The organism is Treponema ruminis, from assembly GCF_014201975.1.
GTDB lineage: Bacteria > Spirochaetota > Spirochaetia > Treponematales > Treponemataceae > Treponema_D > Treponema_D ruminis.
Genome location: NZ_JACHFQ010000003.1, coordinates 57,672 through 173,014, shown reverse-complemented (window position 1 = coordinate 173,014; position 115,343 = coordinate 57,672). Strand labels below are relative to the sequence as shown.

Here is a 115,343-nt window from a genome sequence, read left to right as displayed (position 1 = left end):
GATTCTTGAGGGTTACGGCCTGTTTTTCGGCCTCGTTTGAGCCAATCAGAATTCCCCATTTGATTTTTTTTGCGTCTGTGACAGCATACTGCGCTTTCATCGACTTGGCTTCCGGGAAGACTTCGACTTTTACGCCTTTTTCACGCAGCTGGGCTGCAACTTTCTGGTAGTAGACGACAAGATTTTTGTCCATGCAGAAAATTTCAGCGTCGAGGTAGCTGCCCCTGCTTTCGAGCTTGCCGAGCTGCTCAAGACCTGCGATAAGACGGTCAAGGCCGATTGAAGCTCCAACGCCAGGCAGTTTTGTCTTTGTGTAAAGGCCTGCAAGGTTGTCGTAGCGGCCGCCAGAGCAGACAGAACCGATTGACGGAAGCTCGTTGAGGAAAGTTTCGTAAACGACTCCTGTGTAATAGTCGAGGCCACGCGTAATGCTTGGATCGAGAACGTAAGTTGCCTGAATTCCGGCTGCCTTCATCATTTCGTAGATTTCTGCCATGCGGTCTGAATCTTCGTTTGCACCGCCGCTCATTTCTGTAATCATTTTGAGTGTAGATTCAAAGTCACCGGCGCCAGCGATATATTTGAGAATCTCAGAGGCTTTTTCTTCGCTGCCAGTGTATTCAACCAGCTCTTTTTTGACTTCTTCCTGACCGACTTTTGCAAGTTTGTCTACTGAGCGCAGAATATCCTCGCTCTTTTCGGCGATTCCGAGTTTTGCAAGGAAACGGTTGAAAATACCGCGGTGGTTTACATGAATGGTGACGTCTTTGACTCCGATTTCTGCCAGAGCAGTGCGCATGATGTTGAGGATCTCAAAATCGCTTGCAGCTGAGTCTGAGCCTACTGTGTCGATGTCGCACTGAACGAATTCACGGTAGCGGCCTGCCTGTGGCTTTTCTCCGCGCCATACTTTTGCAATGTGGTATCGCTTGAAAGGGAAGTAAAGCTCTGATTCGTGCTCGGCTGTAAAGCGGGCGAAAGGAACTGTGAGGTCGAAGCGGAGGGCTACGTCGCGCTTGCCGTTATCCAAAAAGCGGAAAACCTGTTTTTCTGTTTCGCCGTTTGATTTTCGAAGCAAAATCTCTGAATATTCGAGTACCGGCGTATCAATCGGAACGAAGCCGAAAGAACGGTAAACGCCAGTGATTTTTTCCATTAAATTTGTGCGGACAATTTCTGCCTGCGGTAAAATGTCTCTAAATCCTTTGAGGACTCTTGGTTGAATAAGTTCTGCCATAATGAGGATATTATATATTAAAGTGAGTTCTTCAACAATCTCTCAAAATCTTCTGCGCACATTGGCTTGGCATAGAAAAATCCCTGGGCAATGTCACAGCCCATTTCACGAAGCTGCTTGGCCTGGCTTTCTTCTTCTACACCTTCGGCAACAGTGGTCATGTCGAGTTTTTTTGCCATGTCGATTACGGAATTTACGATGATATTGTCTTTGTGAACGTCCCTGTCGTCGTTGCTGCCGTTGTGAGTGGTATTTGCAAAAAATTCCTTGTCCAGCTTGATGACGTTTGCCGGAATGTCCTTGAGAAGGGCAAGTGAAGAGAATCCTGAACCAAAGTCGTCAACAGAAATGTCGAATCCGGCCTTTTTGATTTCGTTCATGGCCTTAAGGAGCCGTTTTTTGTTGTCCATCATGAGGCTTTCTGTAAGCTCAAGCTCAATTTTTGAAGGCTCAATCTGGTATTTTGAGGCGATTTGTGAATACTGCTTTGCGAATTCAGGATTGTAAAGCTGGTAGCGCGAAAGGTTGCAGGAAATTGTGAGAGGCTTGGGGCATTTGCCGTCCTTGCCAGACTTGTTCCATTTGTCGAGGAACTGACATACCTGCTCGAAAATCTTGATGTCAACTTTTGAAATGAAGCCGTTGCGCTCGAAAAGTGGGACGAAATATCCCGGCTCCAAAAGGCCCTTCTGGTGGTGCTTCCAACGGACAAGGGCTTCCGCACCGATAACCTTGCTGTCACCAAAATTGAATTTTGGCTGATAATAGGCGATGAATTCGTTTGCCTCGAAAGCCCGGTTCATGTCGAAGAGAATTTCCTTTTCGTGCTCGCTGTTGAGGCTCATTTCCTCGTTGTAGAAGCTGATTCGTGAAGGATTAGGGCTGTACTTGCCTGCCATACGGGCTGTATTGGCCTTGTGAATCATGATTTCAATGTCTTCGTGGGGATTTGAGACTGCGTAAACACCTGTGCTGAACTCAAGCGTGTAGTGAAGGGGCAGGAGATTGCCCATTTTTGAAACCACACCAATCATGTTGAGGATGTAATCTTCGATAATGGGGCCGAAACTCGTGTGAATCATCATTACGAAATTGTCTGAATAGCGGCGGGTAAGGATTGAGTCGTTTGGAGCTGTTTTTTTGAAGTGGGCGCCCAGTACGGTGAGGACTGAGTTTGCTGTTTCGCGGCCCAGGGAATCCGTAAGGTATTGGAATTTGTTGATGTCCAGACAGACAAAGGCGTATTCATCAGGCTTGGCTGTGGCTAGAATCTTTCTGGCTTCGCTCTTGAACTTTTCGATTGTATAGAGCCCGGTAAGCTCGTCGTAGTTAAATCTGGCTTTTGTGAATCTTACTATGAATAGTGCAGAGATGAGAGTCACCACACAGAAAATAAGACATACACAGCTGAGCAGCAAATTCATTGAGAGCAGATCCACATTGACCTTCCTGAAAACTTAATTTTTTATTTAATTAAATTGTACATTATAATCTTAGAAAAAACAAATTCTAAATATCTTTTTTTTGATTCCGATAATTTTAGTATAAGAAAAAGTGAAATTCGTTTTAAGTTTTGAGAGGTAAATATGATTCGTGGTTGGTATATCGGTTCAAGCGGAATGAACGCACAGCAGAACAGACTCGACACTATCGCTAACAACTTGGCTAATGTCGATACGGCAGGATTCAAACGTGACGTCAGCGTGTCAAAGTCATTCCCGGAGCTTCTTTTGAGGCGGACTGAGGCTGACGGCGTTTACAAGCATCCTTTCGGTTCAGCAGACGCGGCACCAATCATCGGAAAACTTGGCCTCGGCGTTGAGACAAACGAAAATTTCACGGAATTTGAGCAGGGCTCTTTCCGCGGCACAAACACAAGCACTGACATGGCACTTGCAGGCGAGGGCTTCTTTGCCGTTGAGACTCCTGCAGGCGAGCGATACACCAGAAACGGAAACTTCATCCTTGGAAAAGAAGGAATCTTGCTCACGAAAGATGGCTATCCTCTTTTGGGCGAAAACGGTGAAATCCGCGTGCCGGACGACAAATTCATTGTAAACGAAGACGGAATCATCACCACAAAAGACAACGAAGTCATTGACCGAATCAAAATCGTACGCTTTGAAAACGAAAGATACCTCAAAAAGATGGGAAACTCCCTCTGGAACTCAAACAATATCTCTGGCGAAGCCTATATCGCAGAAGGAATGGAGCGGCCAAAAATGCTTCAGGGCTACATGGAGACCAGCAACGTAAACGTAGTAAACGAAATGGTCAAAATGATTGAAGTCAACCGCGCCTACGAAGCAAGCCAGAAGACAATTCAGAGTGAAGACAGCATGATGAGCACTCTCTGGAATAAAGTCGCTCTCAGCCGCTAGGCAGTCTTAGGTAAAATCAGTTTGTCGACTACAATATAAACATCCTCGATGCGAAGCTTAAGTTTCTTCTCAATCATTGAGATTACGAAGGACTTAAGCTGTTCGCTTATTTGGGTCAGCTCACGGCCAAGAGGAACGTCTACCGTCATTACGAATGTGTAGCCGGATTTTTCGTTTTTGACTGTAAGTTTTTTGATTCTTACATGTTCGTTGAATTCCCCGATAAAGCTCATGGTCATTTGTGCCAGGACTGCGTGAGAAATTTCCTTGCGTTCCTGCTGTGAGAAGGCCGGGCGGACCAGGGATTTTTCGAAAAGCTTGGTGTTTTGTGACGGAGAAGATTCTGCCTTGCCGAGGAATTTGCCCAGAAGACTTGCAAAAAATTTGTTCTTTGCCGTAGAAACCCTGATTGAGTCATAGAAAATCTTTGAGTAAGACTGATTTTTGACCTCGTAGGCCCGGACTGGAATGACGTGCTTACCTTCAATCTGACGGCTGCGTTTTGCTTCTTCCATCTGCTCCGGTGTGGCGATTTCTTCGATTTTTATGTATTTTTCCGGAAGGGGCAGCTGGAGACGGACGGCGATTTTGTTGACCATCTTTTCGCTGGTTCCCAAAATAAGGATTTTTTTGATTCTGTTCTTTTGAATGGCGCGCGCTACTGAATCCCGGTGCCCCTTGTCATCAAAAAGGGCTGTGCGCACGGCTCCCATGTAGTTTTTTTCGAGTTTTGCGGACTTTCCGGCCAAAATATCATCGGCATGGATGAGAAGACCGTCATCGATAATGGTCTTAATTCCATACTGCTGGGCGACAAGCTTTGCCCTGAAACTTTTTCCTGTACCGCTTGGACCATAAAAAGCAAAGACCGTTGTGCCCCGTTTTTCAAGCCCGAAAAATTCTTTTAGTGATTCGAGATTCATTTTATTCCTGATAATATTTTAACGCGGGCTGATTCAATTTTCAATTAAAAGTAGGAAAAAATTCTGGCAGAGGCGACGTAATCTTTTCCGGCAGGGACAGGGGATTGTCTTTTGGAAAGTAAAGTTCTGAGGCATGAAGAAAAAAATCCTGTCCGAAGCGTTTTGAGTCAATTTTGACTGCTCCGTAAGCCGTGTCCCCCAAAAGAGGGAAGCCGTGATAGGCAGACTGGGAGCGGATCTGGTGGGTGCGGCCTGTCGTAATCAGAACGCGGACAATCGTAACTTCCTTGCCGCAAAAAATCCCCTGAGAAAGGGGCGTAACTTCCGTATGGGCAAATTTTCCCTCGCCGGAAGAATTAACCGAAACCGTATGAAAATTGCCGCTTCCAGCCTGTTCATTGCTGTTTTCCAGTTTTTCTATCTGATCTTCCCAAACCTGCTTTTCCATAAGCTTTCCCTGGAGGACTGCAAGATAGATTTTCTGAATTTCATGGCTCTTGATTTTCTCGCTGAACCATTTTGCCCCCTCAAGATTCTGGGAAAAGGCAATCAGACCTGTGGTTTTTCGGTCCAGGCGGTGGAGGGGGCCTGTCCTGAATGAGAGCGAGTCCTTTTTGTGGCTGATTTCGTAGTCTTTTTGGACGATTTCTGCCAGCGAATTTCCCCTTGATGAGGATGAGGGCTGAACCGGAATGTCGTAGGGCTTATTGAGGATTAAAATCGACTCGTTTTTGAAGATGATTATGTCTTTTGAAAGAGGAGAGGTTTTTTCTGCCCCCGGATTTTCATTCTTTGAAGCTGATGAGAGCAGAAAGTCTGCAATCTGAATGTCATCGCCTTCACTTATGCGGAAATTGCCGTCTGCTTTTTTACCGTTGACTTTGACAAGACCTTTGCGAAGAAGTTTATATATAGAAGAAAGATTTTCCTCGCTCAAAAATCTTCGCAAAATCCTGTCCAGCCTGCGGTCCGAGTCGTCTTTTCCTGCCGTGAAGTGCGTGAAATCCATGACCTTATTTTTTCTTTCCGAGATATGCCTCTCGTACTTCAGGATTTTCGAGAAGTTCCTTTCCGCTTCCCTGGAGTACGATTTCACCTGTCTCAAGAACGTATGCGATGTCGGCTGTTTTGAGAGCCATGTTTGCGTTCTGTTCAACGAGAAGGATTGTAACTCCCTTTTTATTGATTTCGCGGATAATCTCGAAAATGTGCTGTACGATGAGTGGGGCAAGACCAAGTGAAGGCTCGTCCAGCATCAAAATTTTCGGGCGGCTCATGAGGGCTCGTCCTACTGCAAGCATCTGCTGCTCACCGCCAGAAAGGGTTCCTGCAAACTGCCAGCTTCGCTCCTTGAGGCGCGGGAAAAGCTCGTAAATCCATTCGAGGTCTTTTTGAATTGTCTCTTTGTCCTTACGCAGATATGCACCAATCATGAGGTTTTCGAGAACTGTAAGGTCTGCAAAAACATGGCGGCCTTCTGGGGAAAGGGCGATTCCTTCCTCACAGATTTTATTAATGGGGCTCCAGATAAGCTCCTTGTTGTCCAGGCGGATAGAGCCTGACTGTGGCTTAACAAGCCCTGAGATTGAGCGGAGAAGGGTTGACTTTCCGGCTCCGTTTGCGCCAATCAGGGTGACGATTTTTCCGTCCGGAACTTCAAGATTTATGCCGCGCAGTGCCTTGATTCCGCCGTAAGAAACATGTAAATCACTAATTTTAAGCATAATTCCCCCTTATTCCTGCTCACCCAGATATGCTGAAATGACCTTTGGATTTTTCTGAATCTCTTCAGGAGTTCCCTGGGCAATCAGGGCACCGAAGTTCAGAACGTAAATGCGGTCAGAAATGTCCATAACCAGGTCCATGTGGTGCTCAATCATGAAGACCGTAAGGTGGAAGTCATCGCGGATTTTTCGGATGAAGTCCGTGAGTTCTGCAGTTTCCTGCGGGTTCATGCCGGCAGCAGGCTCGTCGAGCAGAAGAAGACTAGGATTTGTGGCAAGGGCGCGGGCAATTTCAAGCCGTCGCTGTAAGCCGTATGGAAGTGAAGTACAGAGCTCGTCGCGAACTTCGTAAAGTCCTAAGATTTTAAGGAGTTCTTCTGTTTCCTCACGCTGCTTTTTTTCTTCCTTGCGGTTGAGGCGGAATGTTGCCGTGAAGATGTTGCTTGTGCGCCTCATGTGCTTTGCAATCAGAACGTTTGTAAATACGGTCTGACTCTTCCACAATCGGATGTTCTGGAAAGTTCGGGCGATTCCAAGCTTTGTGATTACGTCCGGAGTCGGCTCGATGTGCTTTGTATATACTCCGCGGCTTGTTCCAGCGTAAAGCTTTTTCATTTTGCCGCGAGGATAGTTTTCTACGATGTGCTTGCCGTTAAAATAGACGGCTCCGTTTGTCGGTGCGTAAACACCTGTTACGACGTTGAATGCAGTTGTTTTTCCGGCACCGTTTGGCCCGATCAAAGAGACGATTTCGCCTTTGTTTACTTCAAGGGAAAGGTCGTTTACAGCCACGACACCGCCGAACTGCATCGTGACGTTTTTCATTTCAAGTACGTGCTCTGCCATTATTTTTCCCTCTTGAATTTAAGTTTCAGGTTGCTGAATGACTTTTTACAGCCTTTGAGTTTTTTGATGATTCCCGTCACAGAAAATTCGTGCTCGCCCATGATTCCCTTCTGATAGAAAAGAACGATAAGCATGATGACGATTGAGAATACGACTTTTCTAAAACCAGGACGGAGAATCTGAATCGGTGTAATGTTGAGGTTTGCGTTGTCGAGGAAGCGGAGCCACCATTCAGAACATGCGATGAAGAGGAATGAAGCGATGCAGCTGCCCGTTACGCTTCCGATACCGCCGATTACGACGATGAGAAGGATTTCGTAGGTCATTGCCGACTTGAACTGGCTTGCCTGAATCGTTGTCTGGAACATGGCAAGGAGGGCGCCTGAAATGCCTGCGAAGAAAGAGCTGATTGTGAATGAAAGCTGCTTGTGCTTTGCAAGGTTGATTCCCATTGCCTCTGCCGCAACTTCATCATCACGGATTGCCTTGAAAGCTCGTCCGTAAGTTGAGTTAATTAATAGAAGAATTAGCGCAATACAGATTCCAGAGACCGCAAAATAGAAGAGAGTTGAGCGGAATACCGGATATTTACGGAGAAGGTTTGAGCCGTTTGTGATTACGCCCAGCTTGTCCCACTGGAAGATTGCGCGGATGATTTCAGCAAAACCCAGAGTTGCGATTGCAAGATAGTCTGACTTCAAGTGCAAAACCGGAAGACCGATTAAGTATGCGAAGAATGCTGCTACAAGACCTGCAAGAATCAGGGCTGCGAAAACAGGGAGGGTGAAGTGAATTGCACCGCCGTTAAAATACTGGTAAACCTGTTCGCGTGCCGAAAGAGGAATCGTGAAGATTGCGTAAGTGTAGGCTCCCAAAAGCATGAAGCCAGCCTGACCGAGGCTGAAAAGACCTGTAAAGCCGTTGAGCAGGTTCATTGAGACTGCTACAAGGGCATAAATGGCACCTTTTTTGAGGACTGTGAAAAGAATGTTCGTTGGAGGAACAAGAGCCTCAAGAACAGCTACAAGAATAAAAAGAAAAGCCAGAAGGCTCCATCCGGCGAGCAGGAATTTTTTGTTTTTCAGAAAAGTAAGTTTGTTTTCCATCTTGAATACTCCGACTTAAACTTTATCCGTGACTTTTTCGCCGAAAATACCAGTCGGCATGAACATGAGGACACAAATCAAAAGGACGAAAGTAAAGGCATCGCTGAATGTCGTGAGGCCGACGCCCTTGATGATGTTTTCGCAGATACCGATTAGGAAGGCACCGATTACAGCCCCCGGAATGGAGCCGATGCCGCCGAAGACTGCCGCGACGAAAGCCTTTAGGCCCGGCATGCCGCCGACCGTCGGAGTAACGCCCGGATAGTTTGAGAAGAAGAGAATTGAGCCGACAGCCGCAAGGAAAGATCCGATGATGAAAGTCATGCTGATTACGGAGTCGATTTTGATTCCCATGAGCTGGGCTGTCTCGAAGTCCTTTGAAACTGCCCGCATTGCCATTCCGATTTTTGTGTGGTTAATAAGAAGAACGAGGGCAACGACAAGAAGAATCGTAAGGAAAGGCGTGATTACAGTTACGCGTTTTGTGACGGCTCCTGCGATTGTGATTGAATCAGAAATCCATGGAATTGTCGGATATTTTTTAAGAAGACCGCCTGTAAAGTAAAGGGCGAGGTTCTGCAAAAGATAGCTCATGCCGATTGCCGAAATCATGATAGACATTCGCGGAGCCGTGCGCAGAGGCTTGTAGGCGATGCGTTCAACGGCAAATCCCAGAAGAACCGTAAGGATGATTGTTAAGGGAATTGAAATCCAGAGCGGAACAAAGCTGTAGGCAGAAATCATGATAAGGCCTGCCGCCATAAAGACATCGCCGTGAGCAAAGTTGATAAGCCGGAGGATTCCGTAAACCATCGTGTAACCGATGGCAATGAGGGCATACTGACCGCCCGTAGAAATTCCCGCAAGAAGATAGGGGAGATTAGTCTGTAAAAGGTCCATTACTTTTTCCTTTAGATTTTAGAATATCCCTACCATTATAACGAAAATTAAATTTATGAAAAAGTAACTGAAAGGGGAAAAAGTAAAAAAAAGGAAAAAAGTAACTGAAGTGGAAAACTCAAGTTTAAGTAGCCGTACGATTCAAAAATATGCGGAGGCGGGGGAATAGTAAAAAAAAGCACGTTGATTCAAAAACAAGCGTAAGCAAGGTTCGCCACAAAAGTCACTTGAACTTGTTCACCGTGAGTTTTTGTGGCGGTTCTTGCTGGGAGCTTGTTTTTGATACAGCCTGTAAATTTTATTTTACGCTCTGCTGTGCTACGAAGTCCCATTTTCCGGTTTCGTTGTTGACTTTCTTAACGTATGCTACGTCGCGTACTGCGTCGCCAGTCTTGTCAAATGCGATTGCGCCAGAAACACCGTTATATTTAACGCCTGGGAGAGCCTTGATTACGTCAGCGCTCTTTGTGCTTCCTGCAGCTTTGAGTGCCTCAAGTGCTGTGTAGTAAGCGTCGAAGCCCATTGCCGAAACAGCTGCGATTTCGTCGTCGCCGCCGTTGTTTGTTTTTGCAGTTGCGTTTGTGTTGAGGTAGCCCCTGAATCCGTCTACGAATTCTGTAACTTTAGCGTCTGTAGAACCTTCAACGAAGAATGTTGTTACGTAAAGCTGAACGTTTGTTCCTTTTGCCTGTGCGAGGACAACGTTGGAATCCCATGTGTCGCCTGCGAGGATTGGGAATGTGAGTCCCTGTGTGTTAGCCTGCTCGATGATGAGGGCTGCTGCTTCGATTGAAACAGGGCTGAAGAATACGTCTGCACCGACTTTCTTTGCATTTGCAACGTAAGCTGCGAAGTCAGAAGTTCCGTCCGGGAATGTTTCCTCAACGATTTCTCCGCCGAGCTTTTTGAAAGCCTCAACGAAGTATTTTACGAGACCGCCTGAGTAGTCGTCGCCGAGTTTAGAAAGACAGTAAGCTTTTTTTGCAGCGAATTTGTCTGCGGCGAGGTTAGCAAGAACTGTTCCCTGGAATGGATCGAGGAAGCAGATTCGGAAGTAGTGGTCGTTGCCCAAAGTTACCTGTGGGTTTGTACATGTGATGCCGATTGCACCAACCTGAGCGGCTGCGAATGTATCGCTTGCTGCGATTGAAACGCCTGAACCGTATGAACCGAGAACTACTGAAACGCCTTTTGAAATGAGCTCAGAAGCAGCTGTTACAGCCTTGTCGTTTGAAGACTCGTTGTCAACGATTTCGAGCTGGACCTTGTATTCCTTTCCGCCGATTGTGACATTTGGAGTTACAGAATTTGCGTACTGAATACCCAGGGTCTCCTGTTTTCCGCCTGCACCGTTATCACCGGAAGCTGGCTCAAAAACACCGATTTTAACTACTGCAGCTTTTTCACCGCCGCATGAAACTAGAGCAAGGGCAAGCATGGCCCCGCACAAAGAAAGCAAAACTTTTTTCATTTGCAGTTCCTCTTTTAAGATAAAATTTTGTAAAATATACCAAAAAATCGGATATTATGGAAGTAAAATTTAAATTGCTTTTTAGAACTGGCCGTTGTACAATGGTTCTATGAAAAAATTGATTAAAACTTCGTTTTTTTTGTCGGCATTCATTGCCTTGCTTTCGCTTTCGTCTTGCTCTCGCGCAGATGCAAGAAAAATTTACAATGACTCAAAGACTCCTGTTGAGCGATTCGGTGCTTTGAGTGTTTCTGGAACACATCTTTGTGATGCTGCCGGAAATCCTGTCCAGCTCTGCGGATTGAGCTCTCACGGCCTTCACTGGTATGGAAAATATGCCAACTCAAACGTTCTCAAATGGCTCCGTGACGATTTTAACGCTGACCTCTGGCGTGCCGCAATGTATGTAAGCGGTAACGGCGGCTATGCACAGAACCGCGGCATGGCAAGCAAGGTTATCGAGTCAATCGAAGCTGCCAAGGAAACAGGCATGTACGTCATCGTTGACTGGCACGTTCTTCCTGAATGTGATCCTCTTTTGTACGTCAGACAGTCAGAAGAATTCTTCGAGATGATTGCCTCAACTTATGCAGACTGTCCTAACATTATCTACGAAATCTGTAATGAGCCTAACGGTGACAAGGTTACTTGGGAAGGAAACATCAAGCCTTACGCTGAGCGAATCATTCCTATCATCCGAAAGCACTGTGACAACGTAATTGTCGTAGGAACTCCATACTGGTCAAGCGATGTAATGAGTGCGGCTGAAAACCCGATTGAAGGTCAGAAGAACATCATGTACACCCTTCATTTCTACGCAGGAACTCATGGCCAGGACAGCCGTAACGCTGCAGAAAACGCAATCAAAAAGGGACTCCCGATTTTCGTAACTGAATGGGGAACAACTCAGGCTTCTGGTGACGGCGGCGTCTATGAAAAAGAGACTTTGGAATGGATGAAATTCCTTGCAAAGAACAAAATCTCTTGGGCAAACTGGTCGGTCAACAACAAGGGAGAAGATTCTGGCGTCCTCAAATACAACAAAGACCGTGATGCCAAAGGCGGCTGGGCCGAGAGCGATTTGCAGCCATCAGGCCTCCTTGTAAGAAAAATCCTCCGCGGTGAAGTCCGATAAAACTTGTCAATTCCCCTGTAAAGAGATTTCTTCCAAAAGCTCCCTCTTATAATCAAACCAGGCTGGTACTGTGATTTTTTTGAGGGGGCGGGGAGGTTTTCCGTCCTTTGCCTTGGCGGCTTCTTTCCTTTCAAGATAATTTGCGTAGAGTTTTTTAATCTTCTGTTTTTTAAGAAGCTTGCTTGAAAATGGGGTATAAGTTGCCAGAATCTCACTTATCGGCTTTTTCTGATCCTTTACCAGCTTTTCAGTGACTTTCATTGTGAAGAAAGCGTCTGCCTTGCTGTCGTGAAATTCCATTCCTTCTGTATCAATTCCAAAATTCTGGACATAAGTTCCAAGTCCGCCCTTAATTTCATAAATCTTTTCAAGAACTGTGTGGATGTCGTGGCAGTTAAAGTCAATCAAGTCCAAATCATAACGAATGCATTCAGTGGCAATCGTAGCAACGTCATTCTGGCAGCCGAAACCAAATACAATCTGATTGCTTGCTTCCAAAAGAGACTTGATTTTTTTGTAGTGCTGGGGGAATTTGGGATTATTGATGTAATCTTCCCGGCTGTATGCGAGCCTGCATTTTGAGTCTTTTTTGAAGAGGTACCAGTCAAAAATCGTGGCCGGATTCATAAGAAGGTCGTCTGATTCAATTACAGAAAAATTTTCATCACAAAGCACATAGCCGAAAGAACAGATTTTGCCGATTCCATTAAAGCAGTTGGCACATTCAATATCAAAAAATAAGTAGTTCATAAAAAAATTATATCATAAATGCCTGTCGGATTGTAGTCCTGCCTTTTTGTCGGCTGACTTAAAATCTAATCGTTGCTCCAAGAGTCGCCGTCGCCGTGATTATTGCGATTTTTCCCCAGGTCGTATTGTAGCCAAGGCCAAGATCCGTGTTGAGGGAGACATATTTTGAAACCTGAGTCTCTGTTTCGTGCATGTAGTCGATTTTGTATTTCTTTGTGCTGCTGCTTGTTCCCGAAACCTTGCTTGCGCCCAGATTCAGGCTGTCAGTTTTTGTGATTCTTTTTGTCTGACCGGCCATTTTTTCGCTGAAAATCGATACCAGCCCCTTTCCGAGCGACGATTTTGAATCCCGCTTCCAGACTAGGGTATATTTTGCCTTCCAGTCGTCTTTTCCTTCGACCGAGCCCTCAAATCCGTTTTTCAGGTAATTCTTTTCGGAAAAATAGAAGGTGGCCTGAAAATATCCGCTCACGAGATAGGAAAAGTTTTCTGCTTCCCTGCGCGGGATTTTTAGGGCGGCGCTCAGGCTCGAATTATATTCGTCGTTTGAGAAAAATGAGAAAAGTGGTATGGGGCCGTTCCGTCCGAAGATGTTGAGGGCCGTGTGGTTAAGCGTGTTTTTAATCTGGTAAAAGTCGGTCAGGTTGTCGCCTGTCCTGATGTCCCGGCTGGCTTCAAGTTTTGCAGAAATCGGAATGAAAAAATCGTACTTGTTTGCAAAAAAAGCCCTTCGCCAGTTGAAAGCGTAATTTCCTGTGTAGTAATTTGACTGGCGGTCAGCTTCATGAACTTTTGCGGCCAGAGAAGAACTTGCAAGGTCGTAAAGGGGCAGAGTCGTAAAGTAATAGTTTTTTTCGGCCAGGGACTTTTGAAGGTCGCCTGTGTCCCGCTCGTAGTTTCCGCCTTTTTCGACTGGATTCGTGCTTCCAGATGATTTTGTCCACGAAAATGAGAAATTGTTTTTTGCAAGGCTGAAGGGAATGTTGAATCCTGATTTCGTCGTATCCGAAAATGTGACTTTTGCGGACGACTTGTAATTTCCTTCAGTTTCAAAGAAAAGCTCCGGCTTTAATTTTGCCCGGTCGAAGGCGTAGGAAAGTGAAGATTTGCCGCCCACGCTTCTTTTCTGAGCCCTTTCGTCGCCCCTGTCAAAGCTGAATTCCGTGATTTTGAACCATGAGGAAGCGTAATTTTCAGTCCGGAATTTTTCGGTTTCCTTTGAAGAGTCATTAATTTCAGAAATTGTGGAAATTTTTTGGGAAATATTTGATTCCGCGCTGAAATTCAATTTCTGCGGTTTGAAAGAGACTTTTGCCCCTGACTTTTGCGAGAGCGACCATGAATCTGACTCAGCCTTTGTCCTTCCTTCGAGTGAAAGTGGAAGCGAGTAATTTGAAAAATCGATTTTAGCTCCGTTTGCTTTTTCAAGACTGCCGTCGCTGGAACTGAATGAATAATTTTCTGAAAACGAAAGGATTCCGAAAAGGGTTTTTTCTGTTTCAAGCGAGTGAGAGGCTGAGGCCAGGGCGTTTTTCTGTTCGCTTTCGCTTGATTTTGCATTTTGATATGCGTTTGAAAGGGCTGCTTGACCTGCGATTTTGAGATTTGTGAGGGTAAAGCCCAGAGACATTGTTGACTGGAGATTCTTTTCCCTGCTGCTGTAATTTTCGCTTTCGATTGAGCTTGAGCCGTCACCGCTTGCAGAGATTTTGAGGTCCTTTAGGATTTCAAGATTTTCGTTTTCCAGAATCGCCCCGTCGATTTTATAATTTGCTTCGATTTTGTCCTGAGCCACAATGAAAGGCGTGTTTTCGCTCAGATAAAGCTCGTCGAATGAGAGGCTGCCCTTTTCCTTTGCCCTGACGACAATTTCGATTCTGGTCGGAACTACATTCCTGTCGATTTTCGTGAGATTTGAATCTCTTGAGCCTGTCAAATCAATTTCGTATTCCTGCCAGCTTTCCGAAAGATTTTTGGAAGGAATCTTGTAGACTAGGGCTTCTTCCGCCTTTCCCCGGCTTTTCGGCCTTGAAAGCCTTATTTCTACTGATGAATCTGAATCTTCCGAATCGCTTTTGAATTTAAGGAAAAAGCTCAGCTTTTTGTAATCAGACAGGTCGATTTCCTTGAAAGAGCGCGAGAAAATGATTTCCTGGGTTTCGCTTTGCTCAGAATCGAATTTCCATTCAAAGACCTGAACCTTGTTTGTTGAAGTGCCGTTGAATTTTTTGATTTTTGCCGAGGCAAGGCTTGAGTCGCTTGCCTGATAATTTTCCGTAGTGACGGCAACTTCCGATTCCGCATTGAAGACAAGTTCTCCAGCCTCATATGGGCCCGCGTAAATCGTGCCGTTTTTGGGAAGTGATGAAATGTCGCTTGTTGTGAGGATGAGGCGGACATTGTAGTTCTGCAAGGATGAAATGATACTTCGGTCTTCGTTTGAAAGGGAGACTTTAACGATTTGCCAGCCAGATTTTGAAAAGTCGAAAGCCCTGCTGACTCCTTCCGCACTTGAATCTGAAATCTTCCATGTCGGGATTTTTTCTGCTTCTTCGACTGAAAAGTCATCGTCGTCCGAAAGGCCCACTTGCAGGTAAAGGGAGCAATTTTCGCTGTCAAAAAAATCTTCTGGCTGGGGATTTTTGATTGCGATTGAAAAATTGCCTGCATTTCCAAGCTTTCCCGAAAGCCCCGGCGTATAAATGCTGATTGCGCTCCATGCAAGGTCATTTCCGCTTCCGGTGCTTTTCCCTGAAAAATCCCATTCAAGGGGAAGGGCATAGCCTGAAATTTCCGGGTCGCTCTTTCCTTCTTCTGCTTCGAGTGAGCCATTATTTTGAGATTTGAGTTCGATTGGATTTATCCCGGCCTGACTTTTTTCATTCAGGACCGGGCTGAATCCGTCCGGTAAATCAATTCCTGCCTTTTTAGAAAGATAGTAAGTCTCGCTGTCCCTGTCGTCGTTTCCCAGAATGCGGTAATTTCCCGTGGTGTTTGTGTTTTCGTAGGTGAGGGCGGCCGTGTTTTTGGCAGAAAATCTTTCGCCATCATAGCTTGCCTTGCTGGCAAGGGTCGCAAAGCCCTGGGAAGAATAGCTTGAATCGGCAAATTCCCTGTCCGGAGAATAGCCCCAGCGGCTTGAAGTTGAAATGTCGGCAGAAAATCTGTCGGTAAAGTCATACTTAAAGCCGCCTGCTGCAGATACGGCCCCTGATTCTGAGTCCTCGCTTTCCTCATACCAGCGGGCGACGATGTGGTCGCTTGAAGCCACGGCTGAAGTCAAAGTAATGGAGCCAGATTCCGGGTCATATTTTGCAGAGCCGTCGAGAACTCCGTTTTTGTAAACCGTAACCGTGCCGGAAACTGCCTCTGTTCCGATTTCAAGCCTCTTTACCGGCGTGAAAGACCTGACTTGAAGGACTTTTTCATCCTGATAAGCCCCGCCAAGATAAATCTGAGGATTCAAGCGGGCCAGAGGAAATGAGTCATGAATCAGCTTTTCCAGAGAATCGGCCGGCTCGTCCCCGCTCAAAGAAATGTCAGCATACAGATGATTTGAATAGAAAAAATCCTGCTGGGAAAAACGGAGATTGTCTTCATCAATGACGACATTGTAGTCAGAATCCGCCGTAGAAGTTTGGGAATCAGCAATCTGAGCGTCACTGGCCTGACCTGAGCCGCAGTCATAGCGACTGGCTACGGCAAAAGGTGAAAAGCCGCCCGGATGCTGGAGAAAAAGACAGTCCTCGCCGTCAATCGAATAATAAGGCTCTCCCAATGTTTTTCCGGTGGCGCCCGCATCCTTTGCGGTTTCGACAAAGAGCGGATAAAAATAATTTTCGATTTTTAATTTTCCGCCCTGGCTTTTATCGAACCAGGCCTCAAGTTTCGAGAAAAATTCTTCAAAGCCATCTTTCTCCTTAGCAATTGAAGAATAAAAAGTCACCGCGACAGCTGGCAGCACTCCCTTCTGACGGTAGGCCCTTGCGTCCTTTGAAAGCAAAATCTGATTCTGTCCTGCCAGGAGAAGGTACTGGCTGCCGTCGAGTTTTTTGTACTTGCGGCCCTTTGAGTCCCGGAAGCTACCCGAGGATGATTCGACGTAAATCGCCTTTACATTCTGAATGAGATTTGCACCAGGCAAAAAGTACTGGCTTCCCGTGTTGTAATTTGAGAGCGAAATTTCATTTATGCTGACAGAATTCTTTCCGTACCAGGTCTTTTCGTGGGCCTGGATCAAATCGTAGCGCAAGGCCGCGTCTGCCTGCCACTTTTCGCCCGCCCAGTTGAAAGAGATTCCCGGAGCCTGATTGTTTCCGCCGCCGATTCCCCGGTTAACTTCATCGACTGAATATATGGAAGGAAAAATGATTTTGCGGTTTGAAATTCGGGCTGACTTTAAAAAGCCGTCACCGATGTAGCCTGCCGCCAGAGTATTTTTGTTGAAGTCGTCCGCAAAGGCCGCCTCAAAGTACCAGTGATGATTCAGCATGAAATAGAGGGACAGGTCAACGTTCTGGGCAAAGACAGGCGTGCTTGTCGTAAGGACAGGCGTACTTCCAAATCCAAAGGAATAGGTCGCTCCCCCTGTGACCGTGCTTTTCCAGTAACCTTCTGCAAAAAATTCAACATTCTGCTCGCCGAAGTCCCTGTTGAAAATCGAGATGAAATTTCCTGAATCAGAAAGGGGGAGTTTTGAAGTATCAAAAACGATTCCTGCCGCACCGTCTGCTTCCTTTTGAGTAGAGCTGGCCGGCTTTTCAAGTTTGGGTGCACTTTGAGCCCCCGCATCTTGAAGGGGAAGAAAAATCATGGCCAGGGCAAGAGTGCCTGCTCCCAAAAGTCTTGCCTTGGTGATTTTTAAAGCCGGATCCTTTTCCTGAGCCTTTAAAATCGCGCTTTCCAGCTTGCGTTTTTTTTCTTCGCCAAAGTCAAAGAGTTCCTGCTGGCGGGGACTTTCCTCGTCCTCAAGATTGTAGAGCCCCACGCCCAGAAGCCTGATTCCCAGCTTTGAGTCGCACTTTTTTTCAAGAAGGGATTTTGCCCGCTCGAACAAATCGTCCACGCTGGAAACATATCTCTCGCTGGTCGACTGAACGCTCACGGTCGAAAAATCCTCGTAGCGGATTTTAAGGGCAACCGAAGAGCTGCGGACCTTTTCGCGCAGGCTGCGGAACATGACCGTGTGGCAGAGGGAGAGGAGTGCTGTCTCGATAATATCCGGGCTTGTTAAATCGTATTCGTAAGTGTTTTCCGCGCTGATTGAGCGGGATTTTGGTTCTGCACGAAAATCTGCCCCGGCGTTTCCCCTGACTGAATTGTATAAAAAAGTTCCGGTCGCTTTTCCGAAAAGGCTTTGAAGAAGTTTTTCCGACCTCATGTAGATGTCTCGCGTACTTCTGATTCCGTAATTCTCAAGCTTTGCCAAAGTCTTGTTGCCGGCTCCCCAGACTTTCGTAATCGGAAGGGAAAGCATGAATTCTGTCTCAGAGCCAAAGGGCACGACCGTAAGTCCGTCTGGCTTTTTAAGGCCCGAAGCGATTTTCGCGCAGTATTTTGTCGATGCCAGCCCAACAGAGACGGTCAGGCCTGTTTTTTCAAGAACCTCGGCCTTAAGTTTTTTTGCCGTCTCAACCGGATCTCCGAAAAGCCTCTCTGTGCCGGTCAAATCGATGAAAGCCTCGTCAACTGAAATCTGCTGGATGTCAGGAGAATAATTCTTGAAAATCGCCATCACTTCCTCAGATTTTTCGTGATAGCGTTTCATTCTGCCGCGTACAAAAATTCCCTGGGGGCAGAGCTTTACCGCCTGAAAAGTGGGCATAGCCGAGTGGACTCCGAATTTCCGGGCTTCGTAGCTTGCCGTGGACACGACTGAGCGCCTGTCTCCAGGAAGACCGCCTACAATCACAGGCTTTCCCCGGTATTCCGGGTGGTCGAGCTGTTCGACGGAAGCGAAAAATGCATCTAAATCAACGTGAAGGAAAATTTTATTCACTTACTCGACCTTAAGATCCCTTTTTTCAATCCTGAGCGTGTTGGGCTTGTCACTTTTGTAAAAGGCTGTGACTTCAATCTCAGCCTTTGTTTTTGCAGGAGCCGCATAGTCAATCGTAATCTTTCTTGGAGGGTAATCCGGAATCACAAAAGAATAGGAGTCATTTCCCTTTGAGTCAGTCGTAATCGTGTAGTTGTAGATTGAATCGTAAATCGAGTGGGCATTTTCACTGCCTTTGAGCACGATTGAATATCTCAGGGCATCTTCGTCGGACAAAATCCTGATGTGGTGGGTGGCCATTCCCTGGAATTCGTCTTTTGTAAGTTTGGCCGAGAGGGTAAATCTTTCATCCCGCTCGATTTTTGTCTCGATTCTTTGAGCAGCCCTTATTTCCGGCTTGTAGATGAAATGTGAGATTGCAAAAATAACGGCGAAAATAAAGGCAAGAATGGCAATCGTCGAGAAAATAGCGTTTAAAATCATCCTTCTAAGAGTGTAGCCCTTGAGACCGGCCCGGACATTGAGAAAGACCAGCATTCTAAGCCAGGTAACCTGAAAAGGAAAGATTGCAAGGGAAAGAATGAGGTTTCCGCCAGCCGTCGTAAAAACTGTTTTTGTCAGTTCTGCTTCCTCGGCGCTCCTGATTATGATGAAGCCGTATGGGGCAAAGGGCAGCATCATGAGGATAAAAAATACGCTCAGTGACGGCAGGCTTTTTGCACCCCGCGAAAGATAAATCAGAATGTATTCAGCGGCAAAAATTACGAAGAGGGTTAAGTCGCGGCTTGAAAAAAGGAAAATATTGAAAATCGCGACGACAAGAAGGATATAGCCGTACATGAAGGCCGTCAGTGAAAGCTTGAGAAGTCCCTGAACCGTAAAGAGAAGGGAGAGAAAGGACATGGAGAAGACGATTTTAATTCCGTACTGGATGATTGGATTCAGCTGGAAAAAGGAAGAAAAAAAGCCTACCGCATGCTGACCCAAAATCAGGGAAAGAAAGGAAAGTCCGATGGTGAAGGGAATCATGTAGCTGGACCTGATGAACTCGTATTTGTGACGTTCGCCGAATTCTCCCAAAAAGGAGAAAATACACAAAAGGAGGATGGTCAAAATGCCTACGGAGAGGCAGGATATGATGATTGTCCTTTCATCGATAAAGAGAGGCTTGAAAAGACTTCCCCGGTTTACATAAAGATAGTGCTTGTCCCACTCTTCGCTGCCCTTTGAGTCATAGCTGTCTGCGAATTTTTTAAGGCAGAACAAGTCTTCGGAATTTTTGAAATTCAATTCCAGGGCAGGGATCTTGTTCTCAAAAAAGTAGGAAAGTCGTTTTTGCCCCTGAACGATTCCCAGTCTGTAAATGGCCGAAAGCCTGTTCTCGAATGAAAAATTGATTTTTGAGTCGAAAAAGTTTTCCGTGACTTTGCGGGTGAGCCAGAGGGGGGATGTATTTTTTTTGCCGCCTGTGTAGATGGCCGTATCCTCGTCTGGGTTTAAGTTGATTATGATTGCGCTGCAGGAATCCGTGTCGTCCATTGATGATGCGAAAACCTGGCTTCCCCTGATTGAATTTTCGCTTTCGTATTCAGATTTGTCCAGGGCTGAAAAAAGAACTGTGGCCGTGCACTTGTGGTTCTGATTTTTTAAAAAATAAAGAAAATCAAAAATCGCCTTTTCATTGCTGAAGAAGTCTTCCTGCATGAAGCAGAAAATAACTTCGTCAGCTTCCTGTCCTTCAAAATTCAAGAGGATGTTATATGCAAAATTATCCTGACCGGTTGGAGAAAGAGCCTGACGGATTGGTGAAAATCCCTTTTCTGAAAGGTCAGACTCCAGGGCTGCGGAAAGTTCGTTGCCAAAAAGTTCTTTAATATGAAGATTTTTTTGCGAGAAAATTGAAAAATGTGCCGAAAATAATAGAAAAGCTAAAACTATAATTTTTCGAAAATGCATTTGAATTAGAATATAAGGAAAAAGTGATTTGTTCAATCTGAATAAATCTTTGCCATTTTGGCAGCCCTTATTAGTCAGTTTACAATTCAAGTGCCTTAGTGTACAATTATAGTATTGGGTTTTTAGGGAGATTCTATGCCAGCAGAAAAAAAATTCATTTTGAACTTGCCTTTAAAAGTCATTTTGACTGAGGAGGGTACGTCACACTTTATCAGCAACAAAAAAAAGCTCCTTCGTATCCGGCTGGCTGATAACCTCGAAGAATATGGCATTTCGCTCAATCCCTTCTCCCCACAGTCCATTCAGAACATGATTATGGTAGACTACATCTCCAAAATCGAAATTTCCATGTCAGAATTCGTTTCTGTACGTCAGGAAGTCATGGATCTGGCAAAAGTCGTAGTCTATTCAATCCTTTACAAGCAGTTTGACCGTCAGGTCTTTGCCGATGTCATCAAGTGTGATTGTGTCCGCAAGCACAACCGCACCAATCCGAGTGAACTCATCGATGAGCGCACCAAAATTGACGACAAGCAGCTTCGTTCAATGATTTCCAAAAAAGAAATCATCATCCGTCAGGCCAAAAAAGAAATCCTCGATCCTGTCTGGAAGTCAATCATGGAGAACAAGGAATATTCGCTTGAAGAGCGCAACATTTACCTGCTCATGACCGAAAAATTCCTCAACCGCCTCTCCCTCATGAACTGGTACATCATCCTTAAATTTTTCAAGGACAAAGAGGGCTTCTCTCAGATTAACATCGCAATCCGTCATCTCCTTCAAATTTACATGGAAAAATCCCGCGTTGCAGAGTACATTTCCATCCTTCTTATGGAACTTGCCCTCAACGCCGAAAACAATAACCTCAAAAAAGAGGCAAAAGTCCTTTACAACGGTGTTGAAGACCTGGATGCCCTTCTTTTTGACCCGGAAGTCCGCAGCAAAATCATCGCTGAGCTCAAACGCAAGCACGAGCTTGTATCCCTTTCATGGAAGCTTGGCGGCGGTTCAACGGCTATCGGTAAGCAGGGCCGCCTGCAGATCATGGTTCTCAACAAGAGCGATGAAAATCAGGAAGCAAAGGCCAACATCGAAGACAAAATGGCTGCCGATACAAACAAACGCTCCCTCATCGATTTCTACCGTGAAATACCGGACGGTCAGGGCAGCACTGATTTAGGCTTGTATTATCTTTCTTATCTTGATGATGCATGTAAAAAACTCAATGTCAAATTTGAGTCTATTGTCAACCAGTTTGCTAATCAGGATTTGACAGTCATCAACTTGATTTTCAATTTCTAAATGCGGGCAAAAGTTTTTTCTTTCTTTCTCATTCTTGCATTTTTCTCATTTTTTTCATGCTCCGATAGCGAGGCTGACGTTGTTTCAGTAACCGCTACGGCAGTTTTTGATTACAGTGACAAGGAATCAATTCCGGCTTCAAGACTGGCAGTTTTCTTTCAGCTGGCAAATCAGGCCCAGAGGACAGAAAGCTTTACCGTTTCAAATGATGCTTCCGGCTATTCATGGATTGTCTCAAATCCTGGAATTTTCACCGGAATGAACAGAAATTATGCCTATTCCGTCAACTTAAATCCGCCGGAAGGAAAGGAAATCCCCACAGGCATTTATACCGTCGAATATTACGATGCCGCCGAAAACAAGGACGAGGCAAAATTTACCGTCTATTACAACAAGGAACTTTTAAAGTCCACCTCCGAAAATTTCAAGGAATTCCTGCCCAATCCCAACGAAAATGTCGCAATTTACGATGAATCTGGCGAACTTCTCTTCATGGGACGCACAAAGGCTTCCTGGAAGTCAAATGCCGATATTCTCAGGGATTTTAAACTTGCCGAATCTAAAAGAATCTGTTATGTTACACCCGGAAACACTATTATTTGTTTTATGCCGGAAGAAAAACTCAAAGAAAGTGAAAATTAAAGGCCCCCATTCTTGATTGTGAGGAAAAATTATGCAAACTGAAGAAATTTCCACTAGCCGGAAATCTGACGGAATTCACCGGGAGATTCATACTTTCGTGCTCCGCCAGGGCCATTTTACGGCAAGCGAGCGCAAGGCTTACGAGGAAATGCACGACCAATTCTGCATCCCTTATGCAGAAAGCCTTTTGGATTTTGAAAAAATCTTCGGAAATTCAAATCCTGTAGTAGTTGAGATTGGTTTCGGCATGGGAAAGGCTACTGCCATCATCGCCCAGAACAATCCCCAGATCAATTACATCGGAATCGAAGTCCACAAGCCTGGCGTTGGAAAATTGCTGGGTGAAATCCGCGATAAAAATCTAAAAAACCTCCGCATCATCGAGCACGATGCGATGGAAATCCTTAAAAATCAGCTGGCAGATTCTTCTGTTTCAGCCTTCCACATCTTCTTCCCGGATCCCTGGCAGAAAAAGCGCCATTTTAAGCGTCGTCTCGTCCAGCGGCCTAGAACAGATTTAATGGTTCAAAAGCTGATTAAGGGCGGATATTTGTATTTCGTAACCGACTGGCTCCCTTACGCAGAATTCGGCATTGAGCAGCTTTCTGTTACCCCAGGCCTCAAAAACCGTTACGAAGGCTACGCTCCCCACCAGGAATGGCGGCCGGAAACAAGGTTCGAACAGAAAGGCATTGATGCCAACCGCGTAATCAACGAAATGATGTTTGAAAAAATTTAGTAGACGGATTAACACGAATAGAATTTATGGATTTATTTGACATAGACGAGACTGCCCGCATCTCTGAGCTTGCAACTTTAATAAAAAAATATCAGGACTCATACTACAACGGCGAGGGAGAAATTTCCGACGCCGAATTCGACAAACTCTGGGACGAGCTTAAAGCCCTTGATCCTTCGAATCCTGTCCTGCAGAGGGTAGGTGCTGACTCAGGCAATTTTGCCAAAATCCGCCACATCATGCCCATGGGCAGCCAGGAAAAGGCCGCAAATCCTCAAGCATTCCTTGCCTGGGCAAAAACTCATGCCTACGACGAATATCTGGTCGAATACAAGCTTGACGGAGCTTCCCTTGAGCTTCAGTATTCTCACGGAGAGCTTTTGCGTGCCGTTACCCGCGGAGACGGAACAATCGGCGACGACATCACGGCCAATGCCCGCAAAATGCAGGGGGTAAAAGCCGCCCTTTATGACTCAGACAACAACAAAATCGACTTTACCGGAGCCGTCCGTGGCGAAGTAATCATGACCCACACGGTTCACCAGAAATTTTATTCTGACAAGGCAAACTGCCGCAATGCCGCAAACGGCCTCATGAAGCGAAAGGACGGTTCCGGAAGCGAAAATCTCTGCCTCATGACTTACGATGCCCTTGCAACCGAGGGGACAAGTCCTTTTAAAGACGAAGAAGAAAAAATCAACTGGCTTCAAAAATGCGGATTCAAAACTTCGCCCCTTAAAATCTGCAAAAATCCTGATGAAGTGATTGAATACCGTGCCGAAGTCATGGAAATCAGAAAAGGCCTGGACTACGACATTGACGGCCTTGTAATCAAAGAGAGGCGGATTGACCTTGAGGATGCCAGCCGTGCCCGCCCTGACCGTCAGATTGCCTTTAAATTCTCGCTTGAAGAAGCGGTCTCGACTTTGCGCGAGGTCGAATGGAGCGAATCGGGTGCAACTTACACGCCGGTCGCCATTTTTGACGAAGTTCAGCTCAACGGAACTACAGTACAGAGGGCCAGCCTTGCAAACCCGGACACAATGCGCTCCCTCGGAGTCAAAATCGGAAGCCGCCTTGTCGTCGTAAAGCGGGGTGAGATTATCCCCAAGATTGAAAGCGTTTTGAACGAAGAACCCGGTCAGGTAACGAGTGCAATCGTCTTTCCAAAAAAATGCGCTGTATGTGGAAGCGAGCTTGTCGATGAAGGAAGCCGCCTCTACTGTCCAAATAAAAATTGCGATAAAAGGGTGCTTCACCAGCTGCAGAAGTGGGTAGGCCTTGTTGACATCCGCGATTTCGGTGATACTTTGCTGCGAGAGCTTTTCAAAAACAAGGAAGTTGCTTCAATTTCTGACATTTATAAGCTTACTGCAGAGCAGCTTGTTCCATATTTTTTGAACGAGGAATCAATCGAAAACCAGAAGAATTCTCTTGGTGCCAAAAAAGTCTTTGAGAGCATTCAGAATCACCGCCGCATATCCCTTGCAGTCTTTGTTGCTGCCTTTGACATCGAAGGAATCGGCGAAACAATGGTTCAGAAGCTGATTGATGCCGGATTCAACTCACTGGAAAAACTTCTTGCTGCAAGTGAAGAGCAGATTGCCTCGGTTTACGGTTTTGCTGAAATCACGGCTAAGATTTTCGTGGAAGGTCTGGCAGAAAATAAGGAAGAAATGCTTTCCCTCACTCAAAGCGGAACAATCCAGCTTGAAGAAATTGCAGGCGGTGCTCTGGAAGGAAAGTCTTTCTGCTTTACGGGCGAGCTCAAAACAATGAAGAGGGCGGATGCCGAGGCTATGGTCAAAAAGGCTGGCGGAAGCTGTAAGTCTTCTGTTACAAAAGATTTGACCTATCTCGTCACAAACGATACTGAAAGCGGCTCTTCAAAGAACCAGAAGGCCGCCAAGTTTGGAATTCCTATCATAAATGAAGAGGAATTCCTCAAGCTTTTTTAAGTAGAACTAAAGCACGTGCTTTTTCAAAAAGTCGCCAACGCCGTCGTGATTATTGTCCAAATCAGTCACAAAGCGGGCGATTTTTTTTATTTCTTCAAGGCCGTTTTTCATGGCGACTCCATAGCCTGCCATGCGGATAAGACTCTCGTCGTTCATGCTGTCACCAAAGCCCATTGTCTTTTCGATGCCAAAGCCCAGCTGATTTGAAAGCCATTCGACAGCCTCTCCCTTGCCGCAATTAGGCGGTAAAACTTCAAGAAAGTAGGGCTTGCTGGTAAAAATTACTGCCTGGTCTCCGAACTCAGTCCTCAGAATTGTCTGCAATTTCTGAAGTTCTTCCGGCTCTCCTGGAACGAGCATTTTTGTAAATCCCTGCTTGATGAATTCCTTGTAGTTTTCGACGGCTTTCCCTTTGAGACCGCACAAATCAACGTCCAGCTTCGTCCACTTTGTTGCCTGCTCGTAATAAATTGTGTCGGGCGTGTAAACTTCGGTTTTGAGGCCGTAGCTTTCGGCGATTTCATTGGTCCTTAAAAGAATGTCCGCTTTTACCTTCCGGCAGAAAATCTGCTGCCTTTTGTGCATGTCGAAAATCGAGCAGCCGTTGATTGCGATGATAAATCTGCCGGCCTCTTTGCCAGCGATTTCAAGCCTTCTTACAAAAGGAAGAATTGCATCTTCGGCCCTGCCGGAACAGAGAACGACGTAGATTCCCTTTTCGGCACATTGACGAAGGGCTTCGACATTGCCGTCAGAAATGAGGCGGTCATCGTTTAAAAGTGTGTCATCCAAATCAAGGGCTATGAGTTTTACATCAAGTTTTTCCATAAAAGCTCATTTTCCCTATTTGAGGATGAATTTCTGAAGATAGCCGACAGCCCAGATTACAAGAACAATCATCGGGAGAATGCAGCTGACGTAAAATTTGAGGATGCGGGGGAATTTTATGCCGCTTCCAGTGTTTGCTTCTTCGATGAAGTTGTCAAAGCCCCAGCCGTAGCGAGAAGTACAGAAAATCAGGTAGAGAAGGGAGCCGAGCGGAAGAAGGTTGTTTGATACGATGAAGTCCTCGATGTCCTGAATGTTGCCCAGTTTTGGAACTACAAAGCCGCTCCAGACATTGAAGCCCAGAGTACAAGGAATTGAGAGGAGGAGGATGAGAATGATGTTTACGATTACAGCCTTTTTGCGGCTCCAGCCGTTTCTGTCCATTGCAAAGGCGATTATGTTCTCAAAGACCGCGATTACTGTTGAAAGGGCTGCGAAAGACATGAAGACGAAGAAAAGTGTGCCCCAGAGCCTGCCGAGGAACATTGAGTTGAAAATATTGGGCAGAGTGATGAAAATGAGTCCCGGTCCCTGGCCTGGATTTACGCCGAATGCGAAACAAGCCGGGAAGATGATAAAGCCTGCCATGAGGGCAACAAAAGTGTCGAGTGTGATGATGTGCAGGGCTTCGCCGGTGAGGGCCTTTTCCTTTCCGATGTAGCTTCCGAAGATTGCAAGAGCTCCGATTCCAAGGGAAAGTGTGAAGAATGACTGACCCATTGCCGCAAAAATTACTTCACCCCAGCCGTTCTGAGCCATTTTTGAAAAGTCCGGCTTGAGATAGAAGGCAAGACCTTTTCCTGCACCCGGAAGAGTGACTGCCCTCACTACGAGAACCAGCATGAGGAAAAGAAGGCTTGTCATGATGATTGTAGAAGCCTTTTCGACGCCGTTTTTAAGGCCGCCCAGACAGATTAAAAAGCCGATTATGATTACAAGAGCCATCCAGAAGAGCTGCTCGGCTGGATTTGCCAGCATTGTGTTGAAAACGCCGCCAATCTGCTCTGCATTGAGGCCTGTGAATGTACCTCTGGCACTTTTGAAAATGTAGGAGAACATCCAGCCTGCGACTGTGGTGTAGAACATCATCAGAAGGTAATTGCCGGCTGCCGCAAAATAGCCGAAAATATGCCACTTGCTGCCCTTTGGCTCCAGCTGATGGAATGAACGGACGGCACTTTTACCGCTGGCCCGGCCAACGGCAAATTCCATTATCATAATTGGTGCGCCTAAAAGCACCAGAAAAAGCAAATAAAACAGAACGAAAGCCGCTCCGCCATACTGACCTGTGATGAAAGGAAAGCGCCAGACGTTTCCAAGTCCGATTGCGCAACCTGCTGAAGTCATGATAAATCCGATTCGTGACTTAAAATTTTCTCGATTTTCCATAGTCTTTTATTATATCACATAATCGGATTTTAATCATCACTTGCAGTCATATTACAGGAAGTATGTTTTCATCTTGCCCTTGCCCTTGACTTCGAGCTCAACGCCTTCGCTGTAGTTAAAGCTGTCCTTTGTCTGGGCATGGGTCATTTCTGTGACGTGGATTTTCATGGCCTCGCCTGTGCTTTCCATGCGGCTTGCAACGTTTACAGTGTCACCCCAGATGTCGTAAATGAATTTTGACTTTCCGATTACGCCTGCGACGAGGTTTCCTGTGTTGATTCCAAGCCTGATCTGAACTTTGACGGGTGAAGTTTCGTTGAATTTTTTGACGTCTTCCATGAGGCCCTGGGCGTATTTGACCATGCGGAGGGCTCCGTCCTGGTCGATTTCATCAGTAAAGCCTGTTGCCGCCATGTAAGCGTCACCGATTGTCTTGATTTTCTCGATTCCCTCACGTTTTGCCCGCTCGTCAAAGAGGGAAACCATTTTGTTCAGCATTGTTACGACTGCCTCTGCGCTCATTCCGTCGCTCATTTTTGTAAAGCCTACGATATCAGTGAACAAAACCGTGATGTTTGGGTATTTTTTAGCGATTGTCTGATTCGGGTGCTCGGTCAGTTCCTTTGCAACTTCTTTTGGAAGTATGTTGAGCAGGAGGCTTTCAGATTTTTCTTTCTCAAGCTTGAGGTCATGGGTTCTTTCTTCGACCTTTTGCTCAAGCTCAATCTGATAGCGGCGCATCTTGCGGATTTTATGTCGGACCATGAAGGTTGAGATTGCAATTGCTATGAGGATAATCAGAGGCCAGAACCAAATCTGCTGCCAGATGTAAGGTTTTTTGACAATGATGATAGGACTTGTCGGCTCGCTTTCGATTTCATCGCTGTTTTGAGAGATTACCGTGAATTCATAAGTGCCCGGCTTTAAGTTTGTGTATGAAACGTTCCTCAAATTTGACCAGTCTGAATAGTCCTGTTCGAAGCCTGCCAGTTTGTAGCGGAAGCGCATCTGATCAGAGGAAATGAAGCTGAGTCCCGTGAATTTGATGCTGAGACGCTTTGCTGAAGGCTGGAGAATGACTTTTTCGCCGTTATAATTAAATTTTGTGTTGTCGATTGAGTATTCCTGAATTTCGATTTTTGGTGCAATCTGATTTTTACCGGATTTTACCGGGTCGTAGATTGCAAAACCGTCAATCAGGGTGAACCAGATTCGGCCCAGCGAATCCTGGGTTGAAACCGATGTTGAAGTAATGCCGCCCGTGATGAGACCGTCCGAGTTACCGTAAAATTTTGCTGATATTTTGTCTTTCTTGTCGTCGAGAACTTCTTCGATTTCTGAAAGATTGACTGAAAGTACGCCCTTGTTGCTGGTCATCCAGATTGTGTGGGTGTAGTCGCAGATAATCTGGAAAATACTGTCAGTGCCCAGACCGTTTCGTGAGTTGAAATTGAAGAAGGTGTTTCTTTCTTCTATAAATTTGGAAATGCCGGTTCCCGTCGTGACCCAGAGTCCGTCACCGATTTTGGAAATCTTGAAGATTACGTTTCCTGCAAGTCCGTCATCGGTTTTATAGTGCTTGACGATTTCCTTGTCCTTGAGGATATAGATTCCGCCGCCGTCAGTTCCGACCCAGATTTGACCGATTTCATCTTCGTAAAGGGCCATGATGAATTCGTTTTCAAAGCCGTTTTCCCGCGTGATGTTTGTGAATTTGCCGTCTTCGTGGTTTAATATGCTCAGTCCCTGGGTGGTTCCGAAGTAGTAGTCACCGCTCATTGTTTTGATTGCGACCCTGTTTTTTAAGCCTGCAAGACCATCTTTAGTTGTCCAGACTTTGATTTCGTCATTTGGAAGAACGCGAATCTGGCTCAAGTCAGAGTATGCTGAAATCAAGAGCTCGTTGTCGCTCGTCATTCCGACATGGCGGATTCTGGCTCCCTTGCACTTTTCGGTGATTTTGTTTTCGATGAATTTGTTGTCCTTGTAGCAGTAAAGTCCGTCGTCAGCTCCGAGCCAGGTAACGTTGCGGATTTTATCCTCACAGATTGCGTTGATTGCGATTGGCATTGAGATTGTGCGGAATTTTCCGTGGCTCATTTTTTCGATTCCGCCGCGGTTGTAAGCGACCCAGATGTTTCCTTCCCGGTCTTCGAAGATTTCGTTGATGTAGTCGTCCGGGATTCCGTTGCGCTTGTCATAGTAAGTGTACATTCCGTTGTGGAGGACTGTGATTCCGCTGTCAGAAGCAAACCAGTAATCTCCTGCCTTGTCCTGAATTATTGAGTTTACGACAGTTCCTTCAGTGTGGTCATGGCCGATATCAAAAACAGTTTCTTCTGTGTCCTTGATTCTGACTGAATAGTGGGGGGCAACGCCGAACCAGAAGGCACCGCTTTTGTCCTGGGTGACTTCGTTTACAGATGGATTTTTGATTTTGGTGATTCCGGTGAAAAGTTCGACTTTTTTGTTTGAATAGACGAAAAGTTCGTTTGCGTTTGCCGTTGAAATCCAGATTCTTCCGGCTGTGTCGCAGTAAAGCTTTGAAACCTGAATAGTTTCCTGTCCAAGTTCCTTGAGTCCGTCCGGGATTATAACTTCTGATTCTGTCGTGAGATAACAGAGGCCTGATGCCGTTCCCAGCCAGATGTTTCCATCGTAGTCCTCGCAGATTGCCCGGATTGAGTTGTGGGGAAGACCGTCTTCGGTGGAGAATTTTTTAATTTCTCCGTTTTTCTTTATGCAGCTTACGCCCTCGTCGTTGTGTCCGACCCAGATGTTGTCTTTTGAATCCTGAAAGATTGAGCGGACTGCAACGAAATCATATTTTGGATCGAAATTGCGTGAAAAATTGACGAATTCAATTCCGTCAAAGCGTACCAGGCCGTCATAGGTGCCGATGTATATGTAGCCCTTTTTGTCCTGCATGAGGGCCGTGATTGTCATGCCGGGAAGACCGTCTGCCGTTGTCCATGTCCTGTGAACAAAGTCGTTTAGGAATGACTGGTCAATGTTTCCCTTGGCCGCTGACTGTGAAAATGCATTAAATAAAATAGAAGAGATGAGAAGAAAAACGGAGGTGATTTTTTTCATAATATTTTATTTTAACTTAAAGATTTCATTGGCGCAAGAATATATTTTTTCTTTTTCTTGCAAATTTCCAGTTTCCAATATATAATGTTTCTATAAATAATAACGCACAACTTTGCTTTGGAGAAAAATATGTCCGAGAAAATCCCTTACAAAATCTATCTTGATGAAAATGAACTTCCAACCTCTTGGTATAATGTCCGCGCCGACATGAAGAAGAAGCCGGCTCCACTCTTGAATCCTGGTACCGGCAAGCCATGTACAGCCGAAGAGCTTTCTCATGTCTTCTGCGATGAACTTGTAAAGCAGGAACTTGACGATAAGACTGCAAATATTCCGATTCCTGCTGAAATCCGTGAATTCTACAAAATGTACCGCCCGGCACCTCTTGTCCGCGCTTACTGCCTTGAAAAGAAACTGGGAACTCCGGCCAAAATCTATTATAAATTTGAAGGAAACAATACCAGCGGAAGCCACAAGCTCAATTCAGCAATTGCCCAGGCTTACTATGCCAAAAAACAGGGCCTCAAGGGCGTTACTACTGAGACAGGTGCAGGTCAGTGGGGAACAGCCCTTTCAATGGCCTGCTCATACTTTGATTTGGACTGCCAGGTTTACATGGTAAAGGTCAGCTACGAGCAGAAACCTTTCCGCCGCGAAGTAATCCGCACTTACGGAGCGCAAATCACACCGTCTCCAAGCGAGACAACCGAAGTCGGCCGCAAGATTCTTGCAGAGTTCCCAGGAACAGGCGGAAGTTTGGGCTGTGCTATCAGTGAGGCTGTAGAGGCTGCCACAAAACAGGAAGGCTACCGCTACGTTCTCGGCAGCGTACTCAATCAGGTTTTGCTCCACCAGACTGTAATCGGCCTTGAGACAATGACCGCAATGGACAAATACGGCATCAAGCCGGACGTAATCATCGGCTGTGCAGGCGGCGGGTCAAATTTGGGCGGCTTGATTTCTCCGTTCATGGGGCGAAAATTGCGTGGTGAGGCTGACTATCAGTTCATCGCTGTTGAGCCGGCTTCTTGTCCGTCACTTACCCGCGGAAGCTATGTTTACGACTTCTGTGACACTGGTCACGTTTGTCCTCTTGCAAAAATGTACACTCTCGGAAGCGAATTCATGCCTTCACCAAACCATGCAGGCGGCTTGCGCTATCACGGAATGAGCTCAATTCTTTCCCAGCTTTATGATGACGGCCTCATGGAAGCACGCTCTGTCGAACAGACTGCTGTTTTTGAGGCAGCTCAGGCCTTTGCCCGCGTTGAGGGAATCCTTCCGGCTCCGGAAAGCAGCCACGCAATCAAAGTTGCGATTGACGAAGCCCTAAAATGCAAGGAAACCGGCGAGGAAAAGACAATCCTCTTTGGCCTTACAGGAACAGGCTACTTCGATATGTATGCATACAAGGCTTTCAATGACGGCACGATGAGCGACTACATTCCGACAGACGATGAAATCGCCAAATCACTGGCCAAGACTCCGAAAATCTAAATAAAAAAATCCGTGCCCAAGGGTACGGATTTTTTATTTTCCTGCATTGTAGAGGTTTTCCAGATTTTTACCGCTGCCCAGTAGAATTCCGATGGGTCGGAGAACCTGGATGTTTTCGCAGAAGATTTTGATGATTACCATGAGGGGAACGGCTACGATTAAGCCTAAAAATCCCCAGAGCCAGCCCCAGAGAGAGAGGCTTACGAGAATCATGAAGGGCGATATTCCTAGATTTTCACCCTCAATTCTAGGTTCTACTACGTTTCCCAAAAATACATTCATTACAAGAACTGAAATCGCGATAAAAATTACCGGAAATGGTGAAGGATAGCACTGTAAAAAGGCAAAAATCGTCGTGATTGCCCAGGAAATGATTGAGCCGAAAGTTGGAACGAAATTAAGTACAAAGGCAAGAAAGGCCCAGACTAAGGGAAAGTCAACTCCAGCGATAAGACAGAAAATGAAGACGAAAATCCCGGTAAGAAGGGAGATAAAGAACTTGATTGAAATGTAATGGGTCGTGTCTCGCGCAACCCTGTTCATGATGTCGTGAATCTTTGTGCTTGAGTGACCGGAAAAAGCCGCGTAGACCTTTTTTTTGGTGAAATTGATTTCCAAAAGAAGAAAAATCGAAAGAAGGATAATCAAAAATGTGCTTTTCGTGAATGAAAGCATGAAATTCGTGAAGTTTACGGCAAAGTTTTTGAGCAGGGGAACTATGTTCAGCTGTGAAGAAAGATTTTCGAGCAGAGTCTGGTCTTTGTTGAAATCGAAGAAGAAATTCAAAAGTCCTGAATCCTGATTTTGGGCAAAGCTGTCCTGCATTGTATGGTAAATCATGCGGAAACGCTCTTCATATTTCGGGAATGACTCTAGAATCGACATGAAACTGGTCGAAAGAATGTTTCCAAGTCCAAAGAAAATAACCGTAAAAAGGGCGTAGACAATGAGGATGCCGAAAAACCAGGGAAGCTTGAATTTTGTGGAAAGTTTTTTTACGAAGGGGTAGAAAACTGCCGCTAAAAGTACGGCCAGAATAACAGGCTTGAGGAAACTTTCAAGCACCTTGAGCATGGTCCCCGCAAGGACAACGCTCATAAAGATGAGAAGATAAAAGATTCCCCGTAAAACTCTGTTTTCTGGCTCCGGCATAAATTAAATTACTGATTTGACTGTTTTTTGTTTTTTGGCAAAATCTTGTCAAAGCCACAGTATGGAACGAGAACTTCTGGGATTGTAACAGATCCGTCTGCGTTCTGGTAATTTTCCAGGATTGCAAGCATTGCTCGTCCTACAGCGATTGCTGTACCGTTGAGCATGTGAACGTACTTGTTCTTGCCGTCGTCATCGCGGTATTTAACGTTCAGGCGGCGGGCCTGATAGTCTGTACAGTTTGAAGTTGATGTGACTTCACCGTAGTCGCCATCTGGATGAGCTTCGTTGGCCCGTCCAGGCATCCATGCTTCCAAGTCCCATTTGCGGTAGGCAGGTGCACCCAAGTCGCCTGTACAAGTGTCAACAACATGGAACGGCAAGCCCAGTCCTGTGAAAATCTCTTCCTCAATAAGACGGAGTTTTTCGTGGATTTTGTCAGATTCTTCCGGCAATGAGTAAACGAACATCTCAACCTTGTCGAACTGGTGAACGCGGTACAAGCCCTTTGAGAACTGGCCTGCTCCACCTGCTTCGCGTCGGAAACAATGTGAAAGACCGCAGTAGAAGAGAGGGAGAGCTGATTTTTCAAGAATTTCGCCTGAGTGATAGCCGCCCAAAGTGATTTCTGCAGTTGCGACCAGACAAGTTCCTTCGTCTTCGATACAATATACGTTTGATTCGTTTCCGCGAGGGTTGAATCCGATACCCTGCAAGATTTCCTGTTTTGCTACATCAGGAGTAATGAACTGTGTGAAACCGTGCTTGCGGAGAATATTGAGTGCATACATGATGAGGGCCTGTTCAAGGAATACGGCCTCATTTTTAAGATAGTAGAATTTAGGACCAGAAACCTTTGTACCACGGTCAAAGTCAAGGATGTCCAGTTCTTCGCCGAGAGTTACATGGTCTTTTGGCTGGAAGTCGAATTTGCGCGGTGTGCCGACTTTTTTGACTTCAAGGTTTTCTGTGTCGAGCTTTCCGATTGGTGTGTCAGGGTGGTGCATGTTAGGAATCTGTCGTCCTGTTGCGTCGAGTTTTTCCTCAACTTCTGCAAGTTCTTTTTCTGCGGCAGCAACGTCTTCCTTAATCTTTTTGCCTTCTTCGATGTATTTTGCGCGAGTCTCAGCATCAAGCTTCTGTTTCATTGAAGCTGCGTTCTCGTTTCTCTTCTGCTGAAGGGCCTGCAATTTTGTTGTGAGAGCAGTTCTCTCGTCGAAAAGTTTTACAACCAGGTCAGCATCAGCGACCATGTTTCGGTCAGAAATATTCTTTTTGACTTCATCAAGATGTTCTTTAATAAATCGATAATCAAGCATTTTATTCCTCGTTTTTATATTACCCGTTTTGCTGCGGGAATCTAATTCTTTTATATTTTATTGTTTTTCATGTCTTATCGCAACAGGATTTCTAAAGTCCTATTTCAACTGATAGACTGCATCGACGGAAATCGTTACTGTTGAGCTTCCGCCAGAAACAGGAGTTGCTACGGCTTCTTCTGCAATAGCCATGTCGCTGTTTGCAAGTCCTGCCTTAAGCATTCTTGTACGCGGATAAGCGTAGTCTGCGTGTTCTGAAATTGAAAGCACCTTGCCCAGTTTTGCCCCGCTTGCTCCTGCAAGAAGGTTTGCGGCTTCCTGAGCCTGTGCAATTGCGAGTGACCTTGCCTGTTTTTTGGCAATTTCAGTGTCAGTCACGCCGTAGGTGAGTGAAGAAAGCTGGTTTGCCCCTGATTTGAGGGCCAGATCAATCACTTCGCTGACCATTCCAATCTTTTTGACAAGAATTTTAATCTGATTTGTTACCCGGTAGTCATCGTAAACCTGTTTTCCGGATTTATTGTCATAGTGACTTTCCTGATAAACTGAAAAATTCTGGGTTGAGATGCATTCTTTTTGAATACCCTTTGCCTTGATTGCATCCTGAACTGCGGTCATTTTTTTTGCGTTCTCTGCGGAAGTCTCGCTGACATCATTTCCCTTTGTAATGACAGAAAGGATGATGGTTGCCGTGTCAGCTTCTACAGTGATGCTGCCGGTTCCTGAAACACTGACAGTTCTTTTTGAATAGTGATCCTGCTGAATGGAGCAGGAAGAAAGAAGAAGGGCTCCTGCCAGTGACAGGCCCGTGATAGCCAATGAAAGCTTTTTCATATAATCTCCAAGAAAAGTATTTTTACCTGATATCTATGTAGAATCGTTTGAGATAAATCGAGCGGTTCTTTGCCTGTTTCCAGTATTTGCTTGCAGGGTAACGTTTTACCAGCATGTCGTAAGAATCTACGGCGAAGCGGATGTCACGCACCTGGCTGTTGCTCTCAGAAATCTGACCGAGAAGGAAGAGGGCTTCATCAAGTCTTGTTGAAGCGGTGTTGTAGTATTCCTGGGCTTCTTTGAGGGCGTCCGCGAATTTTTTGTCAGCGAAGTCTTTTTTTGCCTTTTCGAGAAGAGATTCGTCAGCGACGACACTTGTGTCCTCAACAATGACTACAGGCTCGCTTGACACCTGTGAATCTTCTTCCGGCTCGCTCTGAGAAGAAAGCGGTGTGTAATTGAATGCCTGAACTTCCCTGGGCTTTGTTTCTGCTGCCGGCTGAGTTTTTGCAGGCTCGGCTGCCTGGCTTTGCTCCACGCTTGAAACATGTGTTGTCGATTCGGTGTTCTGAATGACTGTCTTGATGTCGCTTTCTGGAGCTGTTGAAGCAAGAGCTGCTGCCGCATGTGGGGCAGCTCTTGCTGCAGTCGGAGCGGCTTCCTTCTTTGAAGCTGCATTTGCCTTTGCAGGATCGTTTTTCTTATTTTCTTTTGCCTCTTTTGATTTTGGAGAGACTTCTTTTTCTTTAGCTTTTGAAGATTTTCCAGAATCAGCGACAGGCTTTTTTGCTTCATTTTGAACTTTTGGCTCAGCCTTTGTTTGAGCTGCTTCCTGGGCTTGGACCGGAGCTTCTTCTTTAATTTCACTAGTCTGAGATTCTGTGGCTGCGGCATTTTCGTTTGCCCGGTCGATTCTTCTCTGCGGTTTTGCAGGAACAATGTCTGCGTATGACGGTGCCCGAACGCGGCCCGTGCTCTTTTTATTTTCAACGTTTACTGCAAGATAATCATCGATGTATTGGCCTGTGAGGGCATCGTTCTTGTAGAAGTGGAGGATTGTCTTGCCTGCTTTTTTTGCCCTGAGTGAGAATGTCGTGTTTTTAGTGCCGAGTTTTCTTCCAAAATAATTGAAGAGGTCGTTTTTATCGGTTTCGCCGATATAAGTCCAGCCTGTTCCCGGATATGTTACGTCAAGATACTGGTTGATTTTAACATTTACAGAGCGGGAAGGGGTGACAAGCTCGCTTTCTGAAGGCTCAGCCGGGCTTTCTTCAATAACTTCACTTTCTTTTGCAGCAGGAACTTGTGCTGCAGGAGCCGGGGCTGGCTCTATATTCTGGTTTTCGCTTGCTTTTGAAGGACTTTCTGTTGTTTCTACAGTTTTTTCTTCTGCCTGCTGGGCAAACTCTTTATTTTCTTCCGGTTTTGCCTCTTCTGCTTGTGGAGCGGCTTCTTCTGGAATGGAAGCTGTTTTTGCCTCTTCTTTTGGAGCTTCCGGCAAATCGTGAACTACAATTTCTGGTTCTTCAAAAATCTGGTATTCTGAAACCTTGCTTTTTTCGTCAGTGGTAGGTGCTTCTCCGCCTTCCTTGTTGAGATTTGAGTCTTCCTCGCTGACTTTTTCGCCTGTCTTGTCAGAGTTTTCTTCCTGAGAAGGTGATGAGACTTCTTCCAGAGCTGAGTTTTCTGCTTCTTCTGATTCTGCCGTCTCTGACTCTTCGCCAGAACTTTCAGCTTCTTCTGAACTTTCAGATTCTGCCGAATTGTCTTCCGGCTCAGTTTCTGTTTCTACTTCTACAGAATTTTCTTCTGTTCCACTTTCTTCTATTTTACCTGATTCTTCTGCGTTTTCGGCTTCTGAATCAATCTGCTCTTCTTTCTTTTCAGACTCTTCTGCGCTGACTTCTGGCTCTGCTTCGATTTCATTTTCAGAGTTGTCAGCCGTGACTTCGGCTTCTTCTGCCTCAACAGCATTTTTTTCAGAATTTTGATTAACTGAGTTTATTTCAGACGCGATTTCGTTCGCGACTTCTTCCTGCTTTTGGTTTACGTCAAGGCTAGCTGTTGAGCCACATGATGTGAGAAAAATTGAAAGTGATACAAAGATTGCTGGCAGAAAAACTTTTTTCATTACGGAGCCGCTCCTGTTATATCATCGGCTATTTTGTCGTTCGCCTTTTCCAGTTCTTTCATTGTTTCTTCTTCCGGATAGGTGAACCATTTGTCAATTTCTTCTTTTGACCACTGATTTTCGGTGATTCGGTTTGGATAATATTCTTTTTCGATGTCAGGAGAATCGGGAATAAGAACCGGCGCATCCTGTGTGAAAGGCTCGGCTTCCCGAATCTCAGTTTTTTTGACTGGCGTTGTCTGAATCATGAGGATTATAAGCCCGGCAAAGAACAAAAAAACGACGATGCAAATAATTGCAATCAAAAGCGGTTTTTTCTGAGTAAAATCCGAAATGCTGTCTTTTAAATCATCAAAATCAAACATTTTCTGCTTCTTTTGGAGCCGCCTCACTGTTATTCTGCTTGGCTTCTTCTTCAGCTGCTTTTGCTGCCTTAGCTTCGGCCCTTGCACGTTTGGCGGCTTCTTTTTGCTCCTCGTTATATTTTTCGATAATCGGGTCAGTGATTGTACCGTCTGCGTTATGGATTCGTGGCTCCGGTCTTGGCGGAACGACTACACCTTCTTCTTCCGGTACATCCTCTTCGATAAATTCTTCGGTCTCATCAAAAGAATCGTCCTTTGAAATTGACTTGTCCAGGCTGATTGTAATTACCTTACTTACGCCTGATTCCTGCATTGTGACACCCAGCATTGTGCTTGCGCCCATAACGGTCTTTTTGTTGTGGGTGATGACGATATACTGAGAAAGTTTTGCGAATGAGCGGAGTGCCTGAACAAAGCTTGTGACGTTTTTGTCGTCCAAAGCCGCATCAATCTCGTCCAAAAGACAGAATGGAGAAGGACGAACCTGATAGGTTGCGAAGAGAAGGGCTACAGCCGTCATTGTCTTTTCGCCACCCGAAAGAAGGGCGATGTTCTGCAGTTTCTTTCCTGGCGGCTCGGCGTAAATATCAACTCCCGACGTGAGAACGTTCTGCGGATCTGTGAGTCGGAGCTCGGCACGGCCACCACCGAAGAGACGGCGGAACATATTGTGGAAATTCTTTTTGATTTTGTTGTAGGTGAGGACGAACATCTCTGTTGACTTGGTTTTGATTTCCTCGTAAACACGAAGGATGTCCGCACGGGCCTTTACAGTGTCCTCGTACTGCTTCTGGAGTTTTTCATAGCGCTCCTTCTGCTCACCGAATTCTTCCGGTGCCATGAGGTTGACTGAACCCAGGTCAGCAAGTGCTTTTCGTGAAGAAGAGAGCTTTTCACGCAGGACAACTGACGGAGTATTGATTTTATACATGCGTTCCTCAAATTCCATGAGGTCGCGTGAGTGGGTTTCGATGAAGTTCTGCTTGATGTTACGGATGTCGTTTTCGCTTGTAACAAGATCAAGAGTGAGCTTTTCGTACTGAGACTGATATTTCTGCTGCTCTTCGCGCTTTTTGTCCAGGGCGTTCTTTTTGCCGCTTACGCTTGTGTTGCAGCGTTTGATTTCCTCGTCGAGATTGCCCATTGTTTCGGCACATTCCCGGCCGTGGCGTTCGATTTCGCCCAGAGCCTCGTCCAAATCAGAGATTCGCTCTTCCAAATCTTCCTGATTTTTCTGCTCCAGATACAAATCCTGCTCGTTCTGGCGCAGGGCGTTCTGCTCGCCTGTAAGGTTGCGCTTGAGCAAATCAGCCGTCTGCTTGGCGTTGAAAATCTGCTGCTGCATCTGAGCCTCAGAAACGCGGAGCTGGCTTAAAGTCTCTTTGTATTCGTTAATTTTACCGATAAGCAGGATGTTTTCTGCCTTGTAACCGTCGATTCGCTCGCGGATTGTGGCGATTTTCTGCAAATTTTCCTGAATGTTTCGGTCGATATTTCGTTTTTTGGTGATGATACCTTCCGGAGAAAGGAATTCATCGATGAAGTTTGGTACTGTCTCAGAATAAGTCTGAACGGCACCTTCGATTTCTTTTACAAGGCCTGCGACTTCATCCAGAGCCTTGATTGCGTCTTTTGCAAAATTCTCGTTTTCTTCGTCTGAGTGGCCCTTGAGGGAAGCGTAGTCAGTGAAAATGTTGCGGCGGCCTTCTGCGTAGACCTTGAGCTTTCCGACCAGGGAATCCAAGTCTTCCTTTGCCTTTTTGCTGGCAGCGCTTGAAAATCCTGAGTCCTTGAGCTTTGCGTCGAGCTCGGTGACGATATCTTCAGTGATTGCTTCGAGTTCTTTCTGGAAATTTTCACGTTCTGTGTCTAAATTCCTGATTTCCTCTTCGCTTTCGGTGATTTTCTGCTCGTTTGTCGTAATCTGATTCTGTGATGACTCAATATTTTTGACGAATGAATCGATGTTCTGCTTTACTTCTTCAATCTGCTTGCTTTTTGAGCGAAGGTCTGCGTCCTGATTTGCGATTTCTTCGTTGAGTTCGTCAATGCGCTCCTGAATAGAACGCTGCTTGAGTTCGAGAGTACCGATTTTTTCGCGGATGGTGCGGGCGTTTTCGTTGAGAATCTTCTGCTGGTCGAGTTTGTTTGTCTTTTCAGTTTGGATTCTGACAAGCTCCATCTGAAGTTCGCCCATTTTTGCCTGCAATTCCTTGATTTTGTCGCTGTTTTCTGTGAGCGTGTTCAAAATCTCGTCGATTTCGGCTTGAACTGCATTGCGTTTTTCGGCGATTTCTTCTTTGGCCTGGGTCTGGCGGGCCTGATTCTGAACAAAATCCTTTAATTTGAGAAGCTGGATGTCGAGCTCAAAGTTGAAGATGTCTTCCTTGAGGGCCCGGTATTTGAGGGTCTTTTCGCTCTGAACTTTTAAAGTCTCGTAGCTGCGTTTGTTTTCTGCCAGAGAGACCTCAATCATGTCCAGGTTCTGCTGGGTTCTCTCCAGATCACGGCGGGCTTCTGCAACTTCGGCCTTACTTCGGGAAATACCGGCTGCTTCCTCAAAAAGATAGCGTCGGTCTTCCGGCTTGCTCGAAAGAATCTGGTCGATTTTGCCCTGTTCCATGACGGAATAGGCTGCCTTACCGACACCTGTATCCATGAAGAGGCGGCGGACTTCTGTAGGACCAACCTGCTTGTTGTTGATGTAATATTCGTTTTCACCTGAGCGGTAAAGACGGCGTTTGAGTGCAATTTCTGTATCATCGAGAGGGAGAAGACCGTTTTCGTTTGCGAGTGTGAGCGTGACTTCTGCGATGTTGAGAGGCGGACGGGTTTCAGTTCCGTTGAAAATGACTGATTCCATTGTGTCCGCACGGAGATTCTTTGCCTTATTCTCTGCAAGAACCCATTTTACAGCATCAACGACATTACTCTTTCCACAGCCGTTTGGGCCCAAAAGAGCAGTGATGCCGTCGGCAAATTCAATGTGGGTTTTGTCGGCAAAAGATTTAAATCCAAATATATCCAGACTTTTTAGAAACACAAGGAAACCTCATTTTTTGAAATGTACTAGTCAGTATAACATGAAATCGCTATGAATTTCAATTAACATCAGTGACTTCGTTTGGGTCAATAAGCTTGCCCTTGTAGAGCATTCTCGGGTAAACGGTGATTTTGAGTTTCTTTTCGATTGCGGCATATTTTCGCATTTCATAGGCGTCACCGATTACGATATTGATTCCCTGCTTGCCCATTCGTGCTGTTCGGCCGGCCCTGTGGATGAAAAAGTCGTCGTCGCTTGGCATGTCCATCTGGATTACATGGCTGATGTTTGGAATGTCCATGCCCCGGGCTACGAGATCGCTGGTTACGAGAATCTTGATTTTGCCGCTTCGGAAACGGTCAATCGTGGCCTTTCGTTCGGTTTTCTCGGTTTTGGCCGTGAGTGCGTAACATTCTATGTTTTTGTACTTCAATTTTGAGACAATATTTGCTACCTGATCGATTTTTGAAGTGAAAATAAGGGCTTTTTCCGGTTTTTCAGCGTTCAAGAGACTGCGGAGCGTGTCGATTTTGTCACGAGTTTCTGCAAAAAGGGCAAGATGGGTGATTCTTTTTCGGAGAACGTCTTCTGGCGGCAGGAACAAGGTCTTGAGGTCGCTTTCAGTGGTGCCGTTCTGCTTGATTCTTGTGCTCTGCAGGATTTTTTTAGTGCTGGCGGTAATTGTAGCGCTGGCTGCAATGAGCTGAATGTCCTTTTTCATCGCACAGATGAGCTCGATTGTCTGGTCGCGTAGCTCTGGAGAAATGAGGCGGTCAACCTCGTCAAGAACGACTGCTGCCGCTCCGTCAAGCTTGAGTTTTTTGAGGTGAAAAAGTTCTAGAAGTCGTGCAGGTCCTCCGATTACGACAAGAGGCTTTTCCTTGAGAAGTTCCGTCTGCCTTTTGATTGGGGCTCCGCCTACAAGAAGGGCCGCCTTGCTGTCTGAAACAAGCTGAACCTGACTCTTGATTTGGGAAGCAAGCTCGATGGTCGGTGAAATAATTACAATTTTGACTTCTTTTTTGGGATTTTCGAGTTTTTCGATGTTCTGCAAAAGGGGAAGGAGAAAGGCCAGGGTTTTTCCTGTGCCGGTTTCGCTTTGAAAGAGCAGGGAAGTTCCTGCAAGAATTTCCGGTATTGCCTGTGCCTGAACTGCACTTGGTTCTGTGATTCCGTTTGATGCAAGTTTTTCGATGTATTTGTCTTCGATTTTAAGTTCTGAAAATGATTTGATTGAATCCATATTTTTCTACTATAGCAGAGAATAAGAACTTTTGCTATAATTTATTGATTTATGAAAATAGGTATTGACACTTTTGGTTGTGAGCACGGTCGTTCTGGTATCGGTTCCTATCTAACTTCAATTTCTCAAAAGTTTCAGAATACAGACCAGGTTCAGTTCGAGCTTTTTGGAGCCGAAATCGACCGCTATACTTATGGCCGTGATTCAAATATCGGCTACGAATCCGTAATTTTGCCGGATGACGATCGTAGCGAAAAGCTCTGGCACATGTTCATTTCAAATGCCTTTGCCAAAAAACAAAAATACGATGCCATTCTTTTTCCGGCTTCATCCTATGCCATGCCTCTTTTCTTCAGCACCCCTTCCGTTGCAGTCGTAAATGACATCGTTTCCGAAAGTTTTGCCAGCAAGACTTTTGCCGAAAGGACGAGGATTAAATTCTGCCTCAAGCATGTAAATAAAATCATCGCTCCCAGTATGTATGTAAAAAAGGATTTGCGCCGTCTGGGAATCAATCAGGATAAGATAATCGTCGTCCACAATGGAATCAATCATTCCCTTTTCTATCAGCGTGAAATTTTCACCGGTGAAAGTGAGATGATTAAGCCTTTTGCAATCCGACGCCCGTATTTTTTATACGCTTCAACCCTTTCTTCTCCGCTCAAGCGCCATGTTGAGCTCATAAAGGGCTTTGAGATTTTCAAAAAAAAGACCAATCTTCCTCACCGCCTCGTGCTTTCTGGTTCAGAAGGAGCCTGTGCCGAGTCCGTCAAAAAGGCCGCCATGATTTCTCCCTATGCTTCGGATATTTTCATCACAGGCTATTTCCCCCACGAAAGTTTTCCTGCCCTTTATGCCGGCAGCGAGGGCTGTCTCTTCCCTTCTGAAATTGAGGGAGTAGGGCTTCCTGTTCTTGAGGCCATGGCCACAGGCGTTCCCGTAGCCTGTTCAAAATCCGGTGCCCTGCAGGAAATTGCTGGCGAAAAAGCCATTCTCTTTGACAGCTCAAATATCGAGGAAATAGCGGATTCAATCGAAAAAATTGCCGTTGACAGTAATCTACGCAAAAAAATGATAAAAGAAGGAATTGAGTGGGCTCAGAAATTCGACTGGCAGAAAACAGCCGATGAAACCCTAGAAGTTTTGAAATCTGTAATAAATTAGTAAAAGCAAAAAAACTGCCCTGCACGAAGCAGGGCCACAGCCAGAGAATTTTCGATAGAAAATTCTCGTACGAATCAAAAAATTACAGGAGGTAATTTTTTTGTTCGCTTTAGTCTTCTACAGCTACACCCAAGTGCTTTTTCTGGAATTTTTTGAGCATTGCTACACCGTTTCGTTTGCCGTTGTAAACATAGCCACCATCCCAGTACTCAAGGGCTGCGAAAAGTGCGTTACCCCCATCCTGATCGTCTGATTTCTTTGTACGGAAAGAAACGTAGTTTGCGAGCTGCTCAAAATCTGAATTGTGGAGAGCTTCAAGTCGTTTGCGGTTGAATTCGTTCCATTTTTCCAAGTCTTTGAAACCTTCACCTTCGTCCTGTACGATGAGGTGAGCGTGTGAAGGGCTGAATGAGTACCAAACCTTGACCTTTTTGTTGATGTCGCAGTTGTTACCATGTTTTACAGCGTTTTTGATAACTTCTGAAATCTGCTGTTCAAGAAGGTTGATTTCCTTAATCTCAAGTGGTGCTGACTGAACGATAAGAAGAGTGAAATAGCGGATCTGTCGGAAATCTGAAGGGAATTCCTTGTAGAGCATATTTGTTGTGTCGAACAATGGGTCATTGTCGTCTGAGCGCAGTTCTTTGATTTGTTCCATTTGTGTTTACCTCTCTTATTATTCATTTACCATGAGAAGAGCTTCTTCTACGCTGTTAGCGATAGGGAAGTATCCCATGAGTTTTGTAAGTTCAATGACCTTCTTTACAGAGCCATGGATGTTTGAGATTGCAAGCTTGAGGTTCATCTTCTTGATTGTTGAGCAGATGTAAATCAATGCACCGATTCCAGACGAGTCGATGTAGTCAACCTGCTCAAGGTTGATGATGAAGCTCTTTACATTTTTCTCAAGCATTTTCATGACGAGTTCCTTTAATTTATAGGAGTTGTAAAGATCCATTTCGCCGTTTACATCTATGATATAAACTTCTCCATTTTTTCTAATTTTCAGTTCCATAAATTTTAACTCCTTTAGTTACTGAATTTTAATCACAAGAAGAGTCTGGTCATCGCGCAGCGTTTCGTTACCAATAAACTTCTTGATATCGGTTTTTACCAGGTTAGCAATATCTTTACCCGGCAGTTTAGCATTCGCCTTTATGATATTAGTTAAGCTCACGAGGGAATATTGCTGTCCCTGTGCATTTAGAGCTTCAACCAAACCATCAGTATAACATATTATAATATCTCCTTGGCTTGCTGTAAACTCTATATCCTTGTAACTTGTCGTTTTTTCGATACCAATCGGCTCGCAAGTTACGGATACCTTTTCTACAGCTTCCTTAGAGGCATTATAACGGTAAACAGGAACGCTTCCACCTGTTGCAAGCTGGACTTTTTTGCTTGTTGGATCATAGTTGATAAGCGCGATTGAAGCAAAGTGGTCTGCGTTTGGTTCTGAACAGATGCCACGGTTTGCCCAGCTCAAGATTGTTCCTGCGGTTTGAGTTGTATTTACGATAAGACGGAACATGGCCCGGATCATTGCCATGACCAGCAATGAGTTCATTCCCTTACCAGCTACGTCCATTACGATGAAGGCAATGCGGTCGTTGCGGGCCGGAATTACATCGTATACGTCCGAACAAACGCCTGATGTATGCTCTGCGTATGTACCGATGTTGATGCCCGGCAAAGGAGGAAGCTTTTTGGGCAGGAATGAAATCTGGATGCCGGAAGCGATGTCTGCTTCCTTTGTGAGTTCCTGTTTGTCTGTATATTGCTTGAAGTTAAGTGCTGTCTTGAGGGCAGACTCAGCAAATTCTGTGAGGGTCTGGGCCCAGTCAAATTCCTTGTCGCCGAATGGGTCTGTTCCCGGATTGCGTGAAAGGGCAAGAACGCCTACAACGACGTCTTTACCCGGCATGCGCAATGGAAGGAAGATGAAGCTGCCAAGCTTTAAGAAGTCTTCCGGCTCGTTTTCGACGATGCGGTCGTCCATTTTTGGAACGGCGATAAGCTCAGCCTTGCCTGCGGTGGCAATTTCACCAAAGATATTGTCGCGGAGAGGAAACTGAGCGTATTTGAAGCTTGTTGATACGCGGAGAGGCTTGTGAGGCAAGTCTTCCGGGAGTTTGTATGGTGGCGGGAAGTCGCCGGTGAATGATTTGACAGTGATTAAGTCCTCAAATTCATCGACCATGAGGATTGCGCCACCGTTTGCGTTTGTTACTTCAACACAAGTCTTGTTGATTGTGTCGAGAAGATTCTGCATTCCGTCTTTGTCAGAGAATGAGTCAGCTGCTGCGGCAACGAAAGCCTTTCCTTTCTGGATGAGGTCAATCTTTTCTACCTGAATCTCTTCAACGACTATCTCCGGTTTGACTTCTTCTTTTTCTTCTTCGATGTCTTCTGCCTTAACATATTCCTGTGGCTTGCCAAATGCCAGCATTACACAATAAGGAATGAGCAGAATTGATGCAAAAAGGACAAGAAGAGCGAAACGCATCATGCCAGGATGAGTCGCCGTATAGATACATGCAAAAATTAATACTGCCAGCGCAAAGTATGAAATGAAACTAACCTTTGCTGTTTTTCTTACTTTAATGATTGTAAGAAGCACTGCGATTACGATTGAGACCGCAGCCGTACAGAACAGAGGAATGTAGGAAATTGCGTCTGATGTGAACATTTTGCTCCCTTAAATTTTTTAGATTTTATAATTGTAACATCGGAAGAAAATGACGTCAAGTTTTAATTTTCTTTTTAAAAATAAGCCCTTTTATCTTATTTTTGAAGTGTTTTACCGGAGATTCGCCAAAAGTCTTCATAAATGGGGCTGCGATGTCGTCCAAAGTGAGCTCTGAGCCGTACTTGTTTTTGATTTCGTCCCAGTAGTTGATCATCCAGACGTAGAGGTCGCTCTTGGTGCGGTGGCGGAAATACTTCATGATGTGGTACTTGTCGATTATGCTGATGACCGGGAAATAGACGTGGAAAAGCCATGACTGCATTGCCATGTCCATGCCGATTTCATCAGATTTGTTCATATTAATGTAGTATTTGTGGGTGAGGATGTGGTTGTAAATCACGTCGTACTGGCCCGGAACCGAAAAATCAAGGCTCCAGAAGTCAGTGACGTCGCCAAAGCCTGTCTCCGTGTAGAAAACCCTTTTTTCGTAGTTGATGACCTGCTTTGTCATCTTTTTGAGGGAGTCGCCCGGATGGAGCTTGATTTCGCTCTGAAGGCTTACGACCTCTGCATCGATGAATTCGACTCCGCGGGATTTTGCAACTGATACGCGGTGGTTTCCGTCACGCACGAAATATACTCCGCCCAGCTCGTAAAGTGAGATGGGGGGCAGGGGAATGTCGTTTATGTGGGCAATGTCGATGTGCTCCCATCTTGATTTGAGGTGCATGCTCTTTGGGAAGAAGCGGTTGTCAAAGTCGTTGTAACGGCCTTCGCTTCCTACGATTAATTTGACTGGAATTGTCTGCATGCCCTTGTATACTTCGTTTTCAGGTTTGAGCAGTTTTTTTATGTCTGAAAGGGAAATCAAAGTTGCTTCGTCAGGATTGAGGAAGTGCTGTACTTCGTTGAACAAGGCCTTGTGCCTTGCGCGCGAGAAATCCTCGTCTGACATGCTTGAAAGTACTGTTCCGCTCATTATTCACTCTCCAAATTTAGAATTGTGTAGCTGAATGCATTTACGACTGTAGTATCGCCGACCTGAGTCCTTCTAGGTGTATTCATGTCGTAAAGATGAATGTGACCGTGGACTAAATAAGTCGGCTGAAATTTTTTTATAAACCAATTGAAACAGTCAAATCCCTTGTGGCACGGATCTTCCTTGTCGTGGATGTGGCGGGGAGAAGCGTGCGTGAGGAAAATGTCCAGGTAAGTTCCGTAGCGGATCTTGTTGTAAAGAAGACGGGGAACCAGTTCCAGAAGCTTGAAGAACATCTGTGAGTTTGTGTACTGGCAGAGACCGTTGTTGTAGCGGATTGAACCTGATGCTCCTGCAATGAGAAGGGGGCGGGGCTTTTTGCCCGGTCGGGGAATCCTGAATTTCTTGTCCTTGATGACTTTAAAGCCTGCGTAAGTGGCTCCGAAACTTCCTTTGAGGTTGCCCATGCTCTGGTCTTCAAGCCAGGTCGGGTGGGCTCCTTTCTGCGGCCTCTGCTTGTGGTAGTAGCCGAAATCCTTGAGGTTGTGGTTTCCGAAGATGAAATATGTCTGCCGGTTTAGCGTGGAGACGATGAAGTCGATGTAGTCGGAAGGCAAATCCCCTGCGCACAAAATTAAATCTATGTCTTTAAAACGTTCTTTCGCTCCTGTGCTGTATACGAGCGGGTCAATTTGATCTGAGACGCAGAGAATCTTCATATTTTAACCTAAATACCTGCTTTTGCCAGAATTGCTTCGAGTTTTTCTCTGCTGACAAGCTCAATAGGACGGTTTTCTGCGAAGCGCATTGCCGATGAAGTGAATTCTGATGAAGTGCAGGCATATGCCTTTGCGCAGTTCTTTGACTTTGCCAAATCGAGGGTGCGGCGGACTTCGGCGTCTTCGATAGGGTCGGTGACACGGTAGAAGTTGAGCAGGAAGAGCTGCTTGCGAACGTTCATCCAGTCGTCTTTTTTAACCTCTGTGGCGATAATCTGGCAGCCCCATTTTGTTTCTTCGGCTGTCTGAGCGGCCATGCTGAATCCTGCAAGCGAAGCCTTTTTACAGATTTCGACGAATTCTGCGTTTGAGCTTGTGAGGAATTCCTTGAGGCTGTCGTTTGACTGCAAATCCTTGTATTCCGAGAGTTTTGCTGAAACGTCACGGAAGTTGCGGTTGATTTTGGCGATAATCTGCCACTGTTCGATGGCCTTGTCGATTTTTCTGTTCTTTTCGTAGCATGAAGCGAGGAAATATCTTGCGTAAAGGCTTTCCTGGGATTTTTCGTCCTTGCCGGCCTTGACTGCCTTTTCAAATTCGAGCTGGGCATTGTCCGTGGCTCCTGCCATCATGTAGCATGAACCGCGTTCGAGAAGGGCCCGCTGCTTGAATTCAGGGTCGCGGCAGGCTTTTTCAAATGACTTTACTGCTGCCGGGTAATCCTTGTTTTCTTTTTGAATTTTACCAAGATAATAGAAGGTTGAGTATGTCTCCGGGCTGAGCCTGAGGGCGTAGTCGATTGCCTTTTTGGCCTCGTTGAACTGCTTTGCACGGAAGAGGATCATGCCCATGCCGGCCCAGGCCTTTACATGCTTTTTGTTGAATTTGATTGCCTTTTGATAGAAGCCAAGGGCTGTCTCTGCGTTGCTCTGCTGCTCGTAAATCTTTGCGCACTGATAGAAATTTTCTGCGTTTGTAGGCTCCAGCTTGGTGAGAAGGAGAAATTCTTTGAGCGCTTCGTCCAGCTGGTTGAATTTGAGGTAGAGCTGTGAAAGCTGCTTGCGGAATTCGGCCTCCGGGAGCTGGGCATCGAAAAGTGCGTTGTTTGCGACAGTCTTAAATTCCATGAGGGCCAGTTCGTTTTTGCGGTCGGCCAGATAAGCCTTGCCGAGATAGTAATGTGCATGGTAATCCCGCGGGTCCTTTGCAATGAGGGATTTGGCGGCTTTTTGTGCCTGAGTAAATTTTTGCTGCTTTATGAGTTTGTTGATTCCATCGAGTTTTTTGGGAGCGGCTAAAGACTTTATTACAAAAACTCCGAGAAATCCGATGAGAACCAGAAGTATTAAAATGACTGCAACAACTACCATAGCAGAGTGGCTCCAAATTAATATAATTTTAAAATCAGTAAATAGTATATAACAAGTATTCATAATTAGCAATTAGTAATTAGCACTTGGCAATTAAGCGCGGGAGTTGTGAAAATCTGAGAATTTGCCGATAATTAGGAAGAATATATATGAAAAAGAATTTTATTTTATTTCCCTTGATTTTCTCACTTATTTTTACGCCTGCTTTTGCACAGAAAAAGAAAGCGTCTGCGGTAAAAAAGGCTAACAAGCCGGTCCCTGCCGCCGTCAATCCGACTACAACAAAGTCCCCGGAGGCTAAGACCGCCGTAGATAAGCTCAAAAAAACTCCGGCCAAAAAACAGAAAAAAGAGGCTGTCATTGTTTATAATGAAGATTTCGTTAAGGGCGAGGAACTTTTCCTTTTAAATAAGCCTGAGGAAGCAATCGCTTATTTTGAAAAATCCCTTCAGAGCGAGAACCTTGACCCCAAAGTTTATATTTATCTTGGTGTCTGCTACTATCAGATTGAGCAGTATGACAAATCCCTTGCAGTCTGCGTTCAGGGACTTGCAAAGGAAGAGACCGACCATAAAATCCTTGCCTACAATGCCGGAAATTCCTGCTATGCCATGGGAAACTACATGCGGGCCGATGCCAGCTATGCAATTGCCCTGCGCGAGGACGAAAATTATTCTCCGGCTGTCTTAAACCGTGCCAACGCCCAGCTTAAACTCGACCACTTGGGTGACGCAAAGGATAATTACATAAAATATCTGGAAATAGAGCCGGAAACACCCCAGCGTGAAAAAATCGAAGAGTTAATCCGTCTGCTTGAAGCTGAAATTGAGAGGCGGGCAAAGGAAAAGCCTGAGCTTGTAAACGCTGAATTCAACATCGAAAATGAAAAGATGGACCTTCCTGACGAGCTTGAGAAAATCCTTGCTGATGACATTCCCCAGGAAAAGAAGAGCGACGAAAAGGTGCCGAGCGAAATCGTTCATTCCGTTGCGCCGGAGCTGCCTAGCGAGCCTGTCGAAAAGAAGCCAATGGAGCGTGTTGATTCCGAAAAAATTGCTGAAAAGAAAGAGACTCCAATCATTCCTGAGCTTGTAGGACCTGACGGAGAGCCGCCATATATTCCTCCTGAACAGCTGATGCTGGCTCCAGTCGTAGTTGCAAAAGTTCCTGAGACAAAAGAAAACAGCGGACTTGCCCGCAATGCAGAAAAACTCAGGCTCGATGACGACATGAAGCGTTTTGAGGAAGAATACCGCCGCGAAATGGAAGAAGCTCGAAGGGCAGAGGAAGCGAGAAGGGCAGCCGAAGCTGAAGAAAGCCGCCGTAAAATAGAAGAAGAAGCCCGCATTGCCGAGGAAAAACGACGAAAGGCGGCTGAGGAAGAAGAAAAAATCGCAGCCCAGAAGCGAGCCCTTGAGGAAGAGCGAAGGAATCTTGAAAAGGCAAAGATGGATGCTGAAATCGAGGCCCAAAAGCGTGCGCTGGAAGAACAGCAGCGTAAAATGGAAGAATCGATGAGGGCTTTTGAGGAAAATCAGAAGCGTATCGCCGAGGAAAACCGCCGTAAAATGGAAGAAGATGCCCGAATTGCCGAAGAAAAACGCAAGATTGAGGAAGAAAGAAGGGCTTTCGAGGCAGAACAGCAGCGTGTAATGGAAGAAACCCGCAAAAAAGCTGAGGAAGAGGCAAAAATCAAGGCACAGGAAGAAATACGCAGGGCAGCCGAAGAAAAGGCCCAGAAGGAAGCCGAAGCTAAGGAAGCTGCCAAAAAAGCTGAAATGGCTAAATGGCCTGCACCTAAGCTTACTCTCGACGTCAAGGGCGGGGAAAAATTCACGCCGGATGGTGACGGACGAAATGACACCGTTACCTTCATGCCGGAAATTAAGTATCTTGAAGAGGCCCCTGAAAGCTGGAAGCTTGAAATAACCGACCCGAAAGGAAATCTTTTCCGCACAATCTCTGGTACAGGAAAATTGCCTGAATCAATTGAGTGGGATGGAAGAAGTGAGAGCGGGGAAGTCGTCGTTTCACGAAATACATACCGGGCTAATCTTACGGTAGTTCCCTGTCAGAAGGACAGAATGCGTACCGGCGAAATGAAAGCCCAGGTCTCTAAGGAAATCAACACGGGACTCCTGCTCCAGGTCGTCGTCCCGGGGCATGAATGGAAAATCGTCGTTCAGTCGATTGCCTTTGACCCCAACGCGGCAGGATTCAATAAAGTCACCAAGGAGCAGAAGCTTTCTAACGCCCAGACTCTCGATGAAGTTGCCGATGAAATCCGTGAGCTTGCAAAATCGGGCACGGAAGTAAACGTTATAATAGAAGGATATGCGAATAATATCAGCGGAACTGAAAAAGAGCAGAACGAAGAACTGCTTCCTTTGAGCCAGAAACGCGCAGAAACAATCGTAAAGGAGCTTATTAAGCGTGGAATTGACCCGAAACTCCTTACTCCGAAAGGTTTGGGCGGTGCAAGTCCTATTGCAGACAGGGACGACCGTGCCAACTGGTGGAAAAACAGGCGTGTTGAGTTCAGAATCACTCAGTAAAATGACTGGTATTGCGTAAAATCTCCAATTACTATACATTATTTCAGGAATGAGTTTAAAAAGTAAGTACAAGTTAATTTCTCTGTTTTTTTCTCTATTTGTCTGTGCATCCGTATATTCATATGATTTAACCTTTAAGGCTGAACCAAGTGCCATAATGCCATTCATGTCGTCCGGGGAAACCAAGTGGGACCCAATCGGCGGCGGCGGCTTTTTAAGTGCCGGCATGGATTTTCTGGGCTGCATCAATTTCGGCCCTTCCTTCGGTTATTTCATGATTCCCAAAAACAATAACGGCGAGCTTCTTGATGATGAGGCAAAATTCGTCTCCCTGATTCCTTTCGGCTTGCAGACCAATTTCTTCTTTTATCCTGCTGCCCGCATTGAATTCTCTCTTGGCGGTGCTGCCGGCTTTGGAATTGCCAAAAACGGAGCCTCTTCACACTTTGCTCCCTGGTACCGGGGCTTTGCTGACCTGGGCCTCCGTCTCAATCCTCACTGGACTGTCGGAGCAGGGGCTTCATATTTTGCATATCAGAACAACTCGTGGGTCGGAAATCCTGGAATTGCAGGCCTTACAGTCGGTCTGGCTTTAAAATTTCATCTTGAAACAGAAAGAAAAAGCAGCGGTGCCGGCTCTGTTGAGTGTACGAGCGACATTCCTGACAGCCTTTTCCCTCTTTTCTATACAATGTATAAGGAAAACCCATTCGGAACCATTTATATCAAAAACAATGAGTCCGCTGAAATCCGAAACGTTACCGTCACTTTCCGTGCAGAGGGCTATACTTCTTCCGAGCTTAAGTGCGGTTCAATTTCAAGCATCAGAAAGCGAAAGGTCAAGGAAGTTCCTTTCTTTGCTGACTTTTCCAAAAAAATCCTCGGATTTACTGAAGCCAGCAAAATCCCTGGTGAAATCATTGTCAGCTACGATTTACTTGGTGAGAGAAAAACTTCAATTTCGTCAGTCATCATTCCTGTTTACAACCGAACCCAGGTACGCTGGAACGACCCTCAGGCACTTGCCGCATATATTTCTTCTTCGGCTCCTGAAGTTCTGGAAGTTTCAAAGGTTCTCGTCGGTATCGCCCGAACAAAACTCCGCTCAGGCGTAAACCGCAACCTTCAGTTTGCAATGTATCTTCTTGAAGGATTGAGAATTGCCGGAATGAAATGTGAGAGCGACTTTGAGACTCCTTACAACCGCTTCCATCTTGATGAGGCTCTGCTCGATTCCATCCAGTATCCTTGCGATACGATTTTCTACAACGGCGGCGACTGTGACGACATCGGTATCCTTACCATGACTCTGCTTGAGTCGGTCGGTATTCACGGTGCCTATATTCCTATTGATGATGACTTTATCGTTCTTTTCGATACTGGTGTTGAAATGGACAAGGCTGACCGCTACTTCAACGGCACATCCCGCATCCTTGATATTGACGGCAATGTCTGGATTCCTCTTTCAATGCGAAGCCTGCAGGAAGGATTCATTAACAGCTGGCACAACGCGGCAAAAGTCATCAACATGATGCTTGAGACAGAAGCCGACCTTACCCTGGTTCCTCTTGAAGACGCCTGGAAACTCTATCCGTCAAACGGTTTTTCTACTATTAATGATAATGATAAGGATAAAAAGAACATTAACTTTAATGTTGATGAAAAACGGCTTGTTGCCTCTGCTGAAGTCGATATGGCCCGCTACGTCGCAACTGAGTTCGGTCCGAAAATTGAAAAGGTACAGAATGTCATAAAAAATGGTGGTGAAAATGCCGATAACTATAACCAGCTAGGTATGCTTTATGTTAGGGCCGGCATGTACAAGGAAGCTACGCAGGTTTATAAAAAATCTGCAAACATGGGAAATGTCACCGCCATGAATAACTTAGGCAATATTGCATCATTACATAAAGATTATCTAGAAGCAAAAAAGTGGTATGAGAGAGCAATTCAAAAAGATCCTGACAATGAAAGTGCCAAGAAGAATCTTGAGCGCATCATGGGGGAATTGGAGTAAAAGGCAAAAAGACATCTTCTCAAAAAAAATAATCCTCATCTTGGCTGCAGCTTTTCTTCCTTTGGCTGCAACTTTTGCCGATGGTGACGTGATTTTGAATGTGCACGGCTATTTGGGCGGTGTATTTTCAAGCAATTATGATGCCTTTCCTGTAACTTCAACCTATGGCGGCGGTGTAAAACTTGCTTACCGCACCCCCACAATTCTTGAAATTTCTACCGGATTTGATTATCTCATCCTTCCTCGCGAAACAAAAACTGACGAAACTTTGTCTTCGGCCTCGGCAATGCGAGCAAACGTCGGTCTTGGCTTTTATATTCCGATTTTTGAGCGTTTTTCAATCCTTCCTTTTGTAAATGCAGGTGTTTACAGCCTTTCGGTTTCTGATACGACGAAAAATTCCCTCTTTTTTGGAGGCGGAATTTCCTTTGCATATAAAATCAATCCCCATCTTTCTTTTGAAGCGCCCTTGATGGTTGAATTTAACCGCGGCGTTTTTTCTGATGTGGGAGCGGCACCCGGAATTACACTCAATGTCTCAAAAATGATTCGCCGTGACACGCTTATTTCCATGCAGGTAAAGGAAGTAAAGCCAGTCTTCCCGGTCTTGCACTCGTGGTACGAAAAAAATCCATTTGCGACTGTTGAAATCAAAAATGAAGAGGAGTGCGGAATCACCGACGTTTCAGTAAGCTTCTTCCAGGGCCAGTACATGGGCCAGCCCCAGCTCTGTGCCACAAGAAAGAGAGTGGAAAAGCAGGAAAGCTTTGACGTTGACCTGGTAGCCTTCTTTAACGAGCAGATGCTTGATTTGATTGAAAAGGTAGACTCTCTGGGCAGCGTAATCGTTGAATACCGGGTTCTTGGCCAGAAAAAGCGAAAGACCTTCCCGATTACCCTGGGAATTTACGGCCGTAACTCCATGTCTTGGGATGACGACCGCCGTGCAGCCGTTTTCGTTTCTTCAAAAGACCCGGCCGCCATGCTTTTCAGCCGCCATGTTACCAGCAGCGTGCGAAACAATTTGCGCTCAGGCGTTCCTTTGAACATTCAGTATGCCATGGGAATCTTTGAGGCTCTGGATGAATTCGGCATCAACTATGTAATCGACCCTAACTCTTCATATTCCGACAACGTTGGTTCTACATCCATCGACTTCTTGCAGTTCCCTTATCAGACTTTGATGTACCGTGGCGGTGACTGTGACGACCTTTCAATCCTCACTTGCTCCCTCTTCGAGTCAGTCGGCGTTCACACGGCATTTATTACGATTCCGGGACACATTTTCATCGCCTTTGACTCTGGCGTAAAGCAAAAAGATGCATGGAGATACTTCAACTCACTCGATGAATACATTCTTTCTGACGGCGAAGTCTGGGTTCCTCTTGAAATCACCCTTTCTGACGAGGGCTACACAAAAGCCTGGAGGGTAGGTGCACGAGAATGGCATGTCGCTGCCCGGACAAACGAAGCCATGCTCTACAAAATGCGTGACTCATGGGAACTTTACAAGCCGGTAGGTGTCTCTGGCGCCCAGGCAAAATTCTTGCTCCCGGAGAAAAAACAGCTTCTTTCAAGATTCTCTAACAGCGTCGACCACTGGATTACCCGCGAAATTGACCCGCAGATCCGTTCATTTAAGAACATGCTGGCCAAAAAAGAAGACCCTGGAGTCCGCAACGACTTTGGTATTCTTTATGTCCGTTACGGTCTGTTTGACGAGGCGGAAAAGCAGTTCCGAATTGCACGAAAATCAAACAATAAAAACGCCCTTCTCAACACGGCGAGTATGTATTATGCCAAGGAACAGTACGAAAATGCGGCCTACATGTACCGACAGGTAATCAATAATGACCCGAAAAATATCCTCGCATATCTTGGACTTGCCCGCTGTGCTTATGAGGTCGGTGACTACGAGACTTGTGACGATGCTTACGAAATGGTCCGCGAAAACGACATGGAACTGGCCATGGATTATGCCTATCTCGGTTCATTTGAGACAGTCCGGGGAAGGGCTTTCTCACTTTCTGAGCGACTTGAAAAAACAATCTGGGTTGGAAGCAATTCATTCATGAACGGTCAGTATGAAATCCTCGACAAGAGCATGTACGAGGAACCGAAAATCGGACTTTCAAACCCTTACATCCAGTCAACTCACATGGAATACAAAATTCCTGAAATCGAAAAGACAATCGTTAAAAAATACGATGAGAGCGACGAAGATGCTTTCACTGGCAGCATGTATGATGCAGTTGCCGAGCAGAAAACCGCTCTTGAAACATCTGGCGAAAGCCCGGCTCCTGCTACAGTTGCTCAGGCTGAGGGCCAAAAGCCTGCTGAAAAGACAGCCGGAAAGACTGGAAAGACTTCGAAGACTCAGGCTAAAAAGACAGCCTCAAAGACAGGAAAAACTTCCGCAAAGACCGGAAGTCCTGCTGATGGTGCTCTTTCTGCCGTTGCTTCTACGACTGGCGGGGCTGCTACAGGCGGTGCCGCTGTCGCTGGAGGGGCAGCCGGTGGGGCGGCTGGAGCAGGAAAGGGCATTGTTGGCGGAGGAATTTCTGGTATTACTGCTGCAATCCGGGCTTTGGGCGGCTCAAAAGAAACGAAAGAATCAAAAGAAAACGGACAGATTGTAAACTCTGACGAAAACACGACCCTTGCCGAAAATACCGCCATTTCTCAAGAAAATCTTGGCGAGCAGAACGAGCAGTTTGTTGAGGCAGACGAAAGCGAAGAAGTCGCCGAGTCGCCATATCAGATTGAGGGCGTAAGTGCGCCTGTTGCAGATATTTCTGAAGGGACTGATTCTTCAAATCAGATTGCCCGCGCTGAGCCTCATGAGAGTCAGACCGTAAGTGAATCAATCGCGGAGACTACGTCTGTTGTCGTTGAGACTGTTTCTAAGAAAGCCGAGCAGGTTGCCGAGGCTGTTTCAAAAACTACTGAAGCCGTGGTCGAGAGCGTTTCAAAGACGACTGAGGCTGTAGTCGAGAGCGTTTCAAAGACGACAGAAGCTGTGGTTGAGAGTGTTTCAAAGACAACTGAAGCCGTTGCAGAGCAGGTTACAAAGACGAAAGAGGCGGTTGCTGAGCAGGTTGAAAAAACTACCGAGGCAGTCGTTGAATTCGTAACGCCGATTGTTGACTCAATCACGGAAATCGTTGACCCGGAAGGAACGGCAAAACGAGTTGAGGCACGAAAAGAGGCGGCCGCTAAGAAAGAAGAAGAAAAACTTGCCAAAAAGGCAGAGAAAAAGGCTCAGGAAGAAAAGAAGGCCCAGGCTCGTACAGCGAGTGAATCTCGTACTGCAAGCAAATCTTATCCAGAAAACGAAAGACTTTCTGAGAGCGAGAGTATCCCAGAATCTCAAAACTCAGCCGAAGAATATATTTATATAGAAGAAAACTCGCCATCAGCCGATTATTCTCTCACCGAGACCGCCGACACTCCTGTTTATAGCGACAGCTCTGTTTATGACGACTCTCCAGCTGAGAGCGACACTCCTGTCGCTGAAAACGCTGACACCGAAAGCGAAAGCGGCTCTGTCACAGAGCGTGCCGAGCGGGCTGAGAGGGCTCTTTCACGAACTTCCGGCAAAAAGGACATGGCTATCCGCTTCTCTGACGGCCATACATGGCAGCGTGTAGCTGTAAATAAGGCAGAGAATAAGCCTAAAAAGTCAAAGAAATCTTCTGCTAAAATCACAAAGAAGAAGTCTCTCAGGGATTACATCTCATTCAGACAGGGTAAGGCTAAAAAAGGCAAGTATCCTTATGAAGCTCCAAGAGAAAGCCGAAACATTTCACTGATTCAGGCCGTTTACGAGGATGACTTGAAGAAAAAACGCTTCTACGTTCCACTCGGCCGCTTTAATAATTTCCGGGATGCCTACCTCTTCTGGCTGGCTCACCCTGAGTATCCGGCTGTCATTGTCCGCGTCGGCTATTCAGAATTTGAGGTAAGGGCAGGGGATTACAGCGAAAAGGAATATAATTTCCTCAAATCCCTGCTAAATAATTTGTAAATAAGAAAATACATAGGAAAAAATTTTCCGAAAATATTGAAAATCGATATTATTGTTGTTAAAATATAATGAAGAATTACCATAGGGGTATTCTGTTCGGACTGAGGATTTAAAAAATGTCGTGTTTGAAAAATTTGTTTAGGGCTAAGTCTGCCCGCTTCATCGTTACTGTCTGCGCTTCTGCTTTCATTGCTCTTGCTGCAGGAATTTCTTTTTCTTGTTCTTTCCTTGAAGACGACGGCTTTTTCGACAAAATCGAGGGCGAAGTTTCGGTTGCAAATGCCGACAAAATGAACGTCTACCTTCGTTACGCCTCAATCAAATTCGGTAAGACAACTCCTGTTGATGCCGCTTCTTATCAGGTTAAAAACAACGTAGCCTTTTCTGTAACTGCCGTAACCAACTCGGATTACGCTTTCTACCGCTGGGCAGCCTTTTCTACAAAAGATTTTGATGTTGCCAAGCAGCACATGTCTATGGTTTACGCCAATGACGATGATTATTACGCAAATTTCGGAAGCCTGGAGCTTGATGCAAGCGTAGTCAAATTTGAAAATCCGCGCGCTGAGACAACAAACGTCACTGTCCTTCAGACCCGCGATGACATCTGGATTATGCCTGTCATTGCAGTCCGACCAACAATCGCCGGTACCTTCCCTGGAACAAGCCAGATTCCTGTCCGAAATACCAAACTCCGAGTACAGTTCTCAAAACCAATGGATATCGAGTCATTTGAGGGCAACTTCATTATTTCTCAGGCTACCCGAGCCGCTGACTTCTCCCTCAACGAAACAGATATCTCCGAAAAATTTAAAATGGAAATCAACGAGAAGGGCAACCTCGTTACCTTCTCATTCAGAGATACAGCCGAAATGTTCAACCCTGCCGTTGTCGTCCGCTTGTATTTTACGGATGACGTTGCCGACTCTACCGGCTACACAATGGCTGACTCAAAAACACTTGAATGGAATATCGGTACTTATGTCGATACTTTGCCACCTCTAATCACTGAAATGACTGCTGGCATTGGCAGCGACTGTTCTAAATTCGCAAGTACGCCAACAAGACTTGCTGATACTGCTACAGCTGACCTTTCTAACAGCCTTTATACTGGCGAGCTTCTTACTCACCGAGTTAAGAACAAGGTTAACCTCTACGTTTACGCTCAGGATATTGCTCAGGCCAACGGTGAACGTATGGAATCTGACGTTCTCATGTTGGGATTCCGGGCTAAGAGCATTACTGACCTCGAAGGAAATGCAATCGACGGCAACGCTGAGGGCAACTTCATACCAAATGTAATCGACACTTATGCTGCCGGCCAGAATTTGAGTGAAATAAACGGTGCATTCAGGACAATCACAGGCGGTAAATCTGCAGGCTGTCTCTACACTTACGACCTCAGTTCTCTGCCAGACGGCCTCATCCAGATTGAGGTTTACGCCGTTGACTCTACTGGTAACGACGGTCTTACAGGCTACGATCCGTCTATTGATGATGCTGATGGCATGGGTAATGGTCCTCGCTCAGTCTTCGTAATAAAGGACAACAGGGCTCCTGCCATCGAAAACGAGCTTGAAAAGATTAAGTCTTCTTCTATCGTGGCTCCGTTCGGCTGGTACAACAAACAGACAATCGATTCAGTTGAAATTTACGACGAAACTTCTGACCCAATCCGCGACTTCGGTCACCAGAAACTCGCTGCGGCTCATGAAAACCTTAAGTGGGTATGCCACCTTGGCACATCAACAGACTGGCAGGTTGCAGCAGACGACAAGGCCTGGGTTCCAGTTTCAGAAAGATATAAAATCGGTGCTGCCGCAGTTGACAGTGACGGACCTGTTTCTGTCACAATCCGACTCATGGACGATTTGGGCAACATTTCTAAGGCAATGCAGATTTCTTCCGTACTCTGCGATAACTCAGCTCCAGAAACCGGAAAAGTATACTGTGTTGACGCAAGCGGAGCTCAGGGACTCAACTCTACCAAGGATGTTGTCGTTCCAGAATCAATGCTCATCAAAGTTCCGTTTACAGAAGAACTCTGTGGTGTTAAAGTCTTCGGCCTCACAATCAAGGCATCTGACGGCAAACAGGTTGAAAATGCATTCGAACATGCTTCAATCCTTTACTCTGTCGAAGAAAGCCCTGAGAAGGCAGCAGCCGTTGCAATCGAAGCAGACACAAGCAGCCTGCAGGACGTTCTCAACAGCAAGGGTAATGTCGGAGCTTCTATCTTCCCGAATGGAATCGAATCTCTCCACGTCCTCCAGTCAAGCTACAACACAGGTATCTTCTATATTAAGAACCTCACGCTGGGCGAAGCAGACGGTATGTACACAGTTACAATCACCCTCTACGATTCAGCACTCAACAAGGCTGGCGAAAAGACAGTCATGCTGGCTCACGATACCATGCCACCAGTTGTCGACCGCGTTGTCATCAAGAACGTCGTTCCGCGTCTGGTTTATGACGAAAACGAAACAACGTACTGGCTTCCAGGAAGCGCCTACGACGAAAACAAAGATGCAAAATACGTTACTGTCGCAGTTACGGCAACAGAAAACGGTTCCGGCGTCAAAGTCATCACTCTGGGAGAAAATGCCCATATCACAGAAGACACAAGCTTCATCATCGAAGGCAGAGCCGTATCTTCAGACCGCTGTACAATCGATGCCAAGACCAACACAGTCACTCTCTTCGATTACGAGCAGCCTGACCTTTACAAACAGACCGGCTCTATCGGATTCGAGCTCACAAATATCCGCCTCGACAAGCCGAACAGCGAAGAAGGAAACAAAGTTTCTGTATCTCTCCAGGACTTCGTCGACAACACTGGCTCTAACGAAAATGCCGGTAACTTCGACCTTTACATTGACGACACTTCAACATCTCCAATCTATCAGGTATTCAGCGACAGCCAGATTCCTGCCATTGCAGAAAAATCTCCGGCTCTTGCCGACGGAAAGGCAGATTCCGCAACCGACGAAAAAACATTTGCCGAAGCCCGCCTTGTCTCTGTATACACCGACACAAAAAACGTCGACCTCTCGCTCAAGCTCAGCCCGGAAACAAATGGCAGCGGCGTAAGGTCTCTCTCTCTTTCAAACGGCCTCTTCACAGGGGAAACTGCTGTTTATGTTGATGGAAAACTCCTTGCTCAAACAGAATATACTCTTGACGGCAGTATCGTTACATTCGTCAACTATGTATTTACTGCTGCCAACACATTCAAATTCACAAATGTTGAACTCCAGGGCTCAGACGACGGCCTGCAGCTGATTTCAATTACAGCAACAGACTTCACAGGCTGGGTCTCAAAAGAAGTTTCAACACCAATGATTACTCTTGACCGTGCCGCTCCTGTAGTCGGAGAGGTAACATGGCACCTTAAGGAAGGCGTCTACGGCGTATCAAAGGCAGCTGTCGTAAGCAACATGGATCTCTGCCTGCCATTCACGGAAGTCATGACGGGCGTAAAAGTCCTCAGAATTGATCCAAAGCTCAACGACAGTTCTTCAAGTGCCACACCGTTTGACTCAGCTGACTTTGCTATCAAATACATTTCAAATGCAGACATTGATGCACTGGCAGAAAGTGCAGGCGAGGGCGGAGAAACTAAGCCGGCCGATACAGCCACCCTCATTGAAAATGCCAAACTTCTCAAGGCAGAAGCTGATTACACTGTCAAAGACAACTACATCACATTTACAGAGCCTCAGAAATACACCAGCGGCCTCTTCGTATTGCAGAATATCAAAGTCGCAGACACATTCGAGGACAATAAATCATACAAAATCAACCTCCATCTTGCAGACGCGGCCCTCAACGGCTGTGCTGCAGACGGTACAATTGACCTTGAATCTGATTCAACTTCTCCAAAGATTCAGAGAATCTTCATCAACAGGCTCATTGCCCGCACTCAGCCGGGAGAAACTGTTGATTCATACTGGATTTCAAAAGAAGACTTCGAGGAAGCTGGCAAAGTTCCGGCAAAACTTGAACTTGAGCTTACAATTGCCGAGAGCGGTTCCGGCGTAAAAACTGTTGAGCTGGGTGAAAACCTCCGCCTCACAGCTGCCTCAGAAATCACATGCGGCACGACAAAACTCGTAAAGGGAAGCGATTACAAAGTCAGCTCTGATTTTGCAACAATCACCCTGATTACAAATTCTAAGCCGACATTCCGCAGCGAAAACGGCGACTTCACTGTTACAATCACAAACGCAACCCTCACAGCCGAGGGCGAAAACAAGATTTCTGTAAAACTTACAGACTTTGCCCTTAATACTGACGATGATTCAAAATCTTCGGACATCGCATATAAAGCAGATAGCACCGAAACTGTTCCAAGCGTATTTGTTGACTTTACGGCTCCACTCCTGCTTGAAGGCGGAGTCAAGATTGTTGACCGTGGCGGTTCTGAGGCAATCAACGGCACAGCTGATGCAGATGCCAATACAGTCGCACTCGAAGGCTTTACAAATGAAAAACTCGTAAATGTTGCAGTTAAGACGGCTGCCCCAGCTGGAGGAAAGGCTAAGCGAAGCGGCGTCAAGCACCTTGTCATCAGCGGCGGAGCAAGATTCACTTCTTCTTCTAAATTCTATTACAAGGATCTTGATGCGGCTGACACAGCTGCCCTGACCCATGCTGATGCAGCTACAAACGGCGATGGCTACGAAGAAATCACAGGCGTTGAAAGAAGCAGTGATAATTTGACAGCAACTCTTCCATATTCTTATGCATGTGAAAAAGTCTGCGAATTCATAGTTACAAACGTCGAACTGACTGGCGAAGAGGGCGAAAACCAGGTCAGCATTTACCCAGTTGACCTTACAGGCTGGTCTGACTCAGAAAAAGCCGTAAACGACAAGATTACCCTTGATACAACAGCTCCTGCTTGGGGCAATAATGCTAATGCTGCTGTCGTAATGGGTACAATCGGTGAAAACGGAAATGATGCTGATTATGTATGGCCAAAAACTTCTGGAGCAAGAATCCTTGCAAGCGATGGCGAAGTTTACTTCTATAAACGACCGCAAGGTACTGAGAGCGAGCCGATTTACCTCACTGTAAATGCATCTGACACAAACTTCTACGGATTGTATTTTGTAAGTGATGCTTCTGATAAGACTTCTGGTGCCGTTGCAATTGCCGCAAAAGAATCTAACAAGGCAATCCTCACAAAGATTACTGACGTTAAATTCGATGCTTCAAGCAACCATGAATATACAATCGTTCTCAAAGATAGAGCCGGAAATATTTCTACTGAAACTAAGTCTGTCCATGTCGTAAAAGACGGCGAGGCTGAGATTGTAAATGATGATGATGAAAGCAGTTCTCTCCAGAACAATATGGAATATAAAGAATCTCGCGAGAACTATCACATCTTCAAGACTTCTGTTCCAAAGACCTTGACACGTGAAGAGTCTGAGGGGGTCGATGGAGTCAGCGGAGTTTCGGGTTATGCCGTATACTACAATGACGGAAACGGCGGCAAGGACGGCGTAAATCCTGTTACAATCGAAGTCAATCTTGCAAATCACAAAGAAAAGAACTTCACGATAAACAGTGGCGTCGCATATTACGCAATTAACGGTTCTGCACAGGCACCGGCAGCTGTACTTGAAGGCGAATACGCAGCACCGACAACTGCACTCCAGAACTGGAACAAGTGGATTCCGTTCACAAGCGGAACAACTAAACTCACGCTCTATCCAAAGAACGACGGAAAGAACCCTCTCAACATGCGATTGTGGTTCAAGGATAATGTAGGTAACGTTAAGTCAGTCGAAATCAAGCAGAAGACCGAAGCAGGTTTGCAAGCTGAACCTGATATCTGGATTTGTGACAATACGATTCCTCAGAACGCAAACGGCACGGATGATGGATTTGTGCCAGAAAACAACCAGCTCAGCGCAAACGGCCTTGATTTCGATTATATGATGCCTGACCACATGTGGAAGGTCGGTTCTTCTGCTTCATCCGCTGTACTTAAGGTTATGTATGCGGCAGGGCTCGAATCAGAAAAAGAAAAAGGAAAGACTGATAATAGGATTTTCTTCTCTGACAATGCAAAAGCTAGTTTTGTAATTAACAATGAACCTTCTGAAACCGTAGCAATAGAAAGCGGAAACGCTGATTCTGATAACTGGGCAGTAAGACTCTTCCTTTATCCTTCTAACTCTGCTACAACACCAAGCCGTGAAGTCGTAATGAGCTGGATAAAAGAAGATGCTAACAAAAACAAGTATTTCTACGGAATTCCTTCGGGCAGCACAATCACTTTGAGCAATATTGAATATCCGAAAGAATGTTCTGAAACAACGCCTTACATTTATGTCGTTGCCGAAGACCGCGTTGGAAACATCAATATCAGCAAGCTCAATGTAAAAGTCAACGCTGCAGAATACGGTTCAACAGCGGCGGCAAAAGATTACTGGTACGGTAAGTTTGTTTACTCTGCTGACGAAGAAGCCCCACAAATCTGGCTGGGCGGCACTGGCGTTCATGGCGATGGAACAAAGGTTGACGTGAACGCAGATTCCTACTCAAGTGCAGAAGAAATTGCCAAACTTGTTCCGTATAATGACGGACGAAGGTCATCTGTAGACTCAACAACTGGAATAACATGGGTTAGTTCTAATAAATATAAAAATAGTGCAAAAACTGATACTGGTATTAATACAAAACATGATTATCCAAATTATTCAAGTGATACATATAATAAGTATCGTATGTTCTTCTATATTGATGTAGATTCATTTGCTCCTTATGCTTACTATTATTCTCATTTACCAGAAATAGAAGAAACTTCATCTATTTCTGGTATAATTAGTAATATTTATTCACCTAATGATAAGTGGACGATTATTGATGGAAACAGTGTCGAGCATGAAGGAAAAGTTCCTGTTTCAATTGGAAATCTTGATGCAATGGCTAAAGAAAACTCTGCTAAGGAGATTTACCTGCATGTTGCCGACAAGCTTGGCCGTGTAAAGACTGTTCGCCTGGGTAATACGAAGTATCAGGTTGATAATACTGCACCTACGGTAAATTTTGGTAGTGAAACTACAGGTCTTCACATAAATGATAATCAGAACTTGTATCGTATTGATGCAAAATCTACAAATTCTCTAGCAATTACATTCTCTCAGGATGCATCTGATAAAATTAGGAACGGTGAGACTGTATATGTCTATATTCCACACAGTTATATTACTGAATCTGGTTCTGGCTTGTATGGTTATAGCTGGGATGAATATTTAGCGGAAGATTCTCTTGCTTCATGCGAAGATGGTAATGGTTATTATCTTGAATTTACAAACAACGATTCAAATGCAAAAAAGTCTATTTCAATTACAAGTAATAAATTCTATGTATTTGATAAAGTAGGAAACAAAACACCAATTACAATCACTTCAAGCGTTGACGACAATCCGCCAGAGCTTACTATGAAATTTGGTGCCCAATATATTGAAGCTTTGACTGAAAAATATCCAGCATTGGCAACTGCATTGGAAGGAAAGGATTTTACAGATGGAAAAATTTATGACGCCAGTGCAAAAAAACTCTTGGAGTGCAATGTCGAGCCTGATTCCGAAAATGCAGCTATTGCAACAGACTCATTTAGTGGAACCTTTAAAACTTCTGGTAATTCTGAAAAAATAGGATATACAAAAGAAAATCCTTACACAATTTACTCAAATGCAAAAAATTCAGGTACTGCTTACGGATATATTCAGGGAACTTTCGTTGTAAGAGACAAAAACGGTACGGATACAACAGGTTATAGTGGTCTCCTTACAGAAATTTCCGTCAATAGATATGTCATTACGTCAAATGGCACAGAAAAAATTATAGGAACTGAAGCTCAAAAATATCCTTTCGCTGTTCCTGCTAAAGCCTCGGATAGTACATATACAGTTAAAATGCCAATTTATCTTGATGGTGATGGAGATTCGCCTTATCAGACTGCATCTACTGGCTATAAGGGCAAATTGTATGAAATTACTGTCAAAGACTCAGGTGGTAACGCGACTACAATTTATCTTGCAGTTATGCGTGACCGAACAGGCCCTAAGTTCAAGTGTGGTGATGGTTACGTAGGTCAAGATTCCTATCACCGTGCCGTAGTACAAGGCGGTGTAGGTTATTATGGAGGCAAGGTTTTCTATCAGTCTAGTGGTACTAATCAGGCTTATGTCAAACTTCCAAAGACTGCGGCCTATAGCGATGGCTCTGATTCTCAAGGTGCTGCCTATGACGAGGATTGTGGTGTTCTTGAAAAGAATAGCAGTGGAAAATATAAAGATATACTAAAAGGAGTTAACAGTAGTTCGTCTTATGAGACATTACCTGGTTCTCCTGATGAAGATGGCTATGTAAACTATAAACTTGGGGGTAATGGTTCTTCTGGATATTCTTTCTGTTTGTATGCTATTGATATTCTCGGTAATAAAGCAACTTACAATTTGTCTGTTGAGAATAATGAGATTCCTGTTTCTGATAAAGTCTATTGTATCGATAATACTAAGCCAACAGTTTCAGCTTTCGAAATGACGACTAGTAGCTATGGTAAATTTTCTAGTGATACAATTCATTTCAATTACAATGCAAATTATGATAAATATAATGGTTATAAAAAAGATGGTGGATTCCAAGGCTTTACAATAAAAGTTACGACTTCAGATGCGAATAAAACTTCTGTAACTAGTGTTGCAAAATATTGCTTTATTTCTACGGATTCTGGAATAACTAGCGTACCTACAGATTGGACAGAATATACAAAAAAAGAGACTAATTCTTCAACCCCTAATACATTTACTTTCACAATTGTTCCGAAAGACTATTTTAATTTGGCTGTGCCTGATTCCGATCCTCGTTATATTTATTTCTATACTGTAGATTATGCAGGAAATTTAAGTTCTGCAAAAAAACTTACAATTAAAATAAACGATGAAAGACCGTCAATTTCAAAAGATGATACTTCTGTTAGTAACTATGTACCAAGCGAAGATGGATCTGTTTATTATTTTAATAAAAATACAACTGTTTCTACAAAACTTACGGCAATTGGTACAAGTGATCCTATAAGATGGTATGGCGTTTATGATAATTGGGATAATGCTAGGTTTGGATATTCTATTGCAGCTACGGAAGTAGATAGGGGTGATAGTTCTACTTATACTGGTGGCACAATAACTTTCTCATTTGCTGCGTATGGTAAAACTTCAGATGGTAAGCTACATGCCGAAAATTCTGGGGCTAAAAGTCAATTTACTGGTAGCGGCTCATTGTTTATTGAAACTTGGAGTGTTGGAAATGTTCCTGCTAAAGAGTATTATTTGCCTTCTGGCACAGAAGCAACTTGGACTTACGACGGAACAGCAGCTGCTCCAAGTACTGTTTCTATACCAAATACTGAGAGCTTGGCATACACTTCAACCAAAGCCAGCGATGCAAATAAAGTTTGGTACAGTAAAGCTGTTGACGATCGTGAAGATAAAACTTTCTATGTAAACGTAAATTTCCCTGAGGATGTTGCTGGCATAAAGGGATATAAGATTAAAATTGGTACTGATTCATGGTCAACGACTAAAACATTCTCTGAAACACCGGCTTCTTCTTATAGTGCTACTGCAAGAAAAATTCCTATCAATGTTACAAGCATAACAACCGCTTCGGATATAACAACAAACGGCAAAAAAGTTTATATTAAAGCTGTTGATGGTCTTGGTAATGAAAGTGAACCATATGAGTTTACTGTCATAAAGATTACAAATGCACCAAAGGTAACTGGCATAAAAATTGGAACTGGTGAAGTTACTGCTGATGGAACTATCAAAGTTGAATCTGCACAGAGAATTTATGTTAATGGCGAAACAACCGCGATTACAATTATCCCTGAACTCGAGTATGATGACATAACCGATATTGTCGGATTTGCTCTTTCAGCTACAGGTGGTTATTCTCCAAAAGGCACTGGCGGTACATATACAATCGAACTTAGTGATTTGCCTTCTGATAAAGACGGTTGTAAGCCTTATACAATCTATGCTAAAAATGGAATAGGTCTGTATTCTGCTTCTGCATATACATTGAAAATTTTCCGTGATGTTACAGGTCCAGAGGTAAAATCTCTTACACTTTCTATAGACTCAAGCAAATCTGCGAATTTGTTGGCCGAATCTGGCTCAAATAATTTGTATTACAATGACAAAAATGCAATTATTAATAGTGTTGGTGAAAATGATGTTCTGATTGAAGAATATGAAAATACTAAAACTATGGGCTCAGGTCTTCCAGATAATAAAGTATTTGCAATTACCACTTCAAATACCGAAGTTCCAACAACTTGGTTTGCTGCTGGAAGTCTCTTGCTTGGCAAACACGACGCTCTTTCTTCTGCAATTTACATTGCCGCAAAAGACTATCTTGGAAATATAAGCCGCACACCTCTTTCTAGTGTCAAAATAACAGTTGGCGAAAATTCTGAGGTTACGATAAACAAATTCATCTGTGATGAAACAAGACCTGAACCGCCAACTTCGGTTGCTATCTCTCCAAACGACTCCTTCAAGGACGGATGGTATAGCGTAGGTTCTACATCCACTGAAAAAAATATTGACCTTTATTACAATAATAAAGTTTCTAATACTAATATAACTGTAACTCCGTCTCTGGCTGCAGCTGATTCTAGTCTTTTGGGGTACAGAGTTGGTACAGACGGCACGGTTAATGAAGAATTAACAATTCAACTGTCTCCGGGTGATGCAAAAATTTACGCCGTGGATAAGGCGGGTAACGTATCTGAATCAGCTTATGTGATTCAAATGATTCAGGATAACACTGTCGCTGCACCAACGTTGCCAGACAATGCTGCGGAAAATCCTGTGATTAATGATGCATCAAAAGATGTTGCATTCTGGGATTCAACGAACAGTATAGTTTACTTTAAGAACGATACTTCTCTAACCGAAATCAAGCTCAATGTGAATTTTACAGCAGAAGATGCAACTGCTTCTGGATTAAGAGGATATCAGATTAATTCTAGCACGATTACTACTACTTCGATTCAGCCTATAAGTGCGACAAATCCGACTTTGGTTACTATTCCTATTCCAAGTTCTCTTACGGATGGTTCTTTCTCTGCAACAATTCACACTGTGGACTATGTTGGTAACATAAACAGTGATAGTGAGGCTCTTACAGTTAAATTCAAAAAACTCACGAATGCGAAAGACGTAACTGGAATTGGAGAAACAATCGAAACTACTGGCGAAGGCGGAAGCTTTAAGCGGGGAACTGATGTTGATGGAGCCGCAGTAATTTACGTCAACGGTTCCGTTGAAAGCGTTACCGTCACGCCGACTTTCACCACAACAGACGTGACAGGCATAAAGGGCTTTGCTCCTGCGTCTAATGGCACGGTTTCTACAAGCAATGAAACTTTCACCCTTGATGTAGATAAGACTAAAGAAAGTAAAACTTACGAGATTTATGCCGTAAACAAGGTAGGTCTTTATTCAGCAGCTGCTTACAAAGTTACTATTATCCGTGATACAACCGGCCCTGTTGTTTCAGAAATTACATTGGTCAAAGCTTCTAATGGAACTGCAAATTTGGTGACAGAAACTGAATCTGAAGTAAGTGTCAACAATCTTTATTTCAACAAAGCTGGCTTGAAGATTAAGGCTGTAACTGCGGAAGATTCTAAAATTAGCGGAGATACAGAACTTCCGGGGGCTGGTTTGGGCCCTGATCCAGAAGTAAAATACAGCCTTGTAGCAAATGGTGTGTTGACAGATGAAAATCGTACTTTCATAAATACATACCAGTATGTGCCGGATCATGTAAGCCTTACATTTGAATTGCCTCTTGGTCAAGATCCTTCTTCCGTAACTAAAAATGCGTCAGAAATTTATATTGCTGCAATCGACAAGGTTGGAAACATTAAGCTCACACCGCTTTCTGATGTTGATATAACTGTTGGAGATGCCACTGAAGCTAAAAAGATTAGCAAATTTGTCTTTGATAAGGATGCTCCAGCTGTTCCTTCAAGTATTGTATTAAATGATACAACAAAAGAAGGCAATGGTGTTCATCTTGGCGCAGCAACTGCTGATGCTCAGGGCAAATATTCATCAACGATTTATTACAATACGGATCTTCTTGGTGTAAATACTGTTTCATTGACTCCAAGCCAGACAACGGCAGATGATGATTTGGATGGATTCTGTATTGAATATAATCAAAACAAACAATATTCTGCCATTGATTCAACTGTAGAATTAGATTTTACAAAGTCAACTGAAAATCCGAAAGCTGCAAGAATCTACGCCGTGGACAAGGCTGGAAATGTCTCAAGCCGATACAAAGTTTGGCTTACGGAAGATAAAGTGGCTGCAAAGACTGTTAAGCAGGTTACGGGAGATCAGAGCTACGAAGGTTCTGTTATATCTGTGTCTACTGTTGGTGGTAACTTAGTATATTATAAATCAGGACTAAAACTTAAGGTGACACTTGAAGCAAATAGAAGCCCAATTACGGCTTATACTACTTTTGTAAGAGGATCTGATACTGATTTAGGAGATCCAAGTATTTGGAAGGAAATTTCTGTAGATACTTCTGAAGGACAAAAAGATGTTTTTGTTTCTTTACCTGACATTAAAAGTTTAAAAAGTGAATGTTCGCTTTGTGTAAAAGATGCAGTTGGAAATAAGACAGAATACATAAATACAGATGTTAACGCAAATCCAAAACCAAATGCACTTGGCGATCCTGCAAATTTAACTGGTCGTGGTTTGCGCGATACATGGTGGCATGTGTATGAAAAACCAACGGCTTTGAGCATTAAATCTAAGGCAGAAACTAAAAAACTGACTCTTACTGACTTTATTTCAAGTTTCCCTATTAAGTCTCTTGAAATAACAGAATTTCGGCCTTCAAGTTCTGGCATTAAGGTTGATGGTGAACTCATTTGTCCAAATCTTGCAGATCCTGACAAGCCTTTAAAAATTACCCCTGCCTCGTCTTCTATATTAGACAATTCTTGCAAGGTTGTATTTACAAAGGGATATATCATGGAGAAGTTGGAGATTAATTTTGACAAGGATGGTCTCTATTTCCTTGATGGCTCAAAAGTAAAAATTACCTCTGTATTTGACGATGATGTTGTTGAATGTGATTTGACTCCTTCACCAAAACCGGAATATGTTCTTGACGGTACAAAACTTACGATTTCAGGCTTGTGGTCAGCATATATGATTGACTATTTCAGTTTCTTGAATAATGGAATTTCGTTTAACGAAGGTGAAAGCAAGGAAATGTCATCTGTTAAGGCTTATCTTGGTGATAAAGAGTCAGCAATTATATCTTCTTCAACAGGTGCAATTGAGAATGACAATAAATATATAATTAATTTTGGAGACAAGAAAACTTGTGCTGACAAACTTGTAATCGAGTTTGAGTCTGTTCCAAATCTTGCAAGTGATGTTAAGATTGAATTAGCTCATTCTAAGACTGATGGTATGGACTTTAGTCTTAAAATGGGAACGCCTGCTGATCCTGCCACAAGCATCTTCACCCGCTTCATCGATAACGTCTCTTCTGGCATCACTTCAATCTTCTCTGGTCGCTCTATGACACATGAAGAACTTGAGGCTCTCAAAGAAGCTAAGGCTGAAAAGGCGGCTGCCCGGGCTGCAGAAAAGGCGGCTAAAAAGGCTGCAAAGAAAGCGGCACGAGACGCTAAGAAAAATGCTGAGATTGCAAGTGCTTCTCCAAAACAGGGTGAATCTTGGACTGGCTTGAGCGGTGAGTTTGAGTCGGCTTCTTCTGAGCTTGATTCTGCTCTTGCAAAAATGAAAGATTCTTCTGGCCCAGAGGCTAAGGCTTCGGACGAAGTTTCTTCTAAGAATGGCATAATAAAGGTTAAGTCTGGCAAGAAAAATGCCGTTTCTAATAGTAAGGAATTGATTACGGATTCAACTGTTAGAAAGACTGAAAATCATGGTAATAGAATGATTTACGTCTTCGGATTCCTTGCAGTGCTTGGCGTAATTTCTGGGATTTTTGCAAAAAAAGTGCGAAAAAACTCGAAAAAAAGCTAAAAAAATGCTTAAATTTTGTGTAAAAAATTGACAAGTTCATTTTTACGCGTTAATATTCTAATTAAGAAAAAATAAGATACACAAAGTGTCTTTAATTTAGGGGGGTGTTCCTATGAAACTTATCAAAACTCTTATTATCGGGATGGTAGCATTCTTTGCTGCTGCTTCTCTGTTTGCGGCTGGCTCTTACAAGGTTGAGCGCGTAACTGGCAAAGTTACATACGAAGCAAACGGTGAATGGAAGGCTGTTACTGTCGGTCAGGAGCTCGTTGCTGGCACAAACATCAACACAGCTTTGAACTCAAGCCTCGTTGTTTCAGATGGCAGTTCATCTGCAACAATCAAAGCTATGCAGAAAGGTTCAATCGAGAGCCTCGCTTCTGCAACTGGCTCAAAAGGCGGTCTCAAAAAGGCAACTCTCTCAAAGAACAATGTTGCTAAAAAGGCAGAAGGTTCACAGAGCGGTGTTGCTACAGCTTCTTCTCGCGCTTCAGAAGCAAAAAAAGACCTCGAATGGGATGAGTAGCCTTTCGTAAGTCGTTAGAAATCCTGCAAATTCTTGCAGGATTTTTTTTATTTAGATTAAAAGTATTATGAAAAAGTTATTAAAAGTTATTGTTCCTGTGTCAGAGATTATTGTCTTTGCACTTATTGTTCTTGTCGCTGTTGTTTTCGTTCCCAGCCTGGACAGAAAGATAGCAGACTGGTTCCAGCGCCCGCTTACTCCGCTTGAAGAGAGAAGTGACATCATCATGATTAATGTTGATGACTATTCCGTCAATGAGATTGGCGTCTGGCCTTTTGGACGCGACGTTTATGCCGATTCCATGGATGTACTCAAGGATTTTCCTACTGAGGCGGTTGTATACGATTTGAGCTTCCTCGACAAAAGCCAGCGCAAGGTAGACGAAACTTATCTTGCCGAGGATTTGCCGGGGAAGATTGACGAGGCTTTCACATACCTCAATTCGGGCGACATTTCGATTCCCGATGCCCAGGAAGCCGTCAATGAGGCCGTTGCTGACACTGTTCGCGACGTTGACGAAATTCTTGCCAATTCCCTTCAGTTTTTCGGCGATTCCTATCTCACTCTCACTTTTGAAGATGCCTATCAGCTTGAAAATCAGGAGCAGGTTGACTATCTTTCAAAGTATATTTCCCTCAAAAATGTCGTAGATGAAGGGGACACCCTCACTTATGACTACAAGGGCGTTATTCCTGCCATCCACAATTTCATGGTTCGTGCAGGCAAGGCTGGCTTCGTAAACGCTCCGCCTGACAAGGACGGATATCTGCGCCGCCTGCCAATCCTCCTTAAATACAACGGCGACTACTACGGTCAGCTTACCCTGGTTCCAATCCTCAAGCGTTTCGGTGACCCGGAAGTTCATGTCTCAAATTCTTATGTCACCCTCAAAAACTGCAAGATGGACGACGGTTCACTTCAGGACGTAAAGATTCCGCGTGACGAAGAAGGTAAGCTCATCATCAAGTACCCGGCCAAAAATTACAATCAGTACAATTCGATTTCCCTCTGGAACATCTACCGCCTTTCACTTCTTGACCGCAACCTTTACAAAAGCATCATGAGCATGAGTGAATCCGGTCTTTTCGGCCTCTGGGAAGGCGATGACCCTGTAAGCTACTACGAGCAGGCCCGCCACATAAAGGAATATCTCTGTACCAACCCGGAAGACCCGGAAAACGGCCTTACCCGAAAGAACTATGCTGTCCTGCGCGGAAAATACTATGATACTGTAAAGCTTTATCTTGAAAGCAATCAGGACAAGCTTCTTATTGAAGCATACGGCGAGGAAGACTACATCAACCAGACTTTTGCCGAAATGCGCGAGCTTTTCCACGAAGTTGAGACTTCACGCGATGAAGTTGCCCTCCGTGTCAGCAATGCAATCTGTATCATCGGAACCAACGCCACGAGTACGACTGATTTTGGCCTCAACCAGTATCAGCAGGCTTTCCCGAATCCTGGCGCCCACTACACGATGGCAAACCAGATTCTTTCACAGGACTTTGTTGATGACAGCCCGGCCTGGGTTTCTGTCATTATCGCGGCGGTTCTGGCCCTTGTTTATTCACTTATCGCCGTCCGAATCAAGAGTACGGTCAAGCAGATTCTCTTCGGTCTTTTTGCAATCCTCGGCACCCTCATTGTTCTCTTCGCTTATTTCTATATCACAAAACAATATATCGGTGTCGTTATTCCTGAGTTCACTCTTGTATTCTCATTTGCAATCACAACGGTTGTCAATTTCCTTTTGACTTCTTCAGAAAAGAAATTCATCACAAGCGCTTTCAGCCAGTGTCTTTCAAAGGAAGTCGTAAACGACATCGTTGCCAACCCGGATTCATTCAAGCTTGGCGGCCAGACTCTGGAAATGACGGCCATGTTCACCGACATCCAGAAATTCTCCGGCTTCTCTGAGCTTTTGACTGCCGGTCAGCTGGTAGCCCTCTTGAACTACTACCTCACCAAAATGAGCGACATCATCATGAACGAGAGGGGAACAGTCGACAAATACGAAGGTGACGCAATCATCGCCCTTGTCGGTGCTCCTGTTCCAATGGCAGACCATGCTTCAAGAGCATGTGCGGCTGCAATCAAGATGAAGAAGTCTGAAGTCGACATGAACGAGGAAATCCGCAGCATCGTCCGCTATCCAAGACCGGAAAGCATGGACGAAGAACTGTATACGGCCTTTAAGATTATGGTCGAAAACAAGCGCGAGATTTTCACCCGAATCGGCTTGAACTCAGGTGAAATGGTCGCAGGCTACATGGGCAGCGAAAACAAAAAGAACTACACGATGATGGGCAACAACGTAAACCTTGCTTCCCGTCTGGAGGGCGTAAACAAGCAGTATTCAACAGGCGGCATCTTAATCAGTGAGGCCACCCGGAACATGCTTGGCGACCGCTTTGTCGTTCGAAGCCTTGACCGTGTCCGCGTAGTCAACGTAAACACGCCGATCCGCCTCTACGAGCTGATTGACGAAAAGTCTGAGGCAGGCGAATTTACCCTTAAATACATGGATCACTGGGAAGAGGTTATGGCTCTGTTCGAGGCTAAAAAGTACGCCGAGGCACTGGCCGGCTTCCAGAAGCTTTCTGAGCACAATCAGAATGACAAGGTCGCAAAGTATTATATCTCTCTGCTTGAAAAGTTCTTCATCAAGGGCACTTACCCTCAGGAGAAGGATGACTTCGGAGTTGCATATAATCCTGAAGACGGTGTATTTAAGTTGCTGCAGAAATAAACAAAAGCCGGGCCAAGTGACCCGGCAATTTTTTTATCTTTTTATCCCTTAATCTTTTCGTTGAGTGAGCGGACTTCTGTTTCTACGTCGGCTCCGTTCCAGATGTTTTTGAGAGCTCCTTCTGTTTCACCCCAGAATTTGCCCATGGCCGGGATTGACGGCATCGGGAAGGCATATTCCAGCTGCTTCAGGAATCCTGCCATGTACTTGCTGTTTACACTTGTGTTGATTGAGGGCATAGAACCTGTTAGGTTGAAGCGCATCTGCTGGATTTCCGGTGACAGGATGAAGTCGAGGAAGTCTGCCGCTTCTTTTGGGTGCTTTGAGCAGCTTGTGACGTACATGCCACGTGTTCCGCTGAAGGAAGCCGGTGGATTTGATTCTCCTGGCAGGCATGGAATCGTGGTTACGCCAAAGTCAATTCCTGCCTTTTCAAATGGATTTACGTTCCAGAGGCCTGTGATGTGCATGGCGGCGTTACCCGAAGCAAAAAGGGCATCGCATGAAGCAGTGCTGAGCTCGGTGTCGTAAAGGCCCAGGTCGCTTCTGAGGGACTGGAAGAGCTTGAGTCCGCTGATTGCGGCGGCCGTGTTCATGTTCGGTCTCTGTGAGTCTGTGCCGCTTTCACCGTAGAGGCGGTTGTTTCCTGCCGTGGTGAACAAAATCGAGTAGTAGCCGGAGAAAATGTCCATTACGAAGCCCAGTTTTCCCGGATTTTCCTCGTTGAATTTCTGAACCCAGGCCTTGAGCTGGTCCCATGTGCGGGGAAGTTCGTTTTCGCGGATGAGGCTCTTGTTGTAGAAAAGGGCGTAGGTTTCGGCACTGGCAGGGTAGCCGTACATGATGCCGTTGTAGGTGAGTGCCTTTGAGCATGATTTGAGCACTTTTCTTGAGACTTCCTGGGGATTTTCCGTGGGAAGGATGAGGTTTTTTGTGACCAGGGTGCCCAGTTTGTCGTGGGGAGCCGCGATAATGTCCGGTCCGACACCGTTTGGCCCGTCTGTTTCAAGAGCTTCGGTGGTGTTGTGGACGTTTACGTTGACAAAATCGATGATTACGTTGGGGTGAAGGGCTGTGTAAGCCTTGCCCGCCTGCTTTATGAAGGTGTCGATTCCGTCTTTTGACTCCCAGACGCGGATATGGATTTCCTTTGAGTTCTTCGGCACGCTGCCGTCTTTATTTTTTGAGCAGCCTGTAAGCAAAAGAGCCGCTGCTGTAACAGAAAGAATTATGCCAGTGATTTTCTTCATTTTATACCTCCCTTAAACCTGGAACTGGTCAACCTGACCGCCGATTTCGTTGATGGAAGCTTCCATTTGGCTTGAAATTTCTGAAAGTGCCGTTCCTGTCTGGCGGATTGATTCTGCGCCTTCTTCCATCTGGTCCATGTTCTGCTTGAGCTCTGTTGTCGAAGACTGAAGGTTCTGGATTTCCTTGAGGATTGCGGCGTTTCCTTCTGACATTTCGTTTACTGCCGAAAGAACGATGTCCGTGCTGTCGTTCATGCTGTTGAGGGACTCGTTGATTTTTTCTGAATCGGTCTTCTGCTCGTCCATTGCGACTGCGATTTCTTTGACCAGGTGGTCCGTAGACTGAATCTCTTCGCTGACGTTCTTGAATGCAATCTGAGATTCGTTTGATGCGATGATGATTTCCTTGATTGATTCCTGAATGTTGCTAAGCTGTTCGCCGATTTCCTTTGACTGGGCGGTTGAAGTTTCGGAAAGCTTGCGGATTTCGTCTGCAACGACTGAGAAGCCCTTGCCTGATTCGCCTGCGTGAGCCGCTTCGATTGCCGCGTTCATGGCCAGCATGTTTGTTCGGCTTGCGATGTCACGGATGGTCTTGTTTGCGTTGCCCAGCATTTTTGACTGTTCGCCGATGATTGAGATTTTATTGCTTACGTCGTCCTGCTTAATGACTCCGCTCTGGGCCTTTTCAGTGAGGTTCTTGAATGAATTTGTCATCATGTCAACTGAATTGTTTACCTTGGTGATGTTCTGAACCATTGCCACGATTGCATCATTTGCGACTTTTACGCTTGCCGACTGATTTTCGACCATGCGCTCAAGTGACTCGATGTTGGCCGCAATTTCATGGACTGCCGAAGCCGTCTGCTCAACGCTTGAGAACTGAAGGGTTGTTCCTTCGCGGGTTGAGTTGATGTTTTCGATGATTGAGCCGATTGAAGCCAGGGTGTTTTCAGTGTCGCCCTTGAGGGATGTTCCGACTTTTAAGAGGGAATCCTTTGATTCCTTCATGACTTTGATGATGCTCTGAAGTTTTTCGGTGAAGGTGTTGAAGCCGTCTACCAGCTCGCCGATTTCGTATTCGGTCTTGATGTTGATTCTCTGGGTGAGGTCAGCCTTGCCGGATGCGATTTCGTTGATGCTGCTGCTGACCTGTTTGAGAGGGCGCAGGCTCTTTGAAAGAAGGAGTCCGAAAAGTGAGCCGAGTACAATAGAAATGATTGTAATTACAAGCATTCGGGTGAGGATGACGTTGAGTATTGCCAGTGCCTCTCGCTTGTTCTGGATGATGCCCAGGTGCCATTCGTCGTTGTTGATTGAAATGTAAGAGAGGAAATATTCCTTTCCGTCCATGAAGAAGGTCTCAAGGCCGGTTTTTTCCTGAATCATCTTGATTTGTGCTTCCCGGAACTGACCGAAAGGACCTTCCGGCGTATATTTTGGATCGTGGATGTTGTTTTCAAGACTTGACCAGCCCTTGTAATCAGTACCGGCCATTTTTTCGCCCGCATCGTTGATGATGAAGATGAAGCCGTCGTAGTCCAGCTGGATTGATGAAGTGATTTTGTTGGTGAAGGATGCGTCTGCAACTCCCGAAAGAACACCGACCGTGCTGCCGCTTTCGTTGATGAGGGGGCTTGAGATGACGACTACCATTTTCTGATAGCGCTCGTCATATACCAGATCGGAAATGTTTGCCTTACCTGAAAGAGCCTTGCCGTAGTAGTCGCGGCCACCAACCCAGATGTCGCCGCCCTTTGTTGAGTGGGCCATGCCGTTTGCGTTTGCGACCTCAAAAGACTCGAATCCGACCCTGAGGGCTTCTTTTTGAAGGATTGGAAGCTGACTTTCCCAGTCCATGCTCCTGATGTCATGCCGCTGGGCGATTGCCTCGACTTCTCGGATGTAGGCGTTGATTGAAAGTTCGATGAGCTGACCTGCATCATCACGTGATTTTGTCATTGTGCTTATTACTTGATTTGTTTGTACTTTGTAAAGAAGAATAACTGAAAAGGATGTAAGCAAAACGCAGATGGAAACAACAAGTAAAGCTATCCTCATGACAATTTTGAAAGATAAGCTGTTTGTTTTCATAGAACCTCCTGAGTTCTAAAAAAGCGTATAGAAATATTATCAACTAATTGTCAAAAATTGTAAAATTTTTTTTATAAGTAAATCTTAAAAAGAACGAGAAGGAATGTCAAAATATGTCAAAAGAGCGTAAGAAATGTGAAATTTGTGCATGGATTCGAAATTGCGTGACAAAATCGAATCCGTGAAGCTATCTTGTGCGGCGTACCCTTGCGAAAAGCTCTTCCTTGGTGAGGGTTGTCCAGCAGGGGCGGCCGTGAGGGCAGTGGGGATCTTTTAAAAGAAGGGCTTCCCGCGCAAGATTTTCTGCGGCTTCGGGGCCTAGAATCGTTCCGTCTTTGACCGCGGCCTTGCAGGCTGTCATTGCAGCAATCTGGTAAATTATTTCTTCTGGGCTTACGTGCTTTTCAAAGAGGGCTGATTTTAAGTCGGCTTCGCTTCCTGTGTAGCGGGCTGGAATCGATGTGAAAATCCATTTGCCCTTGCCCTTGTTCTCGCACTTGAAGCCTGCGCTTGAGAGTGTCTCCTGTATTGAAGCAAGATAGTCGTCGTCTTCCTTGGACTCAGTCTGTATTTCGTAGGGGACTAAAAGTTCCTGACTTTCGCTGCCTCCTGCCATCAGCCTGTTGAAGAGGATTCGTTCGTGGGCTGCGTGCTGGTCAATCAGATAGAAAACGCCTTTTTTCTGAACCATGAGGAAGGTGCCGAAAATGGTGCCGTAGTAGATGAAGTCAGGCTCGGCCCGCGATGTGAGTGAAGAACCCGGAATTGAGAATCGAAGCTCAGCCGGAGAAGCATTGGTCTGAAAGCGGATGTTCGTTGGGGATGCGACTTTGAGGGTGTCGGTTGAATCGAAAGCGGTGCTCGCTGAAAATGAGTGAGCGCCTGCTGTAGCTGTGGATGAAGCGGCTGAATCTGGGGCTGCGTTTGGAGTGCGAGCGGCTGCATTTTGATTGTTGCCGGCTGAGTTTGGAGTGTTGCCGGCTGAGTTTGAGAGAGGGGCGGCCTGGAAATCCAGAGCGTATTCTGCCAGCTTCGATGAATAAGTCGGCTTCGTGTGGTCAATGGAATAGATTCCCGCGTCGCGCGCGGGAATAACAGCAGTTCCGTGTGCGGGCGTGAAGTGTGAGCCTCGAGAATCCTTTTCCTCGCGTGCCAGCTCGTTATCAACGATTGCCTGAAAAAGCGTATTCCTTTCATTTTTGGCGATTTCTTCCTGAATTTCCTGCTCGCGCTCGAAGCTGTTTTTGATTCCGTAGCTTCTGAAGTAATTTTTGACTCCGCTTGAAACTCCGTGGTGAACGCTGGAAATGTCCTTGAAGCGTACTTCCTTTTTGGCCGGATGGATGTTGAAGTCAACAAGTCGAGGACTTACTTTGAGGAAGAGGGCTGCCACCGGATGAGTGCCGTTGGGGAAAAAGCCCTGACAGCCGTATTCGATTGCCTGCATTAAAGAATATTCCTGGACTCTGCGGCCGTTTACGAAAATGTAGATTTGCTTGCGGTCATTTCGGTAAATGCCCGGCTCTCCGATTACGAGTGAATAGCTCCAGTCGCTTATGCCGTCGTTTTCCTTGCCGCTGGATTTTATTTCTGCAAAAAGACTTGTGCTTTCTTTGAGTTCAAGGGCGCGGGCAAAACGCTCTGCAAGAGAGACACCGGATGGAAGGTCGTGGCGGATTGTGCCGTCAACCGTGAGGCGGAAAGCAATGTCCGGGCGGGGCAGGGATTTTTCGATGAAGACTTCCCGGCACATCATTGTCTCAGAAGACGGTCGCTTTAAAAAATTGCGGCGGGCAGGGAAGTTTTCAAAAAGCCCCTCGCTCATAACTATTGTGCCCTGTCCGTCCTGAACCGGCGGAATACTTTCGATTAAATGGTCTTCGGTGATGCTGGCCCGCATTTTTTTGCTGCCGCTCATGATTGAAAGTCGGGCTACGGCTGCGATTGAGGCAAGGGCTTCACCGCGGAAACCAAGGGTCGTGAGATTGAGAAGGTCTTCGGATTCGGAGATTTTGCTTGTGCAGTGGGGGCGGGCGCAGTTTTTGAGGTCGTCCTCAGTCATGCCCGCTCCGTTGTCCGCGATTCGGATTTTTTCGATTCCGCCGCCTGTGATTTCGACGTTGATTGAATCAGCCCCGGAATCTACGGCATTGTCGAGAAGCTCGCGCACGATTGCGGCCGGCCGGTCAATTACTTCACCGGCGGCGATTTTTCGTGCGACGTCAACTGAAAGGGCACGGACCGGGCGGCGGGCGGGAGTTTGAGCGTTGAGCGGAGTTGAAATGTCTTCTTCCATTACTGGCGGAGTCCTTCGGTTGGAGCACCGGCACTTCCGGTCATTGAGTCTGCCCCGGAAAAGAGGTCAAGCTGGGGCTCGATGTTTATCTGGGGAAGGGGTGAGGCCGGGTCTGCCTTTACCGGCTGATTCATTAGAATCTGGATTTTGCCTTCGATTTTTTCTATGTCTTTTTCGAGAGTTTTTGCGAGTTTGATTCCTTCCTCAAAATTTGCAAGGGCATCTTCAAGGGAAATGTCCTGCTTGCGGATATTTGCTGTGAGTTCTTCCAATCGGGAAAGGTTTTCTTCAAATGATTTCATATTTTTATCCTATCAAAAATATTGTGTTTTAACCACTGATTATGTAATCTGCCTTTTCTTATTATTCCACCCTAGCGTAGATTTTTCCATTTGCCGGAGTGATTTCAAGTCTTGTGCCTGCACTGGCGTCGAGCGGGCTTCGGACGATTTTTCCATCTTCGGTGCGTACCATTGAGTAGCCTCGGTTCAGGATTGTCTGGGGGCTTGCCTGCTCAAGAATGTGGACGCTCTGCTGGATGATTTGCCTTGTTTCCTTGATTTTCTGATTCATTCCATCAATCATGGCCTGGCGGGCGTTTTCCAGTCTGTTTAAAAGGGGCTGTTCGATTGAGCGGAAGCGGACTTCCATGTTGCCCACGTCGAAAGACTTAATCATGAGCTTTAATCTTTCAACTTTGCCTGTAATCTGATTGTAAAATTCTTCTTTATAGGCTGCCAGTCCCTGCAAAATGTCGCTCTGCTTGGGAACTACAAGTTCTGCGGCGGCTGACGGGGTGGGAGCGCGCATGTCGGCTGCGTAGTCGCTTAAAGCCCAGTCAATTTCGTGACCGACTGCACTTACGACCGGAATGTGGGAGCCTGCAATTGCACGGACGACGACTTCCTCGCTGAAAGGAAGCAGGTCTTCGAGGGATCCGCCGCCACGGCCTACAATGAGGACGTCGCACATGTCAAAGTCATTGGCGGTTTTAATCATGTTTGCGATTGTGACAGCCGCTCCTTCTCCCTGAACAAGTGCCGGTAAAATCACAACGTCAACGCCCGGATTCCGTCTCTTTGTAATCTGAAGGATGTCTCGCAGGGCAGCTCCGGTGGGGCTTGTTACGATTCCGACCCTTTTTGAAAACCGGGGAATCGGCTTTTTGCGCTCAGAATTGAAAAGACCTTCTTCTGCCAGCTTGCGCTTTCGTTCCTCAAGAATCTGAAGTATGTTTCCGGCTCCCGCAATCTCCATCTTGTTGATGATAATCTGGTAATTTCCGCGCGGTGCATAGACTGAAATGGAGCCGGTGCATTTGACCTTCATGCCGTCCTTGGGCACAAAATCAAGGCTCATTGCCCGGCCTCGGAACATTACGGCACTGATTTGAGCTCCTTCGTCCTTCAATGTGAAGTAAAGATGACCGCTTGAATTGGGCCTGTAATTTGAAATTTCACCCTCCAAAGTGATGTTTGAGAAGGTGCCTTCAAGAATTTCGCGGATTAAAGATGTGAGGTTTGAGACTGTAAAAACAGTGTCTTTGGGAAAAAGCTCGGTCATATTTTCTAAATTATACATAAAAATTTGAAAAAAATGCTGAAAAATTAAAAAAAAATTTGGATTTTACTGACTTTTTTCACTTTGCATTGCCGAAAACGCAAAAATTTTGGCAATTAATAGGCAAGAAGACAGAAAAAAAATGGAGGTATTTTGTGTTCTTGCTAAGACAAAAAATCCTGAGCCTGTTCTTGGGAATAATTCTTCTGCTGGGCAAGTCTCTTGCTTTTGCGGATGAAGCTTACGAATTCGTGAACCGGGACATTCATGAAATTCTTTACGCTCTTTCTCTCTACACGGGGCTTTCTATTTCTGCTGATGATACAGTTTCTGGAAAAGCCGACTTCCGTTGTACCGGGGAAAATTTCGACGAGTCTTTTGAGGCCTTCCTGCTTCAGTCCAGGCTTTATGTCGAAAAGTCAGACAGCCGCTGGACAGTCAGCCGTGTCCGCATTCAGAAAAACAATGAGTTGTATTCGCTCGATGCCTTTGATGTGAGCCCAATGCAGCTTTTTGAAAAGGTCGCGATTGCTACCGGTTTCTGTGTGACTTATGATTCCCTTCCTGCGGTCAAGGTGAGCCTGCACACTGGTTTCTGTAAGTCTGAGGAAATCTTGAAGAGGATTACCGGGCTTTGCATGGGATTTTCGCTTGAAAAGGAGCAGGAAAAATCTTTCCATGTAGCAAGGAACAATTCAAGTCAGAATCAGAACTCGATGGGCGGAAAGGCTTCCTTTGTTTTGAGCGAGGGTAAGTGGTTCGTGGACGTTCAGAACTCAGCTCTTTCGGCTGCGGCGGAAAAATTCTTTTCTCAGGCTGGGAAGGAATTCTGTTTCTCGCTCTCAAATGAGCAGAAAATCATGCGCGCCTGCTTCAAGTCAGAAAATTTTGACCAGGCTCTAGGGCTTCTTTGCATTCAGGCTGGGGCGGAATACATGATTCAGGACGGAGTTTATTTCCTCAAGGCTTCAAAGAATAAGAATCTTTTTGCTCAGGCAGGAAAGGTCTGGCGAAAGTGCGGGCTGAAATTCCTTAAAGGCAGCGAATGTCTTTCCCTGCTTGCCAAGAGGTTTCCTGAGCTGGAATGCATTCTTCTTGGGGACGGCCAGAATTTTTTGTTTCTTTCTGATGACGAAAAAGCTCAATCCGTGCTGGATTTTGTCGCCGGAGTTGACAGTAAAAACAAGGCCAGAGTCGTGAACCTTAAATATATCCGCACGGAAGATTTTATGGCTCACCTTCCGCCTTTTCTTGAAAAATCTTCTATCAGCGATACCGGTCACGGAGACAGCTTTTTCTTTGTCGGATCGGATGCGGCCTATCAAAGTCTTTTGGAAGAGCTGGCTGTGCTGGACAAGCCTGTTTCCAGAGTCCGCTACGACCTTTTAATCATGCAGTATCAGTCGACCAAGGGCAGCGAGTGGAATCCCAAATTTAAGGCGGGCAGGGCCAGAGTGGGCGACAAAAACGAGGGAGCCATTCAGCTTGGCAGCGTCCTCAACATGAATCTTGATGTCGTGAGCGCATTCGGCCTGCACTTTGCAGGTGAGCTTCAGTCAGCTATTTCTGAGTCCAGGGCCAAAGTCTTTGCCGACACGACTTTGAACGGCGTGAGCGGAAAGCCAATCAACTTTCAGAATACCAACACCTACCGCTACCGGGACAACAATCTGGATCCTGAGACCGGAGAGCCTATCTATTCGGGCATTACAAAGGAAATCATTTCCGGCTTAAAGCTTGAGGTAATCGGAATCGTAAGCGGCGACGGAATGATTACATCGAAAATCACGGCCAGCGTTTCTCGCCAGGGAACCGACTTGTCCACTACGACAGGAAATCCGCCGCCAACCAGCGAAAAAGTGATTACTACCGAAGTGAGGGCCAAATCCGGGGAGCCTGTTGTTTTGAGCGGGCTTGTCCAGGAAGAAGAAAATCAGAATATAAGCCGCATCCCCTTTTTCTCAAAAATCCCCTTAATCGGCCGGCTCTTTAAAGTTGACGAGGATTCAAACGAAAAGACAGAGCTTGTCATTTATCTTCTTCCCAGCACGGAAAGTTTTGACGCGGATAAAAAAGCTGAGAAAAAGCGAAAGGACTTTAAGAAACAGCTGCTTGATATTTCCGGTTGTGTGGCGGAGGCAAAAAAATGAGCAAGTTTGACCTGTCCGTTAATTTCAGCCTTCACAATGGCGCGGTTGTCCTCGAGAGCGAAGAAAATTTGGTAAAAATCGGCCTGACTGACATCTCAAACATGGAACTGCGAAAAAAACTTGTCAAATCGGTTGAGTCTTTTTTTGCTTCCCAGGGAAAAAAGCCTGAGAGCGAGATCTTTTGCGATTTTATTCCAATCGATGAAGGGCAGCTCAAGCATGAAATTTCCCTGCGTTATGGAGAAAGTGAGAGGGAAAACGAGAGGCTGAATGAAGCCAGTGAGGCGACCATGCTTTTGGACACCCTCTTGGACGAAGCCTGCAAAAAAGGGGCGACGGATATTCATATAGAAGAAAAATGCGTGCGTTTCAGGATTGCCGGGAAGCTGGAAGACATTACAGAGCTTTCTGCGGAAAAAAGCCGGGAACTTGTGCGAAGGATAAAAGTCCTTTCAAACCTCAACGTGCTTGAAAGCAGGCGGGCTCAGGACGGTCAGTTTGTGTTTTCCGGCCAGAATCAGGTTTTCGTGCGCGTTTCCTGTCTTCCGTCTTTTTCTGAGGGTGGGGCTGCTGAAAGTGTCGTTTTAAGGCTTTTGAACGTGACTAGAATTCCCCTTTCCCTTGAAGAACTCGGCTTTTCTGTGGACCAGTGCGGCCAGCTTGAAAAAGTCCTTCAAAAGGAGCAGGGGCTGATTTTGATTTCTGGTGCGACCGGCAGCGGAAAATCGACGACGGCGGCTTCTCTTTTGACCCGGCTTGAAAAAATCTACGGCCGCAGGAAAAAAATCATCACGATTGAAGACCCGCCTGAGTACCTTCTTGACGGCGTGACTCAGATTCATGTGGACGAAGAGACCGGCATGAGCTTTTCGGATGCCCTTCGCTTTATCTTCCGCCAGGACCCGGACGTGATTTTCGTGGGCGAAATCCGCGATTCACTGACCGCAAAAACGGTCCTTCAGGCTTCACTTACAGGTCATCTGGTTTTTGCGACAGTCCATACGGGCGGAATTAGGGAAACTTCAATCCGAATGAGGGAACTGGGCGTGGATTTTTCAGAATTTTCGACTGTCCTTCTTGCCGTGATTTTTCAGAAGCTGATTTCTGATGAGGCGGGCAGGGTTGGTCTTGAGGCCCAGATTGAAATTCCAATGGCAGAACAAGTGAAGGAGGTTTTTTAATGGACTCATTTTTCAATTTCTTTTCCAGGAAAAAGCGACTTATTTCTTTCACAGAAAGACTTTCTGAACTCGTCTCCAGCGGAATTCCTCTTCAAAAATCGCTTGGAATCCTGGGGAGAATTTCTTCCGGGGACAAAAAACTTTCAGAATTCTGCCTTTCCCTTCAAAAATCTCTGGCGGAGGGAAGCAAATTTTCAGCCGCAATGAGCATGTCGGATTTTGTAAAAACTCCTGACTGGTATCTGGCCTACATCAGCGTGGCCGAAGAGTGCGGGAACCTTGCAAGCCTGCTTCTGCACCTGAAAAAACTTCTCTGCCATGAAAAGGAAAGCCGGGAAAAACTTATTTCAGCCCTGCTTTATCCGGGATTTTTGGTTTTGCTGACCGCTCTTTCAGGCTTTTTTTCAGTCCGTTTTTTCCTTCCGGCTTTTTCTGAGCTTTTTAGTGGCGGCGAAAAGTCTGCCCGGGCGATTGAGGCTGAGGCTTTGAGGACAATGCTTTTTGCTGACCTCTTTCTTTTTGCAGGCTTTTTCCTGCTGGTCTTTATTTTGGGAAAAGTTATTCGCGTAAGTCCCTGCCTCAACGTGCTCAGGACGATGGATTTTCTTTCTGAAAATTCCCTTCCGACTCTGGCGGCAGTCAACTGTGCTTTTGCCTTCTGTGAAAGGGATAAAAAACTTGCCGGGGCCCTGCTTTCTGTTAGGGAGCAGCTTTTGGATGGGGAGAAAATCGCCCTCTGCTTTGGAAAATGCTTTGAGAAAGCGGGCTTTAAAAAAGAAGGACTTCTGCTTTCGGAAAATCTTTCCTTGTGCGAGGAAACCGGGAAAAACAACGGCTTTAAAAAGACGGCCAATTACATCTGGACAAAGCATGAGGGGCAGGAAAAGGCCTTTCTTGCTCTTGTGCAGCCAATTTTGCTTATTCTTGCTTCATTTTACATCACCTTGATTTTAAAAACGGCTTTTTTGCCATACATCACAAATTTTGGAGGACTTATATGAAAAAAATCACGCGGAAAAATCTTGGAAAACTGAAAAATCGTAAGGATGCCGGCTTCACCTTTATCGAGACTCTGGCCGTCCTTGCCGTGACTGCAATCCTTACTTCTCAGGTTGGAATTGCGGCCCACAAGATGATTCAAAAAGCCCGGACGGCTTCGGCAAAGGCTCAGATTGAGCAGCTTAAGCTTTCGCTTCAGAACTATTTTGCTGACTGCGGGCGTTTCCCGACCGAGGAACAGGGGCTCATGGCCTTGTGGGAGGAACCTGAGCTTTTTCCTCTGGCAGAAAACTGGAACGGTCCCTACACGGACAAAAAAATTACGGCTGATCCCTGGGGCAACCAATACATCTATGTGGTCAAGGATACGGCAAGCGGGGTGGAGCTTCCAAAAGGGCTGCCCTTCGGAATCATTTCGCTGGGAGCGGACAAGAGCGAGGGTGGTACCGGCTCTGACAAGGACATACTTTCATGGGAATAAAAAAGGAGGAAAAAATGAAAAAACTTATGAAAAAGATTTTGCTGACAAGACTGATTCTGGAAGAGTTCAAAAGAAATCTGGGCTACAGCTACCTGCTTTTCACGGCCACTGGGATTTTCTGCCTGCTGACCTTCCTCTTGTGCACTGTGATGGCAATCGGAAAGTCCCTTGCCGGCACTTCAAATTTTCTGGCCATGGATTACATGCTCAGATAAAAAAAAGCTGATTCAAAAAGGAGAAAATTATGAAAAAAACAATTATCAAAGCGTCTGATTATGAATTTTACAGGATTTTCCTTCCCTGGAAATGTATTTTTTCCCACCGAAGGAATTTTATCGTGAGCCAGCTGGAGAAAATGCACCCGCGTTTTTCAGCCAATTGCTGCTATGACACGAAATATTCGCTTGAAAAGAAAAATCTGCTTGCCGAGGTCGTCGTCATGGAAAAAGCAAGCCTGGCCCAGTATAAGAGCGGGGGCGGAAAACTCTATCTTGAGAGCGAGAAGAACCGCAAAGTCTTTTCGGGCGGAACTAAAATCTTGCAGGCCTGCAGTCTTGCCCTGCTTGTGCTCTCGGGAATCTTTTCGTTCAGAATCGCAAAATCCCTCATGGCCCCGGAATCTTCCAGCAGCGAGAAAATTTGCTCTCAGATTCTGGAAGACGAAAAAGTCCTTGCTGCCCCGGAAAAATCTCTTTCTCATGCGGAAGAGCTGATTTCCTCGGTTTTTGCTTCGGTAAGCTCTCACGGCGGAAAAGTTGCCACGTTTTCGTATAACAGAAATGACTCACTTGCAAATGGAAAGGCCGGTGGTCTCTGCACTTTTTCGATAAAGGGCTGTAACTGCGAGGAAGTCGCCAATGCCCAGTACTGCGTCGTTTCCTTCAAGGATAATGAGCCCCAGTTCGAGATGGTTCTTCCTTTCAGCTGTGATTTGCCCGCAAAAAAAATCATTCCGGAAGGAGAAAAGGCGGCTGAGGAAGAGATTGCCTCTGTGGTTGCAATCAGAAAGCAGCTGAGGGACCTGGGGGCTGTCTTTGAAGGGGAGCGTAACGGAGACGAAAGCGTGGAATTCTCTTTCTTTGCCCGCCGGGAAATCCTTTATTCCTGCCTGAAAATTGCGGCGACAGAAGCTGAAAATGCCTGCTGGGCAGAAAAGTTCATTTCCCTTTCTGAGAAGGGCGGAATGTGTAAGGTAAAGCTGGTTTTCCTCAAAAAGATGGAGCCTGATTCATTCAGTCCCCTGCAGCTTGCGGCCCAGTACGCCTATCTTTTCGGCTCGGAAATCAAGCTTGCCAAAAAGCCCGCAAATCTTTTTCAGCTTGCTCCGGCTTCTTCCGGTCCTGGCCTGATAGCAAAAAATAAAATCGGTGAAATCAAGAAAAAAGACGGCTCTGTCCTTGTCTGCTACAGAAATTCGGACGGTCGTATGGCATTTGAAAAAAAGGAGCTTGTAAATGCGAACTAGTAAATTCTTTTTGATTATTCTTTCAGCGCTTTTCTTTTCGTGCGCTTCAACAAAATTCGAAGGGAAAGCCGTTCTCACTGGCAGGGTCTGTGACACGGATGGAAAGCCTGTTCCCAATTATCACATAAACGCCGGAATCGGCTTAAACGCAATCACTGATGCGGGCGGAGTCTTTGTAATCCGCGACCTGCCTGCCGGAAATTATGTTATCTCTGGCTCAGGAGACGGCTGGTGCTCGACTGAGCAGGAAGTTTCTTTTTACGACAGAAAATCAATTGTCTGCATTGAGGTGGAAAGCCTGGAGTCGATTTTGCCCCAGATTGAAAGCTTTATAAAGGAAAAGAATTATTCTGCGGCAAAAAAACTTCTCTACAAGTCCAAAAAGCTGAATGAATCCAATGCAATTTTTAACTGCTACAAGCAGCTGATTGCATATTGCTCATCTCCATCGTCCAAGCACGAAAAGGCCTTTCTTGCAAGCCTTGAAGGTTTTTAGGAGGTCGGAATGCAGAATAAAATTTTCTTTGTGATAAAGGTGCTCTTTAAGTATCTTTTGCCGTCGATTTTACTGCTCACGTCCTTCATGTCTTGTGAGACGACGGACTGTTTTTCATGTCCCTATCTGATTTCAAATCCCCATGTGGAGCTGGGAGAATTTGAAGACAAGCACAAATTTGCCGGAATGCACTTCGGTCTTTTCAATGACAGCAGCAAGAGCATCGATTCATTTACCCTGTCCTTCATGCTTTACGATTCGGACGGCGAAAATCCCTTCAACTGCTCGAACTGCATAGTCTCCAAATGCCAGTGGTTTATGGCAGCCGGCTCAAACATAGATTTCGTGATAAATCTTGACCATTACATTTCAGTCCTGCCCGACGAGCCCTATCTTGTGGATTTCATCTATGTGCGGGAAATCCACTATTCGGACGGCAGCGTCTGGAAGGATCCCTACGGAATGTTCTGTGTGACGGAGGAGCATGAATGAAAAAATATCTGAGACTGATTCATATTCTTTTCCTGCTGACTATTTTCTCTTCCTGCGGAAACGATTATTCCTGCCCGGATTCCTATGTGCTTCCCAAAGATGACGGCAAGACTGCAAAACCGGCTGCGGAATCAGAAAGTCCGGCTGGCGATAGTTCTTCGGAAGAAAGTTCAGGCGAAGAAGACATTTATTATCCTGATGATACGCTTTACGAAGTCGAAGTTGATGAAAAACTTGACGAGGATTTGAGCCTGCATGAAAAAAGGAAGTGGACTTTTCTTCTTTACATGGCCGCCGACAACAATCTTGAGGGAGACGGAATCACTGACTTCAACGAGATGGAGCAGGTCGACTACGGAGAGGACGCCAATCTTCTGGTTCTTTTTGACCGTTCGGAAAACTATGATGCGACGAACGGCAACTGGACTGACACCCGGCTCTACAGGATTTCAAAGGACGAGCAGCAGAACAAGACCATGATTGCAAGCGAGTGGCTGGACTGCGAGGAACTTTGCCTAAAAAAGGATGGCGCGACCGAGCTGGACATGGCAAATCCCCTTACGATGTCAGGATTTTTGTCCTTTGCAAGAAGATGTTATCCTGCTGAAAATTATGCCCTGATTATCTGGGGTCACGGAACAGGCTGGCGTTCTTCTGAGCTTCCGGCTGAGCCTTATCGGGCCGTCGCCATCGATTCTGCTTCTTCTTCCTACATGACCATTTCCCAAATGAGGCAGGCGATTTCAGAGGGCATGGGCGGGGAAAAAATCAGCGTGATTGGCTTTGACACCTGCTTCGGAGTCTGCCTTGAAAGCGCATACGAGCTTTCTTCCTGCGCAAAATACATGGTCGGCACTCCGGCCCTCGTTCCTGAAAGCGGCTGGAACTACACGGACCTTTTCACAGACTTTCTGGCAGGTAAAAAGACCGTCTCTTCCTTTATGGAAGCCGCTTGCTCCCAGTTTAAGAAAAGCTATAAAAACTACACTTACGCCGCTTTTTCCTGCATCAATCTGGAGAAAATCCCTGAGCTTGTAAACCAGCTTTCCCTTTACGCAAAAAGTCTTGCGGCCTCGATAAAGACTAAAGACGACAGGGATAAGGTCTTTTCAGTCTTTACGGAAAAATGCGTTTCCTACTGCGCGGTTTCATATCCCAGCGATTTTTACGTTGACTTGAAGGACTTGCTTTCCTTTATGGATTCAAACGACAGAAAAAGCAGGCTGGTCCGATCTCTAAATGACTCACTCGTTTCTTCATGGAGCGCTTCCGGCCGCACGGCTTCCATGGGGCTTTTCTTCTGCGTTTACCAGAGCAGCGGCGTGATTCAGGCATCGCATCCGTCCATGTACACCAACGGTTCCCGCGATCCACTTGTAAGCCGCTTTGTTACGGATTGCACGGGCTACGTTCCCTGCATAAAGAAAAATGGAAGCCTTTTGGAAAAACTTTTTTACACAAATTTCTAAAAAAATTCTGATTTTAAAGGAGGTGTGCTTATGAAAAAAAAATTTTCTCTTTTGAAAGTTCTGGCTCTCTTTTTGATTTTATTCTCGGCCTCTACTTTCAGGCTTTATGCTGATGACGACGATTCTGATTCCGATGACGGATGGAGCGACTCAGGCTGGAGTGATGATTCGGACGACTCTGATGACTGGAGCGACGACGACTGGGGCGATTTTTGGAGTGACGATTCCGATGATGATTGGGATGATTCGGATGATTCGGATGATTTTGACTGGAGCGACTGGTGGGGAGACGACTGGTGGGGAGACGACTGGGATGACAGCTACAATGATTTCTGGTCGGGTAATGATTTTGATGATTATTATAACGACGATGACGAAGATGACGACGATGATGACCTCACTTACAATGTTCCCAACGGTTCCGGCGGTTTTGATACGATTGGCTATGATGATGTCTTTGACGAGGAAGGAAATTTCATTTACGACTACACAGGTCCGGGCGACAAGGCTGAAAACGAGGCCGTAATTGCTGAGATTTTCGGCGGTGGCGGCGGAAAGCCTGGGGCTGGTGACAGTTCCGAGGATGCCGAGGGCTATCTATCCATGTACATTGAGGCGGTTCAGGCTCTTGAGGAAGCCATGAAGTGCGGCGAGGATTTACAGACAATTGAAAACCTTGAGTTTGCCGTTTCCGTCTATCAGGAGGCACTGGATGATTACTGCAATCAGAATTCCTATTCTTACAGTGTGAGCGAAAACAGTCACTTCGGTGTAGTCACAAATGAGAATGGAAAGACCGTCTGCCATGTCGGGGATCCTGTAATCCTTTCGTCCGGGGACTTTATCATCGATGACGTTGATTTTTCGGTCAGGGGAAGAAAGTCGGTCTTCTGCTTTGAAAGGCATTATTCTTCCGGGGACGAAGCCCAGCATGAAATCCCGCATGGAATTTACGGTCAGGGCTGGGCATCGAATCTTGAGACTAGGATAATCCGGGGAAGGGCGGATCTTTATTCAGAAAATCTTTCTGCCTGGGAAAATTATATTTCCCGTCTTGAAGATTACGCTGATACGATAGAGGGCTATGTCGATATTGACCCGGACTGCTCTTCCGTCTATGACGACATGATTCAATTTATGGAAGAAGAGGCGGCAAAAAGTCAGACAATCCGGGAGAGGGCGGAAAAAAACGAAGAGGTCAGGCTTTTAAACCGCTACGTCTCCTATGGGCTTCCATCAGAGCATGAGGCGAATATCGGCTTTGATTCCCTGATTTATGTTCAGGACAACGGATCTCTTGCAATCTTTAGAAAGGACGAAAACTCTTCCTATGAAATGATTTCTCCAAACAAGAGCATAAGGCTTGAAATCACTGAGCTGGAAAAGGGCTTTTGCGTAACATATCCTGTCACGGGCGAAAAACGCTATTACTCAGAATACGGACTTCCAGAGCGCTTTACTTACAGAAATGGCGGAAAAATCGAATTCTTCTACGATGAAAACATGAAGCTCTCCCATATAATCCTTGATGAAAAGCGCAGGCTTAATTTCGGCTGGGAAGGAAATAATCTTGCATACATACTTGATCTTAATTCCGGGGCTAAAATTTCCTACGGCTATGAAAATGCCAGGCTTTCTTCCGTCACGGACATTGATGGCGACATTAAAAAATTCTCCTACAACTCGGACGGTCTTCTTTCAAAGCAGATTAAGGCAGACGGATCTTCCGTGGAATTTGACTATGAGCTTATCGAGGGTAAGATGCGGACTGTGGCGACTGTTGACGAGAAGGGGGCGAGGGAATCTTTCAGCTACAATATTTCTCAAAAAAGCATGGTTTACACTGACCCAGACGGATTTTCCACAAGCTACACTTACGATGATTTTGGAAGGACTCTGACTGTCGAAAAAAATCCTCCGGCTGGCGGAAGCAATCTTTCTTTCCTTGAATATGAATATGATTCTTCCGGCTTTTTGACCGCGAGCTTTGAAAACGGCGAAAAAACGAGCTATGAATACGACCAGCTTGGAAACATGACCCAAAAAACTTACCCCAAGGGCGAATCTGAAGAGTGGACTTATTCAGGCTATCTGCTTACTTCCTTTAGGGATAGGCAGGGCTTTCTTTATCAGTATTATTATGACTCATCTTGCCGCCTTACAGACATTTATTATAAGGAAGAACTTGTATTCCACTTTGACTATGACTCTCAGGGGCTTCTTTCCTGCCGGAAGGACAATTACGGGCGGCAGACTGATTTTTACTATGACGAGTGGGGCAACATCACCGAGAGGGTCTTGAAATTTTCGGGGCTTACAAAAAGTGAAAAGTGGACTTACGATTCTCTGGGGCGCCTGACTTCCTATACTGATGTCCTGGGCCGGAAGAGCGAGTTTTCATATTCCCCCCACGCAAAAAGAGTGAAACTGTACAACGGGCTTCAAATCGAGGAAGAGTATTCTTCAAGAAAACTGCTTCTCAAAAGGACTGAGACTGACCTGCACACAGGCGAAAAGCGGGTTCACAGCTACGAATACGATAAGAACAAGTCCTGTACCGCAGAGTACATTTCTGGCGTGGATTCCCGGAAAAATGTAATCAGTCCGCTTTTGCTTGCATCCATGGAATACCGGCCCTCTGGAAAGCTTGCCTCATACCTGGAATTTGACGTGCTCGACGACATTAATAATTCTTTTGCAACGGAATTCGCCTATGATTCGCTGGGGAATTTTGACTACGCCCTCTCGTCCCTCTATGAAAATCCTTCCTCGGAGCAGTACGCCCTTACTTCCTATCCGGTAAAAACTCTGCCCGGAAAAGCCCTTTCTGATATATGCTCCCCGGAAAAATCTTCTTACCGCTCAGGCGATTCGCTAGTCCTTTTGGAATATGATCTTCTGGGAAGAGTCACGGACAGAAAGATTTGTGAGACTGACGGAAAAGTCGTGAGGGAAGATGCCTGGATTTATGAGGACGGAAAAGTGATTCATATTTCAGGCGGAAAATACTATGAATACTTCTATTATAACGCTTTCTCCGAGCTTGTAGCCTATGTCGATGGTGAGGGTAATAAGACTGAATATATCCGCGACATTCTGGGCCGGGTTTGCATACAAATTGACCCTTACGGCGAAAAGACTTTTATGACCTATAACGGCAGAAATCAGCTGGAGTCAGTCACTTACCCGGACGGCATCAGGGAGCAAATGCAATATGACGGCCGCTCAGAAATCATTGCTGAGCCTCTTGAAAATCCTGGCCGCCAGATAGTCTCTTCCCCGGACGGAAAAACTTACACTGTAAGGAATTTTTCTGGAGGCGAGAATATTTATTCTTACAATGAAAAGGGACTGCTTCTTTCCTGGCAAAACTCCCTGGGAAAAAAGTGCGGGATAAGCTACAATGCCGACTCTTCCATCGCAAGCCAGACGGATTTTAATGGAATCAGAAAGGATTTCACTTACGGAAAAAACTCCACAAAAGTCGATAGCTCAGACGGAAGTTCATTCTTCTACCAGTACGATGCTTGCGGTAATTTGACCCAGGCTTCTGACAGTGACGGAGAATTATTCTTCACTTACGATAAGGCAGGGCTTTTGCAGAGTCAGGGCGACGGCAGTCTTTCAGGCAAAATAGCGTATTCCTATAATCGTGCAAAAAAGCTAGTCAAAATCGAGGCTGAAAAGAGAGTCATCACTTATATTCGCGGCAAAAAGGGCGAAATCCTTGAAATTACGGACACGGTAAGCGTTGAGGCTTTCCCGTCAAAGATTTCCGTGCGTTTTAGCTATGACAAGTGCGGCAGGGAGACACTTCGCGTATACGACAGCGGAGAAAGCCTGAACACCTTTTACGACGAATACGGCAGGCGGATTTTGTCCATCGGCTATTCAGCAGACATGAGTCCTCTTTTTATCGACGGACTTGTCTATGACCAGGCCGGGAAAATAATCTGCTCGCTAGACTCTGACTTTCAGCTGCGTCTTTATTCTTATGATTCAATGGGCAGGCTCAAGTCAGTTTCATATCCTTATTCAGATTCCCTTGCCCAGAAAATGAAGTCTGAGATTGGGGCGGCAGGACTTTATTATCTTGAAAATTCCGCCGGCTTTGAAAGGCATTCCCTTGATTCTAAGCTCTATTCCCAGATTCAGGAGCTTTGTTCAAGAATTGGCATGGGCGGCTATCAGATAAATCCTTCTGAAACGATGATAAGCGAGCAATATGAATATGATTCAAACGATAACATGATAAGGAAGACAAATCCTTTCGGGGCAATAAGCTATGCCTACGACAGCGAGAACAGGCTCCTTTCATGGGGAAATTCCGGCCGGGCTTTTTACGATGCGAACGGAAATATGATTTCAAAGGAAGATGCCTTTTCTAAAGTTTCCTATAAATACAATTCCGAAAACCGCATCGAGGAAATCCATGGCCAATCTCTTTTGGATGACAGTCTTTTTGTCAGAAAATATGCCTACGACGCCTTGGGCCGCCGCTCAGAGTCCTGGAGCAACAATGAGGGAAAAAGCCGGAATGCTTATATAGGACTTGGAAACATGCTTTTTGCCAGCCTGCAGGAATTTTCAGATGCTGATGAAAATATTTCCGCCTTTCAAGCTGGAAAAGGGCGTACCAAAAATGAAAGCGAGCCGCCATCGTCCGGAAGATATGTCTTTATCGGGGATAAAGCTTCTGACAAGGGCGGGGTAAAGACTTCTTCTTATTCTGGAAATATCCATCCCCTTTATGATTATGATGGAAACTTAATTTCCTATTTTTCTTTCGGCCATGAGACTGGCGGGGAAAAACGCCTTTTGATGACTGACAGGGCGGGTAGCGTCCGAAGTGAAATTTCGGCTCAGGGCCAGGTAAGCCACTATCTTTATGATGTTTTCGGCCTTCCCCTTGCTGATTCTGGAAAATTCGCCTTTGCCGGAAAGCGCTTTGATTCAGAAAGCTGCCTCTACGACTTTGGCTTTCGTGATTATTGTCCTGAATATGCCCGCTTTTCTTCGGTCGATCCCATTCACGATGGCCTTAACTGGTATGCCTATTGCCGGGGAAATCCTGTTGAATTTTATGACATGTCAGGTCTTTATCCTGTAAAAAGCGAGGAACAGTACATGCAGGATATGGGGCACGTCTATCTTGGAAATTCTTCCAGTGAGTATGCTGATTTAGAGGGCTGTCTTGTAACGGCGATTGCAGAAAGTCTTTCGGCCATTACCGGCGTTCCTGTGACCAACGACTATATCAACGCCATTCAAGCCTGCTTTACTGGCGGAAATATTTCCTGGGATGGAATTGAGTCCACATTCGGCCTGACTAAATCCACGGACTTCAAGGCCCTCTCTGACGTTACCGATGACAGCGTGAAAAAGGGCGGTATTGTTTCCATGGTGAATCAGGGGCGGCATTCATATGACATGATTGATTACCTGATGAGGGGAGAGGCCCTAAAAGATAACAGCGCAGTCAAAGGGCTTGTCGCCATCGAAGACATCAAGGACGTAAAGAACACCCTTTCCCTGATTGAAAAGTCCGGGGAGGCAAAAGCCGTTCTTGCCCAGGTAAATCTTGACGGCAGCTGCCTGCATTTCGTCGGAATCGGAACTGACATAAAGACGATTCAGGGGCAGCAGGTTGTCGCCATAACGGCAACCTCAAAATTCGATACGGCCTCACAGCTTGGAAATAACCGGAAAGAGCAGGGCTGGATTGTCGACAAGGGCCAGGTCTATCTTCCGATTACGCTGATTAACAGAATTGATACGCTGACAAAGGCTCAGTGATGATGGCAAAAGTCGCAGGTCTTTGACATAGAAACCTTCACCTTCGGACTTGTTCCGAAGGTCTTTCTGTAAAACGAAAAATTAACCTTGCTTTTATGGGCTTTTATCACTAAATTTATTCCATGAATATCGTTAAAATTACAGAAAACTCACTTCTTCTTTCTTCCGGCCTTCCACAGAATTCTTTTGCAAAGACCGACATGGAAAAGCTTTTGAATGAAAAGAGCATTATTCTTCATATAACAAAAGACACAATTGCCTGCGAATTTTACACTTTTGACGGCACTAAAGTTGGCGAAAAGGACGAAACTTATTTTGAGGGAAAGGCTTTTCCGGGCGAATTCCTTTCGGACATCCTTGAAAAAGAGGATTTCGAAGCAAAGGACAGGCTTTCCCTGGCTAATTTTTGCCGGGCCGTGGATTACATCCTTCAAAATCAGAATTTGTTTGATGGAGCAGACTTTACAGCAGGCGGCAAGGGAATCATCATCAAGTCTGACTCAGATTCTTCCCACATCCTCTTTTTGTCGGCCGCCCTTTTTGATGCCTGTGCCCAGAATCACAGGGGGGACTACTCAGAGCTTCAGGGAAAATATATTTACAAGGGACTGGATTATGAGCAGCAGCTCTGCTTTTTGCGGGGAACGGTCGCTTACACAGCCCTGGCCGGTCACTTTCCCTTTGAAAACGAAAACACAAGCCAGAGGCAGGAAGATATTTTTGACGAAAACTTTATCCCTCTCGACCTCTGGAATCCAGGCATCGACAAAAATCTCGCCCAGAGCATAGAATCTTCTTTAAAAGCAAAAATCACCCAGAGCATCATGGCTGGAAAGAAGAACCTCACCGACGTAAAGGCTGAGAACAAAAAACAGAAGCTGCTCAAGGAAGCAAAGGCTTTTGATTCAAATATTTTCCTTTCAGAACTGGAAAAAGATTTCCGGGGCAAGCAGGATGATGAATCTCTGGCAGAAAAGCGGCAGTCCTTTGTCAGCCGAAAGAACAGTCAGCTCAGGGTAAAAAGATTTTTGAGGCGCAACAAGAGCCGGATTATCGCGGCAGTTGCTGTCATTCTCTTCGCTTCCTGGGGTGCCGACAGCATGATCAAGCAGAACGGCAAACTCCTCACGACCAGGGGCATGACTTCAATCGAAGCGACCCAGGCCTACTACTCAATGATTCACAGGATGGAAGTTTCAGGACTTCAGGAAGTAATCAAAGGCAAAAAGACCAAGGACCTCTTCGCAAAAATCAGCGCCTATTACGTTGCATCAAAGCAGAGGCTTCAGGTTCACCCGGACAACGGAACTGTAACTCCGGCAAAATGGTTCTTTTATAGAAAGGCTTCAAAAAACTGGATGTTCGGCATCACAAAGCTCACGATTGACGGACAGGAATTCGCCGCTGACAAAAAATACCCGGTCAGAAGCGACAAGCCCCTTCCTCTCACAGAAGAAAATGGCAGAATCCTGAAGGAAGGAGACCAAGTCACTCACACGGCAGAATACTATCTTGTCGAGCAGGCTGAATCAAAAATCTACATTCAGAAAATCACTGACATCGTAACCCTCCGCTACATTGGAAAGCGCTGGCGGGTTGTTAATGCCGATGGAAAGGCAAAAGTAAGCGACGTAAAGGCCAAGGATTTCGCCAAAGAATACTACGAGCTGCTCGGAAAAAGCCTTGAAAGTCAGGAAGACATGCTGCAACCAAAAGCAAGCCAGGATGATGATTTAAGGGAAGAAAGCGCGTCTAAAATCCGGCCTGCAATTGAAGTCCTCAGGCAGAAATATGACTGGATTCCAAGTGAGGAAGACATGACTTTTGCGGCTGAATTCCTTTTCAATGAATACGGAAGCATCGAGGCGGAAAAGTTTTTAAAATGACAAAATTTCATTTTTTGTCATATTGACATTTTCGCGAGAGAAATATACACTTTTTACATCTTTTATACGAGGTGTATTATGGCTTTTGAATACAATCTTGAAAAGCAGCACGCTAAAGGTAAACTCCACGCAATCGAGCGCATCAATGCTCTTGTGGACAAAGACAGTTTCATGGAAATTTACGCCGCAGCACGTCATCAGTGTACGAACTTCGGCATGGATAAAAAAGACATTCCTTATGACGGCGTAATCACCGGATTTGGAACAATCAATGGCCGCAAGGTCGCAATCTATTCACAGGATTTCACAGTTCAGGGTGGTTCTCTGGGTAAAGTTCACGGCGAAAAAATCGCTGAGCTTATCGAAAAGGCCATCGAATACAAATGCCCGGTTATCGGCGTAAACGATTCGGGTGGAGCCCGCATTCAGGAAGGCGTTGATGCCCTTTGCGGTTACGGCGAAATCTTCAAGCAGAACGTCCGCGCTTCCGGCGTCATTCCTCAGATTTCAGTAATCGTCGGTCCTTGTGCAGGCGGAGCTGTTTACTCACCAGGCCTCACAGACTTCATCTTTACAGTCGACAAAATCTCTGAGATGTACATCACAGGTCCAAAAGTCGTTAAACAGGTTATGTTCATGGACATTTCTTCTGAGGACTTGGGCGGTGCTGCAATCCACGCTCAGAAATCAGGCGTTGCCCACTACCGCGCTCAGAACGAAAAAGAGTGCTTCGAAAAGGTCAAGGAATTGCTGGACTACATTCCACACTTCTATGGTGACAAAGTCAAGGCTGATACAAAATTCAAATTCTCTTCAAAAAAAGCAAAAGAGATTCAGAATGTATTGCCTGAGTCAAGCACAAAGGGCTATGACATCAAAAATGTAATCGAAAACGTAATTGATGACGGCACATTCTACGAAATCATGCCAGAATTCGCTGCAAATGCTGTAGTCGGCTTCGGCAAAATCGAAGGAAAGACAGTCGGTATCGTTGGAAACAACCCTGGCTTCTTCGGCGGCGTATTGAACTGCGACGCATCAGACAAAATTTCACGCTTCGTCCGCTACTGTGACTGCTATGACATCCCATTGCTCACATTCGTTGACGTTCCGGGCTTCATCCCAGGACCACAGGAAGAGCAGAAGGGAATCATCCGCCACGGAGCAAAACTCCTTTACGCATACAGCGAGGCTAGCGTTCCAAAAGTAACCGTAATCACACGAAAGGCATACGGCGGCGCATACATCGCAATGTGTTCAAAGCACCTCGGCGCTGATTTCGTCTACGCATGGCCAAAGGCAGAAATCGCCGTAATGGGTGCAGAGGGCGCAATCGGAATCCTCTACGCAAAGGAAGCTGATCCGAACGTAAAGGCTCAGAAAGGTCAGGAATACCGCGAGACTTTCATGACTCCGACAATCGCAGCTCAGCGTGACTACATTTCGGCAGTAATCAATCCGGAAGAAACAAGAGCAAAAGTCGTTCAGAGCTTTAACTTCCTCGAAGGCAAAACTTCAAACGACGTAATCTGCAAAAAGCACGGAAATATCCCACTGTAATAATTAACAATTAGCAGTGACAATTGAATTCGGGACATTGGAAGCAAATCTTCCTCGTCCCGATTTTTTTATGCTAAGACGAAGATGATTAATTTTTTTTAATAAGCCCGAAAAATAAAAAAAACGGCTGGAGTTGGGGTTCTGACACAAACCCACCTGAGCTTTGCTCACTGTGGCGTTTGGGGCAGTGTTCCCAACGGGAAGCCGTTTTTTTAGGTTATCAGATATTTCTTAAAAAAAGAAGATTAATCATCCTCGTAACCGCGCATTGCACGCATGTAAGCGAGGTAATATCCGCCACCAACGAGGAATGAACCGCCTACGAGGTTGCCCAGGGTGACTGGAATGAGGTTCATTATGAAACCGAAGAACGAAATGTTACCGGCTGCTCCGTAGACATGCTGTGCAAGCATTCCGGCCGGGATAAAATACATGTTTGCAACGCTGTGTTCGAATCCACATACGATGAAAAGGAAGATTGGCAGGAAGAGGGCGATGATTCGGCCGCTGAGCTCTTCTGCAGCCTGGCTGGCCCATACAGAGATACAAACCAAAACGTTACAAAGAATGCCCTTGATGAAAGCGTCTACAAAAGGAATGTTTGCCTTTACAGACGCTGTTGTCATTACAGTTTTTACAAGCTCGCCGTTATAAAGAGAAATTACGTGACCGTAATTTGCAAGAAGAGCGATGAAAAGACTGCCAACAAAGTTTCCGAGATAGACAATTGTAAGGTTCTTGAGGAAGTCCATCATGGAAATCTGCTTATCAAGAACAGGAATAAACAAAAGACAGTTGCCTGTAAAAAGCTCACCACCTGCGATAATAACCATTGAAAGGCCAATCGGGAAGATGATGCCGCTCAAAGCCCGACCAAAAGCCACAGGAACAACACCGCATGAAATAATCTGGCTTCCAAGAGCGCCGAGAGCAATGAATGCACCCGCGAAAATCGCAAGAATGAAAGTCTTCAAAACAGGCTGTTCAGTTTTTGTGGAGCCGAGCAGCGAATAGAGTTTAATAATCTCTGATGGTAAATGCATATCTTCTTCCTAAAAGTTATAGTATGTTAACAAAATTCTACCACTTTATGACTTTTTTGTCTATTATTTTTTCTTAATCTTCATTTAATGTTTATTTCAGTTAATTTTTACATTCTTTTTTTTCACTTGTTTTAATGTGTCCGCTGATTTATAATTAACTCAGAACATAAAAGTGAGGTTTTCATGATGAATCTGCATTTAAAACAAGTATACAAAGGGGGGGGGTAATTTCTAGGGGGCTTATAGTCCTTTTCCTTTCCTTATTTTCATTTTGCCTTTTGTCCTGCGGGTCGGACTCTTCTGACGGTCCTGCGGAAAATACGGGAGCTGGCGGAGCCGGAGGCAGCGGAACTGAGCTCTCCTATCCTGACACTTTAACCACTGAAGAAAAATCAGTCATTTCATCACTCACATCAGAAAGCCTTTCTGACTGCCTTAAAAGCCTTTACAAAATCGAAGAAATCCTCGGCCGTCACACTTCGGAAGCCGGAGTCACGGCCTATAGGTACATGCTCTCTCAAATCGCTGTTACAATAAGCGACGCCGGGCTCAAGACTGTTTCTGCAGCCGAAAGGGAGGCAGACCCGGCAGAGAAGCTTTCAAAAGCCGGAAAAGCATCATTCACGCTCGGAGAGAAGAAGGAAAACCTCAGCGAGAGCGGCAACGACTATCTGAATTACGACGTCTATGTGGCTTCTTATGATGACGCGAAGGGAGCCGTCGAAAAGTATGATTCCTTCTATGACGGCGACTACTCAAAGGCATACGAAGACTACTGCACGGCCTTTGACGCCTGCTCGGAAGCGGAGACGGCATACGGGGCGCTTTCCGGAAACCTTTCCCGGCCCGAGTACGACAAGGTCCTGTCTCTTGCAAAAAACGCAGTCTCAGATTTCAAGGACAACTTCATCCTAAACAAGACCTATAAGCTCGAAGACATAAAGACTAATGTGGCCGCCGCAAAAAGCGAGCAGGCTTCCCTTGAGTCCTCGCTTGTCCAGGCTGCGGATTCCCTCGACTCTGCACGAACTAGGCTTGGCTTGGCAGGCAATGAGCTGGTGACCGCAGGCGCAAGGCTTTCCTACCTCAAGGATGACGCTGACTGGTGCCTTGAGAAGCTCAGCGGCCTCGAGCTGATTGAGGGCTCAGGCGGACCTGTCTATACAGGCCCCCTGACCGCAAGAATATCCGAAGCGACGCTAAAGGCCCTTGAGGACCGGGCATTCAACAATGATGATGATATAGAAGCATACGTCCGAGGCTACTACTACAACTCATTCTGCGTCGAGCTCTATGACTCTGAAGACAGGTTTGTAGAGGACTTCTCCAACGGATTTAACGTCGCCTTTGCCGAAGGAAGCGGGGAGAGCGAAAGGAAGGTCACGGTCACCTTCTACTGGGGCAGCAAGGAGTACAGCGTGAGCTTTACGGCATCAATGTACGCGGACCCTGAAATCAGCCTGGGCCTTTCAGACTCGGAGTGGAGGGAGCTTTTTGAGTCAACAAACTGGAGGAAGTGCAGGAAGGTAAGCTTCACGATTCCCGAAGGTGCGGAGGAAGTTGACCTTATGACCCTGGTGAGCCGAAGGAATGACGTTGAGGTGAAATTCGATTCCTATTACTATGAAGATTCCAACCGTGTGACAAGGAGCGTTGAGTGGCCAAAGAAGGTTCCTGACTCTGTGAAATGCTTCAGCCTTGATATGACAAGGATTCCGGAGACAAACTGCGGGTCTTACTATAATAACAGTGCAAGGGAAAAGGATAATGTCGTGTTGATGGAAGCAATGGTTGATCCTGCATCTGTATTGGCTGATGTTCCTGTTGGTGGAAAAGGGTCAAAAGAGTTTATCCCAGGGGTTGAAATTGTTGCTTATAAATTACAGGAAGATCCATATTATGCTAATGAGACTAGAATGTTATCTGTTAAGTTTACTGATGCAAATAAAAAGGGTAAAGTTACAATGCCTGCAAACTATAATTTAACAGGAACCTATAAAGGTGGTATTGAAGGAAATGTTGAATATACAAACTTGGCATCAACAACTATGTCTGGTGAAGTTAGAGGTTTTGAGAGTATTTCTGCTATTTACTTAACATTTGTTAAGAATACAGATAACTCGAAGCTTCCTACAATAAGAAATTTGGAGTATACTTCTGTTAATACAGATGAGAAAGTAGAGTATAACGGCTCTATTGGAGGCTATAACCTATACGGCTCAAAAATTGATAAGATTATTGAAAAGTATTATTCAGAAGATTCAAGTGTTGGAAAGTTTTCTATTAAGGATTCTTTATCATCTTTTGTGTTTGATGGTAGTGAAGAGCTTGGAGGCCTTCCTATGTATAGGGAAAATGGAGAGCATGGTGCTGTGCCTTATGCTCTTGATATTAATGCCGCTTTATTAACGAAGTTTCAGTTAAAAAATGTTCTTGTTACTGGTACTAATAAAACAGAAGAAAATAATTTGAGAAGTAATAATACAAATGTTAGATTTGATACGGATATGAGTGGTATTACTTTTGGGGGGAGAGCAGAAGGTGTTATTGAATTTGAAAAAGATGCTCCATCTGTGATTGATGCTGGGGCACGTTCAAAAATTATATTACACAAAGTATCACATGAAACAATTGTTGATTCAGCTAATATTGAATTAAAGGATACTGTTACTCAATCTCAAGCAAATAATTTAAAAGATTATTCTTTAGGTGTTCATTCTAATGTTTATAAGAGTGATTCTATTAAGCTTAATAATTTAAGTGCAAGTTTTGAAAGTACTCTTGCTCCTTCTGAAAATGCAAGATGGGAAAGAGCTGGTAATCAGGGTAAGAATTATGGTGAAGTAGAGTAAGCAGTTTACGAGCATGGCGAGCCCCCAGTCGTCACCCCAGAAGTTTCCCTGGTCATCACGTCAGGGGGCGGTCATCCCCCCGGGTGCTGCTAAAAGAACCGGGGCACTTGCCCGGTTATCAAGCCAGGCCCGTGTCGCAGCTTTCGACAATATTCATCCGCTGCTCCTTAAAATAGCCCTCGAGAAAATTGCCCTCCTGCGCATAGCCGCAGGAGAGTTTTTTGTTAATGCATAATTAAGATTTCGTCCTTGAGTGCCAGCACCTGTTCCAGCGGCAGGGAACAACACTTTGCAATTTTCTCTGGGGATAAATCAGTTTCAATGAGCAAGTTCTTCGCGTTGGCAATGGCAGCCTTTCGTTCACCTTCACTTCGACCAAGCTCTTTGCCATAAACTACGCCGTCGTCATAGCCATCCTCGTAGCCTTCGGCACGGCGGTTACGGTCATAGTCTTCCTGATTGAATTCTGTGAGAAGGTTTCCGACAATATTCATCCGCTGCTCCTTGAAATAGCCCTCTAGAAAATTGCCTTTAATGGCAAAGTCCACGGCCTCGTTGATTGCTTTCTCCGGCTCCATTCTCTTGTCGAGGTTCGCCTTTACCCGGTCAACGAAGACACAATAATGATACAACGACTCGCATTTTTTTTGAAGACTTTCGTTGTGATTTTTGTTGATGTTGATTACAGTTGCCGTCCATTCGAACTCACCGCTTTCATCTTTAACTTCGAACAAATCGGAAAGCCTGTATTTTACGATGTCTTCCTGTTCCTGCTTTCCGTTGTAAAAGACGACAAACTTAGGGGAAGGAATCTTGATTCTTGCCCGGCCGAAAATGTCCAGATTACGCTTGGCGACTTCCTTCTGGTAAAGCTGGGAGAAGTAAATCAGTCCCCTGAGTGGCATATTTGGATTTACCGTGGACTGCTGCTCAAAGAGGTGCATTTCTGAGTTTATCAGGAAGGACAAGTCGTTCTTCATGGTGACGTAGATGACGTCATCAATCGTGGTGATTTCGAGCGCGGAAATATCGGTATAATTCTTGTCACTAAGTGCGTTATACAATGACAAAAGCCAGCGTTTGCTCCGGTCGTCCTTTCCGCTGTAAATCGAGCGGAAGAGAGTGTCACGAAATGTCCTTTTCGTCGCGTCAATTCCCGGCAGGGTAGTTGATTTTATTTTAGCCATCTTCTCCTGCATTTTCGTTCGATTCTTCTTGATTGCCTTTGTTTTCTTTTTCATACGAACTCCTTTGAATAATCTGCGTAGTTTTTCACGGCATCTCAGCCGTTTTCTTTCTACACATATTAATTGTCTTTAAAAGTGCGTTTTGGGTAATGCAAATGAAAGAAAGTCAGAAAATTACAAAAAAAAATGGGCCTTGCGAAAAAAATCCGGTTAAATTCCCCCATGCCTAACTTTCAATTTCCCGTTTTCAATTTTTCGTTTATCTGCTATAATTTTTTTATGAATACAAAAAGACTTTCTTTGCTTGCAATTTTTTGTGCCGGAGTTTCCGCACTTTTTTCTTTGACTTTAATTTCTTTTAATGCTGATATTTCGCTTATTGCCCTGCCTCTTTCGCTTCTTTTTACGGCGGCCCTGGCTTTCTTTTCAATAAAAAAACTTTTCCTGGACGACAATCTTGCTTTTATCGCTGTTTTTAGGGAACTTCTCCAGTATCTTCCTTACGTTCTGCTTGTCGCTTTTGTTTTCAGGCGGGCAGGCGATAAGGGCACTCCTTTCGCCCTTGATTTGATTTCCGTCTTTCTCTGGATTCTTGCTTCTGCTGTGGCACTTGTAATCCTCCATTTTTTGAATCCCAAATATATTTCAAAGGTTGATAAATCCTGGGCCAATTTCCTTGAGGAACAAAAGGCTGAGCGTAAAAATCCTAAAAACCGCTCCCTTGTAAAATCGACCCTTCGTGAAATTTTGAGCTGGGTGGACGCTCTGGTTCAGGCCGTCTTCATGGTTCTTCTTTTAAATATTTTCATTGTCCAGCTTTATGAGATTCCTTCGGAGTCAATGGTCCCGGAATTCCTTATCAAAGACCGTGTCGTAGTCTTTAAAACTCTGAGCGGACCAAAATTCCCGCTTTCTGATGTTGGTCTTCCATATATCAAAAAATATAACCGCGGTGACATCGTCGTTTTCCGCAATCCCCATTACTCAAATGACCGAAAATCAGAAGTCCGCACCTTCCTTTCCCAGCTCGTTTACATGTGCACCCTCACAAAAGTCAATCTCAATGTCGATGAGAGCGGAAATCAAAAGGCTGACCCTCTCGTAAAGCGTGTTTGCGGCGTTGAGGGCGAGCAGCTTATGATGCAGGACGGAATCCTCTATGCACGCACGAAAGATTCTCCAGAATTCAAGCCTGTTGATTCTGATTCAACCTGGGCAACCTGGAATCTGAATGCGGTCAAGCCAAGCCTCAAAAATGAAATCCGGGATTTTCCTCTTTCTGATTCTGATTATGCCCAGATGCTTGAGACCGAGGAAGCCAGACGCAATCTAAATATAGAAGAAACTCGCGCAGAATGTAAAAAACTTGCCGAAAATTTTGCATCGAACTATAAAAAACTCACGACTTCCAAAAAAGGTACGATTTCTTTCAACGAAGAGCAGCTCAATGTCTATTCGCTTTTCATAAACTCAAATTATCTTGCGGCCACTCTGCTCACTACCGAAAACGGAGCTGACTGGTTCAATTCATTTATGACCGACTGGTGTGACAAAAATCCTGATTTTGCCGGTGACTTGTATGCTGAAGCCAATTACCGCCTCAATCTCATGATTAAAGTCCTTGCCGGTAAAATCGTCGTCCGAAATTCTGACCTTTATCTTTCGGGCCTTTCTGATGAAGATTTTATGAACGATTCCCTTCGTAATTCTTACATGACTGAGGCTCAAAAACTCTTTACATATTGTATGCTTCTTGACCAGCGCAACATGCCGGTTTTCCCTTCAAATGCTGATGACGGCTCTCCGCGCTACATTCCCAAAAACTGCTACTTCATGATGGGCGACAACCGCTTCAACTCGCTTGATATGCGCCATTCCTACGAAAGATGGAACACCAAGCTTTCTCCTGCCGATAATTACAGTGTAACATATACAACTGACATGCAGCCTCAGTTCGTCAACCGAAGCCGCATGCTTGGAACGACATCCTACAGATTCTGGCCGCTTTCAAGGGCTGGAAGACCGGGACACACCGGGAAGTAAAGTTTATCGGAAAGTTTAATATGAAGAGAAGAGTTTTTTTATTGATTTCGACAGTTCTTTCCTTTGCAAGTCTCAATGCACAGACCACTCGAAGCAGCCAGGGAATTGTTTCCGTGCGTAATGAAGCTGATTCTCTTCCTCCCGTGACTGAGAGAGTCCTTTTTGAAAATGTTCCCGAGCTCCTTCAGGGAATCTGGCAGGGGGCGGACCGGCTGGTCATGTTCTCCAATAAAAATGAATTTGCTCTTGTCCTTCGCGTTTTTTATCAGTGGTACAATGACAGGGCTGCGGAACCGGCTTCCTTTTCAGAAATAAAGTCCCGCGACCGAAACAATACGACAAAATCTCCGGCCGAGGATATTCAGATTCAGTACAGAACTATTGTTGAAAATCCTTCAAAAAATGCTGGAGTCTACGAGCTTTCAATCAAATATCCTCACGAAAAAGATCCGGTTCTTGTTCCAATCTGCATAATTGACGGAAAAATTTACATGGATTTTCTGATTAAGGACAGCGCCCAGGTAACGGATTTAAGGAAGGGCGGGGAACTTTCGGAAAAATCTGATTCAGACGGATTTTATCGTGCCGCTTCAAATGCAAACGGAATCATGATTTCAAGTCCGATTTTCAAAAAGGAAGTTATTTCATATTTCATGGGCGGCGAGGGCGAAGTATACCGAATCCGCTACTGGCTTTCCGAGATGGATTATTCCTACGCCAAGGCAAGCTTTACTGACGGTGACAAGGTCTTTTCTGTGGACAAATATCTTCGGATCGGAAGCTCTGTCTACCAGTGTACGACAGGCAGAAGTAGCAAAATCCGCAATATCCAGAAATCAACGAAATTTGACAAAAACGCAGCCTATGATTCTGACGGCGGAATTGTAGCATTTGGAGAGCCTTATCTGGTAAAAGTCCCGGAGGGTGAGGACCGGACCGCACTGGAAACTTCTGCCTATTTCCTCGATTCAGTTGGAGAAAACAACAAGCGTAGGCATCCGGCTCCCAAGCCGCTTTTCCCGCCGACATTCCCCAAATACCGCTGGAAGGAAATCACCGAGCTTGAGCTTTACAATCCGTCAACATGGAACAAGCGCAACCTCGACATTCATAAATAATAAAGAGTGTTAAATCGCCTGAAATCTATTGACACTTTTTAGTCTTTTTTATAATATATTATTCGTTGGTGGTCATAGTGAGGTGGTCATACCCGTTCCCGTTCCGAACACGGAAGTCAAGCACCTCTGCGTCGATGATACTCCGAGATGGGGGAAAGTAGAGAGCTGCCAACTTTTTTTGTTTTAAATACATTTTCATAAAATAAGGAAGGCTTTTATGGCTCAGTTGACCGGTTCCCAGATTATAATAAATCTCTTGCGGCAGAACGGAATAAACGTCGCCTTTGGTCTTCCTGGCGGAATGATTCTTCCCCTTTACAACGAACTTTTTGTTTCAAATTTCAAGCATGTTCTTGTCCGTCAGGAGCAGGCCGCAGGCTTTATGGCTCAGGGAGTCGCCCGCGTTACAGGCAAGGCAGCCGTCTGTATGGCAACCAGCGGTCCGGGGGCAATGAACCTTCTCACAGCCGTTGCTGATGCCCGCTCTGATTCAATTCCGCTTGTTGCATTCACCGGCCAGGTAAACACAAATCTTATCGGCACTGACGCCTTTCAGGAAGCTGACACTTTCGGCCTTTCTTTCCCGATTACAAAACATTCTGTCATGGTAAAGAGCGCAAAGGAGCTTCTTACAGCCGTTCCCCTTGCTTTTGCCATTGCAGAGAGCGGAAGGCCTGGTCCTGTCCTTATCGATGTTCCTCGAAACGTTCAGACTGAGCTTTGTGAGGTTCCTGAGGATTTTGACACTTCTTTTAAGCGGATTTATGACGAATATCTTTCTCACTCAGTCCGCAACAAAACAAAGGCAGAAGACCTTCCTGCTGTAATCGATAATATTGTCAGCCTGCTTTCAAAGGCTAAAAAGCCAGTCCTTTATATCGGTGGTGGTTGTAATTCTCCAAAAGCCAGCGAGCGCATCCGCGAATTCCTCAAAGTTTACGATATCCCGGTTATTTCAAGCCTTATGGGCCTGGGCGTTGTCCGCCGTGACTCTCCGTCTTTCCTTGGCATGGTCGGCATGCACGGAACTTTTGTTTCAGGTAAGGCGGCTTATGAAAGCGATCTCGTAATTGCGGCTGGCTCTCGTTTTGATGACCGTGCCGCTGGCGTTCCAAACGGATTCTGTCCCAACGCTAAAATCATTCATATTGATATCGATGCCGCTGAAATCAACAAAATCTTGTCCAGCAGCATCAGCTTTGTTTCTGATACGGCGGAAGCCTTTGAAAAAATCAATTCCGCCCTCAAGAATGCTGATTTGTCAGAAAATAAAAACGAGCGCGCACAGTGGCTCAAGGCTTGCGTAGAACTCAAAAAGCAGGAAAAAATCGAGCTTGAAATGAGTTGCAATGCCGCAGACTGCTGTGGTGCAAAAACTTGCGGTAAAAAGGACGGAGCAAACTTCCGGAATCCTCGCGAATTCATTCAGAATCTTCCTTCTGGCGATGATATCATCGTTACAACTGATGTCGGCCAGCACCAGATGTGGGCTGCCCAGTATTTTGACGTTCAGCGCCCGCGCCAGTTCCTTACATCAGGTTCTCTGGGTACAATGGGATTCGGATTACCTACGGCTCTCGGAGCGGCTTTTGCTGAGCCTGAAAAGCGGATTATCTGTATTTCCGGTGACGGATCAATCCTCATGAACATTCAGGAACTTGCTACGATGGCCGAAAACAAGCTCAATGTAACGGTTATCGTTCTTGAAAACGGAGCTTTGGGCATGGTCCGCCAGCAGCAGGAATATCTTTTCAACAAGCATTATTCAGCAAGCACTTTCGCCTCAAATCCAGATTTGCTTAAAATCGCCGAGGGCTTTGGAATTAAGGCTATTGATGCTGATGCAGATCCTGACTGGGAGAAAAAGGCTTTCTCTGTAAAAGGACCTGTCTTCGTCCGAACAAGAATTGCCCGCTGTGAAAACGTCCTTCCTTTTGTAAAAGGCGGCTCACTTAATATCGAATCCCTTAGATAAGGCAAATAGCTTGGAAAATATGTCACCTTCGGACTTGCTCCGAAGGTCTTTTTTTTTTTGTGCCTGAGGGATTTAAAATAAAAAAGACTCAGGTGGAAACCTAAGTCTTAAAAGTGTGGGCAGTGAGAGACTCGAACTCCCGACAACCTGGGTGTAAACCAGGGGCTCTACCAACTGAGCTAACTGCCCAAAGAATGATAATATAATATCCAAAGAAAGGACTTGTGTCAATAGGCAAAAGCCCTTTCTTTGGAAAAAATCCTTATTTTTCCGATTTTTCTTCTTTTTTGTCCTCGTCAAAAATCTCGCGCTTAAAGAGAACTATGTCGCGGATTTTTACAGAACATGCTGTATTGAGCTCTGTTTTGACTGTAGGATCGCTGATGATAGGTAATTCAAAATAGTTGTAAGTTTTTTCGTATCCCTCAACGTCTACCTCAATTTCGAACTCAAATTTGCGGCTTTCTCCAGTCTTTTCTGCAGGAATTGACTTTGCCCAGAATGTGAAAGCACCCTTTGTGCTCAGGAAGGTCTGAGTCGGGTTAGCCCAGGTCATATCAACCATGTCTACCGGCTTTCCATCGAGTTTCAAAAGGATTCGGGCACCGGAAATCGGCTCGAAAGTGCTTCCGTCGAGAATCGTTCCTGCAAAAGTAGGGAAGTTGTAGTGAGGATTTTCTTCTTTATGAACTTCACAATCTTCGCGTGGAAGAGTATGGAAGGGCCTCTTTGTTGATGAAATAATCCTGATGCCGTCCATAGCCACAGCACTGATATCTGCAATCAGCTGATGATCAGCAAAAATTTCATTTGAGTGAGTAACACCTCTGCCTGAAACTACATATTTTGGCGGGATTCTGTTGAGCACGTAGCTTATTGTGTCCAGCCTGCAGTTTTTGCAATCACATGTGAGCCAGGGGGAATTTGCCTGTTTTACCTGATCGTAGAGTGCATTGACTTCTGCGGTAACAAGGTCCTCCATCATGTTGTGTACGTTCATAAATTACTCCTCCTTTTTTTGTACTACTTAGTTTCCGCCCTTTCGGGTGTATGCAGCCAAACCGCCAGCCATAATGATTTGTGCAGAACGAGCAGCAATATCGTTCACGCATTCAATCTCGGTTGTGCCGTTGATAAGGACTTTAAACGGCTTGTGGTTTTTGAGGGAATCGTCCAAATTTCTGAGTTCCAGCGTATCCCCTTGTTTTATTTTATCATAGTCTTGAGAATTTGCAAATGTCATTGGAATAATTCCGTAATTTATTAAGTTTGCTTTATGAATTCGGGCAAAACTCTTTGTGATTACGGCCCTTACGCCAAGATACATAGGTCCCAATGCTGCGTGCTCGCGGCTTGACCCCTGTCCGTAGTTTTCTCCACCGACTACACAGCAGTCAGCAAATTTTGCTTCTTCTGAACGTGTGTAGAAAGTTTCGTCGAGACGGGTGAGGGTGAACTTTGAAATCTCTGGAATATTTGAGCGGAGAGGAAGAACCTTTGCTCCAGCCGGCATGATGTCGTCTGTTGATACGTTGTCGCTTGCCTTCAATCGGACAGGGAGAGAAAGGTTTGACTTGTATTCACGGCATGCAGGACAAGGCTTGATGTTTGGTCCGCGAAGGATTTCAACTTTGCTAGCCTCGCTTTCAGGAAGCGGCGGGATTACCATTGCGCGGTTTGTAGCGCAGTTCAATACCATCGGGCTTGAAAGGCGTGGGTCATTTCCGTCGAGCATTGAGATTCGAACGCCTGTCTTGTAAGCCGGGTCTTCGTAGCTCAAAGTTTCTGCCTCTGTAAAGACTCCTGTTACTGCTGCTGCTGCTGCTGTCTCAGGTGAAACGAGGTATACGTTTGCGTCTGCTGTTCCAGATCGGCCCTTAAAGTTTCGGTTGAATGTTCGGAGGGTGACTCCTTCTGAGTTTGGAGCAAAGCCCTGACCGATACAAGGACCACATGCTGATTCGAGGATTCGGAAGCCTGCTTCGATCAAGTCCTCAAGGATTCCTGCCTTTGAAGCCATGAGAAGGGTTGTGCGGCTTCCAGGTGCGATTCCGGCTTCTACTCCCGGCGCGATGTGTTTTCCTTTTACGATTGCGGCAACAGATTCAAGGTCGTCGAGTGAAGAGTTTGTGCAGGAACCGATTACGACCTGAGTGACTTTTTTGCCTGCGAGGTTCTTTACAGAATCGATTACGTCAGGGTTGTGTGGGCAGGCTGCAAGTGCGTGAAGTTCGTCGAGGTTGATTTCGATGAGCTTGTCGTATTCAGCTCCCTCGTCTGCCTTCTGCTCGCTCCAGTCTGAGCCGCGGCCCATTGACTCGAGGAAGCGCTTTGTAGATGCGTCTGAAGGGAAGATTGAGCATGTTGCGCCAAGTTCTGCGCCCATGTTTGTGATTGTAGCGCGCTGAGGAACTGTGAGCTTTTCAACGCCCTCGCCGAAATATTCGTAGATTGCGCCTGTTCCGCCCTTAACTGTCTCACGGCGGAGAACTTCAAGGATGATGTCCTTTGCGCCTACGCCTTTCTTGAGCTTGCCTGTGAGCTTAACGCCGAAAATTTTTGGCATCGGAGTGTGGAATGCGCCGCCACCCATTGCGACAGCTACGTCCAAACCGCCGGCACCGATTGCAATCATGCCGATTCCGCCGCCTGTTGGTGTGTGGCTGTCAGAACCAAGCAGTGTTTTGCCCGGCTTTCCGAATGATTCAAGGTGAACCTGGTGGCAGATGCCGTTACCCGGACGAGAGAAGTAAAGACCGTATTTTGCCGCAACTGACTGAAGATAACGGTGGTCGTCCATGTTTTTGAAGTCAGTCTGCAAGGTGTTGTGGTCGATGTATGAAACTGAAAGCTCTGTCTTGACCCGTGGAATTCCGATTGTCTCGAACTGAAGGTAAGCCATTGTACCTGTGGCGTCCTGTGTCAGTGTCTGGTCGATGTGGATTGCGATGTCCTCTCCGCGCGGGATAGGAGTGCCTTTTTTGAAATCGATGTTCGGGCATGCTTCTGGAACAATGTGTTCCTGCAAGATTTTTTCGGCAAGAGTTAGAGCCATGAGTGTACCTCTTAATTTAAATTAAAAATTTGCTCACATTATATACCTTTAATTTCTCTTGTGCTATACTATATAGAAACGTTTATGAATAATAAAAAAGTTTCTGCAGTTTTATTTCTTTTTTCTCTTTTGACTTTTACATTCCTTTCCTGCTCAAATAACGATCAGGAAAATTCTGTCGAGGATGAAACTCCAACCTTGCGCTACACGGCCAACAGTCTCTACGAATCCACAATCTGGACAGAGGCAGTTGAGCTTGACCGCCTTACCGCAAACATTTCAGCCGTTCCAGGCGTTTCTCCGCGCATAAATCTTTCTCCGCTGGCAGTCCTTGCAAGCAAGGAGTCTTTTTCAAAAAAAGTCTTCCCGGTTCTGGGCTCTTTCGGCTCCCTTGACACCACGCTGATTTCAAAACCACTCAGGGAAATGCTGGCGTCTTTTTCTGACTCAGTGTCAAAAAACAAGCCGGCAGATTCCTTCATGGCAAAAGACTGTCTTTATTCTCTGGCACTTTTCTATTCTGACTTCAATAAAATCTTTGGCGAATGTTTCGAACTCAACAAGGTTGAAGAGCCTGCTGAAAAAGAGGCCGGAGCCGAAGAAAAAACTCCTGTCAGTGAAAATGCAGAAGGAGAGGCAAAAGACAAAGAAGAGTCAGAAAATCCCGAGTCAGCTCAAGCCGAAAAAAAAGTCGAGGAAAAACTTTATTTCACTTCATACTTTTTTGGTCAGCCATTCCTTGATGGTGTCTGCTACGAAGTTCCTGTTAAATTTTTCTCTGACAAAGCCACTCTCACACTTTCAGTCTTCTGTATGGAAAACTCTGGAAGCTGGAAAATCGATCAGGTTCAAATCACTGACTGGGAGATTTTCTAATGGAAAAATCTGAGCTCACTGGTATTGAAAGGCAGCTCGTTCTCGAATATCTGATGGACGGAAATGCTCCCGTCACACTCACTCTTATTAAGGAAGAATCTTCAGCTCCTTCAGATTCCGCGCCAATTTCAGCCATTTTTCCTGTCGCCCTGCGGGCCGAGCAGCTGAAAGTCCTCAATCAGGGAATTATCCTTCTCAAAAACGTTCCTGAGTCAGCCTCTGTTTTTTTGGGGCAGACGGTTAAGGTTCAGTTTTATTTCAATAAGCTGGCCCTTTATTTTGTAACTAAGGTTCAGCGGGTGTCGGCCGGTTTTGCCCTTGTCATTCCTTCCGTCATTTCTAAGGTTCCTGATAAAAAAAGTCAGGAAAAATCAGGATTTGCGGTCGTCCTCTTCTATAAAAACGGCTCAAAAAGCGGCCAGAAAATCGACATCCACTGTGATTTTGATGAGCGTTTTCCTCTTTTCGTAAGAAGTGACTTTAAAAAAATCGTTGACCGCTATCTTTCCGAAAAAAAATCAGAGCAGGTCGAGTCCATTGCTGACCGGATTCATGCCCCGAAAGTGATTTATCTTGATTCCCGGAGGATTGTTTTTGCCGCCAAAAAGACCGACATGTCTTTGACCCAGGGCTGTGAGTACGCCCTTCTTCTCCGCTTCCCGATTGCGGGCCCGATAAAGGAGCGCAAGGTTTATCTGACTTGTATCGTTGATGAAATGTTCGAGAATTATGAGTGCAACCGTCTCTGTGCCTGCGCAAAGTTTTCTTCAATCAGGGAAGAAGATGAGCGTTTCTTGAGTGACAAAATTGTAGACGAAACTAAATCAGACTGATAGAATAAATCCATGTTATCGAATGCAGGAGCGCAGTTACAGGTTTTGTTTGGCAGCCCGGTGTTTTTGGCTTGCGTGTCAAGCTGGCTGTGTGCGCAATTCATAAAAACTATAATCAAGCTTTTTTCTGGCAATGTTCATAGTCTGGCAGAGCTCTTTGAGCTTCTTTTCTGGCGGACTGGCAGCATGCCGTCAAGTCATTCTTCGATAACAGCATGTCTCTGTACAACAATCGGCTATCGTTCTGGCGTTGATTCTGATGTATTCATCCTTTCCCTGGTCTTTTTCCTTGTCACGATTCGTGATGCGGTCGGAGTAAGAAGGGCAAACGGAATGCAGGCGCGTCGTCTTAACGAAATCGGTGAAATCTTA

At 45.4% G+C, this 115,343-nt stretch carries 70 protein-coding genes, 1 tRNA gene and 1 rRNA gene (2 of these 72 cut by a window edge); 34 read left to right on the top strand and 38 right to left on the bottom strand.

The window, feature by feature from the left end:
- Both hisS and HNP76_RS05205 read right to left on the bottom strand, forming a co-directional pair.
- Window positions 1-1,237, bottom strand: the 5' portion of a protein-coding gene (gene hisS, locus HNP76_RS05210; protein ID WP_184658196.1) for a histidine--tRNA ligase. It extends 65 nt beyond the left edge of the window; only the first 1,237 of its 1,302 coding nucleotides appear in the window; it begins with the start codon at window positions 1,235-1,237; its stop codon lies beyond the left edge, outside the window.
- Window positions 1,238-1,254: 17 nt separating this feature from the next.
- A complete protein-coding gene (locus HNP76_RS05205) occupies window positions 1,255-2,622 on the bottom strand; it encodes a putative bifunctional diguanylate cyclase/phosphodiesterase (RefSeq protein WP_184658194.1) in 1,368 nt (455 codons plus the stop codon).
- Window positions 2,623-2,823: 201 nt separating this feature from the next.
- Here HNP76_RS05205 and flgF point away from each other — a divergent pair, with 201 nt between their 5' ends.
- On the top strand, window positions 2,824-3,618 hold the full coding sequence (gene flgF, locus HNP76_RS05200; RefSeq protein ID WP_184658192.1) for a flagellar basal-body rod protein FlgF: 795 nt from the start codon (window positions 2,824-2,826) through the stop codon (window positions 3,616-3,618).
- Here the strand turns inward: flgF and HNP76_RS05195 are convergent.
- The 7 genes from HNP76_RS05195 to HNP76_RS05165 all read right to left on the bottom strand — a co-directional run bounded on the left by HNP76_RS05195 (window position 3,615) and on the right by HNP76_RS05165 (window position 10,588).
- Window positions 3,615-4,541 carry an ATP-binding protein gene (locus HNP76_RS05195; protein ID WP_184658190.1) on the bottom strand — a complete coding sequence of 309 codons (927 nt, stop codon included), beginning with the start codon at window positions 4,539-4,541 and terminating at the stop codon, window positions 3,615-3,617. The genes flgF and HNP76_RS05195 overlap by 4 nt on opposite strands.
- A 40-nt stretch (window positions 4,542-4,581) precedes the next feature.
- Entirely contained in the window at window positions 4,582-5,550 is a 969-nt protein-coding gene (locus HNP76_RS05190) for an RluA family pseudouridine synthase (RefSeq protein ID WP_184658188.1), read from the bottom strand.
- A gap of 4 nt (window positions 5,551-5,554) precedes the next feature.
- Window positions 5,555-6,265 carry an ABC transporter ATP-binding protein gene (locus HNP76_RS05185; protein WP_184658186.1) on the bottom strand — a complete coding sequence of 237 codons (711 nt, stop codon included), beginning with the start codon at window positions 6,263-6,265 and terminating at the stop codon, window positions 5,555-5,557.
- Window positions 6,266-6,274: 9 nt separating this feature from the next.
- Window positions 6,275-7,111, bottom strand: a complete 837-nt coding sequence (locus HNP76_RS05180; protein ID WP_184658184.1) for an ABC transporter ATP-binding protein — start codon at window positions 7,109-7,111, stop codon at window positions 6,275-6,277.
- The gene (locus tag HNP76_RS05175) at window positions 7,111-8,217 is read right to left on the bottom strand and encodes a branched-chain amino acid ABC transporter permease (protein ID WP_184658182.1); all 1,107 of its coding nucleotides are present in this window, start codon (window positions 8,215-8,217) and stop codon (window positions 7,111-7,113) included. Before HNP76_RS05175 ends, HNP76_RS05180 begins: the two co-directional genes overlap by 1 nt.
- 15 nt (window positions 8,218-8,232) lie before the next feature.
- Complete coding sequence (locus HNP76_RS05170) at window positions 8,233-9,117, bottom strand: branched-chain amino acid ABC transporter permease (protein WP_184658180.1); 885 nt, start codon at window positions 9,115-9,117, stop codon at window positions 8,233-8,235.
- Window positions 9,118-9,415: 298 nt separating this feature from the next.
- A complete protein-coding gene (locus tag HNP76_RS05165) occupies window positions 9,416-10,588 on the bottom strand; it encodes an ABC transporter substrate-binding protein (protein ID WP_184658177.1) in 1,173 nt (390 codons plus the stop codon).
- Window positions 10,589-10,697: 109 nt separating this feature from the next.
- Between HNP76_RS05165 and HNP76_RS05160 the strand changes: the two genes are divergently transcribed.
- Entirely contained in the window at window positions 10,698-11,723 is a 1,026-nt protein-coding gene (locus HNP76_RS05160; RefSeq protein ID WP_184658175.1) for a glycoside hydrolase family 5 protein, read from the top strand.
- A gap of 6 nt (window positions 11,724-11,729) precedes the next feature.
- Here HNP76_RS05160 and HNP76_RS05155 read toward each other — a convergent pair whose 3' ends face one another.
- Genes HNP76_RS05155 through HNP76_RS05145 form a run of 3 tightly spaced genes read right to left on the bottom strand, consistent with a single transcriptional unit; the run spans window position 11,730 to window position 20,427 of the window.
- Window positions 11,730-12,473: a hypothetical protein gene (locus HNP76_RS05155; RefSeq protein WP_184658173.1), complete on the bottom strand. Its 744-nt coding sequence runs from the start codon at window positions 12,471-12,473 to the stop codon at window positions 11,730-11,732.
- A gap of 58 nt (window positions 12,474-12,531) precedes the next feature.
- Window positions 12,532-18,471, bottom strand: coding sequence for a DNA polymerase IV (gene dinB / locus HNP76_RS05150; protein WP_184658171.1), 5,940 nt, complete (start codon window positions 18,469-18,471; stop codon window positions 12,532-12,534).
- Window positions 18,472-20,427, bottom strand: coding sequence for a hypothetical protein (locus tag HNP76_RS05145; protein ID WP_184658169.1), 1,956 nt, complete (start codon window positions 20,425-20,427; stop codon window positions 18,472-18,474).
- Window positions 20,428-20,562: 135 nt separating this feature from the next.
- On the opposite strand from HNP76_RS05145, the gene HNP76_RS05140 reads away from it, so the two are divergent.
- The 4 genes from HNP76_RS05140 to ligA are packed head-to-tail and all read left to right on the top strand — an operon-like array spanning window position 20,563 to window position 25,068.
- Window positions 20,563-21,729, top strand: a complete 1,167-nt coding sequence (locus tag HNP76_RS05140) for a DUF8084 family protein (RefSeq protein WP_184658167.1) — start codon at window positions 20,563-20,565, stop codon at window positions 21,727-21,729.
- Complete coding sequence (locus HNP76_RS05135; protein WP_184658165.1) at window positions 21,730-22,371, top strand: DUF5011/hyalin repeat domain-containing protein; 642 nt, start codon at window positions 21,730-21,732, stop codon at window positions 22,369-22,371. It abuts the gene before it with no gap.
- 31 nt (window positions 22,372-22,402) lie between these two features.
- On the top strand, window positions 22,403-23,110 hold the full coding sequence (gene trmB / locus HNP76_RS05130; protein ID WP_184658163.1) for a tRNA (guanosine(46)-N7)-methyltransferase TrmB: 708 nt from the start codon (window positions 22,403-22,405) through the stop codon (window positions 23,108-23,110).
- Window positions 23,111-23,136: 26 nt separating this feature from the next.
- On the top strand, window positions 23,137-25,068 hold the full coding sequence (gene ligA, locus HNP76_RS05125; protein ID WP_221301057.1) for an NAD-dependent DNA ligase LigA: 1,932 nt from the start codon (window positions 23,137-23,139) through the stop codon (window positions 25,066-25,068).
- A 6-nt stretch (window positions 25,069-25,074) separates the two neighbouring features.
- Here the strand turns inward: ligA and HNP76_RS05120 are convergent, their stop codons facing one another.
- From HNP76_RS05120 to HNP76_RS05110, 3 genes are read right to left on the bottom strand one after another with little or no spacing between them, the layout of a single operon-like run.
- A complete protein-coding gene (locus HNP76_RS05120; RefSeq protein ID WP_184658161.1) occupies window positions 25,075-25,896 on the bottom strand; it encodes a Cof-type HAD-IIB family hydrolase in 822 nt (273 codons plus the stop codon).
- Between the two features lie 15 nt (window positions 25,897-25,911).
- Window positions 25,912-27,285, bottom strand: a complete 1,374-nt coding sequence (locus HNP76_RS05115; protein ID WP_184658159.1) for a sodium-dependent transporter — start codon at window positions 27,283-27,285, stop codon at window positions 25,912-25,914.
- A gap of 51 nt (window positions 27,286-27,336) precedes the next feature.
- Window positions 27,337-30,378, bottom strand: a complete 3,042-nt coding sequence (locus HNP76_RS05110) for a ligand-binding sensor domain-containing protein (RefSeq protein ID WP_184658157.1) — start codon at window positions 30,376-30,378, stop codon at window positions 27,337-27,339.
- 129 nt (window positions 30,379-30,507) lie between these two features.
- On the opposite strand from HNP76_RS05110, the gene HNP76_RS05105 reads away from it, so the two are divergent.
- A complete protein-coding gene (locus tag HNP76_RS05105) occupies window positions 30,508-31,875 on the top strand; it encodes a TrpB-like pyridoxal phosphate-dependent enzyme (protein WP_184658155.1) in 1,368 nt (455 codons plus the stop codon).
- Between the two features lie 33 nt (window positions 31,876-31,908).
- On the opposite strand, the gene HNP76_RS05100 is transcribed toward HNP76_RS05105, so the two are convergent.
- The 7 genes from HNP76_RS05100 to HNP76_RS05070 all read right to left on the bottom strand — a co-directional run bounded on the left by HNP76_RS05100 (window position 31,909) and on the right by HNP76_RS05070 (window position 41,902).
- Complete coding sequence (locus HNP76_RS05100; protein WP_246462599.1) at window positions 31,909-32,973, bottom strand: AI-2E family transporter; 1,065 nt, start codon at window positions 32,971-32,973, stop codon at window positions 31,909-31,911.
- A 62-nt stretch (window positions 32,974-33,035) separates the two neighbouring features.
- On the bottom strand, window positions 33,036-34,346 hold the full coding sequence (gene serS, locus HNP76_RS05095; RefSeq protein WP_184658151.1) for a serine--tRNA ligase: 1,311 nt from the start codon (window positions 34,344-34,346) through the stop codon (window positions 33,036-33,038).
- 99 nt (window positions 34,347-34,445) lie between these two features.
- Window positions 34,446-35,180: an SIMPL domain-containing protein gene (locus HNP76_RS05090; RefSeq protein ID WP_184658149.1), complete on the bottom strand. Its 735-nt coding sequence runs from the start codon at window positions 35,178-35,180 to the stop codon at window positions 34,446-34,448.
- 22 nt (window positions 35,181-35,202) lie between these two features.
- Window positions 35,203-37,251 (bottom strand): DUF8523 domain-containing protein, encoded by a 2,049-nt coding sequence (locus tag HNP76_RS05085; RefSeq protein ID WP_184658147.1) that lies wholly within the window; start codon window positions 37,249-37,251, stop codon window positions 35,203-35,205.
- Window positions 37,251-37,616 carry a hypothetical protein gene (locus HNP76_RS05080; RefSeq protein ID WP_184658145.1) on the bottom strand — a complete coding sequence of 122 codons (366 nt, stop codon included), beginning with the start codon at window positions 37,614-37,616 and terminating at the stop codon, window positions 37,251-37,253. Before HNP76_RS05080 ends, HNP76_RS05085 begins: the two co-directional genes overlap by 1 nt.
- Entirely contained in the window at window positions 37,609-40,659 is a 3,051-nt protein-coding gene (locus tag HNP76_RS05075) for a chromosome segregation SMC family protein (protein ID WP_184658143.1), read from the bottom strand. The genes HNP76_RS05080 and HNP76_RS05075 overlap by 8 nt, the downstream gene beginning before the upstream one ends.
- Before the next feature lie 58 nt (window positions 40,660-40,717).
- Window positions 40,718-41,902, bottom strand: a complete 1,185-nt coding sequence (locus tag HNP76_RS05070) for a DEAD/DEAH box helicase (protein WP_184658141.1) — start codon at window positions 41,900-41,902, stop codon at window positions 40,718-40,720.
- A 51-nt stretch (window positions 41,903-41,953) separates the two neighbouring features.
- On the opposite strand from HNP76_RS05070, the gene HNP76_RS05065 reads away from it, so the two are divergent.
- On the top strand, window positions 41,954-43,066 hold the full coding sequence (locus HNP76_RS05065) for a glycosyltransferase family 4 protein (RefSeq protein WP_184658140.1): 1,113 nt from the start codon (window positions 41,954-41,956) through the stop codon (window positions 43,064-43,066).
- 109 nt (window positions 43,067-43,175) lie between these two features.
- Here the strand turns inward: HNP76_RS05065 and HNP76_RS05060 are convergent, their stop codons facing one another.
- From HNP76_RS05060 to HNP76_RS05035, 6 genes are read right to left on the bottom strand one after another with little or no spacing between them, the layout of a single operon-like run.
- Window positions 43,176-43,724, bottom strand: a complete 549-nt coding sequence (locus HNP76_RS05060; RefSeq protein WP_184658138.1) for an ATP-binding protein — start codon at window positions 43,722-43,724, stop codon at window positions 43,176-43,178.
- Between the two features lie 18 nt (window positions 43,725-43,742).
- Entirely contained in the window at window positions 43,743-44,081 is a 339-nt protein-coding gene (locus HNP76_RS05055) for an anti-sigma factor antagonist (protein WP_184658136.1), read from the bottom strand.
- An 18-nt stretch (window positions 44,082-44,099) separates the two neighbouring features.
- Window positions 44,100-45,755 carry a GAF domain-containing SpoIIE family protein phosphatase gene (locus HNP76_RS05050; protein WP_184658134.1) on the bottom strand — a complete coding sequence of 552 codons (1,656 nt, stop codon included), beginning with the start codon at window positions 45,753-45,755 and terminating at the stop codon, window positions 44,100-44,102.
- Between the two features lie 55 nt (window positions 45,756-45,810).
- A complete protein-coding gene (locus tag HNP76_RS05045) occupies window positions 45,811-46,734 on the bottom strand; it encodes a transcriptional regulator (RefSeq protein WP_184658132.1) in 924 nt (307 codons plus the stop codon).
- The gene (locus HNP76_RS05040; protein ID WP_184658130.1) at window positions 46,734-47,453 is read right to left on the bottom strand and encodes a metallophosphoesterase family protein; all 720 of its coding nucleotides are present in this window, start codon (window positions 47,451-47,453) and stop codon (window positions 46,734-46,736) included. The genes HNP76_RS05045 and HNP76_RS05040 overlap by 1 nt, the downstream gene beginning before the upstream one ends.
- Window positions 47,454-47,461: 8 nt before the next feature.
- Window positions 47,462-48,823, bottom strand: coding sequence for a tetratricopeptide repeat protein (locus HNP76_RS05035; RefSeq protein WP_184658128.1), 1,362 nt, complete (start codon window positions 48,821-48,823; stop codon window positions 47,462-47,464).
- 149 nt (window positions 48,824-48,972) lie between these two features.
- Between HNP76_RS05035 and HNP76_RS05030 the strand changes: the two genes are divergently transcribed.
- From HNP76_RS05030 to HNP76_RS05005, 6 genes are all read left to right on the top strand, one after another.
- Window positions 48,973-51,378, top strand: a complete 2,406-nt coding sequence (locus tag HNP76_RS05030) for an OmpA family protein (protein ID WP_184658126.1) — start codon at window positions 48,973-48,975, stop codon at window positions 51,376-51,378.
- Between the two features lie 166 nt (window positions 51,379-51,544).
- Window positions 51,545-53,395, top strand: coding sequence for a tetratricopeptide repeat protein (locus HNP76_RS05025; protein WP_184658124.1), 1,851 nt, complete (start codon window positions 51,545-51,547; stop codon window positions 53,393-53,395).
- A gap of 40 nt (window positions 53,396-53,435) precedes the next feature.
- Window positions 53,436-57,422 (top strand): DUF6268 family outer membrane beta-barrel protein, encoded by a 3,987-nt coding sequence (locus HNP76_RS05020; RefSeq protein ID WP_184658122.1) that lies wholly within the window; start codon window positions 53,436-53,438, stop codon window positions 57,420-57,422.
- Window positions 57,423-57,547: 125 nt separating this feature from the next.
- Window positions 57,548-71,539 (top strand): hypothetical protein, encoded by a 13,992-nt coding sequence (locus HNP76_RS05015; RefSeq protein ID WP_184658120.1) that lies wholly within the window; start codon window positions 57,548-57,550, stop codon window positions 71,537-71,539.
- A 112-nt stretch (window positions 71,540-71,651) separates the two neighbouring features.
- Window positions 71,652-72,065: a FecR family protein gene (locus HNP76_RS05010; RefSeq protein ID WP_184658118.1), complete on the top strand. Its 414-nt coding sequence runs from the start codon at window positions 71,652-71,654 to the stop codon at window positions 72,063-72,065.
- A gap of 67 nt (window positions 72,066-72,132) precedes the next feature.
- On the top strand, window positions 72,133-74,814 hold the full coding sequence (locus tag HNP76_RS05005) for a CHASE2 domain-containing protein (RefSeq protein WP_184658116.1): 2,682 nt from the start codon (window positions 72,133-72,135) through the stop codon (window positions 74,812-74,814).
- Window positions 74,815-74,855: 41 nt separating this feature from the next.
- On the opposite strand, the gene HNP76_RS05000 is transcribed toward HNP76_RS05005, so the two are convergent.
- From HNP76_RS05000 to xseA, 5 genes are all read right to left on the bottom strand, one after another.
- A complete protein-coding gene (locus HNP76_RS05000) occupies window positions 74,856-76,064 on the bottom strand; it encodes a sugar ABC transporter substrate-binding protein (protein WP_184658114.1) in 1,209 nt (402 codons plus the stop codon).
- Between the two features lie 12 nt (window positions 76,065-76,076).
- A complete protein-coding gene (locus HNP76_RS04995) occupies window positions 76,077-78,158 on the bottom strand; it encodes a methyl-accepting chemotaxis protein (protein ID WP_184658112.1) in 2,082 nt (693 codons plus the stop codon).
- Between the two features lie 187 nt (window positions 78,159-78,345).
- Window positions 78,346-80,454 (bottom strand): DNA mismatch repair endonuclease MutL, encoded by a 2,109-nt coding sequence (gene mutL / locus HNP76_RS04990; protein WP_184658110.1) that lies wholly within the window; start codon window positions 80,452-80,454, stop codon window positions 78,346-78,348.
- Window positions 80,454-80,756 carry an exodeoxyribonuclease VII small subunit gene (xseB, locus tag HNP76_RS04985; RefSeq protein WP_184658108.1) on the bottom strand — a complete coding sequence of 101 codons (303 nt, stop codon included), beginning with the start codon at window positions 80,754-80,756 and terminating at the stop codon, window positions 80,454-80,456. The genes mutL and xseB overlap by 1 nt, the downstream gene beginning before the upstream one ends.
- Window positions 80,757-80,817: 61 nt before the next feature.
- The gene (gene xseA, locus HNP76_RS04980) at window positions 80,818-82,017 is read right to left on the bottom strand and encodes an exodeoxyribonuclease VII large subunit (protein ID WP_184658106.1); all 1,200 of its coding nucleotides are present in this window, start codon (window positions 82,015-82,017) and stop codon (window positions 80,818-80,820) included.
- Between the two features lie 152 nt (window positions 82,018-82,169).
- Here xseA and HNP76_RS04975 point away from each other — a divergent pair, with 152 nt between their 5' ends.
- From HNP76_RS04975 to HNP76_RS04920, 12 genes are all read left to right on the top strand, one after another.
- Window positions 82,170-84,164, top strand: coding sequence for a type II secretion system protein GspD (locus HNP76_RS04975; RefSeq protein ID WP_184658104.1), 1,995 nt, complete (start codon window positions 82,170-82,172; stop codon window positions 84,162-84,164).
- A complete protein-coding gene (locus HNP76_RS04970) occupies window positions 84,161-85,345 on the top strand; it encodes a GspE/PulE family protein (RefSeq protein WP_184658102.1) in 1,185 nt (394 codons plus the stop codon). The genes HNP76_RS04975 and HNP76_RS04970 overlap by 4 nt, the downstream gene beginning before the upstream one ends.
- A complete protein-coding gene (locus HNP76_RS04965; RefSeq protein ID WP_184658100.1) occupies window positions 85,345-86,346 on the top strand; it encodes a type II secretion system F family protein in 1,002 nt (333 codons plus the stop codon). The genes HNP76_RS04970 and HNP76_RS04965 overlap by 1 nt, the downstream gene beginning before the upstream one ends.
- On the top strand, window positions 86,343-86,825 hold the full coding sequence (gene gspG / locus HNP76_RS04960) for a type II secretion system major pseudopilin GspG (RefSeq protein ID WP_184658098.1): 483 nt from the start codon (window positions 86,343-86,345) through the stop codon (window positions 86,823-86,825). Before HNP76_RS04965 ends, gspG begins: the two co-directional genes overlap by 4 nt.
- A 14-nt stretch (window positions 86,826-86,839) precedes the next feature.
- Entirely contained in the window at window positions 86,840-87,040 is a 201-nt protein-coding gene (locus tag HNP76_RS04955; protein WP_184658096.1) for a hypothetical protein, read from the top strand.
- Between the two features lie 29 nt (window positions 87,041-87,069).
- On the top strand, window positions 87,070-88,290 hold the full coding sequence (locus HNP76_RS04950; RefSeq protein ID WP_184658094.1) for a hypothetical protein: 1,221 nt from the start codon (window positions 87,070-87,072) through the stop codon (window positions 88,288-88,290).
- Entirely contained in the window at window positions 88,280-88,786 is a 507-nt protein-coding gene (locus HNP76_RS04945; protein WP_184658092.1) for a carboxypeptidase-like regulatory domain-containing protein, read from the top strand. Before HNP76_RS04950 ends, HNP76_RS04945 begins: the two co-directional genes overlap by 11 nt.
- Before the next feature lie 9 nt (window positions 88,787-88,795).
- Window positions 88,796-89,278: a hypothetical protein gene (locus tag HNP76_RS04940; RefSeq protein WP_184658090.1), complete on the top strand. Its 483-nt coding sequence runs from the start codon at window positions 88,796-88,798 to the stop codon at window positions 89,276-89,278.
- Window positions 89,275-90,747 carry a clostripain-related cysteine peptidase gene (locus HNP76_RS04935; protein WP_184658088.1) on the top strand — a complete coding sequence of 491 codons (1,473 nt, stop codon included), beginning with the start codon at window positions 89,275-89,277 and terminating at the stop codon, window positions 90,745-90,747. The genes HNP76_RS04940 and HNP76_RS04935 overlap by 4 nt, the downstream gene beginning before the upstream one ends.
- Window positions 90,748-90,777: 30 nt before the next feature.
- Window positions 90,778-96,543: an RHS repeat-associated core domain-containing protein gene (locus tag HNP76_RS04930; protein ID WP_184658086.1), complete on the top strand. Its 5,766-nt coding sequence runs from the start codon at window positions 90,778-90,780 to the stop codon at window positions 96,541-96,543.
- Window positions 96,544-96,665: 122 nt separating this feature from the next.
- On the top strand, window positions 96,666-98,429 hold the full coding sequence (locus tag HNP76_RS04925) for a hypothetical protein (protein WP_184658083.1): 1,764 nt from the start codon (window positions 96,666-96,668) through the stop codon (window positions 98,427-98,429).
- Window positions 98,430-98,507: 78 nt separating this feature from the next.
- Window positions 98,508-99,989 carry an acyl-CoA carboxylase subunit beta gene (locus HNP76_RS04920; protein WP_184658081.1) on the top strand — a complete coding sequence of 494 codons (1,482 nt, stop codon included), beginning with the start codon at window positions 98,508-98,510 and terminating at the stop codon, window positions 99,987-99,989.
- Between the two features lie 245 nt (window positions 99,990-100,234).
- Here the strand turns inward: HNP76_RS04920 and HNP76_RS04915 are convergent, their stop codons facing one another.
- The gene (locus HNP76_RS04915; protein WP_184658079.1) at window positions 100,235-101,032 is read right to left on the bottom strand and encodes a formate/nitrite transporter family protein; all 798 of its coding nucleotides are present in this window, start codon (window positions 101,030-101,032) and stop codon (window positions 100,235-100,237) included.
- Window positions 101,033-101,310: 278 nt separating this feature from the next.
- Between HNP76_RS04915 and HNP76_RS04910 the strand changes: the two genes are divergently transcribed.
- A complete protein-coding gene (locus tag HNP76_RS04910) occupies window positions 101,311-103,884 on the top strand; it encodes a hypothetical protein (protein WP_184658077.1) in 2,574 nt (857 codons plus the stop codon).
- Window positions 103,885-104,108: 224 nt separating this feature from the next.
- On the opposite strand, the gene HNP76_RS04905 is transcribed toward HNP76_RS04910, so the two are convergent.
- Window positions 104,109-105,125 carry an RpnC/YadD family protein gene (locus HNP76_RS04905; protein ID WP_184658075.1) on the bottom strand — a complete coding sequence of 339 codons (1,017 nt, stop codon included), beginning with the start codon at window positions 105,123-105,125 and terminating at the stop codon, window positions 104,109-104,111.
- Between the two features lie 225 nt (window positions 105,126-105,350).
- On the opposite strand from HNP76_RS04905, the gene lepB reads away from it, so the two are divergent.
- From lepB to ilvB, 4 genes are all read left to right on the top strand, one after another.
- Window positions 105,351-107,114 (top strand): signal peptidase I, encoded by a 1,764-nt coding sequence (gene lepB / locus HNP76_RS04900; RefSeq protein WP_184658073.1) that lies wholly within the window; start codon window positions 105,351-105,353, stop codon window positions 107,112-107,114.
- 20 nt (window positions 107,115-107,134) lie between these two features.
- A complete protein-coding gene (locus HNP76_RS04895) occupies window positions 107,135-108,232 on the top strand; it encodes a hypothetical protein (protein ID WP_184658071.1) in 1,098 nt (365 codons plus the stop codon).
- Between the two features lie 64 nt (window positions 108,233-108,296).
- Window positions 108,297-108,406: ribosomal RNA gene (gene rrf, locus HNP76_RS04890) — 5S ribosomal RNA — on the top strand.
- A 43-nt stretch (window positions 108,407-108,449) separates the two neighbouring features.
- Window positions 108,450-110,207, top strand: coding sequence for a biosynthetic-type acetolactate synthase large subunit (ilvB, locus tag HNP76_RS04885; protein ID WP_184658069.1), 1,758 nt, complete (start codon window positions 108,450-108,452; stop codon window positions 110,205-110,207).
- A gap of 116 nt (window positions 110,208-110,323) precedes the next feature.
- Here the strand turns inward: ilvB and HNP76_RS04880 are convergent.
- The 3 genes from HNP76_RS04880 to HNP76_RS04870 all read right to left on the bottom strand — a co-directional run bounded on the left by HNP76_RS04880 (window position 110,324) and on the right by HNP76_RS04870 (window position 113,262).
- A tRNA-Val gene (locus tag HNP76_RS04880) sits at window positions 110,324-110,396 on the bottom strand.
- A gap of 73 nt (window positions 110,397-110,469) precedes the next feature.
- Window positions 110,470-111,207, bottom strand: coding sequence for a late competence development ComFB family protein (locus HNP76_RS04875; RefSeq protein ID WP_184658067.1), 738 nt, complete (start codon window positions 111,205-111,207; stop codon window positions 110,470-110,472).
- A 27-nt stretch (window positions 111,208-111,234) separates the two neighbouring features.
- The gene (locus HNP76_RS04870; RefSeq protein WP_184658065.1) at window positions 111,235-113,262 is read right to left on the bottom strand and encodes an aconitate hydratase; all 2,028 of its coding nucleotides are present in this window, start codon (window positions 113,260-113,262) and stop codon (window positions 111,235-111,237) included.
- 84 nt (window positions 113,263-113,346) lie between these two features.
- Here HNP76_RS04870 and HNP76_RS04865 point away from each other — a divergent pair, with 84 nt between their 5' ends.
- The 3 genes in view from HNP76_RS04865 to HNP76_RS04855 are tightly spaced (at most 12 nt apart) and all read left to right on the top strand, a layout consistent with a single transcriptional unit that may run on beyond the window.
- A complete protein-coding gene (locus tag HNP76_RS04865; RefSeq protein WP_184658063.1) occupies window positions 113,347-114,138 on the top strand; it encodes a hypothetical protein in 792 nt (263 codons plus the stop codon).
- On the top strand, window positions 114,138-114,971 hold the full coding sequence (locus HNP76_RS04860) for a hypothetical protein (RefSeq protein ID WP_184658061.1): 834 nt from the start codon (window positions 114,138-114,140) through the stop codon (window positions 114,969-114,971). Before HNP76_RS04865 ends, HNP76_RS04860 begins: the two co-directional genes overlap by 1 nt.
- Before the next feature lie 12 nt (window positions 114,972-114,983).
- On the top strand, window positions 114,984-115,343 hold the 5' portion of the coding sequence (locus HNP76_RS04855; protein WP_184658059.1) for a divergent PAP2 family protein. It continues 123 nt past the right edge of the window; 360 of the gene's 483 nt are visible here — the first part of the coding sequence; its start codon is at window positions 114,984-114,986; its stop codon lies off the right edge, out of view.

Coding starts and splice junctions, on each gene's coding strand:
- flgF (WP_184658192.1), top strand. CDS start 2,824: ATGATTCGTGGTTGGTATATCGGTTCAAGCGGAATGAACGCACAGCAG.
- HNP76_RS05195 (WP_184658190.1), bottom strand. CDS start 4,541: ATGAATCTCGAATCACTAAAAGAATTTTTCGGGCTTGAAAAACGGGGC.
- HNP76_RS05190 (WP_184658188.1), bottom strand. CDS start 5,550: ATGGATTTCACGCACTTCACGGCAGGAAAAGACGACTCGGACCGCAGG.
- HNP76_RS05185 (WP_184658186.1), bottom strand. CDS start 6,265: ATGCTTAAAATTAGTGATTTACATGTTTCTTACGGCGGAATCAAGGCA.
- HNP76_RS05180 (WP_184658184.1), bottom strand. CDS start 7,111: ATGGCAGAGCACGTACTTGAAATGAAAAACGTCACGATGCAGTTCGGC.
- HNP76_RS05175 (WP_184658182.1), bottom strand. CDS start 8,217: ATGGAAAACAAACTTACTTTTCTGAAAAACAAAAAATTCCTGCTCGCC.
- HNP76_RS05170 (WP_184658180.1), bottom strand. CDS start 9,117: ATGGACCTTTTACAGACTAATCTCCCCTATCTTCTTGCGGGAATTTCT.
- HNP76_RS05165 (WP_184658177.1), bottom strand. CDS start 10,588: ATGAAAAAAGTTTTGCTTTCTTTGTGCGGGGCCATGCTTGCCCTTGCT.
- HNP76_RS05160 (WP_184658175.1), top strand. CDS start 10,698: ATGAAAAAATTGATTAAAACTTCGTTTTTTTTGTCGGCATTCATTGCC.
- HNP76_RS05155 (WP_184658173.1), bottom strand. CDS start 12,473: ATGAACTACTTATTTTTTGATATTGAATGTGCCAACTGCTTTAATGGA.
- HNP76_RS05145 (WP_184658169.1), bottom strand. CDS start 20,427: ATGCATTTTCGAAAAATTATAGTTTTAGCTTTTCTATTATTTTCGGCA.
- HNP76_RS05140 (WP_184658167.1), top strand. CDS start 20,563: ATGCCAGCAGAAAAAAAATTCATTTTGAACTTGCCTTTAAAAGTCATT.
- HNP76_RS05135 (WP_184658165.1), top strand. CDS start 21,730: ATGCGGGCAAAAGTTTTTTCTTTCTTTCTCATTCTTGCATTTTTCTCA.
- trmB (WP_184658163.1), top strand. CDS start 22,403: ATGCAAACTGAAGAAATTTCCACTAGCCGGAAATCTGACGGAATTCAC.
- ligA (WP_221301057.1), top strand. CDS start 23,137: ATGGATTTATTTGACATAGACGAGACTGCCCGCATCTCTGAGCTTGCA.
- HNP76_RS05120 (WP_184658161.1), bottom strand. CDS start 25,896: ATGGAAAAACTTGATGTAAAACTCATAGCCCTTGATTTGGATGACACA.
- HNP76_RS05115 (WP_184658159.1), bottom strand. CDS start 27,285: ATGGAAAATCGAGAAAATTTTAAGTCACGAATCGGATTTATCATGACT.
- HNP76_RS05110 (WP_184658157.1), bottom strand. CDS start 30,378: ATGAAAAAAATCACCTCCGTTTTTCTTCTCATCTCTTCTATTTTATTT.
- HNP76_RS05105 (WP_184658155.1), top strand. CDS start 30,508: ATGTCCGAGAAAATCCCTTACAAAATCTATCTTGATGAAAATGAACTT.
- HNP76_RS05100 (WP_246462599.1), bottom strand. CDS start 32,973: ATGAGCGTTGTCCTTGCGGGGACCATGCTCAAGGTGCTTGAAAGTTTC.
- serS (WP_184658151.1), bottom strand. CDS start 34,346: ATGCTTGATTATCGATTTATTAAAGAACATCTTGATGAAGTCAAAAAG.
- HNP76_RS05090 (WP_184658149.1), bottom strand. CDS start 35,180: ATGAAAAAGCTTTCATTGGCTATCACGGGCCTGTCACTGGCAGGAGCC.
- HNP76_RS05085 (WP_184658147.1), bottom strand. CDS start 37,251: ATGAAAAAAGTTTTTCTGCCAGCAATCTTTGTATCACTTTCAATTTTT.
- HNP76_RS05080 (WP_184658145.1), bottom strand. CDS start 37,616: ATGTTTGATTTTGATGATTTAAAAGACAGCATTTCGGATTTTACTCAG.
- HNP76_RS05070 (WP_184658141.1), bottom strand. CDS start 41,902: ATGGATTCAATCAAATCATTTTCAGAACTTAAAATCGAAGACAAATAC.
- HNP76_RS05065 (WP_184658140.1), top strand. CDS start 41,954: ATGAAAATAGGTATTGACACTTTTGGTTGTGAGCACGGTCGTTCTGGT.
- HNP76_RS05060 (WP_184658138.1), bottom strand. CDS start 43,724: ATGGAACAAATCAAAGAACTGCGCTCAGACGACAATGACCCATTGTTC.
- HNP76_RS05055 (WP_184658136.1), bottom strand. CDS start 44,081: ATGGAACTGAAAATTAGAAAAAATGGAGAAGTTTATATCATAGATGTA.
- HNP76_RS05050 (WP_184658134.1), bottom strand. CDS start 45,755: ATGTTCACATCAGACGCAATTTCCTACATTCCTCTGTTCTGTACGGCT.
- HNP76_RS05045 (WP_184658132.1), bottom strand. CDS start 46,734: ATGAGCGGAACAGTACTTTCAAGCATGTCAGACGAGGATTTCTCGCGC.
- HNP76_RS05040 (WP_184658130.1), bottom strand. CDS start 47,453: ATGAAGATTCTCTGCGTCTCAGATCAAATTGACCCGCTCGTATACAGC.
- HNP76_RS05035 (WP_184658128.1), bottom strand. CDS start 48,823: ATGGTAGTTGTTGCAGTCATTTTAATACTTCTGGTTCTCATCGGATTT.
- HNP76_RS05030 (WP_184658126.1), top strand. CDS start 48,973: ATGAAAAAGAATTTTATTTTATTTCCCTTGATTTTCTCACTTATTTTT.
- HNP76_RS05025 (WP_184658124.1), top strand. CDS start 51,545: ATGTCGTCCGGGGAAACCAAGTGGGACCCAATCGGCGGCGGCGGCTTT.
- HNP76_RS05010 (WP_184658118.1), top strand. CDS start 71,652: ATGAAACTTATCAAAACTCTTATTATCGGGATGGTAGCATTCTTTGCT.
- HNP76_RS05005 (WP_184658116.1), top strand. CDS start 72,133: ATGAAAAAGTTATTAAAAGTTATTGTTCCTGTGTCAGAGATTATTGTC.
- HNP76_RS05000 (WP_184658114.1), bottom strand. CDS start 76,064: ATGAAGAAAATCACTGGCATAATTCTTTCTGTTACAGCAGCGGCTCTT.
- HNP76_RS04995 (WP_184658112.1), bottom strand. CDS start 78,158: ATGAAAACAAACAGCTTATCTTTCAAAATTGTCATGAGGATAGCTTTA.
- mutL (WP_184658110.1), bottom strand. CDS start 80,454: ATGGAAGAAGACATTTCAACTCCGCTCAACGCTCAAACTCCCGCCCGC.
- xseB (WP_184658108.1), bottom strand. CDS start 80,756: ATGAAATCATTTGAAGAAAACCTTTCCCGATTGGAAGAACTCACAGCA.
- xseA (WP_184658106.1), bottom strand. CDS start 82,017: ATGACCGAGCTTTTTCCCAAAGACACTGTTTTTACAGTCTCAAACCTC.
- HNP76_RS04970 (WP_184658102.1), top strand. CDS start 84,161: ATGAGCAAGTTTGACCTGTCCGTTAATTTCAGCCTTCACAATGGCGCG.
- HNP76_RS04965 (WP_184658100.1), top strand. CDS start 85,345: ATGGACTCATTTTTCAATTTCTTTTCCAGGAAAAAGCGACTTATTTCT.
- gspG (WP_184658098.1), top strand. CDS start 86,343: ATGAAAAAAATCACGCGGAAAAATCTTGGAAAACTGAAAAATCGTAAG.
- HNP76_RS04955 (WP_184658096.1), top strand. CDS start 86,840: ATGAAAAAACTTATGAAAAAGATTTTGCTGACAAGACTGATTCTGGAA.
- HNP76_RS04950 (WP_184658094.1), top strand. CDS start 87,070: ATGAAAAAAACAATTATCAAAGCGTCTGATTATGAATTTTACAGGATT.
- HNP76_RS04945 (WP_184658092.1), top strand. CDS start 88,280: ATGCGAACTAGTAAATTCTTTTTGATTATTCTTTCAGCGCTTTTCTTT.
- HNP76_RS04940 (WP_184658090.1), top strand. CDS start 88,796: ATGCAGAATAAAATTTTCTTTGTGATAAAGGTGCTCTTTAAGTATCTT.
- HNP76_RS04935 (WP_184658088.1), top strand. CDS start 89,275: ATGAAAAAATATCTGAGACTGATTCATATTCTTTTCCTGCTGACTATT.
- HNP76_RS04930 (WP_184658086.1), top strand. CDS start 90,778: ATGAAAAAAAAATTTTCTCTTTTGAAAGTTCTGGCTCTCTTTTTGATT.
- HNP76_RS04925 (WP_184658083.1), top strand. CDS start 96,666: ATGAATATCGTTAAAATTACAGAAAACTCACTTCTTCTTTCTTCCGGC.
- HNP76_RS04920 (WP_184658081.1), top strand. CDS start 98,508: ATGGCTTTTGAATACAATCTTGAAAAGCAGCACGCTAAAGGTAAACTC.
- HNP76_RS04915 (WP_184658079.1), bottom strand. CDS start 101,032: ATGCATTTACCATCAGAGATTATTAAACTCTATTCGCTGCTCGGCTCC.
- HNP76_RS04905 (WP_184658075.1), bottom strand. CDS start 105,125: ATGAAAAAGAAAACAAAGGCAATCAAGAAGAATCGAACGAAAATGCAG.
- lepB (WP_184658073.1), top strand. CDS start 105,351: ATGAATACAAAAAGACTTTCTTTGCTTGCAATTTTTTGTGCCGGAGTT.
- HNP76_RS04895 (WP_184658071.1), top strand. CDS start 107,135: ATGAAGAGAAGAGTTTTTTTATTGATTTCGACAGTTCTTTCCTTTGCA.
- ilvB (WP_184658069.1), top strand. CDS start 108,450: ATGGCTCAGTTGACCGGTTCCCAGATTATAATAAATCTCTTGCGGCAG.
- HNP76_RS04875 (WP_184658067.1), bottom strand. CDS start 111,207: ATGAACGTACACAACATGATGGAGGACCTTGTTACCGCAGAAGTCAAT.
- HNP76_RS04870 (WP_184658065.1), bottom strand. CDS start 113,262: ATGGCTCTAACTCTTGCCGAAAAAATCTTGCAGGAACACATTGTTCCA.
- HNP76_RS04865 (WP_184658063.1), top strand. CDS start 113,347: ATGAATAATAAAAAAGTTTCTGCAGTTTTATTTCTTTTTTCTCTTTTG.
- HNP76_RS04860 (WP_184658061.1), top strand. CDS start 114,138: ATGGAAAAATCTGAGCTCACTGGTATTGAAAGGCAGCTCGTTCTCGAA.